The organism is Marinobacter manganoxydans MnI7-9 (genome assembly GCF_000235625.1).
GTDB classification, from domain to species: domain Bacteria; phylum Pseudomonadota; class Gammaproteobacteria; order Pseudomonadales; family Oleiphilaceae; genus Marinobacter; species Marinobacter manganoxydans.
On the sequence record NZ_AGTR01000011.1, the window covers coordinates 1 to 104,403 of the forward strand.

The 104,403-nt window shown below is 57.7% G+C and carries 95 protein-coding genes, 1 tRNA gene and 6 pseudogenes; 34 read left to right on the plus strand and 68 right to left on the minus strand.

Features of this window, described 5'->3' with window-relative positions:
• From KYE_RS21765 to KYE_RS01915, 7 genes are all read right to left on the minus strand, one after another.
• The coding region (locus KYE_RS21765; RefSeq protein ID WP_008169867.1) for a hypothetical protein at positions 1–322 on the minus strand (322 nt) is incomplete at its 3' end.
• Between the two features lie 94 nt (positions 323–416).
• The gene (locus KYE_RS01890; protein WP_008169869.1) at positions 417–884 is read right to left on the minus strand and encodes a hypothetical protein; all 468 of its coding nucleotides are present in this window, start codon (positions 882–884) and stop codon (positions 417–419) included.
• Positions 885–907: 23 nt separating this feature from the next.
• Positions 908–1,399 (minus strand): hypothetical protein, encoded by a 492-nt coding sequence (locus KYE_RS01895; protein ID WP_008169871.1) that lies wholly within the window; start codon positions 1,397–1,399, stop codon positions 908–910.
• 303 nt (positions 1,400–1,702) lie between these two features.
• Positions 1,703–2,113: a hypothetical protein gene (locus KYE_RS01900; RefSeq protein WP_008169873.1), complete on the minus strand. Its 411-nt coding sequence runs from the start codon at positions 2,111–2,113 to the stop codon at positions 1,703–1,705.
• Positions 2,097–3,950 (minus strand): tyrosine-type recombinase/integrase, encoded by a 1,854-nt coding sequence (locus KYE_RS01905; protein WP_008169875.1) that lies wholly within the window; start codon positions 3,948–3,950, stop codon positions 2,097–2,099. Before KYE_RS01905 ends, KYE_RS01900 begins: the two co-directional genes overlap by 17 nt.
• A complete protein-coding gene (locus tag KYE_RS01910) occupies positions 3,947–5,593 on the minus strand; it encodes a phage integrase SAM-like domain-containing protein (protein ID WP_008169877.1) in 1,647 nt (548 codons plus the stop codon). The genes KYE_RS01905 and KYE_RS01910 overlap by 4 nt, the downstream gene beginning before the upstream one ends.
• Positions 5,590–6,729 (minus strand): tyrosine-type recombinase/integrase, encoded by a 1,140-nt coding sequence (locus KYE_RS01915; RefSeq protein WP_008169878.1) that lies wholly within the window; start codon positions 6,727–6,729, stop codon positions 5,590–5,592. The genes KYE_RS01910 and KYE_RS01915 overlap by 4 nt, the downstream gene beginning before the upstream one ends.
• A gap of 210 nt (positions 6,730–6,939) precedes the next feature.
• Here KYE_RS01915 and KYE_RS01920 point away from each other — a divergent pair, with 210 nt between their 5' ends.
• The 6 genes from KYE_RS01920 to KYE_RS01945 all read left to right on the plus strand — a co-directional run bounded on the left by KYE_RS01920 (position 6,940) and on the right by KYE_RS01945 (position 12,955).
• Positions 6,940–7,980, plus strand: a complete 1,041-nt coding sequence (locus tag KYE_RS01920; RefSeq protein ID WP_008169879.1) for a sensor histidine kinase — start codon at positions 6,940–6,942, stop codon at positions 7,978–7,980.
• Between the two features lie 29 nt (positions 7,981–8,009).
• Positions 8,010–8,759: a LytR/AlgR family response regulator transcription factor gene (locus KYE_RS01925; RefSeq protein ID WP_008169880.1), complete on the plus strand. Its 750-nt coding sequence runs from the start codon at positions 8,010–8,012 to the stop codon at positions 8,757–8,759.
• Between the two features lie 93 nt (positions 8,760–8,852).
• A complete protein-coding gene (gene hemC, locus KYE_RS01930) occupies positions 8,853–9,794 on the plus strand; it encodes a hydroxymethylbilane synthase (RefSeq protein WP_039881791.1) in 942 nt (313 codons plus the stop codon).
• Positions 9,775–10,584 carry a uroporphyrinogen-III synthase gene (locus tag KYE_RS01935; protein ID WP_008169882.1) on the plus strand — a complete coding sequence of 270 codons (810 nt, stop codon included), beginning with the start codon at positions 9,775–9,777 and terminating at the stop codon, positions 10,582–10,584. Before hemC ends, KYE_RS01935 begins: the two co-directional genes overlap by 20 nt.
• A gap of 8 nt (positions 10,585–10,592) precedes the next feature.
• Complete coding sequence (locus tag KYE_RS01940; RefSeq protein ID WP_008169884.1) at positions 10,593–11,717, plus strand: uroporphyrinogen-III C-methyltransferase; 1,125 nt, start codon at positions 10,593–10,595, stop codon at positions 11,715–11,717.
• Entirely contained in the window at positions 11,714–12,955 is a 1,242-nt protein-coding gene (locus tag KYE_RS01945) for a heme biosynthesis HemY N-terminal domain-containing protein (protein ID WP_008169886.1), read from the plus strand. The genes KYE_RS01940 and KYE_RS01945 overlap by 4 nt, the downstream gene beginning before the upstream one ends.
• 1 nt (position 12,956) lies before the next feature.
• On the opposite strand, the gene KYE_RS01950 is transcribed toward KYE_RS01945, so the two are convergent.
• The 3 genes from KYE_RS01950 to rho form a co-directional block, all read right to left on the minus strand.
• Positions 12,957–13,961: a 2Fe-2S iron-sulfur cluster-binding protein gene (locus KYE_RS01950; RefSeq protein WP_039881781.1), complete on the minus strand. Its 1,005-nt coding sequence runs from the start codon at positions 13,959–13,961 to the stop codon at positions 12,957–12,959.
• A 1-nt stretch (position 13,962) separates the two neighbouring features.
• A complete protein-coding gene (gene ubiD / locus KYE_RS01955; protein WP_008169889.1) occupies positions 13,963–15,450 on the minus strand; it encodes a 4-hydroxy-3-polyprenylbenzoate decarboxylase in 1,488 nt (495 codons plus the stop codon).
• Between the two features lie 224 nt (positions 15,451–15,674).
• Complete coding sequence (gene rho / locus KYE_RS01960) at positions 15,675–16,937, minus strand: transcription termination factor Rho (RefSeq protein ID WP_008169890.1); 1,263 nt, start codon at positions 16,935–16,937, stop codon at positions 15,675–15,677.
• Positions 16,938–17,301: 364 nt separating this feature from the next.
• Here rho and moaB point away from each other — a divergent pair, with 364 nt between their 5' ends.
• Genes moaB through KYE_RS01980 form a run of 4 tightly spaced genes read left to right on the plus strand, consistent with a single transcriptional unit; the run spans position 17,302 to position 19,833 of the window.
• A complete protein-coding gene (moaB, locus tag KYE_RS01965) occupies positions 17,302–17,874 on the plus strand; it encodes a molybdenum cofactor biosynthesis protein B (protein ID WP_008169892.1) in 573 nt (190 codons plus the stop codon).
• A gap of 33 nt (positions 17,875–17,907) precedes the next feature.
• Positions 17,908–19,122, plus strand: a complete 1,215-nt coding sequence (glp, locus tag KYE_RS01970) for a gephyrin-like molybdotransferase Glp (RefSeq protein ID WP_008169894.1) — start codon at positions 17,908–17,910, stop codon at positions 19,120–19,122.
• Between the two features lie 2 nt (positions 19,123–19,124).
• Positions 19,125–19,385: a MoaD/ThiS family protein gene (locus tag KYE_RS01975; RefSeq protein ID WP_008169896.1), complete on the plus strand. Its 261-nt coding sequence runs from the start codon at positions 19,125–19,127 to the stop codon at positions 19,383–19,385.
• Between the two features lies 1 nt (position 19,386).
• A complete protein-coding gene (locus KYE_RS01980; RefSeq protein ID WP_008169899.1) occupies positions 19,387–19,833 on the plus strand; it encodes a molybdenum cofactor biosynthesis protein MoaE in 447 nt (148 codons plus the stop codon).
• A 63-nt stretch (positions 19,834–19,896) separates the two neighbouring features.
• Here KYE_RS01980 and trxA read toward each other — a convergent pair whose 3' ends face one another.
• The gene (trxA, locus tag KYE_RS01985; RefSeq protein WP_008169901.1) at positions 19,897–20,223 is read right to left on the minus strand and encodes a thioredoxin TrxA; all 327 of its coding nucleotides are present in this window, start codon (positions 20,221–20,223) and stop codon (positions 19,897–19,899) included.
• A gap of 293 nt (positions 20,224–20,516) precedes the next feature.
• Here trxA and ppx point away from each other — a divergent pair, with 293 nt between their 5' ends.
• A complete protein-coding gene (gene ppx, locus KYE_RS01990) occupies positions 20,517–22,043 on the plus strand; it encodes an exopolyphosphatase (protein WP_008169902.1) in 1,527 nt (508 codons plus the stop codon).
• Between the two features lie 6 nt (positions 22,044–22,049).
• On the opposite strand, the gene KYE_RS01995 is transcribed toward ppx, so the two are convergent.
• Complete coding sequence (locus KYE_RS01995) at positions 22,050–23,993, minus strand: ATP-binding cassette domain-containing protein (RefSeq protein ID WP_050898233.1); 1,944 nt, start codon at positions 23,991–23,993, stop codon at positions 22,050–22,052.
• A gap of 46 nt (positions 23,994–24,039) precedes the next feature.
• Here KYE_RS01995 and KYE_RS02000 point away from each other — a divergent pair, with 46 nt between their 5' ends.
• The 3 genes from KYE_RS02000 to KYE_RS02010 all read left to right on the plus strand — a co-directional run bounded on the left by KYE_RS02000 (position 24,040) and on the right by KYE_RS02010 (position 25,821).
• Positions 24,040–24,597: a TIGR02444 family protein gene (locus tag KYE_RS02000; protein WP_008169909.1), complete on the plus strand. Its 558-nt coding sequence runs from the start codon at positions 24,040–24,042 to the stop codon at positions 24,595–24,597.
• Positions 24,594–24,980: a DUF4124 domain-containing protein gene (locus KYE_RS02005; RefSeq protein ID WP_008169912.1), complete on the plus strand. Its 387-nt coding sequence runs from the start codon at positions 24,594–24,596 to the stop codon at positions 24,978–24,980. The genes KYE_RS02000 and KYE_RS02005 overlap by 4 nt, the downstream gene beginning before the upstream one ends.
• Positions 24,981–25,104: 124 nt before the next feature.
• Positions 25,105–25,821 (plus strand): FKBP-type peptidyl-prolyl cis-trans isomerase, encoded by a 717-nt coding sequence (locus KYE_RS02010; protein WP_008169914.1) that lies wholly within the window; start codon positions 25,105–25,107, stop codon positions 25,819–25,821.
• A gap of 96 nt (positions 25,822–25,917) precedes the next feature.
• Here the strand turns inward: KYE_RS02010 and KYE_RS02015 are convergent, their stop codons facing one another.
• Positions 25,918–26,397 (minus strand): Rsd/AlgQ family anti-sigma factor, encoded by a 480-nt coding sequence (locus KYE_RS02015; RefSeq protein WP_008169916.1) that lies wholly within the window; start codon positions 26,395–26,397, stop codon positions 25,918–25,920.
• A gap of 100 nt (positions 26,398–26,497) precedes the next feature.
• The gene (locus tag KYE_RS02020) at positions 26,498–27,004 is read right to left on the minus strand and encodes a disulfide bond formation protein B (RefSeq protein ID WP_008169918.1); all 507 of its coding nucleotides are present in this window, start codon (positions 27,002–27,004) and stop codon (positions 26,498–26,500) included.
• A 93-nt stretch (positions 27,005–27,097) separates the two neighbouring features.
• On the opposite strand from KYE_RS02020, the gene KYE_RS02025 reads away from it, so the two are divergent.
• Positions 27,098–27,547: a flagellar basal body-associated FliL family protein gene (locus KYE_RS02025; protein ID WP_008169920.1), complete on the plus strand. Its 450-nt coding sequence runs from the start codon at positions 27,098–27,100 to the stop codon at positions 27,545–27,547.
• A gap of 20 nt (positions 27,548–27,567) precedes the next feature.
• On the opposite strand, the gene rmf is transcribed toward KYE_RS02025, so the two are convergent.
• From rmf to KYE_RS02045, 4 genes are all read right to left on the minus strand, one after another.
• Positions 27,568–27,783, minus strand: coding sequence for a ribosome modulation factor (gene rmf / locus KYE_RS02030; RefSeq protein WP_008169923.1), 216 nt, complete (start codon positions 27,781–27,783; stop codon positions 27,568–27,570).
• A gap of 125 nt (positions 27,784–27,908) precedes the next feature.
• On the minus strand, positions 27,909–29,462 hold the full coding sequence (gene gshA / locus KYE_RS02035; RefSeq protein WP_008169925.1) for a glutamate--cysteine ligase: 1,554 nt from the start codon (positions 29,460–29,462) through the stop codon (positions 27,909–27,911).
• Between the two features lie 66 nt (positions 29,463–29,528).
• Positions 29,529–31,868, minus strand: coding sequence for a Tex family protein (locus KYE_RS02040; RefSeq protein WP_008169926.1), 2,340 nt, complete (start codon positions 31,866–31,868; stop codon positions 29,529–29,531).
• 49 nt (positions 31,869–31,917) lie between these two features.
• A complete protein-coding gene (locus KYE_RS02045; protein WP_008169927.1) occupies positions 31,918–33,654 on the minus strand; it encodes a putative bifunctional diguanylate cyclase/phosphodiesterase in 1,737 nt (578 codons plus the stop codon).
• Between the two features lie 143 nt (positions 33,655–33,797).
• Here KYE_RS02045 and rep point away from each other — a divergent pair, with 143 nt between their 5' ends.
• A complete protein-coding gene (gene rep, locus KYE_RS02050) occupies positions 33,798–35,816 on the plus strand; it encodes a DNA helicase Rep (RefSeq protein ID WP_039881783.1) in 2,019 nt (672 codons plus the stop codon).
• A gap of 61 nt (positions 35,817–35,877) precedes the next feature.
• On the opposite strand, the gene KYE_RS02055 is transcribed toward rep, so the two are convergent.
• Entirely contained in the window at positions 35,878–36,291 is a 414-nt protein-coding gene (locus KYE_RS02055) for a c-type cytochrome (protein ID WP_008169929.1), read from the minus strand.
• A gap of 202 nt (positions 36,292–36,493) precedes the next feature.
• Between KYE_RS02055 and KYE_RS02060 the strand changes: the two genes are divergently transcribed.
• Both KYE_RS02060 and KYE_RS02065 read left to right on the plus strand, forming a co-directional pair.
• Positions 36,494–36,832, plus strand: a complete 339-nt coding sequence (locus KYE_RS02060; RefSeq protein WP_008169930.1) for a hypothetical protein — start codon at positions 36,494–36,496, stop codon at positions 36,830–36,832.
• A gap of 11 nt (positions 36,833–36,843) precedes the next feature.
• The gene (locus KYE_RS02065; RefSeq protein WP_008169931.1) at positions 36,844–37,971 is read left to right on the plus strand and encodes a phospholipase A; all 1,128 of its coding nucleotides are present in this window, start codon (positions 36,844–36,846) and stop codon (positions 37,969–37,971) included.
• Positions 37,972–38,009: 38 nt separating this feature from the next.
• Here the strand turns inward: KYE_RS02065 and KYE_RS02070 are convergent, their stop codons facing one another.
• The 13 genes and pseudogenes from KYE_RS02070 to KYE_RS02120 all read right to left on the minus strand — a co-directional run bounded on the left by KYE_RS02070 (position 38,010) and on the right by KYE_RS02120 (position 46,815).
• Complete coding sequence (locus KYE_RS02070) at positions 38,010–39,368, minus strand: phosphomannomutase/phosphoglucomutase (protein ID WP_008169934.1); 1,359 nt, start codon at positions 39,366–39,368, stop codon at positions 38,010–38,012.
• 159 nt (positions 39,369–39,527) lie between these two features.
• On the minus strand, positions 39,528–40,004 hold the full coding sequence (gene bfr, locus KYE_RS02075) for a bacterioferritin (protein WP_008169935.1): 477 nt from the start codon (positions 40,002–40,004) through the stop codon (positions 39,528–39,530).
• Between the two features lie 107 nt (positions 40,005–40,111).
• On the minus strand, positions 40,112–40,318 hold the full coding sequence (locus KYE_RS20950; RefSeq protein ID WP_008169936.1) for a bacterioferritin-associated ferredoxin: 207 nt from the start codon (positions 40,316–40,318) through the stop codon (positions 40,112–40,114).
• Positions 40,319–40,416: 98 nt separating this feature from the next.
• The gene (pepQ, locus tag KYE_RS02080; protein WP_008169937.1) at positions 40,417–41,709 is read right to left on the minus strand and encodes a Xaa-Pro dipeptidase; all 1,293 of its coding nucleotides are present in this window, start codon (positions 41,707–41,709) and stop codon (positions 40,417–40,419) included.
• Positions 41,699–42,615, minus strand: a pseudogene (locus KYE_RS22110) (LysR family transcriptional regulator). Before KYE_RS22110 ends, pepQ begins: the two are co-directional and overlap by 11 nt.
• A 75-nt stretch (positions 42,616–42,690) precedes the next feature.
• The gene (locus KYE_RS21680; protein WP_008169938.1) at positions 42,691–43,161 is read right to left on the minus strand and encodes an oligopeptide/dipeptide ABC transporter ATP-binding protein; all 471 of its coding nucleotides are present in this window, start codon (positions 43,159–43,161) and stop codon (positions 42,691–42,693) included.
• A 31-nt stretch (positions 43,162–43,192) separates the two neighbouring features.
• On the minus strand, positions 43,193–43,354 hold the full coding sequence (locus tag KYE_RS21780; protein WP_008169939.1) for a hypothetical protein: 162 nt from the start codon (positions 43,352–43,354) through the stop codon (positions 43,193–43,195).
• 4 nt (positions 43,355–43,358) lie between these two features.
• Entirely contained in the window at positions 43,359–43,538 is a 180-nt protein-coding gene (locus tag KYE_RS21785) for a hypothetical protein (protein WP_050898237.1), read from the minus strand.
• Entirely contained in the window at positions 43,505–44,719 is a 1,215-nt protein-coding gene (locus KYE_RS02105; RefSeq protein ID WP_008169940.1) for an ABC transporter permease, read from the minus strand. Before KYE_RS02105 ends, KYE_RS21785 begins: the two co-directional genes overlap by 34 nt.
• Positions 44,713–44,976 carry a hypothetical protein gene (locus KYE_RS22290; RefSeq protein WP_050898239.1) on the minus strand — a complete coding sequence of 88 codons (264 nt, stop codon included), beginning with the start codon at positions 44,974–44,976 and terminating at the stop codon, positions 44,713–44,715. Before KYE_RS22290 ends, KYE_RS02105 begins: the two co-directional genes overlap by 7 nt.
• Positions 44,973–45,587, minus strand: coding sequence for an ABC transporter substrate-binding protein (locus tag KYE_RS02110; RefSeq protein WP_050898241.1), 615 nt, complete (start codon positions 45,585–45,587; stop codon positions 44,973–44,975). The genes KYE_RS22290 and KYE_RS02110 overlap by 4 nt, the downstream gene beginning before the upstream one ends.
• A 156-nt stretch (positions 45,588–45,743) precedes the next feature.
• Positions 45,744–46,466: an LrgB family protein gene (locus KYE_RS02115; protein WP_008169941.1), complete on the minus strand. Its 723-nt coding sequence runs from the start codon at positions 46,464–46,466 to the stop codon at positions 45,744–45,746.
• Positions 46,456–46,815 (minus strand): CidA/LrgA family protein, encoded by a 360-nt coding sequence (locus KYE_RS02120; protein ID WP_008169943.1) that lies wholly within the window; start codon positions 46,813–46,815, stop codon positions 46,456–46,458. The genes KYE_RS02115 and KYE_RS02120 overlap by 11 nt, the downstream gene beginning before the upstream one ends.
• A 75-nt stretch (positions 46,816–46,890) precedes the next feature.
• On the opposite strand from KYE_RS02120, the gene KYE_RS02125 reads away from it, so the two are divergent.
• The 3 genes from KYE_RS02125 (at position 46,891) to KYE_RS22115 (ending at position 48,106) form a co-directional block, all read left to right on the plus strand.
• Positions 46,891–47,436, plus strand: a complete 546-nt coding sequence (locus KYE_RS02125) for a YaeQ family protein (protein ID WP_008169944.1) — start codon at positions 46,891–46,893, stop codon at positions 47,434–47,436.
• Between the two features lie 90 nt (positions 47,437–47,526).
• Positions 47,527–47,603 (plus strand) — tRNA-Arg (locus KYE_RS02130).
• A 443-nt stretch (positions 47,604–48,046) separates the two neighbouring features.
• Positions 48,047–48,106, plus strand: a complete 60-nt coding sequence (locus tag KYE_RS22115; RefSeq protein ID WP_248185651.1) for a hypothetical protein — start codon at positions 48,047–48,049, stop codon at positions 48,104–48,106.
• Between the two features lie 979 nt (positions 48,107–49,085).
• Here the strand turns inward: KYE_RS22115 and KYE_RS02140 are convergent.
• From KYE_RS02140 to KYE_RS02210, 16 genes are all read right to left on the minus strand, one after another.
• Positions 49,086–52,211, minus strand: coding sequence for an efflux RND transporter permease subunit (locus tag KYE_RS02140; RefSeq protein ID WP_008169945.1), 3,126 nt, complete (start codon positions 52,209–52,211; stop codon positions 49,086–49,088).
• Complete coding sequence (locus KYE_RS02145) at positions 52,208–53,659, minus strand: efflux RND transporter periplasmic adaptor subunit (protein ID WP_008169946.1); 1,452 nt, start codon at positions 53,657–53,659, stop codon at positions 52,208–52,210. Before KYE_RS02145 ends, KYE_RS02140 begins: the two co-directional genes overlap by 4 nt.
• Positions 53,660–53,664: 5 nt before the next feature.
• Positions 53,665–54,984, minus strand: coding sequence for a TolC family protein (locus KYE_RS02150; RefSeq protein WP_008169947.1), 1,320 nt, complete (start codon positions 54,982–54,984; stop codon positions 53,665–53,667).
• Positions 54,985–55,600: 616 nt separating this feature from the next.
• Positions 55,601–56,731 carry a hypothetical protein gene (locus KYE_RS02155; RefSeq protein WP_008169948.1) on the minus strand — a complete coding sequence of 377 codons (1,131 nt, stop codon included), beginning with the start codon at positions 56,729–56,731 and terminating at the stop codon, positions 55,601–55,603.
• Entirely contained in the window at positions 56,724–59,234 is a 2,511-nt protein-coding gene (locus KYE_RS02160) for an FtsX-like permease family protein (protein WP_008169949.1), read from the minus strand. The genes KYE_RS02155 and KYE_RS02160 overlap by 8 nt, the downstream gene beginning before the upstream one ends.
• Positions 59,234–59,833 (minus strand): ABC transporter ATP-binding protein, encoded by a 600-nt coding sequence (locus KYE_RS02165; protein ID WP_227497725.1) that lies wholly within the window; start codon positions 59,831–59,833, stop codon positions 59,234–59,236. Before KYE_RS02165 ends, KYE_RS02160 begins: the two co-directional genes overlap by 1 nt.
• Before the next feature lie 96 nt (positions 59,834–59,929).
• On the minus strand, positions 59,930–60,676 hold the full coding sequence (locus KYE_RS02170; protein ID WP_008169953.1) for an outer membrane lipoprotein-sorting protein: 747 nt from the start codon (positions 60,674–60,676) through the stop codon (positions 59,930–59,932).
• 18 nt (positions 60,677–60,694) lie between these two features.
• Positions 60,695–61,627 carry a DMT family transporter gene (locus KYE_RS02175; protein WP_008169955.1) on the minus strand — a complete coding sequence of 311 codons (933 nt, stop codon included), beginning with the start codon at positions 61,625–61,627 and terminating at the stop codon, positions 60,695–60,697.
• A 43-nt stretch (positions 61,628–61,670) separates the two neighbouring features.
• Positions 61,671–62,321: a methyltransferase family protein gene (locus tag KYE_RS02180; protein ID WP_039881797.1), complete on the minus strand. Its 651-nt coding sequence runs from the start codon at positions 62,319–62,321 to the stop codon at positions 61,671–61,673.
• On the minus strand, positions 62,314–62,535 hold the full coding sequence (locus KYE_RS20965) for a DUF2933 domain-containing protein (protein WP_081467492.1): 222 nt from the start codon (positions 62,533–62,535) through the stop codon (positions 62,314–62,316). The genes KYE_RS02180 and KYE_RS20965 overlap by 8 nt, the downstream gene beginning before the upstream one ends.
• A 42-nt stretch (positions 62,536–62,577) precedes the next feature.
• The gene (locus tag KYE_RS02185) at positions 62,578–63,651 is read right to left on the minus strand and encodes a YncE family protein (RefSeq protein WP_008169958.1); all 1,074 of its coding nucleotides are present in this window, start codon (positions 63,649–63,651) and stop codon (positions 62,578–62,580) included.
• A gap of 53 nt (positions 63,652–63,704) precedes the next feature.
• Complete coding sequence (locus tag KYE_RS02190) at positions 63,705–64,091, minus strand: DUF302 domain-containing protein (protein WP_008169960.1); 387 nt, start codon at positions 64,089–64,091, stop codon at positions 63,705–63,707.
• Between the two features lie 11 nt (positions 64,092–64,102).
• Positions 64,103–64,456: a hypothetical protein gene (locus KYE_RS02195; RefSeq protein ID WP_008169962.1), complete on the minus strand. Its 354-nt coding sequence runs from the start codon at positions 64,454–64,456 to the stop codon at positions 64,103–64,105.
• Between the two features lie 157 nt (positions 64,457–64,613).
• Positions 64,614–65,363 carry a copper resistance protein B gene (locus tag KYE_RS02200; RefSeq protein WP_008169963.1) on the minus strand — a complete coding sequence of 250 codons (750 nt, stop codon included), beginning with the start codon at positions 65,361–65,363 and terminating at the stop codon, positions 64,614–64,616.
• A complete protein-coding gene (locus KYE_RS02205) occupies positions 65,360–67,147 on the minus strand; it encodes a copper resistance system multicopper oxidase (protein WP_008169964.1) in 1,788 nt (595 codons plus the stop codon). Before KYE_RS02205 ends, KYE_RS02200 begins: the two co-directional genes overlap by 4 nt.
• A gap of 96 nt (positions 67,148–67,243) precedes the next feature.
• Positions 67,244–67,804: a cupredoxin domain-containing protein gene (locus KYE_RS02210; protein ID WP_008169967.1), complete on the minus strand. Its 561-nt coding sequence runs from the start codon at positions 67,802–67,804 to the stop codon at positions 67,244–67,246.
• Between the two features lie 198 nt (positions 67,805–68,002).
• Between KYE_RS02210 and KYE_RS02215 the strand changes: the two genes are divergently transcribed.
• Entirely contained in the window at positions 68,003–68,668 is a 666-nt protein-coding gene (locus tag KYE_RS02215) for a response regulator transcription factor (protein WP_039881786.1), read from the plus strand.
• Positions 68,658–69,989 carry a sensor histidine kinase gene (locus tag KYE_RS02220; protein WP_039881787.1) on the plus strand — a complete coding sequence of 444 codons (1,332 nt, stop codon included), beginning with the start codon at positions 68,658–68,660 and terminating at the stop codon, positions 69,987–69,989. Before KYE_RS02215 ends, KYE_RS02220 begins: the two co-directional genes overlap by 11 nt.
• A 533-nt stretch (positions 69,990–70,522) precedes the next feature.
• Here the strand turns inward: KYE_RS02220 and KYE_RS21800 are convergent.
• A pseudogene (locus KYE_RS21800) lies at positions 70,523–70,855 on the minus strand (IS4 family transposase); the annotation flags it as partial.
• Here KYE_RS21800 and KYE_RS21525 point away from each other — a divergent pair.
• The 4 genes and pseudogenes from KYE_RS21525 to KYE_RS02250 all read left to right on the plus strand — a co-directional run bounded on the left by KYE_RS21525 (position 70,793) and on the right by KYE_RS02250 (position 75,864).
• Positions 70,793–70,954 (plus strand): hypothetical protein, encoded by a 162-nt coding sequence (locus KYE_RS21525; protein WP_158217736.1) that lies wholly within the window; start codon positions 70,793–70,795, stop codon positions 70,952–70,954. The pseudogene KYE_RS21800 and the gene KYE_RS21525 sit on opposite strands and share 63 nt — an antisense overlap.
• Positions 70,955–71,308: 354 nt before the next feature.
• Positions 71,309–72,718 (plus strand): hypothetical protein, encoded by a 1,410-nt coding sequence (locus tag KYE_RS02235; RefSeq protein WP_008169976.1) that lies wholly within the window; start codon positions 71,309–71,311, stop codon positions 72,716–72,718.
• A 75-nt stretch (positions 72,719–72,793) separates the two neighbouring features.
• Entirely contained in the window at positions 72,794–74,236 is a 1,443-nt protein-coding gene (locus tag KYE_RS02240; protein ID WP_008169978.1) for a hypothetical protein, read from the plus strand.
• 225 nt (positions 74,237–74,461) lie between these two features.
• Positions 74,462–75,864, plus strand: a pseudogene (locus tag KYE_RS02250) (IS1380 family transposase).
• 225 nt (positions 75,865–76,089) lie between these two features.
• Here the strand turns inward: KYE_RS02250 and KYE_RS02255 are convergent.
• Entirely contained in the window at positions 76,090–77,031 is a 942-nt protein-coding gene (locus KYE_RS02255; protein ID WP_008169985.1) for a DMT family transporter, read from the minus strand.
• Between the two features lie 199 nt (positions 77,032–77,230).
• Here KYE_RS02255 and KYE_RS02260 point away from each other — a divergent pair, with 199 nt between their 5' ends.
• On the plus strand, positions 77,231–78,523 hold the full coding sequence (locus KYE_RS02260) for a hypothetical protein (protein ID WP_008169986.1): 1,293 nt from the start codon (positions 77,231–77,233) through the stop codon (positions 78,521–78,523).
• Between the two features lie 156 nt (positions 78,524–78,679).
• Here the strand turns inward: KYE_RS02260 and KYE_RS02265 are convergent, their stop codons facing one another.
• The 3 genes from KYE_RS02265 to KYE_RS02275 are packed head-to-tail and all read right to left on the minus strand — an operon-like array spanning position 78,680 to position 80,557.
• Positions 78,680–79,375, minus strand: a complete 696-nt coding sequence (locus KYE_RS02265; protein WP_008169988.1) for a hypothetical protein — start codon at positions 79,373–79,375, stop codon at positions 78,680–78,682.
• A gap of 15 nt (positions 79,376–79,390) precedes the next feature.
• Positions 79,391–80,125, minus strand: a complete 735-nt coding sequence (locus KYE_RS02270; RefSeq protein ID WP_175497415.1) for a HupE/UreJ family protein — start codon at positions 80,123–80,125, stop codon at positions 79,391–79,393.
• A 48-nt stretch (positions 80,126–80,173) separates the two neighbouring features.
• Positions 80,174–80,557, minus strand: a complete 384-nt coding sequence (locus KYE_RS02275; protein WP_008169992.1) for a hypothetical protein — start codon at positions 80,555–80,557, stop codon at positions 80,174–80,176.
• A gap of 80 nt (positions 80,558–80,637) precedes the next feature.
• On the opposite strand from KYE_RS02275, the pseudogene KYE_RS21305 reads away from it, so the two are divergent.
• Positions 80,638–80,739 (plus strand): annotated as a pseudogene (locus KYE_RS21305) (metal-sensing transcriptional repressor); the annotation flags it as partial.
• 18 nt (positions 80,740–80,757) lie between these two features.
• On the opposite strand, the pseudogene dmeF reads toward KYE_RS21305, so the two are convergent.
• The 4 genes and pseudogenes from dmeF to KYE_RS02295 all read right to left on the minus strand — a co-directional run.
• Positions 80,758–81,507 (minus strand): annotated as a pseudogene (dmeF, locus tag KYE_RS02280) (CDF family Co(II)/Ni(II) efflux transporter DmeF); the annotation flags it as partial.
• A gap of 253 nt (positions 81,508–81,760) precedes the next feature.
• On the minus strand, positions 81,761–83,344 hold the full coding sequence (locus KYE_RS02285) for a BCCT family transporter (protein ID WP_008169995.1): 1,584 nt from the start codon (positions 83,342–83,344) through the stop codon (positions 81,761–81,763).
• Between the two features lie 229 nt (positions 83,345–83,573).
• Entirely contained in the window at positions 83,574–84,581 is a 1,008-nt protein-coding gene (locus KYE_RS02290) for a hydroxyacid dehydrogenase (RefSeq protein ID WP_008169999.1), read from the minus strand.
• Between the two features lie 100 nt (positions 84,582–84,681).
• Complete coding sequence (locus KYE_RS02295; RefSeq protein ID WP_039881790.1) at positions 84,682–87,087, minus strand: copper-transporting P-type ATPase; 2,406 nt, start codon at positions 87,085–87,087, stop codon at positions 84,682–84,684.
• Between the two features lie 293 nt (positions 87,088–87,380).
• Here KYE_RS02295 and KYE_RS02300 point away from each other — a divergent pair, with 293 nt between their 5' ends.
• Together KYE_RS02300 and KYE_RS02305 are read left to right on the plus strand one after the other, a co-directional pair.
• The gene (locus KYE_RS02300) at positions 87,381–88,421 is read left to right on the plus strand and encodes a type II glyceraldehyde-3-phosphate dehydrogenase (protein WP_008170002.1); all 1,041 of its coding nucleotides are present in this window, start codon (positions 87,381–87,383) and stop codon (positions 88,419–88,421) included.
• A 2-nt stretch (positions 88,422–88,423) separates the two neighbouring features.
• Entirely contained in the window at positions 88,424–89,539 is a 1,116-nt protein-coding gene (locus KYE_RS02305) for a phospholipase D-like domain-containing protein (protein ID WP_008170004.1), read from the plus strand.
• A gap of 23 nt (positions 89,540–89,562) precedes the next feature.
• Here KYE_RS02305 and KYE_RS02310 read toward each other — a convergent pair whose 3' ends face one another.
• Positions 89,563–91,911 (minus strand): heavy metal translocating P-type ATPase, encoded by a 2,349-nt coding sequence (locus tag KYE_RS02310; RefSeq protein ID WP_008170006.1) that lies wholly within the window; start codon positions 91,909–91,911, stop codon positions 89,563–89,565.
• 286 nt (positions 91,912–92,197) lie between these two features.
• Between KYE_RS02310 and KYE_RS02315 the strand changes: the two genes are divergently transcribed.
• Positions 92,198–93,466: an SAM-dependent methyltransferase gene (locus KYE_RS02315; RefSeq protein WP_008170007.1), complete on the plus strand. Its 1,269-nt coding sequence runs from the start codon at positions 92,198–92,200 to the stop codon at positions 93,464–93,466.
• Between the two features lie 361 nt (positions 93,467–93,827).
• Positions 93,828–94,613 carry a polyphosphate kinase 2 gene (gene ppk2 / locus KYE_RS02320; protein ID WP_008170008.1) on the plus strand — a complete coding sequence of 262 codons (786 nt, stop codon included), beginning with the start codon at positions 93,828–93,830 and terminating at the stop codon, positions 94,611–94,613.
• A 95-nt stretch (positions 94,614–94,708) separates the two neighbouring features.
• On the opposite strand, the gene KYE_RS02325 is transcribed toward ppk2, so the two are convergent.
• The 5 genes from KYE_RS02325 to KYE_RS02345 form a co-directional block, all read right to left on the minus strand.
• Positions 94,709–95,314 (minus strand): RNA polymerase sigma factor, encoded by a 606-nt coding sequence (locus tag KYE_RS02325; protein WP_008170009.1) that lies wholly within the window; start codon positions 95,312–95,314, stop codon positions 94,709–94,711.
• 97 nt (positions 95,315–95,411) lie between these two features.
• The gene (locus KYE_RS02330; RefSeq protein WP_008170010.1) at positions 95,412–96,821 is read right to left on the minus strand and encodes a hypothetical protein; all 1,410 of its coding nucleotides are present in this window, start codon (positions 96,819–96,821) and stop codon (positions 95,412–95,414) included.
• Positions 96,822–96,852: 31 nt separating this feature from the next.
• Complete coding sequence (locus tag KYE_RS02335; RefSeq protein WP_008170011.1) at positions 96,853–97,701, minus strand: outer membrane lipoprotein-sorting protein; 849 nt, start codon at positions 97,699–97,701, stop codon at positions 96,853–96,855.
• The gene (locus tag KYE_RS02340) at positions 97,698–100,160 is read right to left on the minus strand and encodes an efflux RND transporter permease subunit (protein WP_008170012.1); all 2,463 of its coding nucleotides are present in this window, start codon (positions 100,158–100,160) and stop codon (positions 97,698–97,700) included. The genes KYE_RS02335 and KYE_RS02340 overlap by 4 nt, the downstream gene beginning before the upstream one ends.
• 18 nt (positions 100,161–100,178) lie before the next feature.
• The gene (locus tag KYE_RS02345; RefSeq protein WP_008170013.1) at positions 100,179–100,382 is read right to left on the minus strand and encodes a DUF2892 domain-containing protein; all 204 of its coding nucleotides are present in this window, start codon (positions 100,380–100,382) and stop codon (positions 100,179–100,181) included.
• A gap of 224 nt (positions 100,383–100,606) precedes the next feature.
• Between KYE_RS02345 and KYE_RS02350 the strand changes: the two genes are divergently transcribed.
• Complete coding sequence (locus KYE_RS02350) at positions 100,607–100,912, plus strand: ArsR/SmtB family transcription factor (RefSeq protein WP_008170014.1); 306 nt, start codon at positions 100,607–100,609, stop codon at positions 100,910–100,912.
• Positions 100,913–100,955: 43 nt separating this feature from the next.
• On the opposite strand, the gene KYE_RS02355 is transcribed toward KYE_RS02350, so the two are convergent.
• The 5 genes and pseudogenes from KYE_RS02355 to KYE_RS21530 form a co-directional block, all read right to left on the minus strand.
• Entirely contained in the window at positions 100,956–101,309 is a 354-nt protein-coding gene (locus KYE_RS02355; RefSeq protein WP_008170016.1) for a c-type cytochrome, read from the minus strand.
• Positions 101,306–101,620: a hypothetical protein gene (locus KYE_RS02360; protein ID WP_008170017.1), complete on the minus strand. Its 315-nt coding sequence runs from the start codon at positions 101,618–101,620 to the stop codon at positions 101,306–101,308. The genes KYE_RS02355 and KYE_RS02360 overlap by 4 nt, the downstream gene beginning before the upstream one ends.
• A 12-nt stretch (positions 101,621–101,632) precedes the next feature.
• Positions 101,633–102,817 (minus strand): porin, encoded by a 1,185-nt coding sequence (locus tag KYE_RS02365; RefSeq protein WP_008170019.1) that lies wholly within the window; start codon positions 102,815–102,817, stop codon positions 101,633–101,635.
• A gap of 316 nt (positions 102,818–103,133) precedes the next feature.
• Positions 103,134–103,802, minus strand: a complete 669-nt coding sequence (locus KYE_RS02370) for a methyltransferase family protein (RefSeq protein ID WP_008170021.1) — start codon at positions 103,800–103,802, stop codon at positions 103,134–103,136.
• Positions 103,803–103,943: 141 nt separating this feature from the next.
• Positions 103,944–104,403 (minus strand): annotated as a pseudogene (locus tag KYE_RS21530) (xylulose 5-phosphate 3-epimerase); the annotation flags it as partial.

The following is a 104,403-nucleotide window of genomic DNA, read 5'->3' on the forward strand; positions in this document are numbered from 1 at the left end:
TTACTGTGCCAACCGCAGTAAGGAACAGCAGCAAAATAGTTAACCCTTTGTAGATGGGCAGATATTTCTCTTTGAACTCATCAAAGCCTACGCTCACGAACCCTGACGGAAACAATCTGCCATGGATCGAAAAAACCTTAAGATCCAAAACTAGACATAACACCGTCATCAAAGATCCACTTCGCTGAAACCAGACTCCCAAAGGCTCCTCGGCGGGCCGGATTGGAACAAGAAGAGCAATAATAGGGATTGCCAGCGCAACCAGCGCCAGCAAAGCGAATATTTTGAGATCACTCCGTGTTTTAGGCTCATCTAGATACAATATTTGAGTCCTTTAAATATAACTATTGCAGCATGCACGCCCTTTAGATGGAGCCGAAGACGCAATGTGAAGGGCGTTGCCATGCCTGCACTTGTTAGAAATCATTCTCCTTTGAAACCCATGTATAGCTCGGATTAAAGGCATTTGATTCTGTCTCTATAAAAAAGTCAAAACGGACGACCTTATTCTCAGACTCGTATGGTAAATAAGTTTCGATTGATTTTTGGACTTCGGCACCACTCGGTATAAGAAAGCTTGAGACCGAATCGTCCGGCCAGTAACCATTTTTTCTGTAAAACTCCTTATCATCAAAGACAGATCGAGTGTAAACCGAAACTTCCATAACTTGGGCAGTCTTATTTTTGAATGTAATGGAAAAAACCAGCAATTCGCCATTGCGAGTTGGGAAAGAAACATTAAATGGCCATTCTCCGCCAAAACTTGTAAAGGTATCGGAATCTACGAACCGATTAATGTCGTCCCATCCCGAATCACTCAAAGAAGCTTTCAGAGCTTGGTGTCTTTCGACCTCCGTATTCATTTTTGGCACGATCTCTTCCATGATTATATTTCCGCCGAAATAACCTACCGCAGGCATAAACAAAAAACGAAAGTCAGAACTATGGCTGCTTCAAGAGCGGTTGTATCTTCGGCGTCTTGTGTTTTCTTTTTAATTTCACCCTTAGTTTCTTTAGAGCTTATGGATAGAACGGAGTCTTGCAAAAACTCTCCCTGTTCCGCAGTCAGAACTATACTAACTTCTTCAGACTTTGAGAGTCTTTGGATATGTATGACACCACCATGGGAAACAGTTAACCCGGGTAGCGTCGATGCAATCACTTCATAGCTAAGTTTTGGGTTCAACGCTACGCGTATATCTTCCTCCGTCCTTGCCCCTTTGTTACGGACATTTAGCTCTATGACTTGACCGGAGGAGGACAGTTCGCTGTGAGAGAATAGCTTCGGAACAATAATATATAGCTTACGGCGTTTAAAATAAGCACTTACTCCAGCCAAAATAAGCCCAACAACAACACCGCCAATAAGGAAGTCGACAGATGGAAGATAATCTTGCAACCGGTTTCTCCTATTTTCTAACAGCAATTAGGCAGCACGCTTTATCATTGCAGAAATTGAACTGCGTCAATATTGCTGACTTTGTACTATCAATCGCGTTGCACATAAAATAGTAAAACAACAGCTTAGCCGAGCAAGGTCATCTCTGCCATGTAATCATTCAGAGTCTGGAAATTGCTCCGCCAATCATACTGGATCAAATGGATGTGATGAGGTTGGAAGCTCCGGAAGAAAGCCCTGATTCGAGTGTTCGCTTTTGTTTAGAAGCGGGAGAAAAAGGTTCTGGCCAAAATCTGCGTAGCGCTACTCACCCGATTTCCCCCTAAAAACTCTAACGTTTTTACTTTCCAAGATTGCCGAGAGCCGGCGATTTTCGAGTTCAAGAGTCGCGTTTTTCGAAGCAAGTTCGTTGCGCTGCTCGGTCAAATCTACGATTTTTTCCCGTAACTGACGATTCTTGAAACGCTCTTCCTTGAGTTTCTCGTGCTTCTCGTCACGCTGTCTCTGGATCGCCTTGTTGGAATTGCCCCGGATGCGTTCCAGCATGTCTGGGTAGTCTTTGTGGATCAAGGCACGACTGACTCCGGCCTCTTCGGCAACAGCGGCCACCGAGACTTTCCTGCCCTTCTCAACGACCTTAGGCTGGCCTTTTTCCAATCGAACAATGGCCAGCCGAATACGCTTGTGGGTCTCGGATTCAGATGACGTCGACATCGGTCAGTTGCTCCTTGAGACGGTTGATGTCCACGCCGAGATCGGTCAACACCCTCTCGCAGCGTTCCATGGTGCGCTCGACCGTCTTTGATCCCGAGTCATCCAGATCATCGATCTGTCGAAGCTCAATCTGTTGCAGGTAAAGTCCTTCCCAGAACGGCTTTTGGCTATCGTCAATACAACCGTGCTCGCAATCCTCGCATTGGCCGCCTGCACAGTCCACGCCGGTATCGTTGGTACACCAGGCGATGCCGGTGGACCGCAGGTACACCAGCTCGCTGATGGCCTCAATCATCTCTTTCCGATCTTTATAGGTACGGACTTCTTCCGAGCGGCTTCGCATTTGGCGGATATGGCCGGCCATGCCACCGGAAAGCCGAGTATCAGGCTCCAACCAATGACCGACAATCGCCTGACGTTTGCCGTCAAAAGCGGCGTAGATTTCGTCATAGAGCTCCAGATCCTGCGCCTCGTTCATTGCATACAGGATGGTCATATCCAGGCTCCAGTGCTTGAAGTGATCTCGCAGATACCGCAAGTCACCCAGCTTGTGATGCACCACGTAGTTAGCAAAAGTACGCCGGAATTGGTGTGAAGCAAGCTTCCAATCTATCCCGAGGTCCTTCGCAAACTTCCCGAGCCTTCGGTGCAGAGCGAGGCCACTCAGCAGAGAAATACTGTTTCTCTTTTGCGTTAACTTGGTCAGACCGATGCAACCTGAGCACTTTTCAAGACAAGTCACTTTGTTCAGGTCTCCCACTACTTTGGCTTCTTTCAGCGCCTGCTCAAGTTCAGCCTGCAAGGGCTCTACCAGCCGCTCCAGCACCTTTACCGCCTCAATCGCAATCTCCGGGCACAGCCATGATGTTTCGCCCGCATGAGTTTTGTCCGAACGTGAGCCGAGGAAGTAGAACCGCTCGCCATCTCGAACTTCGCTGTACCACTGATCCCTCCGGATGTTTCCGAGTTCATGGGCCCGGATACCGGTCGTCGCCAGAATGATCACGAAACAACCGTCACGCAGGTCGCGCAGTGTCGTACCCAGTGCACCTAGCCCCTGATCCCAACCTCGGGTTTTCAAAAACTCGACCCGCTCCTCCCATTGATCGTTATGGTTTTTAGAACAGGGTTGGAAGTCAGCTAGGGCATCCCGATGCTTCAACAAGTCGTCGGCTCGATTGAGCAGAAATTCGGCGTGCTGGAACAGTTGCCGAAGAATGTCATCAGGAATGATGTCAGTCTTGGCCTTGTTTGATCTCTTATGTCCGGACAGCGCGATAGCCGAGCTTTCGGGCCATGGATGCTCAAATCCGTGGGAGGTATCGCGCAGTAATTTCCAGCTTCGTTCCACAGTCGACAAGCGATTCCACTTCGTCATGCTGCTAATTTGTTTCCCCGGCTTATGCGGCGGGGTCAAACGCTGGACGTATTGAACGTAGCGGACCGCTACGAGAGGCGTGACCTGCGCCAGACCGGAGATCCCCTGGTCGTGCAACCAGTTCAGCCAGAGCACCAGATTCTGGAAAATAGTGAAGACCGAGGCATTGCTCAGCGCCTTTTCGCCCCAGATTGTTCGGCCCATGAGGATTTTGGCTTCGGATCTCAGTTGATCGCCTTTGATCCGGGTAAAATCCATCCTCCGCTCGCAATCCCTCCGGTTTCCAGTGCTCTTGGCTCTGGGCAACCACCACTCCGGGTCTTCATACCGGGAAAGCGCATATAACACCCCATCGGCCCGGTCCGTGGTGATGATACCGTGAAGTCCTTCACCCTGGGGCAAAGCCCGCAGCAAACGTTCACGGTCGGCCAGCACCTCTGCGCCGGTAATCTTGCTCATACCGCCATCCTCGCCATGCTCAGGTCTCGCCAGAACGGGTGCGGCTGGTGTTTCGCTCTCTCGCGCTGTTCATTCACGAGCGCTTGACCAAAGTGAGGCGCAATCTCTTCATCGATCAGTCGAATCACTTGCTTGAGGTACTTGGTCCAGCGTTTGCCGCCGAAGGTGTCGTAATTGCGCAGGGCGGCCCAGTAGAAGCTGAACAGGCGATAGAGGTCATCGCCGGTCACCACGAAGCTCTTACATCGGAAGCAGCCGAGGTAGTCCTGACAGGGCTCGCCGTTTTTCGGGGCGCGCTGCCCGCGACGGACATCCTTGCACGACGAAACGGGTGTTCGGTCACTGGCGATAATATTCGGCTGGCTAAGAAGCTCCTGAACACGCGCCTCGCCTAAAAACCGCATGTCGGTTTCCGCTTCCGGTGGTGCTTCCCAGTAGTGGGCATTGCCCGTTGAGACGGCATGTCGGCCTGTTCTGGCCGCCACCAAGGGGTCCTGCCCCGACATTTCCCACACACGATTCAAGAGCGTCTGGCGCAGCCGGCTGACATTCAATGTGAGCGGTTTACCATCGTCCGTTTTAAGCTGGTGCTGGTCAACAAATGCGTTGATGCTGTAATTCAATATGGAGTTCGTCAGTCGGCATGCTTTGCCCACGAACTTGCTACGAGTTCCCTCGTAGACCAGCAGCCGATTTGAGTCATCGAACTGGGCGCGTGTCGTAGCGTTCCTCGCAACGATCAGATCAATGGCATCAGCGGCATAGAGATGGATACTGGCCATCTCTGACACTTCCTCAGACTTTCTCAGTGCGACAACTTGCGTGGCGTTACCACGACGTTTAAAGCTCACTAACAGCCGCAGGTTGGATTTGAGCGGGTGAGGCTGTACGCAGTCTGTGGTCAGCTCCAGGATGGGCGTCAGGTTCATTCCGGTCGACAGCGCAATGGACAAGACGCATACGGCCAAGTCATAGCGACCCAGTGGCTCCGAGTGAGCCACAATACGCTCCATGTCTTTTCGCAGCGCTTTGATCAAAAACCGCTTTTCATTCTTGCTAAGCGCCCTCTGGCCCTTAGTTCGCCTGTTAGAACTCGGAAACGGACTGGCAGGCCAGACCGTTTTCATATCCACTTCTGGCCAGAACCCGAACCGATGGCATGCCACAAGCAGAGATTTGGTATGAGAGAAGTAGTTTTTCTGCGCGCCGTATTTGAGGGGCTCGTTTCTCAAGTACTGGAGGAATTGTTTGATGCTGTCGGCGTCGAGATCGGCCATGGTAAGGCGCTCACCACTAGCGGCGTGGAGTAACGACAGGAAGGGCGCAAAGTTACGAAAGCCATCTTTCCAGTAACTCGCAATCGTGCTCGGGCTGAGAGACTTTCCATTGGTTTTGACGCTTTCTGCGACCAGCCTTTCGATTGTGCGTTGGCAGGCAGCGGTGATGTTGTCATAGCCCTGGCCGTAAAATGGCCCGAAGTCCGCATTTCTGGCGCTTGTTGCGTTTTCGGGAAACGCAACGACGGTGTTCGCCGGTTTTGAAACACGCGCCTGATCAACGGTGGTGATTGTCCCCTCGATTGCAGTCTCGCCACACTCCTGAACACCAACCTCATGCCTCTCTAGCGTGAAATCCTTTTTCATGCGCAGGCCGCCTCCTTCGCCGTTTCTTCAATTTCTCTCTGATAGCTTGTGCGCAAATCGTCTTCGATGTCGTCGAGGAAATGCAGGTATTTTTCCGTAGTCGTGATGCTGCTGTGGCCGAGGCGATCTCGGACATAGATCAACGGATTGAACGCGGTGCTCTTCCGTGACATCAGTGATTTCAACGTGTGCGTCGCGTATGTATGACGAAGGATGTGGGGATGGCAGGCGAACGACAGCTTCAATCGGTTCAGTTGATTGTTGAGCGAGGTTCGAATGCTCCAGGGGTTGCCCTTGGCGGTTACAAAGAGGGCTTTTGGGTCTGTCCCGTGTTTGCGGATCGTTTCGTGACGCTCGTGGATCACGTAATCCCAGAGATCCGTCATCAATGATATCGGCACATGGATCGTCCGTGGTTTGTCTCCCTTGGTGCTCATCTCTTGGGGATCAAGCTCAACCACCACATGACTTCGAGCCGAGATCGACCGGGGTGCAGATATGTAGTGAACTGGAATTGTCAGCAGCTCTTCTTTACGCAAACCCGTTAGCAACGCCAACCGAACGATCAATCGGAGAGTTTTGTTCTTGATGGTTTTCAGCAGCTCATCGACCTGCTCTTTGTTGAGGACTTTGATCTTGGTTGGCGTGGTTTTCAGCAGTACATCAGGCTTTACGGCATACCCCCCGGACGTGTCTGTGTGTGCCAGGAAACCCTTTGTCTGTCTGACTCTCACCGTTTCAAGGTCATACGGCAACGTGCTTACCCAACCTTGTTTGAGGGCAAACTGATAAAACTTGATCACCAGGTGAAGTCGTCGGTTTACCGTGGAGGCGCTAAGGTTAAATCGATCAAAAGAAACGTCGCGATACAGGGCTAACAGGGTTTCGTGATTTCGGTGATCAAGCTCTCTCCAATCAAACCCATTGGCTTCAATGAACTCGAAATAATCACACAGATCCCTTCCAAACGTTTCCCAACTACGTCGGCTTTGCACACTTCCACGTTTTAAGCAGTGATGAACGAGAAATTCCATTCCTTCGACAAACACATCATGATTGGATTTGAGAAGAATCGGGAACCCTTCATAGGAGTGGCCCCTGATTCCAAACTCTGGTGTAGCAAGAAGGAACTCCACCCTCGGATCTCCAATACTGTATTTTTGTTCAGTATAAAGGGGTGGTTTAAGACTGCAACAGGAGAGTTACATTATTTGTGGTACAAAACATGGTCTATCTTTCCTGCTGACAGCCCGGCATCATCTGGCGGGAACTGGGTACATTGAACGTGGCGGGAGTATACCATTCTGACCCGGGTAAAGGAGACACCCCGTAACGGGGACAAAGGTGTGACAGAGACCGACTTCTTCGTTCCGGACCTGTGCCGGGTGAGGGCCGTGTTCCTGTTGCTGGTGACCAGTGAACTGCTGGTTCTGGTGCTCGCCATCGTGCAGGCGGATCGGGGCTGGATCGACTGGAATTACTTCGGACTGCTGTCACTGTTCGTGCAGTGGACCACCCTCACCAGTGCCGCCCTGATCTGCCTATTGCGCACGCGGCTTGCTCGAATGTCCGTCTCCGGGGCAACGACCACCATCGTCGCCATTGTGCTGCTGGATGTGCTGGCGTTCAGCCTGTTTGCCGACAGCGTACTGCACCCCCAGGACGGCGTGGCCGTCTGGCAGGGCGTGGCCAAGAAAATGCTGCTGGCGTTACTGATCGTGCTCATGGTGCTGCGCTATTTTTACCTGCAACACCAGTGGCAACAGCAGCGGGAGGCGGAAATGCAGGCGCACCTGGCATCGCTTCAGGCCCGCATACAGCCCCACTTCCTGTTCAACAGCATGAACACCATCGCCAGCCTGATTGCGGTCAACCCGGAACGGGCGGAAGAGGCAGTGCTGGACCTGTCGGAACTGTTTCGCGCCAGCCTTCGCACCGGCGATCAGCTGATCCCGCTGTCCAGGGAACTGGCACTTTGCCAACGCTACCTGGCCATCGAGGCACTACGTCTGGGCGAACGTCTGAAGCTGGAGTGGCAGATTGAGGAGGGCCTCGAGCAACAGGCCATCCCACCGCTCACGTTGCAGCCCCTGGTGGAGAATGCCATCTACCACGGCATTCAGCCCCGCCCGGACGGCGGCACCGTGCGGATCGAGGCCCAGGCCAAAGGCGAGTTTGTCTACCTGCTGGTACAGAACCCGAAGCCGGACCAGAATAACCAGCAACATGACGGCAACCGAATGGCGCTGGCCAACATTCAGTCACGGCTACGGGCGCTTTTCGGTGAGCCGGCGGTGCTCAAACACAGCCACCAGCACGATGTGTACACGGTTACCCTGCGACTGCCGCGACGGAAGGCCGGCGAGCAGAGCGCCCGAAAACAATAAACCCCTGACCAACGGAACCGAGACAAGACATGACTGATACCCGCAGCGTCCTGATCGCCGATGACGAACCCCTGGCCCGGGAACGCATCCGCCGGTTGGTGGAGGCGGTTCCGGGGTATCGGGTCTGTGGCGAAGCTGCAGACGGCGACAGTTGCTTGAAACAGGTGGCGGAACTGGAGCCAGACATACTGTTGCTGGATATCCGGATGCCGGGCATGGACGGCATGGAGGCCGCCAGCAGACTTAGCCAGCTGGCCAATCCACCGGCGCTGATCTTCTGCACCGCCTACGACCATTACGCCATCCAGGCGTTCGACGTGCAGGCCGTCGCGTACCTGCTCAAACCGGTTCGCAAGGAGGCCTTGGCGGATGCTCTGGCCCGGGCCGGCAGGGTCAACCGGCTGCAGTTGCAGGCGCTGAATGGGCAGACCGGCCAGAGTCAGGAGCAGCTGGCGGTGCGCACGCACCGGGGCACCGAGCTGATCGATCTGTCGGAAATCCTCTACTGTGAGGCGGATCAGAAATACGTCACCATTCATCACGCCCGGGGTGAGACCGTGTGTGACTATACCCTCAAAGAGCTGGAAAACAGTTATCCGAGCATCCTGCTGCGAATCCATCGGAACACGCTGGTAGGTGTGCGCTTTATCCAGGCACTGAAACGGACGCCGGATGGCCACAATCTGGTGGTGCTGAGGGACGGCCAGGGCGAGCTCCCGGTCAGCCGCCGCCATGCCAGCAACGTGCGCCAGTGGCTTCAGGAGCACCAGCCAGGCTGAACCAGCATGACTCCCAAAGGTGGTAGCCGCGGGACTTTTCTGCCGCCACAAGGTAACCTTGGCGGACATTTTTTCGAACCGACAGTGAGCGTCATGTCCAAACGTACCCTTCGCATTGCAACCCGCAGCAGCGCACTGGCGCTGTGGCAGGCGGAATTTATCAAGGCCGAACTGGAAAGGCTGCACGACAACATCACCGTGGAACTGGTCAAGATAAAGACCCAGGGTGACAAGATTCTGGACGTGCCCCTGGCGAAAATCGGCGGCAAGGGCCTGTTCGTCAAGGAACTGGAAGAGGCCATGCTGGACGGCCGGGCCGACCTGGCAGTGCACTCCATGAAAGACGTGCCCATGGAATTTCCGGAAGGGCTGGGGCTGGTGGCTATCTGCGAGCGGGAAGACCCGACCGACGCCTTCGTCAGCAATCACTACGACAACGTTGACGCCCTGCCCCACGGCGCCGTGGTCGGCACTGCCAGCCTGCGCCGGGAGGCCCAGCTTCGGGCCTATCGCCCGGACCTGGAGATTCGCGTGCTGCGTGGCAACGTCAATACCCGTCTGGCCAAGCTTGATGCCGGCGAATACGAAGCCATCGTGCTGGCCAGCTCCGGCCTGAAGCGTTTGGGGTTCCATGACCGCATCCGCTACTGCCTGCCGGATACGATTTCGCTTCCGGCGGTCGGCCAGGGCGCCCTGGGTATCGAGTGCCGGGTAGATGACCACGACCTGCTGGCCATGCTGGAACCTCTGGACCACAAGGACTCCTCGGATCGCGTCAAGGCCGAACGGGCCCTGAACCGGCGTCTTGAGGGCGGCTGCCAGGTTCCTATCGCAGCCTACGCCCTGCTTGAGGATGATGACACGCTCTGGCTGCGGGGCCTGGTGGGCGCCGTTGATGGCACTGAGGTCTTCCGGGTCGAAGGCCGGGCGCCAAGGGCTGAAGGCGAACGCCTGGGCCGGGAACTGGCCGAGGACTTGCTGGCTCTCGGTGCCGACAGGGTTCTGGCTGAAATCTATGGCCACACACCAACCTGAGCCTGACCTGAACGGCCGGCGGATTCTGATCTGCCGGCCCGAACCCGAGGCCTCCCGGCTGGCCAGCCGGTTTCGTTCAGCCGGTGCCGATGTACGCATCCTGCCACTGATTGACCGGGAACCCCTGCCGGAAACGCCCGAGCGGCGGACTCTTATCCTGAGCCTCGATGAGTTTTCCCACGTGATCGCGGTCAGCCCCTTTGCCGCCCGCCGTCTGCTGGAAGAGGTGGACACCTGGTGGCCCCAGATTCCGATGGGTATCCGCTGGTATGGCGTTGGCGCCGGCACGGCGGCAGTGCTTGCCGAACACGGCCTGAGCCCACGTAGGCCGCCCGCAGGCTGGACCAGCGAGGCGCTCCTGGCGCTGCCGTCACTGCAAAAGCTGCAAGGCGAACGGGTTCTGCTCGCCCGTGGTGAAACCGGGCGCGAACTGATCCGGGAAACCCTGGAGTCCCGGGGCGCCCGGGTTACCCTCCTGCCCCTGTATCGTCGCTTTCGCCCGGACCACCCGCCGGAGCAGATCCGGGCCACCCTCGATACCTTTGCTCCGGAGGCCATCATTGCCCTGTCCGGAGAAACCTTGAACAATCTCATCGCACTATGTGCGAATAGCGGCCATAATCTATACGATAGGTTATTGATTGTTCCCGCAGATCGGGTTGCCGAACAGGCCCGGGCAGCGGGATTCCGAAATCCGTGTATACCAGGAAGCCTTGCCGATAACGACATCGTGGCCACGGTTGCTGCGCAACTTGCCGGCCGGAACGGTGGCTCCGGAAAAGCCAAGTAAGGACGCCCGTGACAGACACTACGAATCAACTGCCCGCAACCGTTTCCAAGGAACCACCAGCCCGCCAGCGACTTTGGCCAATATGGCTTGTTGCCATCATTGCGCTGATTATCGCTGTCGCCCTGGCCTTCTGGAGCTGGCAACAGTGGAACAACCACCAGGCCGTGATGCAGACGCTCCAGAGCCTGCAACAGGACACCGCCCAGCTTGAAGATCGCTATGGTGACCGCGGCAGCCAGCAGAGCCAGCGCCTGCAGTCCCTGGAAGAGAAACTGGCAAGCCAGCGGGAGCTGATCGCCACCCAGCAGCGTCAGATCGACCACAATGCCCGTGAACTGCTGGAAGCCGGAAATCGCACACGCACGGACTGGCTGCTGGCAGAGGCGGAATACCTGCTGCGCATTGCCAATCAGCGGTTGATGATCGAGAAAGACATTCGCGGCGCAATGTCGGCCCTGGAAGCCGCCGATGAAGTACTGGCCGAATCCGACGACATCGGTGTGTACCCGGTTCGCCAGCAGCTCGCCCGTGAAATCCTGGCGCTCAAGGGTCTTACCGGCGTGGACCGGACCGGTCTCTACCTGAAACTGGAAGCCGCCATCGACAGCATTCACCAGCTCACCGACCAGGCCCTGATCAGCGAGAACGCGCCCGGCGTTGTTGTTAACGCCGGTACGGAACAGGAGGCTGACGCCGACGGCGAGCCCGGCCTCCTGGCGCAGGCCTGGAACAAGGTGAAAGCCACCCTGATGCAGGTGGTCGTTGTCCGTCGAATGGACGAGCCGGTGAAGCCCCTACTGTCCCCGGATCAGAGCGCCTATGCCCGCCTCAACCTGCAGCTCATGCTGGAAGAAGCGGAAATGGCCGTGCTGCGAGGCAATCAGCCACTGTATGAGCGAGCCCTTACCAAAGCCCGGACCACCATTGACGACTGGTACAACGCCAGCAACCCCCGGGTCACAGCCCTACGTGACACCTTGGCCGAGCTGGCCCAGAAGAACGTGGACCCGGAACTGCCGGATATCAGTCAGTCCCTGGACCTGCTCAAGGAACGTCTGGCAGGGCGCCTTAATGCCAACAACGGCAATGGCGAGGACAATACCAGCAGTGACGATGGAGGCGATGATTCATGATTCGCCTGTTACTGATCATCCTGCTGGCGCTGCTGATAGGCACCGGACTGTCCCTGGGGTTGCAATACGATCTGGGCTACATCCGGATCAGCCTGGGGCATTACCTGATCGAAACCAACTTCTGGGTGGGATTGGGCGTTATCGTTGCCCTGATCGTCCTGACCGTACTGACCATCAACCTGATACGCAGGCTCAGAACCAGCACCGGTCTGGTGGCTGGCTGGATTGCCCGGGGCAATGAGCGCCGGGCCCGGCGGCGGACCACCCAGGGTCTTCTGGCACTGGCGGAGGGCAACTGGCCCAGAGCCCGGAAACTGCTGACATCCTCCGCCAGCCATGCCGACACGCCGCTGATCAACTACCTGGCCGCTGCCCAGGCGTCGTTCGAGTCTGGTGATCACGAGGCCGTGGATGAACTGCTGCGCAAGGCCTTCGACAGCACCCCGGGCTCTGACATGGCAGTGGGCATCACCCAGGCGCAGCTGCAACTGGCCGGCAACCGGCTGGAGCAGGCCCTGGCCACGCTGGTTCGCCTGCGCAAACAGTCGCCCCATCATCCCTTCGTACTGAAGCTGCTGAAGAACACCTACCTGCGCCTGGAAGACTGGCGTGAACTGTCCAGGTTATTGCCCGAACTGCGAAAGCGCAGCGTGCTGCCCGAAGCGGAACTCAATGACCTCGAACGCCAGGTCTGGCACAACCTGCTGGAGCGTGCCGCAGAGGATTGCCGGCGTCAGCAGAAACAGGATCCCGAGGCGTCGCTGGAACCGCTGACCAGGCTCTGGGACGAACTGCCGGGCTTCCTGCGCCGCGACGAATACACCATCCGGGACTATGCCCGACTGCTTGCCAGCCTTGGCGACGAGGTTCAGACCGAAACCCTGTTGCGCAAGGTACTGCGCAACCACTGGAGCGACGAGCTGATCAACCTCTACGGGCGCGTGAAAGGTCAGAAGCCCGACGAGCAGCTGTTGCTGGCCGAGCAATGGCTGAAGGACCGGCCGAATAACCCCGAGCTCCTGTTGGCGCTGGGCCGGCTAAGCCTGCGCAACGAGCTCTGGGGCAAGGCCCGGGAATATTTCGAAACCAGTCTCCGGCTGAAGCGTAGCCGGGAGGCACTGGCGGAACTAAGCCGCCTGAATGCCCATATGGGCGAGGAAGAAGCCAGTGTCAAACTGCTGATGCAGGGGCTGGCCAAGGATAATGGGCTGCCGGAACTGCCGATGCCGAGGGCCTGATTCAGGTCCTCGGTGCGTATTCCAGCACGTCAGAAAAGAACGCCTCTTCGGGCAGGCCCGCATCCACCAGGGCATCCATCAGGGTGTAGACCATGGTGGGCGAACCGCTGGCATGGACTTCCACATTGTTCCAGTCCATGCCGGAAGCAAGAACCGCACGAACCAGCTGGTCGTGATGGCCGGCCCAGTCGTTATCCTCATCATCGCCCACTACCGGCAGGAAGGTGAAGCGGGGCCACTCGTCCTGCCACTGCTGTGCCAGGGCGCGAAGGTACATGTCCTCATGCCGACGCACTCCCCAGTAAAGCTTGACCGGCTGGTCGTAGGAGGTTTCGCAGAGGTAATCCACCAGGCTCTTCATCTGGGCAAAACCGGTGCCTGCAGCCACCAGCAACAAGGGTTTCGTTGGCGCTGATGCAAGGCACGCTTTGCCATGAGGTAATTCCACGGTCACTTCACCGCCCGACGTCAGGGCATCAATAACCTTCTGCGCGGACACCCATTCCGGGGTCGCCTGGATATGCAGTTCGATGTTCTGGGCCGATGGACTGCTGGCGATGGAGAAGTAACAGGGGTCTGCGTCAGGCAGATTAACCGACAGGTACTGCCCGGCGTGAAACGACAGTTCCCGACGCCGCGGAAGCTGCAGCTCAACGCGATAGACATCGTGACTGATGGAACGTACGTCCACGACCTTTGCCTGAAACTTGCCAGGCTGATTGTTTCCAGCTGCCATAACGGCGGATATCTCCAGTTCCAGATCCGTGAGCGCGATGCTTCTGCACATCATCAAGCGCTCGCCGATCTTTATAGTCTGTTGGTTTCGGGTATTAAGCGCGGCGCCCTTCAGTAACCGGGCCTCGCAGATTTCACATACCCCGTTGCGACAGGCTGCCGGCACCGCTACGCCAGCCCGCGCGGCAGCGCCTAGCAGGTCTGCCTGCGACGCTGCATTGAAGGCGATACCAGAGGGCCAAAGCCGCACCGCCCGATGTTCACTGCCCATATCAGTCGGGGCGCGATGCCGGACTTTCAATGCCCAGGGTATCCCACAGCTCGTCGACGCGTTTTTTCACCTCTTCGGTCATGGCGATCGGCTCACCCCACTCTCGGGTAGTCTCACCCGGCCACTTGTTGGTGGCATCCATCCCCATTTTGGAACCCAGGCCGGATACCGGCGAGGCAAAGTCCAGGTAATCGATGGGCGTATTCTCCACCAGCGTGGTATCCCGGGTTGGATCCATCCGGGTAGTGATCGCCCAGATCACGTCTTCCCAGTTACGGGCATTCACGTCGTCATCCGTGACAATCACAAACTTGGTGTACATGAACTGCCGAAGAAACGACCATACCCCCATCATCACCCGTTTGGCATGGCCGGGGTACTGTTTCTTCATGGTCACCACTGCAAGGCGATAGGAACAGCCTTCCGGTGGCAGGTAAAAATCCACGATCTCCGGGAACTGCTTCTGCAGAATCGGAATAAAGACCTCGTTCAGGGCCACCCCGAGAATCGCCGGCTCATCAGGCGGGCGACCGGTATAGGTACTGTGATAGATCGGATCCCGGCGATGAGTGACCCGTTCTACGGTGAATACCGGGAAGTGGTCCACTTCGTTGTAGTAACCGGTGTGATCACCGAACGGTCCTTCCGGCGCCATGTCATCCGGGTAGATGAAACCTTCCAGCACGATTTCGGCGCTTGCCGGCACCTGCAGATCGCTCAGCCCCGCCTTGACCAGCTCGGTCCGGCTGCCGCGAAGCAGCCCGGCAAAGGCGTATTCCGACAGCGTATCCGGCACCGGCGTCACCGCCCCCAGAATGGTCGCCGGATCGGCACCGAGGGCCACAGCCACCGGATAGGGTTGGCCGGGATTGCTCTTCTGGAACTCCTGGAAATCCAGGGCACCACCGCGATGACTCAGCCAGCGCATGATCAGACGGTTGCGACCGATGACCTGCTGCCGGTAGATGCCCAGGTTCTGGCGTTCTTTATGGGGCCCACGGGTAATCACCAGTGGCCAGGTCACCAGCGGCCCGGCATCGCCAGGCCAGCAATGCTGCACCGGAATCTGATACAGGTCCACCTGATCCTTTTCGATCACGACATCCTGGCAGGGCGCGGAACGCAGTACCTTGGGGCTCATGCGCATCACCTGCCGGAACAGCGGCAGTTTTTCGATGGCATCGCGGAAACCCTTGGGGGGATCCGGTTCCTTGAGAAACGCGAGGAGCTTACCGATGTCCCGAAGCGCCGTGACGTTATCCTGCCCCATGCCCAACGCAACCCGCTTCGGTGTCCCGAACAGGTTGGCCAGCACCGGCATGTCATAGCCCTTGGGGTTTTCAAACAACAACGCAGGACCACCTGCCCGCAATGTACGGTCGCAGATTTCGGTCATTTCCAGATGGGGGTCGACTTCAACGCTGATGCGTTTCAGCTCACCCAGCTTCTCCAGCTGGTCAATGAAGTCTCGCAGGTCGTTGTATTTCATCGGTTACTCCGTTCAGATATGCCAGTACTACGGAGATCGGTGGTCGCTGGACTGCTTTTTTCGGAGTTAGAACAAGGTGAGGACCTGCTTTCCCAGACACGCCGTGAACCCATCCCTGGGGGCTTGGTCTTGCCATCCATGGCAAGACACAGTCTGTGAAAGCAGGTCCCCACCTCGTTCTTCAGATCACCAGTTATTCGCGAGGTGCTCTACCCGGGAAGAGATCAACGACGCTTCATGGACTGGAAGAACTCGTCGTTGGTCTTGGTGTCCTTGAGCTTGTCCAGCAGGAACTCGATGGCGGCGGTGTCATCGTCCATGGAGTGCAGGAGCTTGCGCAGGATCCAGACCCGCTGGATGTCGGCTTCACTCATCAGCAGATCCTCACGACGGGTGCCGGAGCTGCGGATATTGATCGCCGGATAGGTCCGCTTCTCGGCAATCTTGCGATCCAGATGGATCTCCATGTTGCCGGTGCCCTTGAACTCCTCGTAGATAACCTCGTCCATCTTGGAACCGGTGTTGACCAGCGCCGTGGCAAGGATGGTCAGGCTTCCGCCTTCTTCCACGTTACGGGCGGCACCGAAGAAACGCTTGGGTTTTTCCAGGGCATGGGCATCAACACCACCGGTCAGGACCTTGCCGGAGGACGGAATCACCGTGTTGTAGGCGCGAGCCAGACGGGTGATGGAATCCAGCAGAATAACCACGTCCTTCTTGTGCTCGACCAGACGCTTGGCCTTTTCGATCACCATTTCAGCAACCTGCACGTGGCGGGCCGGCGGCTCGTCAAACGTGGAGGCGATGACCTCGCCGCGCACGGTGCGCTGCATCTCGGTCACTTCCTCTGGCCGCTCGTCAATCAGCAGTACCATGACATGGCACTCTGGATTGTTGCGGGTGATGGACTGGGCGATGCTCTGCATCAGCAGTGTCTTACCGGCCTTGGGCGGGGAAACGATAAGCCCGCGCTGGCCTTTACCGATGGGCGCAACCAGGTCCAGGACCCGGGAGGAGAGATCCTCGGTGCTGCCGTTACCGGCCTCGAGCATCAGGCGCTCGTCCGGGAACAGCGGCGTGAGGTTCTCGAAGAGAATCTTGTTTCGGGCGTTATCCGGCTTGTCGAAATTGATCTCGCTGACCTTCAACAAGGCAAAGTAGCGCTCACCATCTTTGGGCGGGCGAATCTTGCCTGCGACCGTGTCGCCCGTGCGCAGGTTAAACCGGCGGATCTGACTCGGAGAGACATAGATGTCGTCAGGCCCTGCCAGGTAGGAGGCATCAGCGGAACGGAGGAAGCCGAAGCCGTCCTGCAGAATTTCCAGTACGCCGTCGCCGTAGATGTCTTCGCCGCTTTTTGCGTGCTTCTTCAGGATTGTGAAGATCACATCCTGTTTGCGCGAACGAGCCAGGTTATCGAGGCCCATCTCTTGCGCAATATCGAGCAATTCGGGCACGGATTTCTGCTTGAGTTCAGTAAGATTCATAGTTTGTTGGATTTTCAGGAATGGAAGTAAACGAGTATTGGAATGACAGGGGTGCCCCTGAACGTATTGATCGTAAAAAAACGCTGAACTTGGTGCTGGCCAGTTGGAGCAACCGGTGTAGATGGAGTCCGGAATTAAGGTACTGAAGCCAGAGAGTGGGAACAACCGTTCGCCGGGCAAGAGCGATCATCGGCCACCTGACTGGCAAATGTCAAGTGCACTGCACAAATTAACAGCAATTTCACGCCAAACCGGCCACAACCGGCCGCTGGCGCCTCCCCCTGATGGGTTACTCCCTTCCATTAAAAGCCCGTGATGGCGATACTGGCGTATAACAACTTTTCAACGATTATGGAGCCCATCCATGAGCAGTGTACCCAGTACCGAAATGAAACCCCTGAACGTTGCCCTGCTGACCGTCTCCGATACCCGTGGGCCTGAACAGGACACGTCCGGGCAATTTCTGGAGGACAGCGTGGTCGAAGCCGGCCACAACCTGGTCGCCCGCCGGATCCTGCCGGACGACGTCTATCTGGTGCGGGCCTTGTTGTCCGGCTGGATTGCCGATTCACAGGTGCACGCAGTGATCATTACCGGTGGCACCGGCCTGCTTGAACGAGATAGCACACCGGAGGCGGTAAGGCCTTTGCTCGACAAAACCATCGAAGGCTTTGGTGAGGAATTCCGCCGCCTGTCAGCCGCCGAAATCGGATCATCAACCGTGCAGTCACGGGCGATGGCGGGAATGGCAAACCACACGGTGATCTTCTGCCTGCCCGGATCGACCGGCGCCTGCCGCACCGGCTGGGAAGGCATTCTCCTCAGTCAGCTGGACAGCCGTCACACACCATGCAATTTCTCGGGGCTGGTCTTGCGCAAACCCGAGAAGCCCATGCAGCGACTCAACGAAGTCATTGGACAGCGCGCCAAGCGCTGAGGCAGAAGACATCCCGATCGGAGTTAAGACTTGATGGCCAAGCCAAACCTCACGCCCCTGGAAGATGCCCTGGACCACTTGTTGTCGGAAGCACCGGTGGTTGCGCAGATTGAAACCGTCGCACTGGCCGACTCCCTGGGCCGGGTACTTGCCGAAAACCACTATGTGCCGGCCGACGTGCCGCCGGCTGACAACAGTGCGGTGGACGGATACGCCCTGCGCAAACAGGATCTGCATGGAGACCGGCCAATACCGGTCTCGGCCCGGATTCCGGCCGGTGAAGCGCCGAAGCCCCTGGAACCCGGCACCGCTGCGCGCATCTTTACCGGCTCAGAGATTCCCGAGGGCGCCGACTCGGTGGTCATGCAGGAGCGGATTGAGGTGACGGATGGGGGAATTCTGGTCCAGGCTACGGTCGACGAAGGTCAGAATATCCGGCGCCGTGGCCAGGACCTGACCCGGGGCGACCTTGCACTGGCAAAGGGGACAACGGTGCGCCCCAACGAGATGGGACTGCTGGCGTCCATGGGCGCTGCCCGGGTTGCCGTTCTGACGAGGTTAAAAGTGGCCATTCTGTCCACGGGAGATGAACTGGTAGAACCTGGCATGCCCCTCGGACCGGGACAGATCTACAACAGCAACCGCTTCACCCTGATGGGACTGCTTGCCGAAGCCGGCTGCGAGGTGGTGCTGTGCGAGACTCTGAGAGACAAGCGCGAGGCGACTCGGGAAACGCTGTTGCGTGCCGCGGAGTCTGCCGATCTGATTATCACCAGCGGTGGCGTTTCCGTGGGTGAGGAGGATCATGTGCGCGCGGTGCTGGAGGAATCCGGCGGTCTTTCGCTCTGGAAAATGGCGATCAAACCCGGCAAGCCCGTAGCTTTTGGCGCCATCGGCGGCACGCCGGTACTGGGACTGCCCGGCAATCCCGGGTCTGTGCTGGTCACCTTCCTTGTGGTGGGCATGCCCTATATCCGGAAACGCCAGGGTCGCAATCCCAAAGCTCTCTCGGGCGAGCGGATACCGGCCGACTTTACCATTTCCTCGGCATCGGTGCGCCGGGAGTTTGTCAGGGCCCGGAAGGAAACCCGGGGCTCGGACCCTGTGGTTGCCGCCTTCCCCAACCAGAGCTCCGGCATGTTGAGTTCTGCCTGTTGGGCGGACGGCCTGGCCGTGGTGCCCGAAAACACCACCGTAAGCCCCGGCGACCTGCTAACCTACTATTCGTTTGCGGAACTGTTGAGCTGACCATGAGTGATAACACGATTACGGTGCGTTTCTTTGCCCGCCTGCGCGAGGAACTGAAAACCGATCAGTTGACTATCGATGCCAGACCCGGGCTGACCGCCGGCGATGTACTCGCGGAGCTGGCAGATCAGGGCGGCCCCTGGAGCCAGCTGCAGGGCGACCAACCCGTGATGATCGCGATCAACCAGGCCATGGCCAAACCGGGCTTCGAGGTAAAAGCCGGCGATGAGCTGGCCTTCTTCCCGCCGGTCACCGGAGGTTGAAATGATTTCGGTCCAGTCTGAGGATTTTGATGTTGCCGAGGAATATGCCGCACTCCGTGACAGCGGGGCCGGCACCGGTGCCATTGCGACGTTTACTGGCCTGGTGAGGGACAGTGGCGACCTGCAGGGCGTCACGGGACTTTACCTGGAGCACTACCCCGGGATGACGGAACAGGTGATCCAGGGGCTTATTGATGATGCCTCAAAACGCTGGGATGTGCGCGAGGCCCGGGTAATTCACCGGGTCGGTCGGCTGGCGCTATGCGACCAGATTGTCTTTGTCGGGGTGTGCAGCGCCCACCGTGGAGACGCGTTCGCCGCCTGCGAGTTCATCATGGATGCCCTGAAGACGTCGGCGCCGTTCTGGAAGAAGGAAATTGCTTCGGACGGAGAGCACTGGGTAGAGCAAAAAGAGTCGGATCTGGCACGTTCCGAAGGCTGGGAGTAACAGCAATAAAAAAACCGCCCGCGAGCGTTTGCTCAGGGGCGGTTTTTGGCGACCTGACCGCAATCAGAGGTTGCTGTCCAGGAAGGCCGCCAGCTGGGATTTTGAGAGTGCGCCAACTTTCGTGGCGTCCACATTGCCGTTCTTGAACAACATCAGGGTCGGAATACCACGGATGTTGAACTTCGGCGGGGTCTGCTCGTTCTCGTCAATGTTGAGCTTGCAGACTTTCAGTTTGCCGTCGTATTCGTCGGCAATCTCTTCAAGCACCGGGGCAATCATCTTGCAGGGGCCGCACCACTCTGCCCAGTAGTCCACCAGAACGGGGACGTCGGACTGCAGTACATCCTGCTCAAAAGAAGCGTCGGTTACATTTACGATATTTCCGCTCATTACCTTTTCCTGATTCATGCACTACTGCTGCACATCGGCATGTCCCTTTCAGGGAATAACCTGCCGGGCACAGGTGCTGTTGACTGTCGCTGAAGGCTGTCCGGGTTATACGAACAACCTTTCACCCAAATCACGGTAAGACATACTTTACGCGATTGATCAGCCGGATGTGAAGCGGTAAGAACCGATCCAGGCCTGACCCTCGTCAAATGCGCGGTTTTCCGGTTACTGACAGGCCTGAGGGATTTCGCTTATAGTACCCCGCACGTTCATCTCAAAAGGATTCCGACCACGTGACGGCCGCATCCACCGCCGAAAACGCTGCCGCCTCATCCGAGGTACTCGCAGCCATCGACATGGGCTCGAACAGCTTCCACATGGTGGTTGCCAGACTAGTGCATGGGGAAATCCGGACCCTCGAGAAGATGGGAGAAAAGGTTCAGCTCGGAGCTGGGCTGGACCAATACAACCGGCTCACTGAAGACGCCCAGGAGCGGGCCCTCGCCTGCCTGGGACGCTTCGCTCAACGGCTCAAGGGCATGCCGCCAGAGGCGGTGCAGATTGTCGGCACCAACGCGCTTCGCGTGGCGCGCAATGCCCATCAGTTCATGGCCCGGGCCGAAGAAGCGCTGGGCTATCCGGTAGAGATCATTGCCGGCCGCGAGGAAGCACGCCTGATCTATCTGGGGGTTTCACATACCCTCTCCGACGACATCGGGCGTCGACTGGTTATCGATATTGGCGGTGGCAGCACCGAATTCATCATCGGCCAGCGGTTTGAACCCCAGGAGCTTGAAAGCCTGCACATGGGTTGCGTGTCGTTCCGTAACCGGTATTTCCCGGACGGCAAGATAACCAGGCGGCAGATGGACAAGGCAGTGACCCACGCAGAACAGGAACTGCTCAACATCCGCCAGCATTACCGCTCCGTGGGGTGGCAAAGTGCGGTGGGCTCATCCGGCTCGATCAAAGCCATTGCCAGCGTATTGGCGACCCTGAAGATCACCGACGGCACCATTACCCTCGCCGCCATGCAGGAACTTCGCAAGCGGCTGGTGGACATGGGTAAAACAGAAAAACTGGGAGATCTGGGCGTACGCTCGGACCGCCAGAGCATATTCCCGGCCGGATTTGCCATCCTGATGGGGGCATTCCAATCCCTTGGTATCAAGGACATGGCGTTCGCCGATGGTGCTCTGCGGGAAGGTCTGCTTTACGACATTGTCGGGCGAATCCAGCACGAGGATGTCCGTGAGCGAACCATTTCCGCGCTTCAGGAGCGTTACCACGTTGACCAGGAACATGGCGCTGCCGTTGAGGAAACTGCCGTGGCAGCATGGCGGCAGGTTGCCGACGCCTGGGCCCTGAACACCCCGGCAGATGAAGAAGTACTGCGCTGGGCCTGCCGACTGCATGAGATCGGCCTGACCATTTCCCATAGCCAGTACCATAAACACGGCGCCTACCTGTTGCGCTACTCGGATCTGCCCGGCTTCACCCAGCAGTTCCAGCGCGACCTGGCAACTCTCGTGCGCGGCCACCGGAGAAAATTCGCCTCGGCAATCTTCGAGGGCCTGGACCCGGAAGACATTGCCAGGCTGCGTTACCTCTGCGTGCTGGTGCGCCTGGCGGTTCTGATTCAACACCCACGCAACATGGAGCCGCCTCCGGCCTTCACCCTGACGGCACACAAGGACAAGTTGGTGCTGGAGTTTCCGTCAGGTTGGCTGGATGACAGGCCACTGACCCTGGCCGACCTGGAAAACGAACGGGACTATCTCGCCAAACAGGACTTTGTTCTGGAACTGAACGGCGGCTGAGCGCGCTCAGCCAGCCAACTCGGCCTCCAGGGACTCCACCTCTTCGCTGACTTCAAGCCACTGCGCCTCCACCTCTTCCAGGCGGGCGGTTGCGGTGGCCTGCTCCGCCAACAACTCTTTCAGACGGGTCTTGCCGCTGTCGTCGTAAAGGTCGGGTTCGGATAGCTGCTCTTCCAGAGCTGACAGCTTCTGCTGAAGCTGGTCCATTTCCTTTTCCAGCGCACTCTGTTTTTTACGGTAGGGGCTGAGTTTCTGGCGAAGAGCCGCCTCTGCCCGCTTGCGCGCCTTCCGATCTTCGGCACTCTCGCCCACCGCCTCAGCGGCCTCGGGCACCCCCTCCTGGCCGACCGGCACTCTCCTAGGTGCCTCGGTTTCGTCTTTCCGGCGGTCCGCCAGCCAACGCTCATAGTCTTCCAGATCGCCCTGGTACTCCGTTACCCGACCATCATTGACCAGCCAGAACTCGTCCACGGTGTTCCTTAGCAAGTGCCGGTCGTGAGAAACCACCACAATAGCGCCTTCAAAGTTCTGCAGCGCCATGGTCAGAGCCTGGCGCATTTCCAGATCCAGGTGGTTCGTGGGCTCGTCCAGCAGGAGCAGGTTGGGTCTCTGCCATGCGATCACGGCCAGCGCCACGCGGGCCTTTTCGCCACCGGAAAACGACCGGATGGCACTCAGGGCTTCATCGCCATGAAAATCAAAGCCACCAAGGAAATTCCGTATACTCTGCTCTGACGCCTTCGGGGAAAGCCGCTGAAGATGCAGGAAAGGGCTGGCATCCAGATCCAGGGACTCCAGCTGATGCTGGGCAAAGTAGCCGATGGCCAGATGCTCGCCACAGGTACGATCACCAGACATCAACGTGCCCTCACCCCGGAGTGCATCCATCAGGGTAGACTTGCCCGCACCATTGGGACCCAGCAGCCCGACCCTGCTGCCCGGCAACAGGGTCAGGTTAATGCTGTTGAGGATTGCAGTACTGCCGTGCCCGGCCTTGCCATTGCGTATCGACAACAGCGGATTGGAAACCTTCTCGGCCACCGGAAACTCGAAGCTGAACGGCGAATCGATATGGGCCGGGGCAATGCGCTCCATCCGCTCCAGAGCCTTGACGCGGCTCTGGGCCTGACGGGCCTTCGTGGCCTTGGCCTTGAACCGATCGATGAACCGCTGGATTTCGGCGATCCTGGCCTGCTGGCGTTCAAAACCGGCCTGCTGCTGGGCCAGACGCTCACTGCGCTGGCCCTCAAAGGCTGAGTAATTACCCGTATACAGTTCCAGGTTACGGCGATCGAAATGCACGACATGGGTAGCGACCCTATCCATGAAATCGCGGTCGTGGGAGATAAACAGCAGGGTACCGGGATAGCGCCGCAGCCAATTCTCGAGCCACAGACAGGCATCCAGATCCAGGTGGTTAGTGGGCTCGTCCAGAAGCAGCAGATCGGACGGTCGCATCAGGGCCTGGGCCAGGTTCAGGCGGATTCGCCAACCACCGGAAAACGCCGATACCGGCCGGTTCGCGTCCTCGTCCGAGAATCCCAGCCCGCGCAGCAAGGCCTCGGCCCGGCGGCCGGCGGACCAGGCCTCGTGCACATCCAGCTCACCGTGTATGCGGGCAATGGCATGATCGTCACCTGCGGCCTCGGCCCTGGCAAGTTCACCTTCCAGGCGGCGCAAATCCAGGTCGCCATCTAGAACAAAATCCCTCGCGCTGCGCTCGGTGGCTTCTACCTCCTGCGCCATGTGGGCAATCCGGCAACCACCCGGCAGAGAGACCGCGCCCTGCTCTGGCGCCAACTGGCCCAGCAAGAGCTGGAAAAGACTGGACTTGCCGGCACCATTGGCACCGACGATCGCGACACGCTGGCCGGGTTGCACCGTCAGGCTGACGGATTCTAGCAACCAGACGCCGCCCCGTTGTAAACTGAGATCGGTTATCGTTAACATGCTTTCATTTTATCAACGTAAAGTGTTCAGGGAAGGCACAGCGCCTATGTCGGTCCGCTCGGCGACCACCCCGGATTTTTCGACACCGCCGCTGGAACTTCCGGCAGATCTGGAACCGGACAACCCGCTCTGGCGTTTTGCCCTGGCGTTCTGGAAACGTCCGGATGTCCAGAACAGCTGCCTGGCGCTTCAGAATCAGGGCTGGAGCGTAACGCGGATTCTCGGTGCGGCCTGGCTTGCACTCTCTGGCAGGGTCTTCGCCGGGGTCGAGGACGCTACGGTAACAGAGTGGCGCGACCGTGTAACCGTTGCCCTCCGGAGCGCGCGGAAATCGCTGCCCGGCAGCGCCGACAACTGTCAGAAGCTTCGCACCGGCATCGCCGGCCTGGAGCTTGAAGCCGAACAGATTGAACTGGCCCTGAGCTGGCGAACGCTAATGACCATTAACCCGGAACACGCAGACATGCAGGGACGCGACGCACTGATCATCAACAATCTGTTTGCGGCAGCACCGACCTTACCCGTTGAGGACGATGCAAGGCCCTTGCTGAATACACTGGCCGATACTCTGGCCCACTTTCCCAAGGGAGACCATCAGCCATGATGATGAAATGGCTCATACGGCTCTCGTTCCCGGCTCTCGGGTTATTGCTATTGCTGATTTTCTTCGGTCTGAACGACCCGGAGCAGGTCTCCGAACCTGTGGCAGAGCACGAGCAGCCCGAGATTCCCGCGTTTGAAGGACTGGTCCCGTCCCCGATTCCCACCGAGGGCCCCGAAATCGTGTTCAAATGGCAGGATACCGACGGCAACTGGCACTACGCTGACCAGCCGCCCGAACAGGGCCGCTGGAACACCCTCGCTATCGAGCGACGTGACAAGGTCTTCCCCCGGATTCAGCCGCAGGAGCCGGAAACAGACTGGCAATCTCCCTACAGCGCACCTTTCTCCCTGGGTCCCTCAGCTGCCGGTACCAACGGCAGCTGAGCTGACACGTCCGGTTTCTTAACACATGTTCAGTGGCATCTGATGCCGGAACCCGTTACCTTCTGCGTTCTGACAAACACAACGCGGGGCCCTGCCCCAAGCACCGACGTTAAAGGATAATGCAATGAAGAAAACGCTCCTTGCACTGGCAGTGACCGGCCTCGTGGCCGGCTGTTCCACACCCCCCGAAGCCCCGGAACAACCGAAACTGGATTCCACCGATCAGAAGGTGAGCTATGGCATGGGCCTGGTTCTCGGTGAGCGCATGGGTAACGACCTGCCGAATCTGCAGATGGACCAGTTCCTCCAGGGCATCCAGCACGGCCACGCCGGCGATGAAGAAGCCAAGCGCATGAGCCGCGAGGAAATCCAGCAGGCTCTGATGACCTACCAGCAGCAGCTGCAGGAAGAGCAGGGCAAGCAGATGGAAGAATTGGCCCAGAAGAACCTGGATGCCGGCGAAGCCTTCCTTGCCGAGAACGCAGAGCGTGAAGGTGTGGAAACCACTGAATCCGGCCTGCAATACGAAGTACTTGAGCAGGGTGACGGCGAAAAGCCGGCAGCAACAGACACCGTTCAGGTGCATTACACCGGTGAACTGCTGTCCGGTGAAGTATTTGACAGCTCCCGCGAGCGCGGTGAGCCGGTTACCTTCGCCCTGAACCAGGTGATTCCCGGCTGGACCGAGGGCCTGCAGCTGATGAGCGAGGGTGCCCGTTACAAGCTCTACATTCCGTCCGATCTGGCCTACGGCCCCGGCGGCAACAGGGCGATCGGCCCCAACGAGACCCTCGTGTTTGATGTCGAGCTACTCGAGATCAACCCTGGCTCCGGAGACTAAGCGCCAGAACAGGCAGCTGTCAGTTCTGAGGCTGCCACACGAAAAAGCCCCAGCCGGCGATGCCGGACTGGGGCTTTTTTTTGATTCAGGGATTTCTCAGGCAGAGGCTACTTTGCCGGCATGGGCATTGTGCAGATGCTCGATCAGAAAATCCTCCATCTCGAACCGGGTCTCCAGAGTTTCACCCAGCTTCGACAATTCACCGAACAGTTCTTTGACATCCTCTTCGGACAAATCCCGGCCATCCAGCCGGTCATTGAAGTTAAGGGCAACCTCGGTGGTTTGCTCAATACGGGGATAAACCTTGGCAGCCAGCTCCAGCCCGCCATCGTTAAATTCCCGGGCCTCTCGCACCAACTGCTCGTAGATCTCGAAATGACCGGTAGACACGTAATCCACCAGAACTTCACACAGGCGTACGAATTTTTCTCTCAATGCTTCAGTCTGCGAGAAGTCGCTTTCTCCGGACAGGTCGCAGTAATGCACCAGAAGCTCCTGACGCTCCTTGAGCCAGCGATCAATCAGCTCGCTGACGCCGCCCCAGCGCTCCCTGGCATTTCGGCAATTTTCCAACATGACGCCTGTTCTCCGCTTGTCTTGACTACTTCTGTTTCGGTTTTGATTTTTATTAGGTTTGGATCAAGTTACCCCATGGCTGCGGTTCCCCGCAACCGTTTCAGCCTCGAATCCATTCCCGGGGTTTTTGCCGGCGAAACATCAAAACCAGACCGGTGATGACAAGCAGCGAGAAAAAGACAGCAGTCCAGCCGGGGATACTCAAACCCAGGAACCGCCACACTACTTCGGCGCAGTCTCCGGTACCCTTGAGTGCGGTAGACAGCACTTCAAACCAGGGCAGAACATCGAGCATGTAGTCAACCGAGGGCCCACACGCGGGCACCTGGTCTGCCGGCAAGCTCTGCAGCCACAGTTGCCGACCGGCGACGCCGAGCCCGGCTCCGGCGGTCAGTACCAGCAGGAAACCATAGATGCGAACACCGAATCCGGCGGGGCCATGGAGGAAGGCCAGGAAACTCACAAGACCGGCGCCCATGAAGCCAAAACGCTGTAACCAGCAAAGCGGGCAGGGCTCCAGCCCCATCACATGCTCCATATAAAAGGCCACACCCAGAAGCGCGGCACATACAAGGAAAATCAGCCCGAAAACCCATCTGCTGGTCAAAAGAACACCTCGAATCGTGAATTGAAACTGCAAGCGGCCACAGGGCCTGCTATTCTCGTCACTTAACCCTAAACCACGATCAACTTCAAGCCTATGACACGCCAGCCAAAATCTGTTCTGACGCTTCTTTTTCTATTGTTTGCAACGATCTCTTTGCCGGCCGTTTCCCAGGAAGAGGAAAATGCCGAAGAGGAGGTGGCTGAAGAAGAAAACAGCTTTACCGACTACATCAGCATGGATCCACCGTTCGTGACCCACGTGGGTACGCCCGGCAACAAGCCAACCTATCTGAAAGCCGCGGTCAGTCTGCGGGCAAACAGCGCGAGCGCACGGCCTGCCGTGGATGCTCACATGCCCCGATTGCGACACGAACTGGTCATGCTGTTTGGTGAGCAAACGGATACCGATCGCCTCACCTCAATGGAGGGCCAGGAGGCGCTGCGCGAAGAAGCCAAACAGCGAATCAATGCGGTACTGGAAGAGCAGCAGACCGGCGAAAGCATAGCCGGCGTGCTGTTTACGGAGTTTGTCGTGCAGAAGTGAAGCTGGAACCGGCCAGTGGTTCAGGCGATCCGCGAGAACAGATCATCTGACTGGTCGCGGTCATCACGGGCCACCTGATCGGCATCATCCCAACCGGCTTCCCAGGCCGCAATAACGACGTCACCACGATAGGGGCAGCGGGATTTGTCCATGCCCATGTTGGCCGCCATATAGCCCTGTCGGTAAGCCTTGTTCAGGGCTTCCACGTCCCAGCCGAGTTTGATATCCCTTGCCATCGCAATCCCCTCCCGATCCTGATGTTACAAAAATTAACAGCCGGACCGGAGGGAGACAAATCTTTGTTCAGTTTCTGTGCGTCAGGTCCGCAGACTCCTCCTGCGACGCCTCCCGAACCCAACGTTCAAGAGCGCAGGTACTGTTCCAGAAACTCGCTGAACGACAGGGTATCGGCGCTTTCCATGTCGGCCTGCTCGGTCAGGGATTCTGACGTCATAGCCTCAAACGCGCGGCGCACATCATCACCAAGACCTTCCTGCCTAAGGCTCTGCTGATGCTGCCGCGCCATTTCCATACCCCACTCCCGGTGACCCAGGCCAGAGGAACGCATGGCATCGAGAACCCGGGCAGACGGCACGGTCCATTCACCGGTCAACACTTCGCGCTGGGCGGCAAGGGCGTTGCGGTAGGTGTCATCACCCCGCCAACTATCGAGCAGTTCCGCAAGGGGCTCCAGCTGCGACAGAATGTCGTTCGCAGCGTCGGATACCGGGGTACGATGCCCACCACGGCAAAGCGCCAACTCTCGATAACGCCCATTGGCGACCACATCCTTGTAGTTGTCATCCAGGCGTTCACATTCGGCATCGCCAATTCGGGGAGAGTCTGCTAGCAGGCAGTCCAGCAGGAACAGATCCAGAAAATCGATCTGGGCCTCGTTCACACCAACCGGCGAGAAGGGATCAAGATCCAAACATCGCACCTCAATGTACTCCACACCCCGGGCTTCGAGGGCCTGGATGGGCTTTTCCTCACGCTGCGTCGTGCGTTTGGGGCGCACCGCGCTGTAATACTCGTTCTCGATCTGCAGTACGCTGGTGTTGATCTGGATGAACTTGTCGCCCCGGCGGGTGCCGATCGACTCATACGCCGGCCAGGTGGTGTGAATGGCTCGATCCAGAGTCTGGGTGTAGGTGCTCAGCTCGTTGAAACAAATATTCAGGGATGCCTGTGCGTTGTTGTGGTACCCAAGATCGCCCATCCGCAACGAGGTTGCGTACTCACCGAACCAGGTGCGTTCATCAAATCGGGAGAGATCATGGTTCACGCCGGCTACAAAGCTGGCATCCAGAGCGGGCGAAGCACCGAACAGCAACATCAGCAGCCAACTGCGGCGGCGGAAATTGCGAATTAGCCAGAAATACTGGTCCGACTTGAAGTCTTTCAGGCTTTGCTCGTTGCCCAGCAATTCCTGCCACTTGTGCCAGAAACTGTCGGGCAGGGACAGATTGTAGTGGGCGCCCGCGATGCTCTGCATCATACGGCCGTAGCGCACAGCCAGTCCCTGCCGGTAAACATGCTTGAGTTGGCCAATATTGGAGCTGCCATACTCGGCGATGGGGATACTCGGGTCACCATCCAGCTCACAGGGCATGCTTGTCGCCCAGAACACTTCGTCACCCAGGTTCTGCTGCACAAACGTGTGGATATCCCGCAGCGATTTCAGCATGCCTGCCGTGCTGTCGAACACCGGCGTAATCAGCTCCAGCAAGGCCTCTGAATAGTCGGTGGTAATCCTCGGATGGGTAAGCGCCGACCCCAGGGCTTCGGGGTGCGGAGTCTGGGCGATGAAGCCGTTGCGATCCACCCGCAGCCCTTCTTTTTCGACACCCTTGAGGAAACCATCCCAGTCGCTGGCAGCGAACTGACGAAATACGGAATGGCGGGATTCAGCCATGGTCGACTCCTGCTGCGGCCGGCTTGCTCTTGTGCATAACCGGCCGGTGAAAAGATTGTAAACCCGTCAGCTGTCCTTGCGCGCCGAGGCAAGTGCCTGGGCCAGCGCACCAGCCATGGCGCCCTGTGGGGATTTCTGACCGGAACCGCCATTACCGGCATTCCGGTTTCCGCCCTTGCGGCTGGCTCCGGAGCGGTTGGCAGCCATTGGCTTGCCTTCGTTTTTCTCGCCAGGCTGATCGTCCATACGCATGGTCAGGGCAATTCGCTTGCGCGGGATATCCACGTCCATCACCTTAACCTTGACGATATCCCCGGCCTTGACCACTTCTCGGGGATCCTTGACGAAGGTGTGGGACAGCGCGGAAATGTGCACCAGGCCATCCTGATGCACACCAATATCCACAAACGCGCCAAAGTTGGTCACGTTGGTCACCGACCCTTCCAGCACCATGCCGGGTTTGAGATCGCTCAGGGTTTCGACCCCTTCCTCAAAACTTGCGAACCTGAATTCCGGTCGCGGATCCCGCCCCGGTTTCTCCAGTTCCGAGATGATGTCCTTGATAGTCGGCAAACCGAACTGTTCTGTTACGTAATCCTGGGGATTCAGACCACGCAGGAACGAGGGATCGCCGATGATATCGCCCACTTCGCGATTATTTTTCCGGGCGATGGCCTCGACCACGCCATAGGCTTCCGGGTGCACGGAGGACCGGTCCAGGGGGTTCTCGCCGCCGGCAATACGCAGAAAACCCGCCGCCTGCTCGAACGTGCGGTCCCCGAGACGGGTGACCTTGAGCAGCTGTTTCCGGTTGCGGAACATGCCGTTCTGGTTGCGGAACTCAATGATGTTCTGGGCGATGGTCTGGTTCAGGCCCGAGACCCTTGCCAGCAGTGGCGCTGACGCGGTATTCAGATCCACACCCACGCCGTTTACGCAGTCTTCCACTACGGCATCGAGGCTTCGTGACAGCTGCACCTGGGAAACGTCGTGCTGGTACTGCCCCACCCCGATGGATTTCGGCTCGATTTTCACCAGTTCGGCCAGCGGATCCTGCAACCGGCGGGCAATGGACACCGCGCCGCGAATGGTGACATCCAGATCGGGCAGTTCTTTTGAGGCGAACTCGGAGGCTGAATAGACCGAAGCACCGGACTCACTGACCACGATCCGGGCCAGCTTCAATTCGGGGTAACGCTTGCTGAGGTCGCCGACCAGCTTCTCCGTTTCCCGGGAAGCGGTGCCATTACCAATGGCCACCAGCTCGATCTTGTACTCCCGACACCAGGCCGCCAGCTGCTCAATCGAACGGTCCCACTGGTTCTGGGGTGCGTGAGGGAAAATAGCACCGTGGCCGGCCACCTGGCCTGTGCCATCAATAACAGCGACTTTCACCCCGGTACGCAGGCCGGGGTCCAGGCCCAGAGTCGGGCGCGGACCGGCCGGTGCCAGCAGCAGTAGATCCTTGAGGTTGGCGGCGAACACGTTGATGGCTTCGGTTTCTGCCGCTTCGCGGACCTGTGCCATGAGATCGGTTTCAATCTGGGTGGAGAGTTTCACCCGCCAGGTCCAGCGAACCACCTCCGAGAGCCATTTGTCGGCAGCACGACCATTGTCCCGGATATTCCAGCGAGCGGCGATGCGCTGCTCGGCCGGGTGGGGCGCACGGCGGTCATCCTCGGCATCACCAACAACAATCGTGTAACCAAGAACGCCCTCGTTCCTGCCCCGAAGGATGGCCAGGGCACGGTGGGACGGAACTTTCTTAAGCGGCTCAACGTGGTCGAAATAATCACGGAACTTGGCCCCCTCGTTTTCCTTGCCTTCCACCACGGTGACTTTCAGCTGGCCTTCCTGCCAGATAAAGTCCCGCAGGCTGCCCAGCAGCTCGGCATCCTCGGCAAACCGCTCCATCAGAATGTAGCGGGCGCCATCCAGGGCAGCCTTGGTATCTTCCACGCCGGCTTCTTTGTTCAGGTAGCCCTGGGCAGTGGTTTCAGGATCGAGAGTCGGATCATCATAGAGGGCGTCAGCCAGCGGCTCCAGACCCGCCTCGCGGGCAATCTGGGCCTTGGTCCGGCGCTTGGGCTTGTAGGGCAGGTAAAGATCTTCCAGACGGTTCTTGGCATCCGCCTCGTTAATGCTGGCCCTGAGCTCGTCGGTCAGCTTGCCCTGCTCCTCGATGCTCTTGAGGATGGTGGCACGACGGTCTTCCAGTTCCCGCAAATAGCGCAGACGTTCTTCCAGGTTCCTCAGCTGGCTGTCGTCCAGTGAGCCTGTGATCTCTTTCCGGTAGCGGGCGATAAACGGAACGGTCGCGCCCTCGTCGAGCAGGGCGACGGTGGCATTAACCTGTTGCTCGCGGACACCGAGCTCGTCGGCGATACGCCTGGAGATACTGTTCATGCAACCTCTGTCTGATGCTTTGCCAATAAACCAGCAAAGGTACAGCGGCTTACTGCTGCAGGCAAGCGGCCTCGCCCCGCTTGTTCAGGAATTGCACAAGATCGGCCCAGGGCATGGGGCGGGCGTAGTAATAGCCCTGGATTTCATCGCAATGCTGCTGGCGCAGAAACTCCAGCTGGCCTTCGGTTTCCACACCTTCGGCCACCACACTGATCTGCAGGCTGTGGGCCAGGCTGATGATGGCCCGAATGATGTGTTCGGCGTCTGCCGAATTGCCCAGCTCCTGCACAAACGACTTGTCGATCTTCACCAGTGAGATGGGCAAATGCTGAAGATTGCTCAGGGAGGAAAAGCCGGTCCCAAAATCATCGAGGGCAAAGCTGATACCCAGCTGATTCAGTTCACGCAGGCAGCGCTGGGCATACTCGGGGTCGTGCATCATGGCGCTCTCGGTGAGCTCCAGCTCCAGCAGGCTGGTGTCCACGTTGGCGTTGAAGATGATGCGGAAAATGGTTTCGGTCATCTTGCGGTCGTGAAACTGCCGGAACGACAGATTGACGGCGAACACCAGGCCGGGAAAGCCGAGCTCGGCCGACTCCTGCAAACGCTTACAGGCCTGCTCGATGACCCAGTAACCGATGGGCACGATCAGTCCGCTGCGCTCGGCCACCGGGATGAATTCGTCCGGCCCCACCAACCCCCGCTCCGGATGATTCCAGCGCAGCAGGCATTCCACGCCCCGAACCTCCTCGGTGGCCAGATCAATCCGGGGCTGGTAGTAAAGCTCCAACTCCTTGCCCCGCAGGGCATTGCGCAAATCCGCCTCCAGGCGAAGCTGGTAACCGGCGGAAATGTGCAACTGCCGGTCGTAGAAGCGGTAGCTGGTACCCGGGTCCCGCTTGGCTTCAAACATGGCACGATTGGCCCGACGCAACAGATTTTCGGCGCTATCGCCGGCTTCCGGGTAGGTAGCAACACCAAGGCTGACACTCACCACGACGGTCTGGCCATCAATGGTAACCGGCTCATCAAGGGCGCTGACCACCTTGCGGATAATCTGGGTGATATCCAGGGAGTCTTCGACCTTTTCAACAATAATAGCCAGCTCGTCACCGCCAATGCGCATCAGCGAATCCACGCGTCGGAGGGAATGTCGGAGCCGCTCTGCCAGTTTCATCATCAACTGGTCACTTTTCTGATAGCCAAACGACTCGTTGATGCTGCGGAAATCATCAATATTGAGGTGCAACAAAGCCAGACGGTGGCCCGCGCGTTCGGCACGCAAAAGCGCTTGCTGAAGCCGATCGAAGAACAGGTCCCGGTTGATAAAACCGGTGGCGACCTCGCGGCCCAACTGACCATGAGCCGATTCCGACAACTGACCCCGGTACCAGAGGCACTTTACCGCACGACGGAAGTTCCAGTGGTCCAGGTTCTGGCGACTGAGATAATCAGCGGCGCCCGAAGCAAGTAATTCGGGCGCCCGTTCCCCGGGAAGCTCGGCACTCAGGGCCAGTACCGGCTTTTCATTGCTGGCGACGGCCAGGTACTGCAGGAAGGAGGCTTCAGACCCACCGTGGAACACGCAATCCCATACGATAAGATCAAAACTGGCGTTCCGGATCAGATCATCGCAATCCACCAGATCCGGGCACCAGGTTGCGTCCGCACTGATTTCGACGTCACCCGCCAGGAGAGCATTCAGCCAGAGAAAATCAGCGTAATCTGGTGTCAGAACCAAAAGGCGCAACTGTCCGGGCCTCACGGTTTCCAGTGGCAGTGTCATCTAGCAGGATCCATTTATGCGTGAACAACCAAGTCCGTTCTATCAATCATAGTCGATAGATCGTCAAGGTACAGCAACTCTGTCTGGTGTAGAATAAGCCCACGTCCGTTATCCCCATTTCGTTCCATTCTGGCCATTTATTTGTGAACAAGCTCAACCCGAGACAAAGCGAAGCAGTCCGCTATGCCGATGGCCCCATGCTGGTGCTTGCTGGTGCCGGCAGCGGCAAGACCAGCGTGATCACCCGCAAGATTGCCTACCTGATCGAGCAGCTCGGAATCCCGGGGCGTCATATTGCCGCGGTCACCTTCACCAACAAGGCCGCCCGGGAGATGAAGGAGCGGGTTGGCCGGATCGTGGAGCGGAAGCTGACCCGAGGCCTGATTGTATCCACTTTTCATAACCTTGGCCTCAATATGATCCGGGAAGAGCACACGCATCTCGGCTACCACCCCGGCTTTTCCATCTTCGATGCCGAGGATGCCAAGGCCCTGTTACAGGATCTGATGCTGCGGGAAGCCAGTGCCGAGGCTGGGGACGAACTCAACGACATCCAGATGACCATCTCGTCCTGGAAAAACGCCATGCGGGGGCCGGCCGAGGCCCTGAGCAAGGCGGCGGATGAGCGGGAACAGCGCATCGCCATCATCTACAAGAAATACAACGAATACCTGAAGGCCTACAACGCGGTCGATTTTGATGATCTGATCCTGCTTCCCGTGATGCTGTTCCGCTCAAATCCGGACGTGCTCGCGAAATGGCGGCGGAAGATTCGCTACATGCTGGTGGATGAATACCAGGACACCAACGTGTGCCAGTACGAACTGGTCAAACTCCTGGTCGCAGAGCGGGCCGCGTTCACTGTGGTTGGCGATGACGACCAGTCGATCTATGCCTGGCGCGGCGCCCGACCGGAAAACCTGGCCCAGCTCAAGGAAGACTTCCCGAGCCTGAAAATCGTCAAGCTTGAGCAGAATTACCGCTCCACGGCCAGGATCCTGCGCAGTGCCAACACCGTGATTGCCAACAACCCCCACGTGTTCGAGAAGGCTCTGTGGAGTGATCACACCATCGGTGAGGAAATCCGGATCGTCCGGTGCCGCAACGAAGACGCGGAAACCGACCGGGTTGCCACCGAGATCCTCGACCAGAAGCTGAAGAAAGGCCTCGATTTCCGGGACTTTGCCGTACTGTATCGGGGTAACCACCAGGCACGACTGCTGGAAATGAAGCTGCAGGCCTACCAGATCCCCTACCGGATCTCCGGCGGCCAGTCGTTTTTCTCGAAGAACGAGATCAAGGACGCCATGTCTTACCTGCGTCTGCTGATCAATCCCGACGATAACGCTGCCTTCCTTCGAGTGGTCAACGTGCCCCGCCGGGAAATCGGCCCGCGCACCCTTGAGCAGCTCAGCCACTATTCACGCTCTCGAAATATCAGCCTGTTCAAGGCATTGGGAGACATGGGCGCAGAGACCCACGTAACCGAGAAGGGCCTGGACCGTCTCCGGCGCTTTGCCCATTGGGTGGACGCCACCTGCGAGCGGCTGCACAGCGAGAATCCGATACCCGTGATCAAACAGCTGTTCACGGACATCGAGTACGAGGAGTGGCTGCACCAACACTCCGGCACGCCCAAGCAGGCCGAGCGAAGGATGGAAAATATCTGGTACCTGGTGGAATCGATCCAGCGCATGCTCGATGACGGCAAGGGCACGGCCGATGAGCTCGGCATCGAAGATGCCATTACCAAACTGATCCTGCGGGACATGATGGAACAGCGGGAAGAGGACGACGACAGTGACAAGGTTCAGCTGCTCACCCTGCACGCTTCCAAGGGCCTGGAGTTTCCCCATGTGTTCATCATGGGGCTTGAAGAGGAAATCCTGCCCCACCGAAGCAGCATCGAGGAAGGCAACATCGAGGAGGAGCGGCGGTTGATGTACGTAGGCATCACCCGCGCCCGGGAAACACTGACGCTGACCTATGCGGCTATCCGGAAACAGTACGGGGAAAAGCTGGAAACCATCCCGAGCCGTTTTCTTGATGAACTGCCCGAAGAAGATCTCAAGTGGGAAGGCACCGGCGACCTGGATGTGGAGGCCAATCAGAAGAAAGGGAAAGCAACATTGAGCGCGCTGATCGGAGACCTCGGCCTCTAGTCAGTACCCAGACGCAAAAAAGCCCCTCTAAAGGGGCTTTTTCAACGAATAAACCGCACGCTTACTGGCTCTGCTCAACAATATACTCAACAGACGCCTGGATTTCTTCATCCGGACAGCTTGAACAGCCGCCTTTTGCCGGCATCGCGTTGAAGCCATTGATAGCGTGGCTCACCAGGGTGTCCAGGCCCTTGTCGATGCGCGGTGCCCAGGCATCCGCATCGCCAATCACCGGCGCACCTGCAGCACCCGTGGTATGACAAGCCATGCAGACAGCATCGTAAACTTCGCTGCCCGAGCGAGGACCGGCGCTGGCGGTTTCGGTGGCGACCGCAGCCTCACCACACTCTTCACCCTGCAGACACACCTCGCCCACCGGCTGAATACGTGCACGGATTTCATCTTCAACACTTGCCATTACGGCACCCGCTGTCAGGCCAAGAACGACCAGTACAGCAACCAGGACTCTCTTCATCTTCACAATGCACCTCGCATTTGAGCGTTATAATCTTCGGTCGCCGCATTATAGCGACTGAAACCAGGCAAAAAAACCAAACAGCAAAATCATAAATTGATTTCAACCATTTTAATTGCGATTTCGTAAGTCAGAGGGTGTTTCGCGAACAATCCGGTTACCATGGTGTTCGCCGACGTTTTACCATTCAGGACCTGTTTCCATGACCAATACGGAACCGACTTCGCCCCACCCGTTGCGCAAACCGCTGCTGATTGCCGAATTCACGGCGCTGGCTGTTTTGCTTGCTTCCATGGGGTGGTTTTCCAGTCAGACCAGTGACGGCCAGGCGATCAGTGCCGGCTGGCTGCTGATTCCTGCCTTCGCCAGCCTGGGGGTTTTCCTAAGCTTCATCGGGCTGATGTACCTGCGCTGGGTTGCGTCTGCAGACAGCGGCAACCGGTTCAAGCACAAGCTTATTTTCTCGCTTCTTGCCGTCACCCTGATCGGCGTCTGGATTTACGGCATTGCCAATACCTGGTTCAGCCTGACTGCCAGCTAGGAGACCGCCTCATGACGTACCTTCATACGCTGTCGCCACCACGGGGCCTTCTCACCATCTCGCTGCTGTTGTCGGTGTCCGCCACGGTGGCGGCTCAGACCAACGAGACACCCTCGATAGACTCTCCCGAACAATGTGCCCTGATTGAAGACGGGGTCAAACGGCTGGCCTGTTTTGATAGCCTCTATAAACCAGCAGAGCGACAGGCCCAGGCCTCAGAAAGTGCCAAAGAGCAGGCCGAGAAGAGCGCGGAACAGCTGGCACCGAATGGCGAGGATCTCGACGCCGTTGCCGGCAACGCCCTTGAAGGTGATCCTGATGCGGGCGTCATGTCGGCGCTGGTCGACCGTTATGTGGCGGCTGAAAAAGCCGTTTTCTCATTCTCCGGAAGTTTCGTGGGACATCGCCCCACCTATATCCTGCCCATCAGTTGGGTGGAAGACCCGAACGATGTGCCATCCAGCCCCAGACTGGGCTCCGTCGGCTATGACTACGAGCTGGAACGGGAAGAGGCCAAGTACCAGATCAGCTTCAAGGTGCCGTTGCTGACGGGGATTCTGGATGACCGCACCACCCTCTGGTTTGGCTACACCCAGACTTCGTTCTGGCAGGTCTACAACAAGGACGATTCCGCACCTTTCCGGGAAACCAACTACGAACCTGAGATATTCGCGCGCTATCAGGCCGACTGGGATCTCGGACCGGGGCGGCTGAATGGCGTGACCCTGGGCCTAAACCATCAGTCGAACGGCCAGTCGGAGCCTCGGTCTCGCAGCTGGAACCGGATTATGGCATCTGCGGCTTACAGCTATGATCGTTGGCTCTTTATGGTTCAACCCTGGTACCGGATTCCGGAGAACAGCAACGACGATAATGCCGATATTGAGCGCTATCTGGGGCATGCCAACTACTATGCGGTGTACAAGCTGACCGAGGACCGGACGTTTTCGTTACGGCTGATGAACAATCTGCGGTCGGATGACAACAAGACGTCGGTGGAGTTCGGGTATAGTTTTCCGATGGGGGATACGGTTAAGGGGTTTTTCCAGTACTACAACGGGTATGGGGAGAGTCTGATTGACTACAACCACCGGATTCAGCGGATTGGTATCGGGATTATGCTGAACGACTGGCTCTGACTGTTTCTATTTGGTAACGGTCAGAGCCAGCATTCGGGTTAGCCTTCTTTGTTTAGCCGATCCATTTCAGCCAGCAACTCCGCGGTTTTCTCTTCCATCAACGGAATATCCGCCCTTGATTCGACGTTCAAGCGCACAACCGGCTCAGTGTTGGACATTCGTAAGTTGAAGCGCCAGTCGTCGAATTCGATGCTGACGCCGTCCACGTGGCTGACGTTTTTGGCGCCGACGCTGTATTTGGCTTCAATCGCAGCGATGACCTTGGGGGGATCCGCGATGGTGCGGTTGATCTCGCCGCTGGCCGGGTAGGCTTCGATTCGGGCGTCGATCAGCGACGACAGGGTCTGGCCAGACTGGCAGAGGCGTTCGGCGACCAGCAGCCAGGGGATCATGCCACTGTCGCAGTAGGCGAAGTCGCGGAAGTAGTGGTGGGCGCTCATTTCGCCGCCGTAGACCGCGTCTTCATCACGCATTCTCTGTTTGATGAAGGCGTGGCCGGTTTTGCTCTCGATGGCTTCGCCGCCAGCAGCTTCGACCAGGTCGAGGGTGTTCCAGGTCAGGCGGGGGTCGTGGATGACTTTGCCGCCGCCGGTTTTGCGCAGGAACTGGTCGGCCAGCAGACCAACAATGTAATAACCCTCGATAAAACGACCGTTTTCGTCGAAGAAAAAGCAGCGGTCGTAGTCGCCGTCCCAGGCAATGCCCATGACGGCACCTTCTGCGATAACGGCGTCAGCGGTGACGGCGCGATTTTCCGGCAGGATCGGATTGGGAACACCGTTGGGGAAATGGCCGTCAGGTTCATGGTGTACTTTTACGAATTCGAAGGGCAGGTGCTGTTCGAGTTCGTCGATCACCAGGCCGGCGCCGCCGTTACCTGCGTTGACGGCAATGGTCATTGGCGTGAGTGAGACCGCGTCAACGTAGCCCAGAAGATGGTCGATGTAGGCGCTCATGACTTCCAGGGGCTCGTAACGTCCTTGCTCGGGCGCATCACCAAAAGGCTCCAGAACTCTATCGCGAATCTCGTTCAGGCCGTTGTCAGAGCTGATCGGCCGGGATTCGGGGCCGACCATTTTCATGCCGTTGTGGTCTTTCGGGTTGTGGCTGGCGGTCACCATGATGCCGCCGTCCATCTTGTAGTGGCTGGTAGCGAAATACACCTGTTCGGTGCCGCACAGGCCGATATCAAAAACATCCGCACCGGCTGCCATGAGGCCCGAGCTGAGCGCCTCGGCAATGTCCGGGCTCGAAAGACGGATGTCGTAGCCGACGATCACTTTTTTAGCGCCGGTAATTTCCACGTAGGCGCGCCCGATTTTCTCGGCCAGAATGGGGTTTAGTTGGTCAGGTACACGGCCACGAAGATCGTAAGCCTTGAAGCAGGACAGGTCCATTGCAGTCTCCCGGTCAGTGGCATCCGGCAGGATCCGGATATGTCAGAACATAAAACTCCGGATATTCTAACCGCTGTGGGGTGAAATCGGGGAACTAGACCGGAAAAATCAGGGAGGGAACTCCGGCACCCGCCAGTTCTGGCGGGTGCCGGTCAGAATTTACTCAGATGCGCCTGATTGCAGCTGGATGTAATTCTGAATACCCATCTGAGAAATCATTTCCAGCTGGGTTTCGAGCCAGTCGATGTGCTCTTCCTCGCTTTCCAGAATGCGACGGAAAATTTCGCGAGAGGTGTAGTCCTTCACCTCGTCACAATAGGCAACCGCTTCTACGTAGTCCGCATGGCCGGCCAACTCCAGTTTCAGGTCGCACTGGAGCATTTCCTCCACGTTTTCACCGATCAGCAGCTTGTTCAGATCCTGCAGGTTGGGCAGCCCCTCGAGGAACAGAATACGCTCGATCAGCTCGTCGGCGTGCTTCATCTCGTCGATGGACTCTTCGTATTCCTTGTCTGCCAGCTTGGTGATTCCCCAGTCCTTGTACATACGGGAATGGAGGAAATACTGGTTGATGGCAGTCAGCTCGTTGGCAAGCGCCTTATTGAGGTACTGGATGACTTTTTTATCGCCTTTCATAACCGGATTCCTTGTGTGATGAATACCTAGTAGACAAGGATAGACCGTTGAGCGCCGATAAAAAACCGCGACTGCAAAAAGGTCGCAAATGGAAATCAGGATGGATATCAGGCCGGTTGAGCGAGCATATTGGCCAGTGCCAGATAATCCGTCGAACGACTCTCGCGAAGAATTTCCCGTGCGGTGCAGGCGCAACGGCCACACTGGGTTCCGACACCCAACTGCTTACCCAGTTGACGCATGGAAGACACACCGTCTTCAGCGGCTTCACGGATTTCTCGATCGGTTACCCCGTGGCAAAGGCAGACATACATCGCGGCTACTCACTAACGCTACAAAAGTTAGTGATAATTATTGTTATTCACATCCAGAATTGCAAGCCTTTTGTATTAAATTTGTGCAACGGAATGTTTCAGGCCGGGTCCTGGCGCGTCAGATTCTGGCTCCCCGTTGCTGTAACAACCACGTTGTCCTCGATACGAATACCCCCGCAGCCCCTCAGCCTGCCGATCAGCTCCCGGTTCAGGTATGACCCCAACTCCCCTTCCAGCAGGGGTTCCAGCAACGAGGGAATAAAATAGAAGCCTGGTTCAATGGTCACCACCATGCCGGGCTCCAGCCGGCGGGTCAGGCGCAGGAACGGGGCGTCTTCTGGCGGGGGCGTCGGTTTGCCGGCCACATCATGGACTTGCACGCCCAGGAAATGACCAATGCCATGGGGAAAGAAAACCCGGGTAATGCCTTTGTCGACGATGGCCTCGTCGTCCAGGCCCGATACCAGACCAGTCGCTGACAGCAAAGTAGCAACCCCCTGATGGGCCTTGCGATGAATCTCGATGTAATCCACACCCGGCGCCACCATGTCGCACAGTCTCAGGTGGAGTCGCTCAAGCCCGTGAATCAGGGCCGCAAAGTGTGACTCCTCCGGTCCCGCCGTGGTGCGGGTGATGTCGGAGCAATAGCCGCGATAACGAACGCCGGCATCGATCAGCAGGCTGCGGGGCTGCCCCGGAGGCTGCGTATCGTAATACTGGTAGTGCAGCGTACCTGCGTGCTCATTCAGGCCGATGATGCTGTGGTAAGGCGCCTCGGCTTCCCGCTGGCGGGTCGCCTGCTGGTAGGCCAGGTTGATGCCGAACTCGCTTTCACCGGCCAGGAATGCCTCCCGGGCAACAGCATGGCCCGCCAGAGCCAGCCTGTTGGCCTGGGCCAGGCACTCGATTTCATAGGCAGTTTTACGAACGCGGGTTTCGTCCAGGTCCCGGAGCAGATCGTCCGGGTTTGCGTCTCCGGGGACATTACTGATCAGTGCCGGATCGCCAATCACCGCCAGGCTGCCGGGATCATCCAGCAACGGCGCCCTGGGTGAGGCGCTGCTGCGAACCTCGATAAACGTCTGCCAGGGCTCTTCCGGTAACACTGGATTGGCGTGCCAGAAGTCCACCGGCTCGAACAACCAGAGCACGGGCCTGTGCCCCGCCCGGATCCAGAGCCAGCAGTGTTCGCGGCCAGCCAGACCGGTCCAGTGCAGAAACGGGCCATAGCCCTGGAAATGCCAGGCCTGATCATCGCCGTAGCGATAAGGGGCGGCACCGGAAGCGATCAGCAGGCTGTCGTAGCCATGCTCCGCCATCGCCGATTCGTAGCGGCCCTGCAGTTCGTTGAGGTGGTCCGTCTGCAGCGACAAAAGGGCATCATGTGGCATAGACATCTTCCAGTTTTGTCCAGAGCGTTAAGAGATCGTCCGACCGGGTATCCCGCAGCCGGACCAGGCGGATTTCCAGGGGCACATCCCAGCTCTCATCACCGGCGCGCACCAGACTGCCGAACTGTTCGCTTTTCTCGGTCATGCGTCTGGGCAACCAGCCCATGCCGAAACCCTGCTTGACCAATGCCTTGATACTGGCTGACCGGGTATTTTCGTTCAAGGGCAACAGATTGGCGGTTAGCCCACGCCGAACAAGATGACCTTCGATCGCCGACTGGAGAAAACCACGGCTGTGGTAGGCAATAAGCGGTACCGGCTGTTCCGGGCTGCCCGGCAGAGCAAACCGGGGGTGTCCGTCGTCGTCAGCAACGCTGACCGGCACCAGCGACTCCCGCGCCAGCACCAGCCATTCGTATCTGTCTTCGGCCACCTGCCGCCCCAGGGCAAATCCGGGTGCCAGTAACACAACACCAGATCACATTCGCCACTGTCCAGCGCCTCAAGGAATTGCTCGCCCACCCAGCTGGTGGCATTCAGGTTCAGCTGCAGGCGTTCAGCAATACTCGCGTCTCTGGCCCAGGCCTGGTAAAAGTGGGAAAACAGCCCCTGGGTGGAGCCGACACTGATCCGGGCAGAAGCCTCGGCTTCAAGGGCGGCAATGCGGTCCCGGGTATCCAGCACGTCACGGGTGATTCGCTCGCACAGTTCCCGGAACATCTCCCCTGCCGGTGTCAGTGAGAGCGGCAACGTCTGGCGGTTGATCAGCGTGCTGCCCATGGCCTCTTCCAGCAGCTTGATCCGTCGGCTGAACGTAGGCTGGCTCACATGCTGCAATTCGGCAGCACGTGCGAAATGGCGCGTTCGGGCCAGCGCCAGAAAATCTTCCAACCAGCGTACTTCCATGGAATCCCCTGAGGGTATGTCGTTGTGTCGATGCGAGTTCTTCTACTGGCATCATAGCCTATCGCAGCGGCGCCGTTACAACCGTCCCTCTTCCACCGCATGGCAGGCAACCTGGGTGCCGCCATCGGTGGTGATCAGCTGCGGCACCTCCTGCCGGCATCGCTCATTGGCATAAGGGCAACGTCCATGGAACACGCACCCGGAGGGCAGGTTCACCGGCGTGGGCACTTCCCCCTTGAGGCGAATATGGTTGGGCCGGTCATCCTCCAGCTTCGGAATCGCCGACAGCAGCCCCTGGGTGTACGGATGCTGGGCATCGTTGATAATTTCCCGGGTCGGCCCCTGCTCGATGATCCGGCCGGAGTACATGACCAGCATCCGCTGGGTCACCTGGGAGACCACGCCAAGGTCGTGGGTAATCAGCATCAGCGCTACGTTCTCCTGCTCGCACAGGTTCAGCAGCAGGTCCATGATCTCCGCCTGGATAGTCACGTCCAGGGCCGTCGTGGGCTCATCGGCAATGATGATTTCCGGGTCCAGCAGCAATGATCACCCGCTGGCGCATGCCCCGGACATCTCATGGGGGTACTGATTCAGCCGTTTCTCCGGCGACGGGCTCCCCTACCAGACCCAGCCGCTCGCCCTTGTCCAGGCTGAAACTGATGCCGCGCAGTGCCGTCAGGTCGCCGCCACGCACCGCAAAACGCACATCCAGATTTTTAACTTCCAACAGTGCCATGGTGTTACCCCTTGTACAGCCGTGAGTTCATCACATCCCGCAACCAGTCACCCAACAGGTTGATGACCAGTACGAGCACCACCAGCACCAGACCCGGGATCAGGGTGATCCACCAGGAGCCGCTCTGGATGTAATCAAAGCCGGATTTGATCAGCGACCCGAGGGACGGCTGGGTTTCCGGCATGCCCAGGCCCAGGAATGACAGCGCCCACGATGATGGCAACCATCAGGGTGGAGAACGACAGCTGCACATCGGCAATGCGCATCAGCACCGCATCCACCTTGCCGCCCAGATAGCCGGCCAGCAGGCCGAAAAGAATACCCAGAAACGCCTGCAGAACCACCGCCCCAAAGCCGATCATTAACGACACCCGGGCGCCGTACAGAATGGTGGACAGCAGATCCCGGCCCTGGGCGTCGGTGCCCAGGGGAAATGCCGGATCGGCACCGCTCATGCCCACCGGGGGCAGCTCGGAATTCATAATGTTGATCAGCGCCAGATCGTAGGGATCGGCGGGCGCCAGCAGCGGCGCAAACACCGCCGCCCACGGTAATCACCGGCAGCATGGTGTTCTTGAGTGCGTGCAGGAAGTTGATACGGCCGGCACTGAGGCCCTTGGCCCGGGCGTAACGAACGTAATCGCTCTGCAGCACTTCCATCATCTCGGCCCGGCTCAGGCGGATAAACAGCGGCAGCATGATCGAGGCCAGGGACACCGACGGCAGGACCAGATGCATCAGCCCGGTACCGGTGAAGAAACCGGACTCCCAGGTGCCGAACAGGTGCGTGAGCTCATCGCCCCGGCCGTAGGAGGGCAGCCCGCCTTCGGTGCTGAAGAAATCGTTCAGCCACTGGCCCCAACCGGTATCCGACGGGAACCAGTTCACCGTCACACCAATGGAGAGCAGCTGAATCAGCACAATGGCCGTCAGGAACACCGGGATGGAGATACCCACGGTACTGACGCCCATAAAGAATTTGGATAACCATGCCTGGGGTCGGATAGCGGCATAGACACCGATCGGCACGGAGAGAAACACAATAATGAGACTGGCACCGATCACCAGCTCCAGGGTCGCCGGCAGGTGTTCGGCGATCACCTCCAGGGTCGGCTTGCTGTAGAAATAGGAGTTGCCCAGGTCACCCTGGAGCGCATTGCCCGCGAAACGCAGGTACTGCACCACCATAGGGTCGTTCAGACCGACCTCCTCGCGAATGGCTTCCCGCTCCTCTTCGGAGACGGACATGCCCACCATTTCCTGAAGCGGGTCCCCGAGGCCATCCTGAATGGCAAAGGCGATCACACTGATCACAAACATGACCAGAAACGCCTGGGAAATCCGCTGAACCAAAAACGCTAACATGGAAAGCTTCCGGATAAGGCTTGCAAACAAAAGGCCGCGTCGTCATACAGACGCTGCTCTACTTCCTGCAGCATGGCCGCACGCTTGTCCAGGTCGGTCTCGACATTGGCCTTCTGAACCAGGGCGTCGATTTCCGGGTTGCAGTAGTTACCGGCGTTGTACTGGCCAGCGCCACTGTCGGCGTCCGGGCAGAACGTCAGGAACTCATAGAAGTTGGCGGAGTCCTCGGTGTCCGCGTGCCAGCCGATCATCATCATGTCAGCGGCGCGGTTGTCATACTCCGGCCAGTACTGGGCCTTCGGCAGGGTTTTTTCAGATCCACCTTGATGTTGATCCGGGCCAGCATGGCAGCCACCGCCTGAGCGATCTTGTCGTCGTTCACGTAGCGGTTGTTCGGCGCCATCATGGTGATGGTGAAACCGTCCTCATAACCGGCTTCCTTCATCAGTTCCTGGGCCTTGGCGACATCGAAGCGCGGTGTGAGGGACTCGTTATGGCCCTGGTAGCCCGCCGGGAACATCTGCGCAGCTGGCGTGGCGAAACCCTTCATGATCTTGGCGGCAATACCTTCCTGGTTGATGGCGGAGGCAATCGCCTCGCGAACCTTCGGGTTCTTGAAGGCTTCCACCCGCTCCCAGCTCTCTGCCAGACGCGGCTCAAAACCAAGATCCTTGGTCCAGCGCAGCAGCGGATCAAAGGTCATATGAGACAGCTGGAGAATGCCACCAGACAGCTGCTCATGAATGTCGAGGGTTACCGGATCGGCGTCGTACGCCATCTTCAGTTCTTTGGTCGCCTCGGCGCCCAGAGCAACTGGCGCCGAGGCCAGGGCCATGGAACCGACAAATGCTGCAATCAGTTTTTTCATCGCGTTTTCCGTCGCTGTTTTAGGAATTTTCACGGAACATCGGCGCAGAACGGCGCCGAATGTCTGGCCAACAAGCTAGTCTCGGAAAACACTTAGGGCAATCGAAATTGCAACATGGGGCTATACGCCAGGTGAATGACCTGTTTTGGCGCGGACTTACAGACGAAAAAACAATGGCAGAATAAGCGCGGTAAAAACCCCGGTAAGCCCCATACCCAGAGATGCAAACGCACCGGCGGTGTGACTGATCTCGAACGCCCTCGCCGTGCCAATCGCATGGCCGTTCAGACCCAGGGCAAAGCCGAGAATCCGTTCGTCTTTCACAGGTAAAAGCCGCGCGAGCAGGTCAACGAAGAGGGTTGCCACCACGCCGGTGATCAGAAGCCCGCCCATCATCAGGGGCACCGAACCACCCAGTTGCTCGGTAATACCAATGGCAATAGGTGCCGTCACCGACTTGGGCGCCAGCGAGGCCAGCACCTCCGGCGTCGCTCCCAACGCCCAACCAATCACCACGGCGTAAACCGCCGCCATGGTGGCGGCAATCGGCAGCGTGACTACAATCGGGCGCCACATGGCACGGATATGGTGCATCTGCTGGTACAAGGGAATCCCGAGTGCGACGGTGGCAGGCCCCAGCAACACCGTCAGCCACCGCGCGCCCTGTTGGTAATCCTGGTAATCCACCGCCAACGCGATGAAGCCAGATAAAAGACACGCAGACAAAACAACCGGCGGCAGCCAGATAGGCCGGCCAATGCGGGAGAACAGCCAGTTGCCGGCAAAGAAGGCACCGAGGGTCAAACCGATCGCAAGAATCGGGGTGGCGGCAAGCGACTCCGGCAGGGCCTGGAAGCGCGCGAGTAGCTCACTCACCATCGCTAACGCCTCTTTTCGTCACCGCTTTCATCAACAACAACGTCGTCAGCACACTGAGAAAGGTGCCCACCAGCAATGCCGCCGCAACCGCCAGCCACTGCCCGGAGAACTGGTTCGCCGTGAAAAACACACCCACCACCCCCGGCATGATCAAGAGCACCAGCACCGATATCAGCCCCTGGCTGGCCCGAGCAAGATCATCACTCACGTTGCCTTTAAGCATCAGCGTGAAGGTAATGACCACCATCCCCAGCACGCCGCCACTCACCGGCAACGCCAGAAGCAGGCGCACAGACTCGCCAAGAATAAAAAACAGCACCAGAACCAGAAAACCACGCAACATCGGCATGCGCTTACACTCACCCGGGAAAGAATTGCATTACACTAGCCCAAACCCCTATCCCGATACCAATGCAGGAAGCCCATGGCGCTCAAAGCAACCATCCTCAAGGCGACGCTCAACATCGCCGACATGGACCGTCACTACTACGCGGATCATCAATTGACCATCGCCCAGCATCCGTCGGAAACGGACCTGCGCGTGATGATCCGGCTGCTTGCCTTTGCCCTGAACGCCGGCGACACCCTCGAATTTACCAAAGGCCTGAGCACCGATGATGAGCCAGAGCTGTGGCAGAAAGACCTGACCGGCGAAATTGAATTATGGATCGAGCTTGGCCTGCCAGAAGAAGACCGAATAAGGAAGGCCTGCAACCGCGCCGGGAAAGTGATCCTCTACACCTATGGCGATCGCGCATTCCCAGTCTGGTGGGACAAACATCACGGCAAGCTGGAACGTTTCGACAACCTCACCATTGTTCACCTACCCGGCGACAGCACTGAGGCCCTGGCAGCGCTCGCGGACCGGTCCATGAGCTTCCAGGTGACCATCCAGGATGGCGAGGTCACCTTCAGCAATGACAACAATCTGGTATCGATTACCCCCGAGCAGCGACTACCCCAGAACTGAGGTCAGGACTTGCCGCCGGGGGCTGGACAGACACCCGCTACGCACGTAAGATTGCGCACTCGAAATCGGCGAGTCATCGTCGAGCTCGAAGCGCCCGTAGCTCAGCTGGATAGAGCGTTGCCCTCCGGAGGCAAAGGTCATAGGTTCGAATCCTATCGGGCGCGCCATTATTTTCAAAGGCTTGCGTGAAAACGCAGGCCTTTTTTATTTGCCTGTGCCCAAATTGTGCCTTGCTGGAGCCCAGTCACTTTAGGCCGCTGCTATATCACTCAGTAAAAAGACCATTGCACGGTTTCCACCTCACCATCTCCAAGGCACAGCCACTCCGCGTTATCTATGAATCCAAAACGCCTTGTTGTCGAAACCTTTGGTCGCAATGCGAACATTGGAAGCAACCAATTAACGCTTCTTCCCGCATTACTTCGAAACCTATATGAGGGAAAGCACACTTTTTCAGTATACAGCTATTTCACATTCCCCCTGAAACCAAGCATAAACGGGTTGCAGTAGCCATCTGGGCAAACGGCATCCTGACTCTCGTCCAGATCGCGGAAAGGACTTTGCCGGCAGCTTGGCGCTGATTGCCGATGCTATACATAACTTCTGGGACATGGCATCGCTGATTATCGCGTTCGCGGCCCGTAAGATTGCGCGTCGCCCGGCTGAATAAAAGCTGACCTTCGGCTACGGGCGAATAAAGGTAGGTGTTGCGCTGTTAAATACACCACCTTGATCATGATAGGGCCCTACCTGATATACGAGGGTGTCATGCGGTTCCCAGATCCGCTGGAACTCAAGGGGTGTTGGGTAGTCTGACTTACATTGTTGCACTGATAATGGACGCGTTGAGCGCGCTGCTGACCTACTCAATGCAGAAGGGCAGCGTTAATATTCATGCGTTGTTTTACACAACTTGTCTGATGCGTTTGCGTCAATAGCAGTGTTATAGGCGGAGCTCTTATCTTGCTCTACGACATGCGCTGGGTTGATTCCGCAATCACCATTGGCATGGCCAGCTATATTCTCTACTTGGACCTGACAGAAATTGGCGGGACCATCAGAACACTCATGCTGGGGAGTCCCGAGGATATCGGCACAGATTCCGTCATTGGGGCAGTATCAGACTTAGAAGGAGTTATCGACTTCACCCCGTACATTTTTGGCAGGTGGGTGAGCATGATGCCTCGCTCGACGCCCGTGTGGTTGTCGAGATGAGTGCGTGGAATGAACTTGAGAAAATCAAGGACGGGATAAAACAGGCTTTGGAGAAAGAGTTCAGCGTAACTCATTCAACACTGGAATTTGAACACCCTGACTACAAGCACGAGGGGGCAAATACCTATAAACATAGTTAACCGGCGCGCTATGTGACATACCTCATCATGCAGATTCCAAACGAATGGCGAACCACAAAGGCACGAGGACTCCATGCGAGACATGATTGAACCCCATCAAATTTGGGCCTACCCCATCGCTGCTGTTCTCGGCCTTTTAGAGGGCAGGAAACCTCCCCCGGGAAATATGTTGCCAGAGTATCTGCCCGGGACTCCATACCCAGGCTCTTGCTTTATAACAACATTACCCAGACACCGCTGCATCATCAGACCTCGCCAGAATCTCGAAAGCAATATGGCGAGGTCTAACTTTCTTTACGCTTCGGAAAAACTCCTGCGTTTCCAGAGATAGTAACCTACCGGTATCACCAGCAGTGCCAGAATCACGGCACTGATCATGCCTCCGACCATGGGCGCGGCAATCCGCCCCATGACTTCCGATCCGGTTCCGCCACCCATCATGACCGGTATCAGCCCGCCGATGATGGCGGCCGCGGTCATCATTATCGGCCGCACCCTCATTCCGGCGCCATGAAGCACTGCATGGCGAAGGTTTTCCCGCCTTGGTTTCAGCCCGTTCTTTTCACAGGTTTCCAGCATCGATTCGTAGGACTGATTGAGATAGACCAGCATGATCACACCAATCTCCACAGCAACACCGGCCAGGGCAATGAAACCGACGCCGACGGCAACCGAGAAGTTGTAACCCAGCAGATACATCAGCCAGAAGGCGCCAACCAACGCGAAAGGCAGGGTAGCCATGATGATACCCACTTCCGCAAAGCGCCCGAAGTTCAGGAACAGCAGCAGGACAATAACACCCAGCGTCACCGGAACCACCAGGCTCAGTTTCTGCTTGGCACGGAGCATGTACTCATACTGGCCAGACCAGTTGACGGAGTAACCGGCGGGCAGGTCCAGCTCCGCCTTCACGGCGGCCTGCGCCTGCTGGACATAGGTGCCGATGTCCACACCTTCGATATCCACATAGCTCCAGCCGTTCAGGCGGGCGTTTTCACTCTTGATGGAGGGCGGCCCGTCCTCCACCCGGATATCGGCCACGTCGGCCAGCGCGATCCGCTGACCGGATTCAGTCACCACGGGAAGCTGCTTCAGTTTTTCGGGTGAGTCCCGGTAATCCTCCGGATAGCGGAGGTTGATCGGGAAGCGCTCAAGCCCCTCGATGGTCTGCGCCACGTTGATTCCGCCAATGGCCGAGGCCACAACCTGCTGAACATCATCGATATTCAGGCCATAGCGGGCGGCACGCTCCCGATCAATATCCACCTTGATGTAACGTCCGCCGGCGACCCGCTCGGAATAGACAGAACTGGTGCCGGGAACCTTCTCCAGGATCTCCTCAAGGCGTTTGCCAATGCCCTGGATAACCGAGAGATCCGGGCCGGCTACCTTGATGCCCACGGGGGTCTTTATGCCCGTTGCCAGCATGTCGATGCGGGTTTTGATCGGCATGACCCAGGCATTGGTCACCCCCGGGAAGCGAATCAGCGAATTGAGCTCCTGCTTGAGCTTATCGGTGGTCATCCCGTCCCGCCACTGATCCTTGGGCTTAAGCTGGATAAAGGTCTCAACCATGGTCAGCGGCGCCGGGTCGGTAGCGGTATCCGCCCGCCCCACCTTGCCAAACACGGTTTTCACTTCGGGCACCGTGGCGATAAGCTTGTCCGTCTGCTGCACCAGCCTCCTGGCCTCGGCAATCGAGATGGCGGGGTAGGTGGTGGGCATGTACATCAGGTCGCCCTCATCCAGGTTGGGAATGAATTCACTCCCGATCTTGGTTGCCGGCCACAGGCCGACAACCAGAACCAGTACCGATACCAGAACCGTTGACAGCGGAAACCGGAGCACCAGCTTCAGGGCCGGCATATAGGCGGCGACCAGCAGCCGGTTCAGCGGATTCTTGTGCTCCGGCAGCACCTTGCCACGAATGAAGTAACCCATGAGCACCGGGACCAGCGTCACTGCGAGAGCGGCACTGGCCGCCATGGCGTAGGTCTTAGTGAACGCCAGGGGCGCAAACATCCGCCCTTCCTGGGCTTCCAGGGCAAACACCGGCACAAAACTGACAGTGATGATCAACAGCGAGAAAAACAGCGCCGGCCCGACCTCCGAGGCCGATCTGGCTACTATTTCCCATCGGTTCTCGGGCGTCAGCGGCGTCCTCTCCATATGCTTGTGCATGTTCTCGATTAACACGATGGCGCCGTCGATCATGGCACCGATGGCAATAGCGATCCCCCCGAGCGACATGATATTGGCATTGATACCCTGAAAGTACATGACGATAAAGGCGGTCAGGATGCCCACCGGCAGGCTGATAATTGCCACCAGCGACGAGCGGACGTGGAACAGGAAAACCATACACACCAGGGCCACCACCACAAATTCCTCGAGCAGCTTGAACCCGAGGTTATTGACCGCGCGCTCGATCAGGCCAGAGCGATCGTAAACCGTCACCACCTCAACACCTTCGGGCAGGCTCGACTGCAACTCTTCCAGCTTGGCCTTCACACCATTAATGGTTTTCTGGGCATTTTCACCAAACCGCATTACCACAATGCCGCCAATGGTCTCCCCGTTGCCGTTGAGTTCCACAACGCCACGTCTCGCCTGCGGCCCGATCTCAACGCTTGCCACATCCTTCATCAGGACCGGCGTGCCATTTACGTCAAGACCCAGTGGAATCGACAAGAGGTCTTCACGGGACTGGATATAGCCAGTCGAGCGGACAATGTATTCCGCCTCGGCCATCTCGATCACCGATGCACCGATTTCCTTGTTGCCCCGCTTGATGCTGTTCTGGATGTGGGACAGGGGGATACCGAATGCCCGGAGTTTTTCGGGATTCACCTTGACCTGGTACTGCTTGACCATGCCGCCGACCGTGGACACTTCCGAGACACCGGGCACTGTCTGCAGCTCGTACTTCAGAAACCAGTTCTGCAGAGTGGTCAGTTGGCTCAGGTCGTTGTTCCCTGTCCGGTCAACCAGGGCATACAGGTAAACCCAGCCGACCCCGGTCGCATCCGGCCCCAGTTGAGGCCGGGCCGATTCAGGCAGGCTGGGTATTACCTGCGACAGGTATTCCAGCACCCGGGAGCGGGCCCAGTACATGTCCGTATCTTCATCAAAGATGATATAGACGTAGGAGTCGCCGAAGAACGAGTAGCCCCGGACCGTCACCGCACCCGGCACCGAGAGCATGGCCGTGGTCAGCGGATAGGTCACCTGATCTTCCACCACCTGCGGGGCCTGGCCGGGGTAGCTGGTTTTAACGATAACCTGGACATCCGAGAGATCCGGCAGGGCATCCACCGGCGTCTTTGACACCGAGTAGAGCCCGAACCCGGTCAGCAATACGGCGGCAAGCATGACCAGAAAACGGTTCTGGACAGACCAGTTAATGACCGACGCAATCATGAGGCGCCTCCGTCATGGTCCATTTCGCCCTGGTTCATCTTGCCATGGTCCATTTCGCCCTGATCCATCTTGCCGTGGTCCATTTCGCCCTGATCCATCTTGCCGTGGTCCATTTCGCCCTGGTTCATTGGGTTCTGATCCATCCCCTCATGATTCATGGTTTCAGGGCTGCCCTTGGCATCAGCCTTGCCCGCGCCCATGGCGTGCCCGGAATGGTTCATATCCGGGTCCATCGCCCCTGTGGGCGGCGGGGACATCCGCCGGAAATCCGATGTCTTGCTGGATTCAGAGTCAATCAGGAACTGCGCCGAGACCACCACCTGGTCGCCGGGAACGACGCCTTCCAGAATCTCGGCATACCTGTTCCCGACCCGTCCGGTGGTAACGTTAACCGATTTGAAGGCGCCTTCTTCCAGGGCCAGAACAACGCGGTCGGTCTGCCCGGTGCGGATAACGGATTCCCGGGGCACCAGGGTGCGCCTTTCACTGGGATCGCCCTGTATGTCGACGCTGGCGAACATGCCCGGCTGCAACATGCCATCGGCATTGTCAAAGCGCATCCTGACCTGTGCGGTCCGGGTCTCGAGATTGATTTCCGGGTACACGTAGTCCACGCTCCCCATCCAGCTGCGCCCGGGCATGTAGTCCAGGGTCATCTCTACCGGATCGCCGGCACTGATGGCCCAGAGCTGGCTCTCGAACACCTCCCCGATCACCCAGACCTCGTCAAGCGAACCGATGGACACAACCTTATCTCCGGGCTTGACGAATGCACCCTCACGGACATTCAGGACATCAATAACCCCGGAAGCCGGGGCATAGAAAGTTATGGTCCGCTGCACATCCCGGGTCTGCCTGAGTGTCCGGATCAAACGGTCCGAGACATTCAGCGACGACAAACGCTCCTCGGCCGCCCTGATCAGGCGCGGGTTTTTCCGGTCCAGTGCCAGGAGCAATTCCTCCTGGGCATTCACCAGGGTGGGTGAGTAGAGGGTGTAAACAGGCTTGCCCTTCTCAACCGGGTCGCCCTCGGACTTTACATAAAGTTTCTCGATCCACCCTTCAACACGGGGGTGCATGTGGTACAACTCGTCTTCGTTATACTGCACGTAGCCCACGGTAATAATATTGCTGGGCAACTGCCCCCTGATGGCCTCGTCCGTGCGAACGCCCAGGTTATTGACAATGTTCGGCGCAACCCGGACGGTGCCTGGCGAGTCGTCAGCGCTCCCGCTGTCCTCGTAAACCGGAACCAGATCCATGCCCATGGGCGACTTGCCCGGTTTGTCACTTCTGAAGCTGGCGTCCATGGGTGACACCCAGTACAAGGGTTTCTTTTCCGCGGACGCTGGTGCCGTTGCGGTTTCGGAGGCCAGCCAATAGGCCGCCCCGGCCCCGGCAATGCCACCAAGCAGTATAAAGCCCAGCGGGCGAACAAAATTAGCCATGATGGTCAGTCCTGATAGCGAGTCTGTGAAAGTGAAGGTACTTCGGAAGAGCCTGAGGTCAGGTAACGGAAACTGGCGAAGTTCCGGGCCCGCTCCGCGGTCATCCCGATCAGCTCAATCTTGGCGTTGAGATCGTCGATCCGCGCACGCACGGCCTCGGCGAAATCGCCGTCGTCATTGTTGTAGGCGGTCAGCGCGGCCTCGGCCTGCTCTTCCATTTGCGGCAGCAAGAACTGCTGGTATATCCCGATGCGGTCATCAAGCCGTTTAATCCGGGCAAGGGCTGAACGGGCCCTTGCCTGAATCACGCGAAGCTGCAAAACTCGCTCTGTCTTTTCTGCTTCGAGCCGGGCCGCTGAGGCGTTCAGCTTCCGGTCCTGGAGATTGCCGGTAAACAGCGGGAGATCAAAACCAATCCCCACGGAGAAGAGATCCGCCCGGTCCTGCCCGCCGGGCACGCGATCCCGGTAGCCATATTGCGCAGAAACCGTCCATTCGGGCTTGTAAGCCTCGCGGGCAAGATCCACATCAATGGCCCGGGCCTTGATCTGCTGGTCCGTGGAACGGATCAGGGGGTGACGGATAAGGGTGCCCGCACTGGTTTCCGACCAGCCGTCCCGAAGCGCTGTCAGCAGTTCGGGGGGCACCGTTTCGGTTACCTCCAGCGAGGCATTTTTCGACCCGATCCACTCACCCAGAGCTTCCTGACTTGATTGCAGCTTCAGCCTCAGGTCGGTCAGCCGGTCATCCAGGCGCGTAAGCTCCAGGGTGCCCCGGACAACGTCCTGCTGCCGTGAGATCATGGTGGCGGTTATGTAACCCGCCTCGGCTACGTCGGACAGCTGCTCGAAAAGATCCCTGTTATCCTCAATCAGACCGATGCTCTGTTGTGCCTCCCACACATCAAGCCAGAGGCGGGTCACCGTTTCCACCACCCTGGCGCGCCGGTTCTCCCTCTGAAAAGGTTGCTCCTGCGCCAGCTCTTCTTTCCTGTCCTGCGACAACTGCAGGCTGTCGCCGCGCGGAATCCGCTGCGAGATTCCGACCGTGGCCTGGGTCATCGCTTCCTGCCCGGTGTCGAACGTGTCCACGGGCAGATTCGCGGCGCCAAGTGACAGCCGAGGGTCGGGCAGGGCCCCCTCGGCAATGGACTCCTCCAGTAATGCTTGCTGTATCTGGGCACTCTGGCGAAGCCATGGATCGTATTCAATGGCGGCATCAATCACATTCGCCAGTTGAAGTCTGGGCTCCGCCCAACCGGGCAGGCTGGTCAAAACCAACGCCCCGAAGATGGCGGATCTGAAATAGCGAGCAGGAATAGCCAAGGGTAGGTCTCCACAGAAGTCTGTTAATCTGTTCAGGTACGCCATGCTAAATCTCAAACCTGAACTCTAACTGAACTTACCTGGGTTTTCAGGATATTTTGATCTGGCTCAATTTGTGTTTCATGTGATAAAAACCGAGAGAATCTTTGGTTTTTCATTAACTATCCAGAATCACTCCGAAAACTGATGCTTTAAAAAACTCATCAGACAGGATCGGCAATTATTTTCTGAATATAAAGCCTTTACCACCAGCCCAACAATGTGAAATACCTGAGGGTCTCAGTGGTATAGCACATAAAGACGAGCAAGCACATTTCAGCGCATAAAAAAGCCGCAGAGGCTTCTGCGGCAAGGACAAACCTGAGACAACACAAAGGACAATCGTGTCAGGTACGATGACTGCCCCATGTACTGCAAAGTAAAACACAATACCCTGAAACAAACCTGAATTTCTGACACCTCTTAAAAAAAGATGACCGTCGAGTGGCCTATACACTAAATAACTGCCCATTAAACCGCCACACGATTCATTTGCTGAAATGTACATATAAAGGAACGCCTGGGTAGAGTGATACTTCTTTGATTGTGGGCGCCAAAATACGACCAGACAGAATATTCAGAAGTACCATTGCATCTCCACCAATCCCAGAGGCTCAAGCATTCCGTACTCGCTGGTGTCGTTACCACCAAACCATTGGGCTCCGGCTGTGAGATAGATTTCCTGGCTGAAGGGAGGCGTCCAGGTGGACCGGGGATAGAGTACCCAGCTTGCATCATCAACATTGCGAATGGCCACTACCCGATACTGCCAAAACGGGTTGATATCCTGCCATGCGAGCAACCCGGTATAATGGCGCCCGGCATAGAGCGGATCTGTGGACAGCAGGTTTCCAAGGCCAGAGTTTCCCGGCGGTACGGGCCGGCCGTTGTAGAAATATTCCAGTGCCAGGTTGAACCCATTGCGAAACGACCAATTCAGATCCGCCACTCCCTGCCAGTAGCTGTCGCTGGCGTCCGGGTCGCTCCAGACGAATTCCGTGCGCCAACCGGTGCCGATCACCGAGCCACTGCCGTCAAAGCCTATCCTGGTGACATCGGCAAACTCACCTGCCATCAGCCCGGCATCTACACCACCAATATAGCGCTTGACCCGGGCTGCCGTACTGGCCTCGCCGTCATTGTGTTGCGGGGCATGGACAGCGCTGATGCGTCCTAAGGCTCCCCAGGGTTTGTCCCAGAGAATGGCGTCCACACCCACCCGTTCATCCGGCTCCAGTTGCAAAGGGCTGACAGGATTGAGGATGTCCATCGGGTTCCAGATCAGGGCCGTGGACCAGTTCACCTGCTGGCGGCCGAAGCGGAAATCACCGGCCGGCGACCGCCACTGCACCGTGCCACGATAGAACTGGTGGCGCGCCAGCAATGTCCCCGACTCGTGAATATCCCCCTGCAGATCCCAGTAGCGAGGTTCCGGGGCATCCCGGAGCAAGGCGAACTCCGGGCTGTCCAGAAAACTGCCCGAAACCAGTTCCAGGTCGTAGGCCGCGTCCACAATCCAGTCCTGATATCGATATCGGGGGTTCAGACGCAGGCGGGTAAGGTTCGAAACGTAGCGATCACCGTCGATCAACGAGCGCGAGCCGACGCTGAGATTCTTCAGCGATCCGGACTGGCTGAACCCGGCCTCAACACCTGAAGCCAGCATCAGGCAGACCAGCCCTGACGCCACTTGCCAGTGCCTAGCCATGATGAATGGCCTCGACCGGGTCCAGCCGCGCCGCCCGCCATGCCGGATACAGCGCCACCGTCACCGAACAGAGAAACAGCAGCAGGCTGGGCAGCCAGACATGATCAAACATCAGCACCGGATAGACCCGGTCGGTAATGCCCGGAATGGTTTCCAGCGCCCCGCTGATCGAGGACAGGTCAATGCCGGCCTGGTTCAGCCAGTAGACCAGCGCACCGCCCGCCAGGGTTCCGGCCACCATGCCCAGTACCGCCAGAAAGAACGCCTCGAACACAATCGTCAGCAGCAACTGGACACCTCGGGTTCCCAGTGCCAGCATGACGCCCAGTTCCCGGGTCCGCTCCATCACCGACATCACCATGGTATTCATGACCCCGATGGCCACCACGACAAAGACCACCGACAGAATGAGATAGAAATCCACCTGGCTCATTTCCACCATCTGCACAACCACCGGGAGCAGGGTTTCCCAGCCCTGGGCCTCCAGTCCGTCGTTAGTCAGAGGCAGCGACTGGTTCAGGGTTCTTGCCAGGGCCGCACTCTCTGCGCGGTCTGACAGCCTCAACACGATCCGCGAGACTTCGTCTTCCAGCAGGCCACCCAGGCGGCGGGCTGCGTTGATATTGGTGAAGACATACTCTGTGTCGAAAAGGTCACTGCCAGTGCGATAGATACCGAGAATGGCCTGGGCACTGGAAGCAAGATCTCCGCCAGCCTGCTGGACCGTAATGACCAGCTTGTCCCCCAGCCGGGCACCCAACTCCTCGGCCAGTTTCTGGCCAATCACAATTCCCGCCTCCCCGGATTGAACATAAGTGCCCTGCTCCATGTATCTGAAAAGTTCCGTAACCGCCCTCTCCTGCTCCGGTGCAATACCCACCAGCTCCACCGGCAGACTCTTCCCGGGGTTTGCCACCATGGCACGCAGCAATACCCTGGGTGCGGCAGCCTCAACCTCAAGACGCGCCTGCAACTGCTGCTGCAGTGCCTGACTGTCGGCAATGCGAAAAGCTGGCGACAGATCGACGTCGTGGCCCTGCGCCATTACCTGCACATGCCCGCTAAGCTGCTGTGTCGAATTGTGAATCATCTGCTCAAAGAAACCATCGGCGAAAGCGTATAAGAACAGATAGGCCGCCAGCCCGAACGCAGTGGCCGAGGCGGTGATCACTGACCGTCGTGGATTGCGGAATACGGAGCGCAGTGCCATTTGCGCGAATATCAGCAGTCGATGATCAGACGTCACCTGCCAGTGGATCCGGCGGATACGGTTGATCATAGTGCGACGTGCGCCCATCGCCTCCAATGGACTGTTGCGGCTGGCCTTCCAGGCCGGGATGGCCGCTGCCAACAGAGCCACCGATATAACCACGATGCCAATCACCACCAGACGCTGGAATTCAATGGTGGGATAGACGATACCGCTCAGGCCCGGCATGGTATCCATGGCCTTGATATAGGCGCTGAAGTCCAGCCCATGGGTACCGAAATAGCCCGTCAGTGACAGCCCCAATGCCAGACCCAACAGGTATCCCAGGCCCGCCAGGATGGCTGTTTCCAGAAGCACCAGCCAGACAATACGACTGCTGGGCGTACCCAACGCCATCATTACACCGAATTCCCGGCCACGCTCCAGTACCGACATCAGAATGGTGTTGACGATGCCGGCCGCCACCACCACAAACACCACGAAGATCACGATGTAGGCGACAGCATCGTGAAACGCAACCATTTGCACCAGCGACGGCATCAGCGCTGGCCACCCCAGGACTTCTACGTTCCAGGCCTGCATCTGATTCCGCAGGCCTGCAACCACCGCTTCAAGCCGGTCGGAATCCTCTACGCGGGACGCAATCTCGGTAAACCGCCCCTGAAAGGCATACAGCGCCTGGGCAGAGGCCAAGGGCATCTGGCCCACGAAGCCATCAATACGCTTGATACCGGTCTCGAATACGCCCACCACTTCGAACCGGTCGGCGCCAATAGAGCCGTCCGACGCCTGCACCACCAGTACCAGCTCGTCGCCCGGGGAGACATCCAGGGCACCGGCGGCATCGACGCCAACAAGAATTTCATTGCCGCGCTCCAGGTAGCGACCACGGACAATCGACCGGTCAAGCCGGGTGACCCGTGGCTCCGTCGCGCTGTCGACGCCCATCACCTGTAATGCCCGTGACTGGTCCTCACGGCTGGCCAGGGCATGGCCCGTCACCCGGGGGGTGGTTGCCGCCACACCGGCTACGGCCGATACCTCCTCTGTGAGATTCCAGCGCTCGGCCAGGGCAATGTTCATCTCCCGGTCATCGTGAAAGCCCCGCTGATGTACCTTCAGGTCGCCGGTCACATAGCCAGTCATGTTGTTGATCATCTGGGCGTTGATGCCATCAATGAATGCCCAGAGAAACACTAGCCCACCGACACCGACGGCCACCGACAACAGTGTGATGGCCGTACGCCGACGATTGACCTGAAGATTGCCAAAAGCCAGACGTAGCCACGCCATCACGACCGTATTTCCTCACGCTCGACGCGGCCATCGCGGAGATGGATTACCCGCCGCGCGCGTTCCATCACCATCGGGTCATGGGTGGAGAAGACAAAGGTAATGCCATGCTCGGCATTGAGCTTACGCATCAAGTCCAGTAGCGCCGCGCCGGTCGTGGAATCGAGATTGGCCGTGGGCTCGTCGGCCAGGACAATCGCGGGCTTGCTGACAATCGCCCGGGCCACCGCAACACGCTGTTGCTGGCCGCCAGACAGTTCATGGGGCAGGCGCCGCTCCAGCCCTTGCAGGCCGACCTCCACCAGAATACGCCGGGCCTCGGCACGGCGCTCCCGAAACGGCACTCCGCGCAGCATCAGCACATACTCGACGTTCTCCTGAGCCGACAGCACGCCAATCAGGTTGTATTCCTGAAATACAAAGCCAACCTTCCACAGCCGCAAAAGGGTCCGCTTCTTTCGGCTAAGCCCGGTGATTTCCTCACCCGCCACCAGAATGCGCCCGCTATCCGGCTCGTCCAGGGCTCCAATCTGATTCAATAGCGTGGTTTTACCCGATCCAGACGGGCCCACCAAGGTTGTGAACTCCCCGGCCTCAATGGCGACCTACACCTCTTCGAGCGCCTTGACGGACATTGAGTCCTGACGGTAGATCCGCGATTCGTTTAAGACATGGAAGATGCTCATGCCGGCCCCTCACTGTGGGTTGCGCAGCCGGCGCAATGAAAACAGATCCTCATCAATCGGCAGGTCGAATTCAATAGACTCAATCGTGATCACCGTGCGGGACTCGGGGTTATCGGCGTCCACCATCGTCCAGCGGGTGGGTATCCGGCGCCCATCCATGGTTTCGATCTGGTCATAGGTCATGCGCTTGACGATCTGATCGCGCTCGTCGTAGTAGGCAAGCGAAACCGGGATCGAGTCCTCCCGAACAGTGAATTCCAGGCGACTCCACACTACCGGGGCATCAGGTCGGGGCGTCGAGACAACCCGATACACAGCCACCTCACCGGAATCGTCGGTTTCGACCAATTCGTGGGTGTAGTCCTCGACGAACGAGCTTTCCCTGACCAGGTCGTCGTTGCTGAAGTTGGAGCCCATCCATGGCTGGAGCATCATCGACGGTGGGATCTTGATGGTGCGATCAACTTTGGGCAAGTAATTCCACATGGCATCGCCGATGCGCAGCGAGCCGATGCCGGCCTCTTTTTTGGGCGCGTGAATGCGAATCAACGTATGCTCCGGACGATTCATCCAGGCTTCCAGTTCCAGTGTGCGAGTCCAGTACTCAGACTCGATCCACATAGTGAAACGGCCGTGATTGCTGTCGGACCACAGAGTCTGTTCCATGCCTTCAATCAAGGAAACTGCCGAGGGAGGGCCCGCGACAAGACGGCCTGATGCGGCAAACAAAAGGAGAACGCTGATCCAGACTCTCATTGACTACTCCCTTTTCTACTATGAGCTACGGATCACCTTTGCCTCTTCCCCGACAGCGGAACCGCCATCTGTTTTCCCAGGCGCTTTAACAACGATCACCAAGCCAACAATTGTGATCCCTATACCGATCATTTCCAGTGATGTGAAAGTTTCGCCGAACAAAAGCATTCCGATAGCGAGACCGAAAACAGGCGTTAAAAAGGTAAACGAATTGAGGCTGTTCAAGGGCGCGCTGGCGAGCAAGGCATACCAGAGCACAACCATCATTGCCGTTGCCGGAATGGCCAGAACGAACATGGCAGTGGTAAATGACCAGGTCCAGTCAATCTCAAAGCCCTCGCCCAAGGTCACAGATGCTATTCCCAGAAACACTGAACCTATGACAAGCTGAATGCCCATCGACCAATAGATATCATCACTGCCGGCCTGGTATTTAAGCAGCACGTTTCCAATGGCGGTTCCGATGGCTCCACCAAGAACATAGACGGCCCCTGAAAATCTGGCGTTACCAAATTCCATCTCTGGCATCGCTAGCACCACAACACCAATAAAACCGATCAAAAGGCCTACAAACACACGCCCGGTCACAACCTCTCGGACGATAAAAAATGAAAGAACCGCCGCAAACAGCGGTTGCGCATTAGCCAGAACGGTTGCAAGTCCTGGCCCCAGTTTGCCAGCTCCTAAAAACATCCCTCCAAGCCCCATGCCCGTGTAACTGAAGCCAATTGCGGCCAGTATCAGGAGCTGGCGAAGTGAATAACTGGGCCGACCACCTTTTGTAAAAGCGAGCAGAATCAGACAGAGCCCTGCCAGCAATGCGCGTAAAGCGGCAAAAAGCAAAGGTGGCGCGTCCGGCAACCCCACCACAATAAAAGGAAAGCAGATCGCCCAAAGAAAGGCGACAAGAACCATCCCAGCGACTGCACGTATCGAAAGTGATTGGTTCACCAACGGCTCCTTTATCTACCCGGCAGATGAGTAGAGCTTTTGTTCAAGCTTGCCGCCCCAATCCGCGCAACCGCGGCAAAAACCTGGGAGTTTTGTTGGCATAGTGCCGCCAGGCTTCCCCGAACGTTTTCTCTGCCTCTCGTTCCTCACTGATCGATAAGCGGGCATACATCCAGAGCAAAACCGGAAACATCGCCAGAGTTATAAGTGTTGGCCACTGCAGAAGGAAGCCAAACATAATCAAGACAAAGCCGACATACTGAGGATGCCGAACATACGAATAGAGCCCCGTCGTAGCCAGCTTTCGCTCTTTTTGCGCCGCGTACAGGGTTCGCCATCCGGCGGCAATCAAGTAAAAACCTCCACCTATAAACACCGTACTCAACAAGTGGAAGGGGCCGAAATGGGGAGAACCCTGCCAACCAAAGAGCATTTCAAGCAAGTGCCCGCTATCGTGGGCAAGCCAATTCACATCCGGGTATTGGGTCTGAAGCCAACCGGACAGGAAATAGAGTGTCAGCGGGAACCCATACATCTCTGTGAATAATGCCACGAGAAACGCGCTGAACGCACCGAAGGATCGCCAGTCTCGTTGGGTCTGTGGCTTAAAAAAACTGAAAGCGAAGAAAATAAAGATCACCGAGTTTAGAACCACCAGTCCCCAAAGACCGTAATCGGACGAAGCATCAGTCATCGCGTTGGCCTCCACTCTTGCCTTCCGGTTGATCGTGGTGATTATGGCCACCGTGATTCCCATGCCCTCCATGCATAAACATATGAATAAACGGGCATGCCAGAAGGATTAACCACGGCAAAGCACCCAGAAGGTGAACCTTATGTTCGCCCCAGAGCAAAACCAAAGCGATGACCGCAAAAATTGCCAACGTAATCTTGAAACGCTTATCCATATAGATTCCCTTTGGGAAAAGCTTGTCAGTGGGGCTTACTGGCTAGTATGCCTCTAGCGATATTTGGTGACCTATCCCGTCCAAAGAAACGTCATCAACAATTTCCAGAGAGCCCGGATCAAGCACCCAGAGCCTGGCTTCGGCCCGACTGGTGATTAATAGGCTGCCATCGACGGGAGAGACCGCCAGGTGGTAAGGGGCCGGCGCCAGTGACACGCTATGGCGGATCCCGCTGGCAAGATCGATCCGGACGACCCGGTCGCCGCCCTTACTGGTTGCGTACAGTATCCCGCCGTCGGTGCTCAGGCCAACGCCATGAGATTCCGCCCCGACATCATACCTTGCCGCCACGGCGCCTTTGGAAAGCTCCAGGGCAACAACCTGGCCCGAGTCGACATCATTGACATAAAGCCGTTCGTTGCCGGGGGCGAGCACCATATGCTCCGGACTACCGCCAACCCGAAGATTGCGTTTGACGAACCAGTGCCGGGTATCCACTTCGCTGACCGTGCCGTTGCCGGTATTGCTGACCAGCAGAGACTGACCGTTGTCGGTCGCTACCACGTAGTTGGGCGCCGGGCCCGTCGCCACGGTTTCAACCAGCTGTCCGGATTCCAGGTCAACCACACTGATACCGCCGCCCATGGGGTGCGTGGAAACAGCGTAGCGACCGTCAGGGGTCACCAGTACATGGTGCACCGGCCCAGGCACCTCCAGCGTGCGGGCAATCGCGTTCGTGGAGGTATCGACAACATAGATCCGCCCGGTATTGGCGTCTTCCGGAGCTGCCGCGGGCGCACCACCCCCATGATGGGCGGCATGCTCATCTTCCGTCACGCCCTCCGGGCGACTGACCGGTTCCTGGCTGTCGTGAGCGGTCAGGCTGCCGGCAACCAGATAGCGGCCATCGGGTGTCAGTGCCGAGCCATGGGTATTGATGGTCCCGCTGATCGTCGACGTTATCTGGTAACTTTCCAGATCAATAACGCCCACGGAATCCGCCGTCCCCATGGGTACGAATGCCCGGGCACTGTCTCCCATCGCCGTCAGGGACAGGCTCATCAGGACAGTGGCTACCAGCGAGGAGCGCCACCGGTTACGCGCCTGGAGTTTCATAAAATCACCTCTTCAGGCCGGGGTACAACGGGAATCAGATCTCTCTCGGTCACTCAAATCGATTCAACAACCTTTAAAAGCATGTCCCTGACTTTTCCAGCAACCTGCTTGAGCTCGTCGTTATCAATAGCGGTCATGGAAGCCACGGGGTCTATCGCGCTGACCTCAATACCCTCCGCAACTTCGCGAAGAATGACGTTACAAGGCAGCATCGCACCGACACGAGGCTCCAGGCCAATGGCCTCCCAGGCCATACCGGGATTACAGGCCCCAAGAATCCGGTACGCAGACATATCCTTGTCCAGCTTTTTCTTCATCGTGGCCTTGACGTCAATTTCCGTCAGCACCCCGAAGCCGTGATCGGTAAGCGCCTGACGCGTTCGTTTGTCCACCTCCTCGAAACCCGCATTGCCGATAAGTCGGTCAATCGTGTATGACATACAACCTCCTGTTATTTTTTCATGGGTGGAATTTTCGAACAGCAAAACGGCTCATGCTTGGCATTGGCCCGGACGTTGTCGTCCGTATAGCGATACCACGCCAGTTTCCGCCGGGTCCACCAGCCCGCTTTCAACCGGCCTCCATGGAGCTCGATCAGCTCCAGCAGCTCATCGGTGGACCAATGGGTCCCATCGAAGGTGACATGCAGCTGGTTGCCCGGTTTGCGCTCGGCAAAATCGACACAGGGATGGTGGTTGAGTTCGTGGATGAAATCGTCCCACTCACTCTCGCCAAGGTCTTCGATGGCCAGTTTCCGGCGCAACAGAAACTGCGCCTGATTGCTTGCTTTGTGTGCTTTGGTCATGGGAGTGCACCTCGTTGCCTCGCTACCTACCCTCTATCACACCATGCCAACCTGAACTGCGACTGAATACAGGTGAAAATTCCAGGTGGACTTGACCCAGATCAAAGTGTAGACAGAAACGGGCCCGGGGAGTATCCCGGGCCCGTCAGCCCCACGATCAGAACGCGAGGCGGGCGCCGATCACGGCAAACCAGTCTTCCGTACCACCGCCCCCGGCTTTGGCGAAATCCGCGGTATCGCCGTACTTGCGCTCGTGCACCACACCCACATAGGGCGAGAACGTGCGGTCAATCAGGTCATAACTCAACCTGAGGCCGGTTTCGGTGGACACCAACCCCTTGCCGACGCCAATTTCCCGGTCCTCGCTGAACGCTACCGTCGCATCCAGAGTCGCATACAGGATCCAGTAGTTGGTCAACAGCCACTCGTATTCGGCATCCAGATCGGCGGATGTGTCGCCCTCGTCACTCATGTACAGGTTCGCATCGATCTCAAACCACTGGGGCGCCAGCCCGACAACACCGAGCACCGCGTACGTCCGGTCCGGACCCTCGGGTGTGTCGAACCGGACGCCGGCTTTGGCATCAAAGAACTTGGAAATCGGCACCTGCCCCACCAGCTGGTTTTCCAGTGATTCGTAGGCCCGCTCCTCCAGGCTGTACTCACCTTTTGAAATCCACCGGAGTTTCAGCTCGTCGGTGCCGTAGAAGGAATCCGCATCCCAGACTCCCAGCTCCTCATCATCGTCACTGTAGCGGTATTCAAACTCCTCCAACTGCACACCCCAGGTCGTGAGCGGCTGCTTACGCGCGGTGGTGTCGGAAATCATCTCCTGAGCCGCTAACGCGGTTGGGAAGCCGATCGAAACGAGCAGGCTCACAGCACCCAGCAATCGGATACGGCTCATGCATCACCTCCTTCTTCGGTCGTGGCGCCTGCCTTTGCCTTTGCCTGAGCCGACTCCGGGCCACCCTCAACAATCACTTTGCGGAACATACCGGCTGCCGCGTGATAGGACAGGTGACAATGGAAGGCCCACTGCCCGGGTTCATCAACCTCGGTTTCCATATAAACTGTGGTTCCGGGCTGTACGCTGACAGTGTGCTTGATGGGATTCCACTGGCCTGCACCGACCTCGAGAATGGACCACATACCGTGAAGGTGCATAGGGTGGGTCATCATGGTTTCGTTCACAAACTTGAAGCGGACTCGCTCACCGTACTGGAGACGAATCGGATCCGCATCCTCGTACTTAACGCCGTTGATGCTCCAGATATAGCGCTCCATGTTGCCGGTCAGTCGAAGCTCGATTTCCCGGGTCGGTTCCCGGTCTTCATACAGCGGGTTTTGAGCTTTCAGGTCTGCATAGGACAGGAATTTGCCGCCATTCGCCGCCACGGGCACAAGGCCACTGCCCTTCGCGTAGAACGGATCGCTCGCGCCACCTTTGGGCATCTCCATGGAATCGTGGTCCATGCCCGCCATGCCCGAATGATCCATCTCCTGCATGTTCGAATGATCCATACCGGCCATACCGGAGTGATCCATCCCCTTCATGGACGGGTCGCCCATACCGGACATGCCGTCGGTACCGCTCATATCCATACTGCCGTGGTCCATGCCCGCCATGCTACCGTGGTCCATACCGGGCATGCCGCCCATGTCCGCCATGGTCAGGCGCGCAGGCTCACGCAGTTGGGGAACGTCCGCTTCCAGGCCCTCTTCCGGAGCCAGCGTTGCCCTGGCATAGCCCGAACGACCCATGGACTCAGCGAAGATGGTGTAGGCCCGCGCCTGCCTGGGGCGGACAATCACATCGTAGGTTTCCGCCACGCCGATCCGGAATTCGTCGACATTGACCGGCTGCACGTTATTGCCGTCTGCCTGCACGACCGTCATATCCAGGCCGGGAATCCGGATGTCGAAATACGTCATCGCCGAGGAGTTGATGAAACGCAACCGGATGCGCTCCCCCGGCTCAAAGAGGCCGGTCCAGTTCTGCTCCGGCCCCTTGCCGTTGATCAGGCCGGTAAAGCCCTGCAAGTCCTCGACATCCGCTTTCATCATGCGCATGTCACCCCAGGCTATCCGGTCCCGGACCGTATTCATCAGACCGTTCTCGGACACGTCCGAGAAAAACTCACCCACCGTCTGCTGCTGCCGGTTGTAGTAGTCGGGGATCATTTTCAAGTTGCGCATGATGCGGTCGCCGGAATGCGGGTGTTTGTCAGTCAGCTGAACCACGTACTCACGGTCGTAACGGAACGGCTCACGCCCTTCGGGTTCGATAACAATGGCACCGTAGGCACCGTCGGGCTCCTGGAAGCCGGAATGACTGTGAAACCAGTAGGTACCCGCCTGCTGAATGGGAAACCGGTAGGTAAAGGTTTCACCCGGCCTGATGCCTGGGAAACTGATACCGGGCACGCCATCCTGATCGAAGGGAAGGATCAGCCCGTGCCAGTGAATGGAGGTCATCTCATCAAGGTTATTGGTCACATTGATGGAAACCTCTTCGCCTTCCCTGAAGCGCAGAACCGGCCCGGGGGATTTGCCATTGTAGCCGATACCCGTTTTGACAAAGTCGCCGGTATCGATTTTTACCCGATCGACTGTGAGGCTGTATTCCCCTGCCAGGCCGATCACCGGCAACAGCAGAGCCGCAATGCCTGCCAGAAGGGTTGTGTTCATGGTTTTGATTGCTCCCAACTACAAAACAGTCTATGAGGAACGCCCGCCAGGCCGAGGATTTCGCCGGCGCGGCGGGAGCGGTTGATCAGAAAGGGATCAGTCGAAATCCACTTCGCCATACATACCGGCCTGGTAGTGCCCGGGCACGTTGCAGGCAAACTCGATATCACCTTTATCGGAAAACTTCCAGACCACTTCCCTGCTCTGCCCCGGCTCCAGCAATACGCTGTTCGGATCGTTGTGTTTCATGGCCTTGCCATTCCCCATATCCATTTCCATCATGTCGCGATTGAGCGTGCCGCCCTGGATAATCCCGTGCTCAACCATCATCATCATTTCCTTCTGATGGGCTTCGTGCATGGCGGGCGTGCCGATATTGAATTCGTGAACCAGGTTACCCTTGTTCTGTACCACGAAGCGCACGGTTTCCCCGGGCTTCACTTCAATCGAGTCCGGCTCGTAGTAGTTGTCATGCATTTCCACGGTGATTGTCCGGGAGGCTTCTGACGCTTTGCCCGGCTCACCAGTCGCCGCGCCGTGCCCGCCGCCATGTCCGCTGCGTCCGCTGCCATGCCCTTCGCCGTGAGCACCTGCGGCAAATGCCGTTGCGGACATTGAGATCGCGGCTGCCGCCACCAAGAACTTTGATGCACTCATCCCATCTTCTCCTGCAATAATTTATAGTAAGCGCTGGTCACACTTGCCCCGAAACTTGAGCAATGTCCAGAATCGGCTGATACCATCGCTCACTAACCTGAATTCTTGCTGAAAATACCAAAATAATTATTATTCAGGCTGGATTCAGGCGCTTCAGCGAGACTGCGCCGGTCATATTGCCACTGGAAAGGAACAACTATGCGATTACTATTGGTCGAAGATGATCGCTTGCTTTCACAAGGCCTCACACGCCAATTAGAGAAATCAGGGTTCAGTGTGGATGCCGCCTACACGGCGAAAGAGGCTATCGTTCTTGGCGAGCAGGAGGATTACCGGATAAGCATACTGGATCTGGGCTTGCCCGATGGTAACGGTCTGGATGTGCTGAAAAAATGGCGAGCGAACCGCGTCAGCTTTCCTGTATTGATTTTGACTGCAAGGGACGATTGGCATGATAAGGTCAATGGTCTAAAGGCCGGGGCAGACGACTACCTGGCCAAGCCCTTCCAGACCGAAGAGCTGATCGCCCGCCTTAACGCCATAGTGCGTCGAAGCGAAGGAAGAGTCCATTCCCTGGTAAAGGCCGGCCGCTTTGAATTGGACGAGAATCGCCAGAGCCTGAAACTGGAGGGAGGCACGGAACACCCCCTGACAGGCACCGAGTTCCGCCTGTTGCGCTGCCTGATGAGCCGGCCTGGCCAGGTTTTCTCGAAAGAGCAGCTGATGGAACAGCTTTACAACCTTAATGACAACCCGAGTGAAAACGTCATCGAGGCCTATATCCGGAGGCTAAGGAAGCTGGTAGGCCCCAAAACCATCTCAACACGGCGCGGCCAGGGGTATCTGTTCAACGATGTTTCATAGGAAACCAGCGTCAGTCAAGGGAACTCTGCTTGCCCTGCTATTGCCGGCCAGCATTGGCCTGATGGTTCTTGCGTGGCTGGTGCACGGCTTGTTGCTGGAACGGATGTCCAGGGAATTCGTTGAAAGCAGGCTCAAGGACGAAGTCGCGTTCCTTGTACACCAGATTCGCACGTCGAATGGTCGCGTGGATACGCTCCAGACCGGTGATTACTTCCAGGATGTCTTCCATCACGCCTTTGCCATACGGTCGCCCTCCGGGACAATCATTTCGCCCGAGGCCTGGGCGCCTCTTTTAACGCCCTTGATTGAGTCCGGCAATGACGGAACCCTTCGGGTGCACGACACAGAAATAGCTGACGCACCCTCGGATATCCTTGCCTATCGAAAATCCTTCCAGGTAGGCGAAACGCCTATCACTGTGATTGTCTCCGAGGATCTCGGCGCATTGAAACGCAGTCAGGCAGAACTGCATGCCTGGACTGCCATCGTCTCCGTTTTGCTGATACTGCTTCTGGTCGCCGTGATCTGGTTCGGCATTACCCTATCCATGCGCCCTGTTGTAACACTCAAGGCTGCACTAAAAAGGCTCCAGGATGGCAAAATTTCGCGTATTGACGTCCAGTCTCCCGAGGAGTTTCAGCCCCTTGTGGAGCAGCTCAACCAGTTGCTCGACTCTTTGGATCAGCGACTGGAGCGCTCACGAGACGCCCTGGCAAACTTGTCCCACAGCGTTAAAACACCCATCGCAGCTGTCCGGCAGATTCTGGACGACAAAAGCCACCCTCTAAACAACGATCTGAGACACCAGATGGCAGCCCGGCTGAATGACATCGACAAACAGCTTGAAGCGGAAATGCGGCGCAGTCGTTTCGCCGGCCCGCAGGTTGGAAAAAGTGCGTACCCCTTGAAGCAGGCCCGGGATCTTCTTTGGATGCTAGGCCGTTTGTACCCGGAAAAATCCTTTGAGCTGTCCAGCGCCCTTCCCGAGGAAAGCCGCTGGCCGGTTGAAGAGCATGATTTGAACGAGATCCTGGGAAATTTGCTGGATAACGCGGGAAAATGGTCGAACAGTTACGTTGAACTTTCCTTATCACAAGACAACGGGTTAACTCGCATGGTCGTGACCGATGATGGCCCAGGAGTCAACGAAAACGAAATGACCAGCCTGGGTCAGCGCGGGCTACGTCTGGACGAACAAACACCGGGGCACGGCCTTGGGCTCGCCATAGCGAGAGAAATCGTTGAGCGTTACGGTGGGCAGGTTACCTTCTCAACAGCTTCTGGTGGCGGCTTGCAAGTGACTGTCGAGATTCCTAATTGACCCTCTATCTGACGCTTTTAAAGGGTCGACGAATTAGCCAGACGGGACACTGTATATGTATATGTGGCTAGCTCCCTGACTGAAAGGTATTGTTCGTTAACAGAATAAGCGTAATCGGGAGTAGTAACGATTTTCCTCTCCTTTAATGGCATAGCGACCCTTGGCAAAGAAACTCTACCCAACTCAATCCTGGGGAAAGGCTTCCCACCGGGAGACTGCAGTTCACGATAGCTTTCCGCGACACTAACCCTCGTAGCGTCGTCGATGGGGAAAACTGAAAAGATTTCTCTGTCAGAAAGCGACGAACTCTCTTCGCCAGCTCCGATCCCTGAACCCTTCACAGAGGCAACCATCAGTTTCCCGATGTCTCCGGCAAGCAATTCATATCGCTGGACATGCAACTGGTTATTAATAAACCTTATGGCAACATTTTCTGTTTTTCCGGTTTCTTCCCGTAGCTCCTCCCCGGAGACCTCGAAAAGTTGTGAGTAGATCTTCGTGTATTGCCCCTTGCCTGAGATGTCCCGATCCTGCCCCCATACCACTGCAATCTCAGGATGCGGGTCCACCCGCACCATGGAGCCATCGATGGCCAGCAGGCGTAGTCCCTGCGCATCCAGTTGAGCCTGAATGGCCTGGTTCAGGGCCTCGAACACGGCCGGATCCAGCTTTTGGCGGGCCTTGCAGAAGGCAGAGGCGGTCACGTGACAGGACTCCAGGGCAGCATCGGTGACCTGCTGGAAGAAGCCGTTCAGTTCGGTCTGCAAGGCGGACTGGGGTTGGTTGAGCAGGAACAGCACCAGATGCTTGAAGGTCAGGTGGCAGTGGCGGGTGAAATCCTGACGGCGCTGACGGTGCTGGGCGATAAAGGCGGGACCATCAAGCAGGTTGGTTATTTTATGTACAATTTTTGGTCAGGACCTGGCTGGGGGTGTCAACCGTTGGCTTTTGTGGGTGTTTCATAAGGAGTGTGTGAGCGATAATTGTATGGTATTTATCGATAAAAGTCACTAATTCAATGACGTTGGCTGTGGATCAAGCGGCAGGCCATATACATCAGTTCCTGCATGACCGCTCTCAAGCGGCGGCGTTTGGCCGGGTGCCGTATCGGAACATCCGGGCTGAGGAAGGCAATTGCTTGATGCCCATAGCCGACTTGAAGAACGGGTCGGTGCGGACGGTTTTCGTCGGTCGACCAGAATGGGGAGACAGCAAAGGACTATTAAAGTTCAATAATTATTTGACACGCTAAAACCGGCATGCTTTGCTAAGCAGACCAATAACAAAAATGCTATAAAAAGCATTACAGGAGTACGCCTATGTCTAAGTCTACTAAGCCCGTGTCTTTCAAGAAATTGACCCTTGCCACTGCGATATTGGCATCACTCGGCCTCGGAACGGCCCAGAGTAACGCCGCAGAGCTCGAGTTCTTTGGTACCGCCAAGATCAAACCGACCTATTACTCCAATTTTGACTTTGATGACCAAAAAGAAGATGGCGCGACGCTCAATGAAGGGGGCCTTGTCAGTGGTAACGGCGCTCATACCCGTTCCGAAACGCGTCTGGGCTGGAAAGCCGCCGGCGATGACTGGTCGGTCAAGATGATCGCAGAGGCCGATCAGACCCTGACCAAAGACAACGTTGACCGGAGTTTTTATACTACAGCAGAAAAGAACGGCCTGCCCAACGCGGGTGGCGAATTCGGTATCGAACGCGCCGAGTTCCTCTACTCGCTTGCGCCGGCTGTGCAGCTGCAGGCGGGCTGGGACATACGCTATCTCGATCTGCAGTCCGGCGGCCTTCTGTACGGTGACGATCACCCGTTCGTCGGCTTGCGGGGCAAGAACAACGATACCAGCTACGAAGTGCTCTATATTCCGATCAACAATAGGGTAAATACCGGCTCCAGTGAAGCAGGAGACTGGCGCGTCTACAGCGCCAAGGTAAGTCAGAAGGTAGCGGAATGGACGCTCAGCCCGATCCTGGCGTATAGCGATAACGTCGATAGAAATGCCGATGTGACCTATTTCGGCCTGGAAGGCTTCGGCAAGATTGGTGGTGCCAACCTGTCGTTTGAAGTGATCGGCGCCGATGGCACTGTCGGTGAGCGTGACCTGAGCTCCGCGGCTGCCTACGCCGGTATCGAACTCCCTGTCAACGACAGCTTCAGTCCCTATGTGGCGGTCAGATATACCCAGGGCGACAGTGACGCAACCGACAACAAGGTCGAAGGCTTTAACGGTATCACCGATATCGGCCGCTTCAGTGGCCTGATGGGCATGGACGGCAACATCCTGGGCGAAAACCTGAGCACCGGTTATGGCGCAACACTGTATGCCTACTCGCCGGAGCGTACTGGCGGCGCGGGCGTACAGGGTTACGGCGGCATCGGTAACGGTGCATCGGGTATCAACCCGGGGTCGCAGATCCTCGCGTTCGGCACCAAGGGCGCGTTAGCCAGTGTGGCACCGAACCTGTCTTACAAGGCGCAGCTGTTCATGATCTGGTTTGATGAAACCAGCAACCTGGTCAATGCCAAAAACCCCGGCCAAAAGGTTGATGATTATGCCGGTACTACCGTGGATCTGCAGCTGAAGTACGCCTTCAACCAGAACTTCTCGATGGATTACATCCTCTCGACGTTCGTTCCGGGTGACGGCATTCAAGATCAGACCAACTCCAATGATAGTGCCTACGTTAATACGCTGAGCATGAACTGGGCGTATTAAACCGGTCATACGAACAGCGATCAAGTAGCAAGGCAAACGATACCTTTGTATCGTTTGCCTTTTTTTGGAGGCAATATGATCGGCATCGCTCAGATCAATTCCAGGCTCCCCGTCCTGCTCATTTGGCTGCTGTCTGTCGCCTGGCTGCCAACAGCCCATGCGCAATGGGCTCAGACAGAGAAATCATTAGCCGCGTGGGACGGTAACAAAACCATCGATTTCATCATGACCGGTGATGACCGCAGGCTCGCCCTGGAGTCACTGGAACTGCTGCGACGGCTCGTTAGTCTCGGCTATCAGATAACCCTGGGGCGACATGCCGACTCTCCGGTCAGTGCGCTGGAGTTGCGCTTAACCGTGACAAACGGGATGGCGACACTGGTGCTTAACCGTACGCGGGACGGCATGACCATCGGCGCTGAACAGCGGCAGCTTGCCGGGGCGACGGCCACGAACTACGCCAATAAGACGGTGCGGCCGGCTAGCCGACCGTCGGTTGGCAACTTTGTCCCTGACCGTCGTATTGACCTGAATCAACAGCCGCTGCGCATTGTTTCATTAAATCAGCCTAACCCCGATATTTTGCGGGTGGCGCTGTTAGATTCGAAGGGGTTATCGGTCTATGACATTGATAACGGACAGGTTTTAAAGCCGGTCGCTGAATTCAGACCGCCCGATACGAACCTGGACGCTTTGTACCTGGATGCCGGCGATATTGACGCGGACGGCAACCCGGAGATCGTCGCAGTATGGGGCAAGAATAATCTGGCTGCTTTTGATGGCATCGATACCAGGCTGCATGCCTGGGTATTGGCTCTGGACGACGGCGCTCTTAGGCCGGTCAGCGATGATTTGCAGGCCTATCTGCGCATTAACAACAATACCGCCTATCTGCAACGGCGCGGGGTTTATGAGGCTTTTGCGGGCAAGGTGCACCAACTGGAAGGCAATGACGGCGCATTCAGCATTGCCAAAACACCGGCATTCCTGGGGTTAAATAATATTTATCGGGACACCCCCATTGACGACGCATCCGCGTTCTCATTCGATGATAATGACCGGTTATTATATCGGAGCGGTTTTGGACAGCCGCAAACGGAGGTAACGAGCGCACCCTATTCAGACTCGCTGGGAGAGATCACATTTCCTGTGGTCTACGTGAAACTGGAGCAGCCGGAGTATCCACTGGGGCTTGCTGAGAGTGATCGCGTCCTGGAGCGGGCGGTCCCGCTGGCACGGCGAGTGCAAATCAAGGGTGATATCGCTTATACCCAGGTGCGGGGCCGAAAAACGTCTCTGTTCGGAACCAAAGCGGAAGGGGCGGATCGGATAGTGGCAATCGATAGTCGCTCAGGACAGGTGTCAGAGCCATTTGCCGCCGTGGGGAACTTTATCCTCGACTTTACAGTAATGAAGGGCCCCAATAACGCCCGCCTCGCCATTTTACTGCTAAATGACAAACCCGATGGTTCAGGTCGGTCGAGTCTTCGTATTCAACAAGATTCTACCAACCAATAACCACCCGCAGCTCGGGTAATGTAATGGTTGACGGGCAGCGCCGCCGTTCTTGGTGTCGAAGTGGGGACGACGTTCGCAGTTCTCGTGAATCAACCGGTCATAAGTGAGGCACCGTCATCAACTTAACCCGAATTATTCATAAAAAAAGGCGAACCTTGTTTATCCCATTGATATAATGGGAGTTAGACCAATAACGCTTCGGAAGAAGCTAAACAAGGCTCACCCATGTCCAATTCTATCCCAACTCAACTGCGTTTTCCTCCCTTTGCCGACTTTACCGTACGGGCTGATTTTGAGGGCGGGGCGCTGTCATCCGATTTCGGCCCCCTGCTGCTGCGGGGCGTTGACCAGCAGATCGGCCTGATCCATCGACTGGCCCAGGGCAGGCCATTGACGACCGCCGTCACGCGTCCTACATCGACCACTCGCTTGGTGCTCTGCTGACCCAACGGATCTTCCAGATCGCTTGCGGCTATGCCGATGCCAACGACGCCAACACCCTGCGCCGTGACCCGATGTTCAAGCTCGGCGCCGAGCGCAAGCCGCTTGACACTGAGCAGGATCTGGCCAGCGCTCCGACCTTCTCGCGCCTGGAAAATGCCGCTAACAATCGCGACCTTTACCGCCTGGCCCAGGCATTTGTGGAACAGTTTGTCGCCAGCTACGCCAAACCTCCAAAGATGATCGTACTCGACATGGATCATTCCGAAGACCAGACACATGGCCAACAGGAGCTGGCGTTTTACAATCATCATTACCAGAGTCACTGCTACCTGCCACTGTTTCTGTTCGAGGGCCTGTCGGGCAAGTTCATCACCGCCGCCCTGCGCCCCGGCAAACGCCCGAAGGGGGCAGAGAACGCGATGATCCTCAAGCGGGTGCTCAAGCGGCTGCGCCAGCACTGGCCCGAGACCCGCATCCTGCTGCGAGGTGACGCTCATTTTGCCAACGTGGAATTGATGCAGTTGGCGCTCGACGATCCGTACACGGATTTTCTGTTCGGCCTGACCGGCAACAGCCGCCTGAAAAAACTGGCCGAGCCACACCTGGAGCGTACCCGCCGGTTGCACGACACCCGCTGCCACAACGCCCGCCTCGCCGAACAGGAGCCGCCGCAACGCTCGCGCACCTTCCACGAGATCGACTATCAGGCCCGCTCCTGGCCGCAGAACTTTCGCACTGTCCTGAAAGCCGAAGTCATGGGACTCGGCGATAACCCCCGCTTCGTTGTCACCTCCCTGAAAGATCCGGCCCCGGAGATGCTGTACACCGAGCTGTATTGCGCCCGGGGCCAGGACGAGAATTTCATCAAGATGATGAAAAACGATCTGGCCAGCGACCGCACCTCGGATTGCCGCTTTGCGGCTAACCACATGCGCCTGTTTTTCTCCTGCGCCGCCTATGTGCTGCACCAGGCCTTGCGCACCGAGCTGTTGCAAGGCACCGAGCTGTCCCGGGCCCAGCCCTCAACGGTGATCATCAAGCTGTTCAAGCTGGCCGTGCGGGTGGCGCAGTACAAAGACCGCATCAAGCTCCACCTGCCCAGTAGCTGCCCGGTCGAGGCCCTGTTGCACACGATCACCGAACGGTTATACCGCCTACCCCGGCCCTCGCCAAACACCAGCTGAGCGGCCGTCGGCACTCATCGCAATCCCGGCCTCGGGAGGCTTTCGCACGTCTGGGCATCAGAATTGCTCAAATAGTAAGCGATTCAAGGGGACGGTTTGTCGGCCCGGAGGTGAATCTGAATCTCTTAATAAGAGCGGTTCTCATAACCGGCCCGCGTGGGCGCTTCGACTGCGGAATTGAGTGCTTATTCGGACGGTTTATGAAACATTCGGGATAGATATTGTTCATTCTATTTTTTTGGAATCAATCGCACCCACGTATTCAGCTTCAGCGATACGCTTCGGCCCAGGGGGTGTCTTTATGACGACCAGCAACCCCGCTACCGTGATCACCATCCCCGTAATTTCTGTCAGACTGAACGTCTCATCAAACGCAAACACGCCGATGAGCAGGCCGAAGACCGGCGCCAAGAACGTAAAGGGGTTGAGACGGTTCAAGGGAGCGCTGGCCAGCAGGGCGTACCAAAGCACTACCATCAGGGCAGTCGCCGGAATGGCAAGGACAAATATGGCTGTGGCAAAAGACCAGGTCCAGTCGATCTCAAAGCCCTCACCAAGACCGATGGAAGCCATGACCAGAAAAGCAGAACCGATCAGGAGCTGAATGCCCATCGCCCAGAAAACATCGTCCTTGCCAGCCTGATATTTCAGCAAGACGTTCCCTATCGCCGTTCCAATTGCTCCACCGAGCACGTAGACCGCACCGATGAAACGGGCGTTTCCAAAGTCCAGTCCCGGCATTGCCAGCACGACCACCCCGGCAAAACCGATGAGCAGACCCGCAAACATGCGGCGGGTTACGACCTCCTTAATGATAAAGATCGATAACACCGCCGCGAATAAGGGCTGAGCGTTAGCCAACACCGTCGCGACGCCCGGCCCCAGCTTTCCAGCTCCGAGAAACATACCTCCCAGCCCCATGCCGGTGTAGCTTAAGCCAATCACAGTCAAAATCATCCACTGCCGGGGCGAATAGCTGATGCGACCACCTTGCCTGAATGCGATCAGAATCAGACCCAGGCCAGCTAAAAACGCTCGCAAAGCGGCAAAAAGCAGCGGAGGCGCGTCCGGGAGCCCAACCACGATAAAGGGAAAACAGATTGCCCAGAGAAACGCAACCAGGATCATTCCGGCAACCGTGCGCATCGACAGGGGTTGGCTCACCATCGCCTCCAAATTCCGGCACCTCCGTTCAACGAGCACAGGTCAGCGAATTACCCCAGCACACGAAGCTGAAACAGACCTGAAAACCGTTACCTGACATCTGTTTGACGAGGATTAATACCGACACTATAGTCCAGACCGTTTATGATAACTGACACCCGCTTCCACACGCCGAACAACCCACCTCAGCTACGGGCTCCAGATGCAAGACTCGACCCACGGTTACCAACGGACGGCCAATACCCACGCGGATCGACTTAACCAACAGTGCTACTGCGTCACTCTCGACCGCAAAGCCCTCGACAAAAGCCTGCTGACTCAGTTGGCGGACGCTGGAAACGAACCATCCACGGCCTCCGAACTCCACCATCTTTTTTCAAACACACCGGTTTTCCTCCCCCGGGCCGACATAGCGACGATGGAACGGATCGTTCAGGCGATCGAATCAGCCACCGAACTTCCGTCGTACCGTGAGCGTGTACTGTCCTGGGCACCGGAAATCGCACGCTTCGATCCCGGCCCCATAGGGGCGTTCATGGGCTATGACTTTCATCTGGGCCCCGACGGCCCCCGGCTGATCGAAATCAACACCAACGCCGGTGGCGCCTTCCTGAACCTTGTCTTGTCGAGAGCCCAGCGCAATTGCTGCGACCCATCTCAACAACCCACAACACCCCAGCAGCCGCTCGACGGATTCGAGGACGCGGTGTTCTCAATGTTCAAACAGGAGTGGCAAAGCCAGCACGACAATTTCGGGCCCAGTTGCCTGGCCATAGTAGACGATGCCCCAAAGACACAATTTATGTTCCCCGAATTCCAGTTGGCCCAACAGATTCTCCGAGCCAAAGGAATTGATACATTGATACTCGATCCACAGGAGCTTCAGTATGCCGGCGGTACGCTGACAGCCCGCGGTAAGCCCATTGATATGGTCTACAACCGTCTGGTGGACTTCGCATTGGACGCCGCGCCCCATGCGGCATTAAGGCATGCCTATCTGGATGGCGCCGTGGTGGTAACGCCTAATCCCCATGTGCACGCTGTGCTGGCTGACAAGCGAAACCTGGCCCTGCTATCCGCACCCCACTCCCTTCGAGACTGGGGGCTCAATGAGGCCGATGCAGGCTACCTGGAGAGAGCCGTGCCGAAAACCAGGCAGGTTTCGAGGAACGACGCGGCTGAGTTGTGGAGTGCGCGACGTCATCTGTTCTTCAAGCCGGTTGCCGGCCATGGCAGCAAAGGCGTCTACCGGGGCGACAAACTAACCCGGCGCGTTTTCGAGAACATCCTGAATGGTGGCTACATCGCCCAGGACCTTGTCCCCGCTGGAGAACGAACCCTGAGAATTGACGATGCAGTGGTCACCCGAAAAGTCGACATTCGGCTGTATACCTACGCCGGCAAAAGTATGCTGGTTGCGGCGAGGATATACCAAGGCCAGACAACCAATTTTCGTACCCCCGGAGGTGGATTCGCTCCGGTTTTTCAGGTGTGATTATTACCTTTTCAATGAGCCAATATTTGATCGCATTAATGAAGAATTCCAGATTTTTGGTTTAGCGAACTGTAGAACATTAAGTTACTTAAGCACGGTCCGGACCTATGAAAGCATAGGCCCGGAGACCCCTCGGCGCTTATTCGTTGGTGAACGTCACAACATCTTTTTAAACTGCCCGTAGTCTCCTCCGGTACGCAGTACCAGAGTGATGTCGTTGTCGTTCCGATTTCTGAAAAACCAGCCATGATTGCCGGTAAAGGCTGCCTCCAGCTCGCCTTCGTCTTCAGGCACGCCCCGGCCTTTTTCGTAGGAAATTGACTGACCACCTCCATCACCATGGGTATCGAAGTTGATCGGGCCACCTTCTGACACCCAGGAGAACCGGGCTGTAGCACCTTCCTCCATAGTAAGTTTGAATTCGGTGCCTTCTCCCGGTGTGAGAATCACGCGCACTTCATCCTGCCACTGCGGTTCCGCAATTTCTGGTGCAGGCGCAGATTCTGGCTCAGAAGGCGCAACCTCTGCTTCCGGTGAGGGGGCTGGCTTCTCAACGGCTTCATCCACGACAGGTGCATTGACTTCCGGCGCCTGTCGCTCAGTTGAGGATTGAACAGCAACCATCTGAACAGCCTCGTCAGCAGCAGCCTCTTCGGCGAGCTGCTCCTTGATCTCACCCATTTCAGTCAGGCCTAAAAGGCGACCTGCGCCGGTTGGGTCCAGGGCGTACTCGGCGGGCATGACCACGGTTACCAGCAGAACCAGCGCCACAATAGCGGCAATGATGGTGGATCGAACCAGTTTGGCAGTGCTGGGCAGTTCTTCACGGTTGGGTATATCGGTGTTGTACATAAAAAATCTCCAGAATCAGGCGACAAAGTAACCGGTGAGCTGATAGCCAAAGAGCAGAAAACCTGCACTCATCATGGCCACGTTGGCGGTGTAGGCATGGCGGAAAAAGCCGTCGGTTTTACGCCAGAAGCTGATAGCAATGAGGATCATGGCCAGGGCGATGAGCTGTCCGATTTCCACACCCACATTGAAGGCGAGGAGGTTCGGAATCAGGCCGTCCGGCGAGATGTCGTATTCGATGATCTTGGTGGACAGGCCGAAACCATGGAAGAACCCGAAAATCAGCGTGGCGGCCTTGGTGTTGGGCTGAAAGCCAAACCAACGCTGATAGGCACCGATGTTGTCCAGTGCCTTGTAGACGATGGACAGACCGATAATCGCATCAATGAGGTAGCTGTTGATGCCCACGTTGAAATAGACGCCCAACAACATGGTGGTGGAATGCCCGAGGGCAAACAGGCTCACGTAGATCGCGATGTGCTTCATCTGGTAGAGGAAGAAGATGACACCCAGCAGGAACAGCAGGTGGTCATAGCCGGTGACCATGTGTTTGGCCCCCAGGTAGATGAACGAAATAAGGTTTATCCCGGTAATTTCCTGGATGTACCCCTTGTCGCCCTGAGCCACGGCATGGGCGAGTACGTCGGTACTCAGCCCCAGCAAGCCCAAAGTCAGAAATATCCAGAGTAGGCGATTGCCTGTGCCCGTTGAGGACACACCACGGCATCGGCCTGTCAAGTTTGACAACATAAAGACTCCAATCGAATGTGTTTTCTCGGGCCGCCTAAGCGGCAAGAATCAAGCAGAAAGGAGTGCTTTTGGAGGGCGTTCGAGCCGATAGCGCAAGCTGCGGGGGAAATCATCGGCAAAGGGCACGGGCTGCCGGAGAACGGTCAGGCTTTGGGAAATAAGGGGAACCCTTAGCTGGTCCACTGTCTCGTGGGTATGATTGCCAGCATCATGATGCACTGATGATGTCTCTGGCTCTTCGTCAAAATCATGGGTGTGTCCATGCGCACCATGACTGCTCGCTTGGCCGTCAAACTGCGATTCCCAGTCGCCTGCCAAGTTGGCCACACCATGAGAGAATGACTCGCCAATCACCGACAGTGACAGGCCCGCCAATGCAAGGAGTATGACGAGCGTTGGAAGCAGTTTTCTCGGGTGAATGGCCGAAATCATCAATCTACTGCGTCGAGTCTGTGGTTGGATTTCAACGAGAACGGAGGATACCATCCCCCCGTGGGGGATAGGAATTAAAAATGGTAAATGATCACACGCATCAATCTCACCCGAACATTATCAAACGTCTGAAGCGGGCAAACGGCCATCTTGAAAGCGTGATTGGCATGATTGACCAGGGACTGGCAGTGTGCCTGAATGCGCTTTTTATAGACTGTAGGCGACTCGGGCTGATGCGAGACGACTGAGACAATAGCCGCATGAATGTTTGGGCCTATCGCCCACACATGCAGATCACTGACTTTGGCATCGTCGTCTTCGACGGCCTGTCTGACGGTTTCCTCCATGTCCTGATGCTGCTCGTCGAGGAGGACCTTTGAGGTCTCTTTCAGCAGATGCCAGGACCAACGGGTTACCAGAATCGCACCGATAATCCCCATCATCGGGTCCATCCAGTTCCACCCGGCATATTTACCCGCCAGAAGGGCAACAATAGCAAGGACTGACGTCAGCGCATCCGCAAGTACATGAAGGTAGGCCGCACGGCGGTTGTGGTCATGGTGATGATGGTGGTGACCGTGATCATGGCCGTGACTGTGACCATGATCATGGCCTGCATCCCCCAGTATCCAGGCTGACACCCCGTTGACCACCAGGCCAATGATGGCCACAAAAATAGCCCCATCGAAAGAAATGGGGACGGGCTGAATAAAACGCCCGACGCTCTCGATGACCATGTAGAGCGCAAAGACAGCCAGCAGAATCGCGCCGGTAAAGCCGCCCAGCGCATTGACCTTCCCCGTCCCGAAAGAGAACCTGGCGCTGCCCGCGTTTTTCCTGGCATACGCATAGGCGAAGGCGGCAATACCCAGAGCCACCGCGTGCGAACCCATGTGCAGGCCATCAGCCAGCAAAGCCATTGAGCCATAAACGATCCCGGCCAGGGTCAAAACCAGCTTTTGGCCTATCCCCCCTGGGGGGATGGCATGAGAATGCTACTGTAGCCAGATGGCTTCAACAACCTTGACAGAGGGGGCAGTGTCCAATTCGGCATACTCTCACCCTCCCCCCGATGAAGACGAGTAAACCAAGGTGCTATCGCTTTCCAACATGGCTTACGATCTGGAAGACCTCATCAGCCCTGCGCTCACGGGGCCAGGGGTCATGTCGCTGAACCTGGTTGTGAGCTTTTCAGGGGTGCAGTCATGCCTTATCCGATCCGGTCCATGGCTCAGCGGCCCGGTGTTGCTTACAACCCTCCCGGGGTGCCGTCAGCGGCTCATGATGCAGCGCCTTCAACAGGCCAGCTGTCATAGCAACGATAACCAGCGAGAATGGCAGGGCCGCGAGGATGACCGCATCCTGGAGGACGGCAATACCTCCCGCCACTAGCAATACCGCGGTCAATACTCCGTTGCCAATGGCCCAGCCTGCTCTCGACGCCTTGGGAGGCTCAAGCTGCCCTCCTGATAAAATGATATTGACCACCAATGCGCCGGAGTCAGCAGACGTTATAAAGTAGATGCTGATAAGGAGCGTTGCCACCAGACCCATCAAAAATTTAATTGAGTCAGTCGTCTGCAGGTGCTCAATGGTCGCGAAAAGTGCATAGGCGATGTCTTTATTGACCGCCTCAACAATTCCGCCACCCCCGAATAGCTCGCTGTGGAGTGCAGCGCCCCCCATCACCGAGATCCATACAAAAGTCACCAGCGTTGGTAGGAGAAGAACCCCGAAAACAAACTCTCTCAGGGTGCGGCCGCGGGATATCCGGGCGATAAACAACCCGACAAAAGGTGACCAGGCCAGCCACCAGCCCCAGAAAAACACCGTCCAGGTCGATTGCCAATTTCCCGGTTCATTGGCGCCAACATAGAATGTCATGATCAATAGACTATCCAGGTAACCGCCAATTTCCTGCACCAACAACCCTGCCATGTAATCAAAGGGGCCAATAATCATAAAGGCGGCGAGTAAAATCAGCGTTAGCCAAAGATTTACCTCACTCAATATTTTCACGCCCCGCCTGACCCCAGAAACCACCGAAATCGTCGCGATTACAGTAACCACGGCGACCACCGACAGCTCCACCCAAAGAGACGCCTCCACGGAGAAAAGCCACTTGAGCCCCGTGCCAGTCTGACGGGCTCCCAGCCCCAGCGTCGTCGCCAGACCAAATACAGTCGCAAAAACAGCGAGCGCGTCAACGACGTGCCCCCAAAAGCCAAAGATTCTTTCACCAATAAACGGGTACAGCGCTGATCGAGGCGCGAGCGGGAGATCATGGCGATAGCTGAAGTATCCGAATGCAATCGCGACCAACGCAAAAATAGCCCATCCGTTCAGCCCCCAGTGGAAAAACGACAATTGAATTGCAGTAGACGCAGCGGAGGGAGTAAAGCCCTCCGAAGTAAAAGGGTTACCCTGAAAGTGCATGATTGGCTCGGCGATGCTCCAGAACAGCAGCCCCACACCCGTGCCGGCCGCAAACAGCATCGCCAACCAGGGAAAAAGCCGGTATTCCGGTTGTTCGTAGTCTTTACCAAGGCGCACGTTCTTGTAACGCCCCAGCCCTAGCCAAATAACAAATGCCGTCAGAAACGCAACCAGTGCCACATACCACCAGCGCAGCAGACCATCCACGTACGAGGAAACATAATCAAGCGCATACGCAAACTCAGACTGCCAGATCAGCGCGCCAGCGAGGGTCAAACCAATGGCGCCAATGCTGAATAGTGACGGCAAGATGGGTTGTTGGAGATGGCTATTGCCTTTTTCGTTCCACATGATGATTAGCCTTTTATTATGTCCTGGTCTGCCAATAGCGATGCTCGTATAAATTACGAAAAATGCTGCAGTTATTATCTGAATTCACGACCCCAGGGGAGCGGTACCAAGGCTCATCCTCAGCATCTTCTTATTGCAGGTAACAACAAGAACCAATCCCGACAGCAGCACCAACAACACACCCCAGATCAAATAGGTATAGAGCATCGGCATAAAAAATCATCCTGGCTCAGTGTTTGTTCACAAGATTGCGGGGTGCACCCTCAATGAAGCCAACAATGTTTTCGCCGGTGGTCGTGAGGATTCTTTCGACAGCCTCTTTCGTATTGAACGCACTGTGCGGGGTGACGATGACGTTTCTCATGTGCTGAAGAACATGGTTGGCGAACAGCGTTTCCAGATCATGTTTCTTGTCAAAAAAGGAGCGGATCAATTCCGCCTCCTCCCTGATGGAGGGCTCATCCGGCAGTACATCAAGACCGGCAGCCGACACTTTCCCATCCGCCAGCGCGTACAGCAAAGCCTGGGTATCAACAACGGAGCCGCGAGCGGTATTAATCAGGACAACCCCGCGCTTCATCCGCGCGAACTCCCTGTCCGACAGAAGATGCTTGGCCGATTTGCTGCCAGGTACGTGCAGCGTCACCACATCGGACTGCTCAAGAAGACGATCCAAATCGACGTAAGACACGCCATACCGGTCGGCGAATACGTCATCCGGCCTGGGATCGCAGGCAAGAACGTTCAGGCGAAACCCCTGCGCTATTTCTACAACACGCTTTCCGATAGATCCGGTGCCAATCACCCCCAGGGTTTTGCCTTGCAGGTCAAACCCCTGCAGGCCTTTCTGTGAGAAATCCCCCTTGCGAGTGCGATTGATCGCCTCCGGAATCTTGTGGCTAATGGCAAGGAGCAGCGCAAAAACATGCTCTGCTACCGTCTGGTCACCGTAGACGGGCACATTGCTGACCGGAATCGAATTTCTGGTACAATAATCCAGATCAATATGGTCGTATCCCGTCGACCGGGTAGCGACAAACTGCAGATGTTCAAAGCACTCCAGGACCGAATGGTTCAGGGCTGAATGAACGAAGGGGGAGATGATATCGGCGTCCCTGTATAGCCCAACGTTGCCTGTTCCGAGTTCCTCGTCCGTGAAAACAACCTCATGATTGCAGCAGGCCTGCTGCAAAATATCGCACTCCCACTTCTCTGCCTCAAAGAACACAATTTTCATTAGCTTTCCCTGGCCAAACTCATTTTTACTCCGACCTCAGCACAGGTAGCCACAGGATGGGGCTACCTGTGCTGAGGTCATCGATATGGTCGTTTCGCGCCTAGACTTTCTCTCGACGCAGACGCAGGGAGTTCATCACCACTGACAAAGAAGACGCACTCATTGCGAACGCCGCAAAGATAGGTCCTATCAGAATGCCAAAGAATGGATAGAGCACGCCCGCCGCTATCGGCACGCCCGCACCGTTATAGATCAGCGCGAAAAACAGGTTCTGTTTGATATTGCGCATCGTCGCCCGGGACAGCCGTCTGGCGCGGACAATACCGTCGAGGTTGCCCTTAACCAGGGTAAAGCCTGCGCTCTCAATGGCGACATCCGCGCCGGTTCCCATCGCAATACCGACATCGGCCTGGGCCAGGGCAGGCGCGTCATTGACCCCATCCCCTGCCATCGCCACCTTGCGTCCCTGGCTCTGAAGCTCGCGAATGATACTGGCCTTATCTTCTGGCAGCACGTCGGCGCGAATCTCATCAATACCGAGTTTGCCCGCCACTGCCTTAGCTGTGCGCTCATTGTCACCCGTTGCCATGATGACGCGGAATCCCGCGGCATGTAGCGCCCTCAGCGCGGCAGGCGTTGTTTCCTTGACGGGGTCGGCAACGCTTACAAGGCCCGCAACGGCGCCCTCAAGCACCACAAACATAACCGTTTCACCCTCGTCGCGCCTGGCATTGGCAACCTCCATCAGATGGCCGCCGTCCAGCCCCAGTTCTTCCAGCAGCCTGGCATTGCCCAGTGCCACCGGCTTGCCATCAACAACCCCTTTAACCCCTTTGCCCGTGACCGCTTCAAAGTCGTCGGCCTTGCCGAGTGTCACGTTGCGTGCCTCGGCACCGGCAACAATGGCTTCGGCAAGCGGGTGCTCCGACCCCTTCTCCAGCGTGGCCGCCAGCCTCAGGACTTCGGTCTCGTCATGATTCGATTCCGGCAGCACGGCCACCAGCTTTGGCTTGCCTTCTGTCAGGGTGCCGGTTTTATCGACAATCAGGGTGTCCACCTTGGCAAAACGCTCCAGGGCTTCGGCGTTCTTGATCAGCACACCCACCTGGGCGCCTCGCCCCGTCGCTGTCATGATCGACATGGGTGTGGCCAGCCCCAGTGCGCAGGGACAGGCAATGATGAGAACCGCCACGGCGGACACGAGCGCGTAAGACAGAGCCGGCGCCGGCCCCCAGATGGCCCACGCCACGAAGGACAGGGCCGCCACGGCAATCACGGCCGGTACGAACTTGCCGGCCACCATATCGGCAAACTTCTGGATAGGCGCCCGACTGCGCTGGGCATTGGCGACCATTTCGACGATCTGGCTGAGCATGGTATCCGCCCCCACCCGGGTCGCCTCCATAACCAGACTCCCGGTACCGTTGATGGTGGCCCCGGTTACCTTGTCACCGTCGACCTTCTCCACCGGAACCGGCTCCCCGGAAATCATTGATTCATCGATGGATGAGCGGCCTTCAACAACCACGCCATCCACCGGCACCTTGTCACCGGGGCGCACCCGCAAATGATCACCGACCTTCACATCCTCCAGAGCGACCTCTTCCTCGGTGCCATCAGGCCGGATCACGCGCGCCGTTTTCGCGGCCATATCCAGCAGCGCCCGAATGGCTTTACCTGTGCCCTCACGGGCCCTCAGCTCCATCACCTGGCCCAGCAGAACCAGCGTGACGATAACGGCTGCCGCCTCAAAATAAACGCCGACGTTACCCTCGGAGTCCCGGAAGCCTTCCGGGAAGATCCCTGGCAGGAGCACCGCCACGATGCTGAAGATGTAGGCCGCCCCGACCCCCATGCCAATCAGGCTGAACATGTTCAGATTCATTGTGCGAAACGAATTGTAGCCCCGGACAAAGAAGGGCCAGCCGGACCAGAGAATCACCGGCGTGGCGATCACGAGCTCAATCCAGAGCGAGACCCGCTCACCAAAGAATTCGCGAACGGCCATGATGCCAACATAGGGGGTCATGGTCAGAATCAGCAGGGGGACCGTAAAGACCAGGGCAACCCAGAAACGGCGGGAGAAGTCCACCAGCTCCGGATTGGGGCCCTCATCGTCAACGGCGGCAGACTCCGTTTCCAGCCCCATGCCACAGATAGGACAGGCGCCGGGCTTGGTCTGGCGCACCTGAGGGTGCATGGGACAGGTGTAGACCACACCCGAATATCCAGGCGGCACGCGATCATATTTCCGGTCATCGCCTGACGGTTTTTCATGCTCTCCGGAACACTGGTGCGAATGACCGGAATGATGGTGCGAATGACCGGAATGGGAGCTCGTTCCGGCCTGCTCCATAGGCACAAGGTGCATTCCGCATTTGGGGCAGTCTCCCGGCTCGTCGGATACCACCTCCGGATGCATCGGGCAGGTATACTTCCCCCCTGCTTCTCCGGCTACAGTATTCTCGTCATTCTCGTCACGAGCGCTATTATGTTTTGCAGACATCGTCCGTTCATCCTTTCGTTTGTTCCAGGCCAGCCACACAGTGTTCGACCTGGCTCCCGGTAATGGAATTGCCGCATGATGGTTTATCATCCCACTACACCAGACTGAACTGAACCTGAAAAGGACTTTAGCGCCATTTCTTTTTTGACTGGCATCAACTTTTCGCAACTGCCAGTGCACCAAGATACATATTCACAGGGATGTTCAGTTGAAATTCAGCCTTTGCCTATACTGTGGTTACACTGGGGATTTGGCAGGATCGTTCACTCTTTTTCAGGAAACCGGAGGCAAATATGGCCGTTCAGGGAATTATTCGGGTCGCCATCAATGGCTATGGCGTTATTGGCAAACGGGTAGCTGACGCCGTTGCCGTACAGAAAGACATGGCCCTGGCCGGCGTGGCTGACATTGCCACGGACTGGCGGCCACGGGCCGCCCTGCACAAGGGATACTCGCTTTACGGCGCCACTTCGGAGCATGCCGCCAGCATGAGGGCCGCAGGGCTTGATGTCTCCGGCACGCTTGACGACCTGCTTGAGGCCGCGGACATCGTGGTGGACTGTACACCAAAACACCTGGCCAGCAAGAATATCGAAATCTACCGGCGGCTTGGCATCAAGTACATCGTTCATGGCGGCGAGACACATGAAAGCACGGGCCATTCATTCGTTGCCGAGGCCAATTACGCGAGTGCTGTCGGCCGTGACGGCACGCGCGTTGTATCGTGCAACACAACGTCGATCATTCGTACCCTGTCAGCGCTCAAACGCCACGGCTTGCTGGACCGGGCACGGGGAACCCTTCTGCGCCGGGCCACCGATCCCTGGGAGAGCCATCAGGGCGGGATCATGAATACCCTCGTGCCAGAGCCGGAGATTCCCAGTCACCAGGGCCCGGATGCCCAAAGTGTCGACCCGGACCTGGATGTGGTAACCATGGCGGTCAAGGTTCCGGAGACACTGGCCCACCTGCACTACTGGTCCGTTCAACTGACACGTGAGGCGAGCAAGGACGAAGTGCTCGACGCGTTTCGCACTTCCTCCCGCATCGCCCTTATCCGGATCAGTGACGGGCTCAGCGCGATCAACAGCGTCAAGGAGTTGATGGCCGACCTTGGCCGGCCTCACGACAGCCTGTATGAAGTCGCGCTTTGGGAAGACATGCTCAAAGTGCAGGGCAATGAGCTGTTCTATGCCTATATGGTCGACAACCAGGCGATTGTTGTTCCGGAAACCATCGATGCCATACGCGCACTTACCGGGGCCGAACCCGATGCGGAAACGTCGATCAGAGACACCAACGACAGCCTGGGTATCGGCTCTTTGGGGTTATAGATATGGACGGCAACCCCGGCGACGCCGCCTGTGAACCCGAGGGCGGGGCCGTGAAGGGTGTGTTCAGGCTGTTCGGTGAGGGAGACGAACTCTATGCGGAGATGATTCGCTCGGTCCGTACCGCCAGCCAGCGTATCTTTCTTGCTTCGTATATCCTGGCGGCGGACGAGGTGGGGACTGAACTGCTTGATGAACTGATGAAGCAGTCTCGCCAAGGCCTCGACGTGCGCATTCACGTTGATGCGCTGGGCTCAAGTGGCGTCCTTACGCGGCTGCACCGGCGCCAGCTCAGGGCCGCCGGCGTCCGTCTACAGCGCTTTCACCGCTGGAGCTGGCGGCAACCGATGCGTTACAACCGTCGCGACCATCGCAAGCTGCTGGTCATTGACGGCAAAACAGCGTATCTCGGCGGCTTCAACATTCATCGCGAAGGCTCGAGGCGCTATTACGGCCCAAAGCGTTGGCGCGACGTGCATGTGTGCTTCGAGGGGCCTCTGGCGGCGGAGGCTGACGCTCTGTTTGACGCCTTCTGGTGCGGTCACCCTGACTGGAGCCCACAGAGTCATACCATCGGTGACAGCCGGATCACTCCCAATACCACACGCGCCTGCCGCATCCAGCTGCGGTGCTCCATCAAAGACCAACTGGCCGGAGCATCCGACAAAATCTGGCTGGCGACGCCCTATTTCGTACCGGACCGGGGATTACGCAAACAACTTGCTCTCGCGGCCCGCCGGGGAGTCGATGTGCGGATCCTGACCACCGAAAAGACCGACTCGACCCCCGCACAATGGGCTGCCCGCGCCATTTACGGGGAACTGCTGGAACACGGCGTTCGCATATTCGAGTACACACCCCGGCTATTGCATTCCAAAGTACTGCTCGTTGACGATGCCTGGGGCAGCATAGGGACCGCGAACTTCGACTACAGAAGTTTGTTTATTAACTATGAACTGACGCTGATTTCCACAAACGAAGCCTTGAATGGCCAGTTAAGAAACGAGTTCGTAACTGACTTGCAGGATGCCAGTGAAATCACTGGCATCGCCTGGAAACACCGCGGCTTCATAAAAGCCGTGTATGACACGCTTGGCCTGTTGCTACGCAAGTGGCTTTGACGTGGGCCCACGCAGATCGGGGCTCAGCTTGCCGCCGCATGGATACCCTCCAGTCGCGTCCGTTTGAGCAGCATGGCATTCACCGCGACCAGGACCGAACTCCCCGACATGGCCAGCGCCGCCACTTCCGGGCTGATGACAAAGGGGTAGAACAGGCCAGCGGCCACCGGAAAGGCAATCACATTGTAGGCAACTGCCCAAAACAGATTCTGGTACATCTTCCGCAGCGTCGCCCGTGACAGCTCAATCGCCCCCACAACGTCGTAAGGGTCGCTTTTCATCAGCACCACGTCGGCACTTTCGATGGCAACGTCCGTGCCGGCGCCAATCGCGAAGCCTACGTCGGCCTGTGTCAGCGCCGGGGCGTCATTGACGCCGTCGCCGACCATGCCCACTCGCTTGCCCTGGCCTTGCAGCTCTTTTACCTTGTCTGCTTTTTGCCCCGGCAGGACATCGGCGAGAACGGTGGTGATGCCAAGGCTCGCCGCGATCCGGTCGGCGGTCGCCTTATTGTCCCCGGTCAGCATGGCAACCTCGACGCCTCGTTCACGCAACTTGGCTACCATTGCCGCAGCCGTCGGTCGCGGGGCATCCGCAATGGCGATCAGGCCAACCAACTGGCCCCCGTGCGCGATGTGCACGACCGTCTGCCCGGCCCCCTGGAGCCGCTGAGCCTCGGAATCCAGACCATTCATCGCAACCTGGCGTTCGTCCATCAGACGACGGTTGCCCAGAAGAACCTCCCGGCCCCCGATTTCGGCCTGCGCACCTTTGCCTTCGATGTTCTGGAAGCCGGACAATGTCTGCACCTCCAGATCTGCCGCACGCTTCGAAATCGCCTGCGCCAGCGGATGATCGGAGCCCTGTTCCACAGTGGCCGCCAGCGCGAGAACCTCATCAACCGTCACATCGGAAGCGGCAACCACCTCGACCACCTCGGGCTCGCCCATCGTCAGTGTCCCGGTCTTGTCAAAGACCACCATGTCGAGTTTGGTCGCCTCCTCCAGCGCGCCGGCGTTCTTGAACAGAATCCCGTTCATGGCGCCCAGGCCGGTACCCACCATGACCGCCATCGGCGTGGCAAGCCCGAGCGCGTCAGGACAGGCAATAACGAAGACCGTGATGGTCAGCGTCAGGGCGAAAAGCAGCGGCTGACCTATCCACCAGAACCAGGCCGCGAAGGTCGCAAGACCAATGACGACCGCGATCAGCACCAGCCATTGGGACGCCTTGTCGGCAAGCAGCTGCGCCGGGGCCTTGGAGTTCTGGGCTTCCTGCACAAGCTTGACGATCTGTGCGAGCGCCGTGTCGGCACCAACCTTGGTTGCGCGGTATTTGAAACTTCCGCTTTTGTTGATGGTCGCCCCGATCACCGAATCGCCGGGCTTCTTAGGCACTGGCATGGATTCGCCGGTCAGCATGGATTCATCAACCTGCGACTCGCCTTCCAGGACTTCACCGTCAACGGGGATCTTATTACCGGGCCGGATAACGACGACATCATCCTTGAGGACATCCGAGGTGGGGACCTCAGTTTCGCGCCCGTCGCGCAGTACATTCGCCATGGGCGGAGCAAGATCCATCAGCGAGCGAATGGCATTTGAGGCCCCGGCGCGGGCACGCATCTCCAGCCAGTGACCGAGCAGGATAAAGACCAGAAGCACTGCCACCGCTTCATAGAACTGAACACTGGGAAAGAAAAAGGTCGCGCCGACGCTGAACAGATACCCCGTGCCCACGGACAGGACCACGAGCACGGCCATGTTGAGCACTCCGTTGCGAAGCGCTCGCCAGGCGGCGACGAAAAACGGCCAGCTCGGGTAGAGTACGGCGGCGCTCGCCAGGAAAAACAGCCACAGATCCAGGCGGAGGCCAAATGGCGGCGCCGGGGGTATGAACACCTCGCCCATGGGCGAATAGGCAAAGATGGGGATGCTGAAGACGAACGCAATCCAGAAGCGATTGCGCATATCGCGCGCCATGGCTTCCATGCTCATGCCGCCGCCATGGCCCATCTCATGGGCCGCGTGATCCACGGGCGGCGCTGCTTCGACTTCGGCGCGGGTATTGTCCGCGCCCGGGTGATGATGACCGGCCGGTTTTGCGGCGGCACCAGACTTACCTTGCGAAGCCTCCGGCGCACAGACGTGCTTCGGCACCAGCTCGCCGCCGCAGTGATAGCCGCACTCGACGACTTTCGCCTTGATCGGCTCAAGGTCGGTACGCGTTTCGTCATAGACCACGGTGGCACTGCCCGCGACGTAATTCACTTCAACCTTGCTCACACCCGGCAGCCGGGAGAGCTGTTTTTCAACGCCCCTCGCGCTCAGTGTGGAGGTCAGACCGCCTACCTCGATAACCTTGACTGTCATAAATCAATCCTTTTGATTTTGATATGAGACAACATAGACCATAAACCAGAAAACCAGACGCAAAAAAAAGATATCCGTTACAGCTGTTTTGGGGCCGGGTGATCCGGGGCAAGCCGCGGGCGTGTAACGAACAGGCCGACTTGCCGTCATAGTATATAGTTTACTGATGTGATTACTCGAACAGCGAAGTGCCGGTACGCCGGCTTCGCTAGTACAACCCGGAATCAAATGATCCGGAGAAGTGATCATTTCAACGACACAAAGGTCGCAGCAACGAGAAAACACGATGTGGATAAAACTGCTTTCGATTTTTCTGAAGCGTCTGATCAGGCAGGGGAGCCTGGTTGTCGTCTATCCTGACGGACGATCAATACAATACGGTGACGGGTCGACACCCTCCGCCACCATGCGTTTTCACGCGCACTCCCTGCCACGCAAACTCCTGATCAATCCCGAGCTCACACTGGGCGAGGCCTATATGGACGGTACACTCACGGTCGACCAGGATGACCTCTATGGTCTGATTGAGTTGCTGGTCATCAACCTGAAGCGCCAGTCCGATGCATGGCACCTTCGCTGGCAGGCAAACCTCCGTCAGCTTCATCGCAGACTGGCGCAGTTCAACCCGGCCGGGCGGGCTCAGCGCAACGTGGCACACCATTACGACCTGTCCGGCACGCTGTATGACCTGTTTCTGGACCCCGACCGCCAATACTCCTGCGCCTATTTTCGCGAACCGGGCGACACCCTGGAAACCGCCCAAAGAAACAAGAAATCCCTGATCGCCAGCAAACTCCTCCTGGCGCCGGAACAACGGGTTCTCGACATCGGCTGCGGATGGGGCGGGCTTGGGCTTCACCTTGCCCGTGACTATGGTGCCCGGGTCACCGGGGTAACCCTGTCGCAAGAGCAACACAGGATCGCCGAAGAACGTGCCCGGGCCGAGGGTCTTGGCGACCAGGCCCGGTTCCGGCTGCAAGACTACCGCGACATCGACGGCACTTTTGACCGGATCGTGTCGGTGGGCATGTTTGAGCATGTCGGAGTGCCACACTACAAGGAGTTCTTCGCCACCCTGCGAGACCGGCTCAAAGACGATGGTGTGGCACTGCTGCACACAATTGGCCGGGCCGACGGACCGGGATCAACCAACCCCTGGATCACCAAATACATATTTCCCGGTGGCTACAGCCCGGCCCTGTCGGAAATCCTTGCCGTCGTCGAGCAATCCGGTCTCTATGTCACCGATGTCGAGGTGTGGCGGCTTCATTACGCCGAGACTCTGAAGGAATGGCGCAATCGGTTCGAGGCCAGCCTGGACCGGGTACGGTCGATCTATGACGAGCGGTTCTGCCGCATGTGGCGGTTCTACCTGGTTGCCAGCGAAGTGGCATTCCGGCACGACGGTCTTGTCGTCTTTCAGATCCAGCTTGCCAAAAAACAGGACGCGGTACCGCTCACGCGGGATTACCTGGCCAGCCGGGACAGACTGGGCGAACCGGCCACCAGGGACGGAGAGAACATCTCCGATCACCCGGCATGGAACGCCAACTGATGGCTTTCATAGGGCCGGAGGTGTCCGACCGGCCAATAACTGTCATCAAACTGTAACGCAACTCTCCGCTAGCCGTCCTTAAAGTCGGCGGGACCTGTGGTCCTGATCGACTCCGGGCCTGCCCTCAGCCCCGGAGCTGAACTCAAGCTGAACAGGGAGGGGCACGGCATGCCCGGAGAACAGACTGATCGAAAACAGACTCGCATGGTCACAATGTACATACCCATATTCAAGGAGAAGCTCGCGAAGCTCGAAAAACGCGGGCTCGGACACTGCGAAGAGGCGCAAAAACTCCGAACCACGATAGCCAGCGTCCCGGCACCGCCAGGCTGCAATAACCAAGCATTCAGGGAATCTGAAAATGAGCCAGAAAACAAAGAGCAAACCTTTCGGAGCCAAGGGCTACAAGGAGACCCTTCGGACGCTTCAGATCGAGTTGGTCAAACTGCAGAGGCACCTGATCAGGAACAACCTGCGGATCCTCATCCTGTTCGAGGGCCGCGATGCCGCCGGCAAGGACGGCGTCATCAAGCGGATAACGGAGCACCTGAGCCCACGCGAAACTCAAGTCGTGGCGCTGGGCAGGCCGTCCGACCGTGATCGTCGCTCGTGGTATTTCCAGCGTTACGTCCCGCACTTGCCCCCGACCGGGGAAATGGCCCTGATGAACCGGAGCTGGTACAACCGCGCCGGGGTCGAGCGCGTTATGGGCTATTGTACGGACACGGAATATGAGGAGTTCATGCGCTCGGTACTGCCATTCGAGCACATGCTCGTGGATTCCGGGATTCAGCTGTTCAAATATTACCTGGATATCTCAAAGGGGGAGCAGGCACGCCGGCTGAAGGATCGTCGTGTTGACCCCCTCAAGCAGTGGAAAATCAGTCCTGTCGACAAGGTCGCGATCAAACACTGGAACGACTACAGCGCGGCGCGCAACCAGATGTTCGCGCGCACGCACAACCAGATCACGCCGTGGTATGTCGTCAGGGCCGACAATAAAAAACAGGCCCGGCTCAATGTTATTCGTCATTTGATGTCACTGGTGGACTGCCCGGAAAAAGACGAACACGCCGCCACCCCGGATCCCGACATCGTCTTTACCTTTAACCCGAAGCATCTCGACAACGGCCGGATCGCACCGTAACCGCCATCATCAGCTGTGACAGCCACTGACAAGCCAGGCAACGGGCATGTCAGTGGCTCTCGCCGCTGAGGAACTGGCCCCATCCCCGCACGAGCTCAGCCAGCAGCACCACCGTAACTGGACTGAGCAGCGCCGGAATCGCAGCCACAATCCAGATAGCCATGGATGGGGCAGCTCCCACATGTCTCTTCCAGCCGCTTTCGCAGAGCCTCCCGTGCCCGATGCAAACGCACCCTCAGATTGCTCGCCGAAATATTGAGCACCGCTGCGATGGTTTCACGGGATTCGCCGATCAGCTCCGCGTGCCACAGAATTTCAGCGTATTCTGGCTTCAGGGTCGGCAGGAGTTTGTAAAGGCACGTGCAGACAATAAAATCCAGTTCGTTTTTAAAGTCGTCATCGAGCAGCGCTGCTTCGAGATCGTGGTGCGCCTGCTCAGACTGGCGTTTTTTGCTCTGCGCCCGGTAATAATCAATCAGGCTGGTCTCAAGAACCCGGCGCATCCAGGCACGAAGCTTTTCAGTCTCGCGCACGTCACCACTGCGTGTGAGCACCTTGACGTAGAAATCGTGCAGGACGTCGGCGGCCTCGTCCTTATCCCCCAGCCGGCGAGTCAGGAAATGCAGAAAATCCCGGTGGATTTCCTCCATGACGGCATGCACGGCATTGCCCGGCACTTCCCTGTCGTTATCGTTTTTCATACCAACTCCCGCTATCGGTCTGCCTCAAAGTTCTCAAACGGGCGTCAGAATAGCAAGAAAAACAACCGGAACCTCGGGCCATCAACACCTAACCTTTTCAGAACCCATAGCGCACCCCCAGATACAGGTTATTGTTGTCCTGAAACTGACCGAAGAAGGTTTCCTCCCGGGCGCCGAAAAACAGGTTTCCGCCGGCTTCAACAGAGAGATGATCATCAACCTGATAGCCCACCCGGGGGCGCAGGTACGCGTCCCGGTCCGAGGGCGAGTAGAACAGGAACAACGACCACGCCAGATTCTGGCTGTGTGTCAGCCAGGTAAGCCGCTGGGTGAGGACGTGGCGATTCTCGTCCCGCACCGGGGCACCAGGGGGCAAGGCCCGCCGGTAGGCCTCAAACTCGCCCATGCGCTCAAGGTAGTATTGCAGGCCCAGGGTCAGGTTACGGGCAATTTCCTGCTCATAGCCGAGCAGCAGGCGCAGCTCGCTGTTGCGTACTGTGGGATCGTCGCCATCGCGGTCTGCGCGGGAATCGTAATAGCCCAGCTCGACGTTGCCGATGCCGGCCCCCACCGGCCCGCGCAGGCTGGCGCCGAGCACCGACAGCGGAGGAAACCTGGCCCGACCGCTGGCCGGATCAGCCCCGGCCGGGCTCTTCCAGAAGCCGTCGTAGCCGTAGAGCGCGACCTCGTAGGCGCCAAGGTTACGGTACAGCCGGGCGGCCCACTCGTCGTCTTCGAACGCGTCCGCCGGGCGGTCCGTCATTACAACGGCATTGCGCCCTGTCAGCCGGCCTTGCCCTGCGTTGAAGAACGAGAGGCGGCGACCGTCGATGAAGCGATCCGCGTCAAACCGGGGGGTGTAGACAAGGTCAAGATTGACCCAACTGGAAAAAACCGAAACCTTCAGCGCGTCTGAGGGCGCCTTGAGGTACTCCACATCGCGGCCGATAAAAAACGAGACCCAGTCCTTGGGAAACAGATCGTTGATGAACACCAGGTCGCCGGTTCCCCAGGTTAGTATCTGGCGCCCCAGCTTGACATCGGTATCCGCGCTCGGCGAAAACACCAGGCTGGCCTCGCGCAGGTCGAACGCGCCCTCACCCGATTCCAGGTCCACCGACCGATCATCGTCCAGGTCGTCATAGAGAAAATCGCCGGTAAGGCGCAACGTTGCTCCCCGGAAATACTTCTCCGCCTCGAGCTGCAACCGGGTTTCGGCGATGGAGAGATCGCGCTGGCGGGGATCATCGCCCAGCCGGGTTCCGCCGCGGGCCTCCCAGAAGCCGCGCAGACGAAATGGCAGCGCCGCCGCAGCCGGTCGGTCGGTGGTCTGTTCTGCCCCGGCCTCACCCCCGAGGCCTGCCGGAAGGGCCGGTTCCTCGGTATCGCTGGCGGGCGCACCCAGCCCCTCCGGCAGCTCGGGCGCGGCCGCCCATAGCGCCCCGGGCGCCACACCGAGACCGATACCCGCCAGCAACATGCCCCAGAGCAGGCTTCTGGTGTTCATCCACGCCCTCCTGCTCTCAGTGCACCGGTGGTCACTGCAAGTACTCCTTTGGTGCCCGGCGCAGGTAGCGCTCCGAAAACACGTCTTCCGGCAGGCCCAGGTCATAGTCAATGCCGCTGTAGGTCAGTTCCGTGGTGCCACCGTTACGCAGATTCTCCATCCTCGCCTTGACGACCGTGGGGTAACCCTGAATGTTCTCCACCGCCAGCGCGGTGTAACGCCGGTAGAGGTTGTCACTGTCGTCGATATACTCGGTGCGAACCGGCAGGAACGACTGCTTGTGGATATAGACATCGTAGTAGGCGAACTCAACCTCCCCGGGCCTCTTGGGTTTGTTGCGCACTACGTAGTAGTTATCCGTGGTTTCAATCAGCTCATGGCTGTCGGCATCAATACTGCGCCCGGAGATGTCCTCGTAGAAGAAATCCGAGCCGACGAAGCTGGTGCGTTTGTCGGAAGCGGCAATTCGCTTAACCAGATCCAGCGCCGGCAGGTACAGCCAGCGGTCGTCGTCCCGGTCCTGGTGTTTCCAAACCAGCAACGTCATCTGGCTCACATCCGCCGGTCGTCGGAAATAGACATAGTACTTCTGCTCGCCGAGATAGGCGCCCCCCTCAACGGCATCTGTCTCCGGACCGTCTCTCCGCAAAATGGTGAGTTCGCGACTACGGGTACGCCCCTGGCTATCCGTGATGGTCATAGCGACCCTGGCGCGGCCATCACGCCCCTGAAAGTAGGAGACCATATTGGCACGGTTGACAATGCGCTCCACCGAGGGCGCAGCGCCGGCATCCTGGGCCAGGGCAATGGGCGTGATGCCCAGAGCGATCACCACCAGGGCCAGCTTTTGGAACAGGGTAACAGGCCAGTATCTACTCATTGCACGCCTTCCTCTTGGTTTTGCGGATTCGGGGCGGCCCTGCGGGCACCGGGAAACAGCCATCGTTGCAGCAGGGTTACCAGTGCCGGCAGGATCAGCAGTGTGCTCAGGCCGGCGGTCAACAGAATGGCCGCGATAAATACCCCCACCGTCTGGTAGGGCACGAGCGGTGCAGCCAGCAGCGGCAGGAAACCAACGCCAAGCACGATGGCGTTGCGGGTTATTGCTCGTGCCGGCTCGCCGAACATCGGCGCCACCGAGCGACGCCAGGAGCCTGTCTCAGCCTGGGTGGCGCGGGCGCGGGCCAGGAAGTGGATGGCGTAGTCCACGGCGAGTCCCAGACTCAGGGCGCTCAGCACGGCGACCGGCATATCGTAGTTCTTGCCGATGATACCGATCAGACCGTAGATGGCCCCGATGGTCACAGTCAGGGGAATCATGCACAACAGTCCCCAGAGCAAAGAGCGGAACAATAAGGCCATCAGCAGGAGCACGACCACGAAACTGCCGAACAGGGCCATGGCCATGCCGCTGACCATTTTGTCCTGCCAGACCACATTGATGTAGTTAAGACCAAACCAGCGTGCCTGGATCGACGCAGGCGGAGGGTTGGCCGCGATGAAGTCGTCGAGCGCCTGAACCACCCGGCTCATATCCCGGTTGTCGCCACTGGTAAGCTGAACCCAGATGCTGGCACGGCGGTAGTCGGGGGTAACGAAGTGCCAGAGATCCTGGGGGCGGTGGCCATTCTGGTAGGTGAGCAGGGTCTGCGCAACCGCCGCCGGACTGTCCGGAATGCGAAAGGCTCCGTCATCGCCGCCCAGCAGTTCGCGGTGAACGGTTTTGACCAGATCGGCGACGGAGTTGGACTTGCCGACCACGCCGGTCTCGCCCAGCCGCTGCTGCAACCTGGCGATGTAGCGCAGGACTTCGGGGCGTTTGAAGATCTGGTTGTCCTGGGCCGCGTTATCCCCCTCCGGAACCAGCGCCAGATAGGCCATGTAGGTGCCGCCGAAATGTTCGTTGAGCACCCGGTCTGCCACCCGGATGGGGTGCTCGGGCTCGAACCACTTGACCGGGTTATCGTTGATGCGGATCTGGCTGATGCCATAACCGGCGGCCACCACCACGACCATGGTAACCACCAGCACCGCCCTGGCGTGGCTGACCACGCCCTCGCCGAGGCGACGCAGCCAGCGCCCCATGACCGTATCCTGGTCCGGGTCCCCGGCGGCGTGACCGAAGCCGGTGAGCCGCCGCTCCGGCATCAGCATGATGTAAGCCGGAATGAAGGTCACCGTGCACAACCAGGCCAGGAACACACCAATCGCGATAAAGATGCCGAACACCTGAACGGGCGGGATCGGGGTGAGTGCCAGTGAGGCAAACCCCGCCATCGTCGTCAGGGTGGTGAACAGCATCGGTTTGAACAGTATCCCCATAACCTCCCGGATGGCCCGGTGGCGGTCACGATGCAGGGGATAGCGATCGAAGAATTCCGAGAGGATATGCACCGCGTCCAGCACCGCAATGGGCATGATGAATACGGGGATCATCGAGCTCATGATGTGGACGGTGCTGCCGCTGATCACCAGCAGCGCCATGGTGCTCGCGGCCGCCACCATCGCCACGATCATCGCCGAGGTAATGAGCCGGATGTGGCGGAAGAACCACCACATCGCCAGGAAGATGACCAGCATTGCCAGTGGCGCCGAGATCGCCATCTGATAGAACATCTGCACACCGAACGTGTCCTCCGCCACGGGCAGCCCGGTGATGTAGACCTGATCGCCGGTATCCTTCCAGCCAGCGACTTTGTCAAGCAGGGCTTCGCGGACCCGGTAACTCATGTCCTTGCTGGTCAGCGGCAGGTAAAGGGCGACTGCCTTACCATCGGCGCTGACCAGGGTATTGTCGAACAGCGGAATGCGTTGCGCCCGCTCAAGAATAGCGAGCGCCTGGTTGCGGGTATCCGGCGGCTCTGGCATGAGCCAGCTGAAACGAACCGAGCCGACCCCCTCTTGCTCAATGTTGTCGACCCGCGAGAGCGCGAGCATATCCTCCTCAACCACGCCCTCCTGCCGGCCCGGGTTGTCCGGATCGGGCCACCTGAGCGTACTGGCATACTCCGTCAGCTCATAGATGCGCCGCAGCGAACCGACATTGAATACCCCGTCAGGGTTGCTTTCGTTGACCACACCCACCACGACCATGTCATAAAGCGAGAATTGCTCCTTCATGTCGTCGTGGAAAACGCGCACGGGTTCGTCGGAAGAGAGCATGTTCTCGGGGTCGGTATCGATGGTCAGCGGATTAAGCAGACCGAACCGCTCGGGCCAGACGCTTGGCAGCGCCGCCAGCGCCACCAGCGCCAGCGTGGCAACCACCATGGCCCAAACGGTCAGTCGAGGACGGTCAGTGGCGAACTGTAGCCACGAACTCTCGGTGTTTTCAGACATTTACAGTGCCTCCGTGCGTCAATCGAAGGCGGCGCCGGGCTTCTTGCCCAGGGCCTTGAGGATCTTCGCCAGAGGGCAGAATCCGCTGAAGGCAGCCTGCAGCATGTTGGCGCCCACAAACGCGGTGAACCACAGCCAGTGAGGCGAGTGGAGCTGGGAGAGAGCCAGACTTACAAGAATGAAAGATCCTGCGAAGGCGAGTACAAGGCGGTCGATAGACATATGCCCCTCCTGTTATAGTAGCGCGTTCCGGCACTTTCAGCAGATTGCGCACTGCGCTGGCTGCACTGAAAGCACCCGTACACAATACCTGGCATGGCCACGTGCCGGACCATGGAGAGCCGGGGCCTGCCAGACGACGACGGGCAACACTTGACTACCTGGCCAAGAGCAGCCGATCATCTGAACCAAGCCTAACATGTTCACGATTGCAGAGCTATGAATGTATGAATAAAAATCAGATGTCGGAAGCGGCGGATCAGGCCACCAATCTGCTAAAGGCCCTCTCCGGGCGGAGCCGGCTGATGATCCTCTGCCAACTGGTCGACGGCGAGCAGGCGGTGAGCGAACTTGCGGATGCACTGGAGATGCGCCAGGCGGCCGTCTCCCAGCAACTCGCCCTGCTGCGCAAGGACGGCCTGGTATCTGCGCGCCGCGAAGCGCGGACCATACACTACTCCCTGGCGGGAGAGGAGGCGCGCCGGATCATAGAAGTTCTGTATGAGCTGTTCTGCGATAACGACGCATGCTAAGAAGTAGGGCAACAAGGAGTTTCGAGTTGCCCTACTTCAACTACTAATTGCTGGCAAAGGCCTGGCGCATGTATAGAACCATGGCCTCCGCCTGCTCCTTGGTCAATGAGCTGATGCCGCCCTTGGCGGGCATCGCCATGGATGAGCCGGGGCTCTTGAAACCCTCCATGATATTGGTAACCAATACATCGTCACTCTTGGTCAGCCGGCCATCGCTCTTTGTGAAGTCAGGAACGCCGGGCAGCTTGCCCTTTCCGTCTGCGCCATGGCAGGCAACGCAGGTGGAGTTATAGAGCTTTTCGCCGGCTTCCACGCTGTCCGCCTGAGCCGCGGCTCCGCCTGAGTAGGCAAAGCTCCCGGCGACCAGGCTGGCGATCAGAAAAGACGATCGTTTCATTTATTCTCCCCCTTATTATCTGCCGGATCATTGGCTTTCTGGAGGAAGGTCAGGATATCCCTTGTTTCCTGCCCGGTTAAGCCCGCTCTGAGACGCATATGAAGCACGGATGGCTCCCAGAAATCGTCACGGAACTCGGCCGGGTCGCGCATGTTATGACACCGTGCGCAGTTGTCGGCCCATGACTGGGCGCCCCGGACGAACGCCATGGGATCGTCGGCGTCCTGGGCAGCGGCTGAACCTGCGCCACCGAAGAAAAGCGCAGCCATGAGTGCAGCATTACTGATGAGGTTGCGGTTCATTAGTTTCATGTTAATACCCTCTTAAAAGCCGTAAGCCAACTGAATGTTGAAGCGCTCGTCATCGTCGATAGCGTTGTCATCGTAATCATCCACGGTGTAGGCCGCCTTGATGATAACGTGGTTTGCGAACAGGTAATTCACCCCTGCAGACCACTGGGAGCGGTTTGCATCGGCACCCGGGGTGTCCAGGTCACCTATGCGGACAACGCCTTCCCACTTGGTATCCGGCACCCGGTAGGCCGCCTGCGCATACCAGGCAGTGTATTCGAGTTCTTCGGTCACCGCGCCACCGGCAACCGCGCTGTTGGCTTCGCTTCCCACGGTCTGCTGGATGAATTCACCGCGCAGCTGCAGGGTGTCAAGGTTGTAAACGGCGTCCGCACCCAGGACTGTGTAGTCACGGTCCGGCTCTCCCGCCGCCAGGTCAGACACATCGTGCCCCTCGGCCACTCCGATCTTGCCCAGGGCGCCGGACAGGCCCAGCTCCAGCGCAGGCACCGGCAGGAACCCTACTCGGCCACCGTAGACGAAATTACCATCGCCATTGGATGCGGCAGCCTCGGTTTCCAGTTCAATTTCCACTTCTTCGCCGGGATCAGCATCAACAACAAGGGTCGGACCGTTCGAGGTGAACAGCGCATAGTTGGCGCGCATCGACCCGCTCAGCGGAATGCCGCCACGCAACTGAACGCCCAGGTCGGAGAGCGGGGCTGCGCCCCCGTGACCAAAGCCCACGGGCGCGGTCGGCAGCTTGTTGATCCAGCTTGGGTGGACATTCTGGCGGAACTGGCCGATCGGGCTCAGGAACTTGCCCGCGACCAGTGCCATGTAATCGTTCAGGATAAGATCGATGGTCGCATATTCTACTGCGATTTCACTTTCACCATTTTCATCCGTCTCGGCTTCAAACTCGCCTTCAAACAGCACCCGGTCGGAAAACTGAAAATGAAAGATCGGCGCAAATCGTGCTGCCGTAAAACCGTCTTCCTGTCGATCAGAGCCCGCTATGGCATCAACGTTGGCGTATCCGGCCATGTGCAGCTTGGACAGCGTATCGAGGTTGTTGCTCTTTACATCCTCCCGCAGTGCCGCGATCTGCGACTCAAGGTTGGCAATTTTTGATTCGGTGTCTTCGTTTGCGATTGCAGTCCCGCTTGCGAGTACGGAGGCCGCAAGCGACAGCTTGATAAAATGGAGTTTTTTCATAGGTGCACCCTTCTGGGTTAGATGAAGAGACGTATATAGCTGTTCCGGAAAAAGGCTTTCGAATAAAGCCATCGATCCAAAACATGAACAATTAGACACCCTTGACCTGAAACGAAACTGAAATTGTCAGTCGTGCCGCCCTGATCTTGATGCAAGTCAGTTTTTACAATGGCCGGATATCATGAGATTGAGCCAGCACCGTATGTGGGGGCGCCACGCAGTATAGTCAGACACCCGGGAATGATCGCTCCTGTACGCCGTCTCAACGGAATCGAGCCTGATGCGAACCAGTCGACCGGCAAAACCAATACCTGCGTCACACCGTATCATTTTCACTACTATTTCGTGACGCAGCGGCGAGCTGCCGCCACCGCCCCCAGCGGGGGATGAACATCGGCACCTGCCGCTGGTAGGCACGGTACTCCTCACCGAACTCCTTGAGCACCTGCCGTTCCTCACGTCGAGCCAGCCATGTGTAGACAAGCACGATCACCGGAAAAAGGCCGACCGAGAATAACGTCGGCCAGTGCACCACCCCTTCTCCAAACAGAGCGATGAATAGCCCCGTATACTGCGGATGCCGCACATACGCATACAAGCCGTCTTTCACCAAACGGTTTTCACCTCGCGCCTTGTGGACCTGGCGCCACCCCTGAATAAAGAGGCCGATCCCGGTGAACGCGAGCGCATAGCCGAGCAACATTGAGACCAACATCCCGGTTTCGCCCAGCCCTATCAGGGTCGACCACAGGCTGGCGCTGACATACTCACTGTCGAGGCCAAAAAAACGCACCAACAGATAAATAGTGAGCGGAAAACCGTACATTTCCGCATAAAGTGCAATGATGAAGGCCTGCACCACTCCGGCGCCGGCCCATTCCCGCCAGTTTTTCGGCGCGAAATAACGGTAAAAGAACCAGGACACCAGAACGATAACGATCAGTGTGATGCCCCAGGCCCCAGCGTGATTGAACGATTCATTCATAGCATGATTGACCTGTATGTGGGGCGGCTAGCTGCATCGGTTGCCGCCCGGATTGTTTTAGTGTGAGAATCAGTACGGTGATCACCAACGCTTTACTTTTCCCCGTAAAGACTGTTGTAAATCGATCCTCGCGCTCCATCGCTACAATGTCGCCTGATCAGCGCCTGAAGAGCCACGTTTTGCAAGGATCGCCTGCACTATCGAATGGGCATCACATTTGTTGGCCAGCAACAATCCCGAAGTATCCAGGGTGCCACCATGGTTTTTATAGCCAAACGCCAGCGTCCGGTCAGGCCCGAGATCGAGAGGTCGGCAGATTCCCAGCAAGGCCTCTGGGCGCATATGACACACGAACACTCTGAGTTTTGTATCGTGGGGGAACAGCTCAGCCCTGAAAGAAGTACCAGACTGATGCCCTGCCTCCATTGCATCCCGGGGGCTGCGGAATCGACCGGGCTCGAGAAGGCAGACCACACCACACGAAAGCCCCCGCTGAGCCAGCGCTTCAGCGACCTCCTGGCAAACCTGGAGTTGATAGGCGCCGACAGCGATCAACTGCACGTCACCGGCTTCACTGAGAGCAATGGCGCCATCCCGCACC

What these genes read in the sequence shown, in the direction of transcription:
- KYE_RS01935 (WP_008169882.1), top strand. Translation starts at nt 9,775, where the DNA reads ATGGCCACACACCAACCTGAGCCTGACCTGAACGGCCGGCGGATTCTG.
- KYE_RS02015 (WP_008169916.1), bottom strand. Translation starts at nt 26,397, where the DNA reads ATGTTGGAAAATTGCCGAAATGCCAGGGAGCGCTGGGGCGGCGTCAGC.
- KYE_RS02025 (WP_008169920.1), top strand. Translation starts at nt 27,098, where the DNA reads ATGACACGCCAGCCAAAATCTGTTCTGACGCTTCTTTTTCTATTGTTT.
- KYE_RS01950 (WP_039881781.1), bottom strand. Translation starts at nt 13,961, where the DNA reads ATGGGCAGTGAACATCGGGCGGTGCGGCTTTGGCCCTCTGGTATCGCC.
- KYE_RS02355 (WP_008170016.1), bottom strand. Translation starts at nt 101,309, where the DNA reads ATGAAACGATCGTCTTTTCTGATCGCCAGCCTGGTCGCCGGGAGCTTT.
- KYE_RS02110 (WP_050898241.1), bottom strand. Translation starts at nt 45,587, where the DNA reads ATGAAAAAACTGATTGCAGCATTTGTCGGTTCCATGGCCCTGGCCTCG.
- KYE_RS02065 (WP_008169931.1), top strand. Translation starts at nt 36,844, where the DNA reads ATGACGTACCTTCATACGCTGTCGCCACCACGGGGCCTTCTCACCATC.
- KYE_RS02210 (WP_008169967.1), bottom strand. Translation starts at nt 67,804, where the DNA reads ATGAGTGCATCAAAGTTCTTGGTGGCGGCAGCCGCGATCTCAATGTCC.
- ubiD (WP_008169889.1), bottom strand. Translation starts at nt 15,450, where the DNA reads ATGAAATACAACGACCTGCGAGACTTCATTGACCAGCTGGAGAAGCTG.
- KYE_RS22290 (WP_050898239.1), bottom strand. Translation starts at nt 44,976, where the DNA reads ATGATGATGATCGGCTGGCACGCGGACACCGAGGACTCCGCCAACTTC.
- KYE_RS02005 (WP_008169912.1), top strand. Translation starts at nt 24,594, where the DNA reads ATGATGATGAAATGGCTCATACGGCTCTCGTTCCCGGCTCTCGGGTTA.
- KYE_RS21780 (WP_008169939.1), bottom strand. Translation starts at nt 43,354, where the DNA reads ATGGCACTGTTGGAAGTTAAAAATCTGGATGTGCGTTTTGCGGTGCGT.
- KYE_RS20950 (WP_008169936.1), bottom strand. Translation starts at nt 40,318, where the DNA reads ATGTATGTCTGCCTTTGCCACGGGGTAACCGATCGAGAAATCCGTGAA.
- KYE_RS02330 (WP_008170010.1), bottom strand. Translation starts at nt 96,821, where the DNA reads ATGAACACCAGAAGCCTGCTCTGGGGCATGTTGCTGGCGGGTATCGGT.
- glp (WP_008169894.1), top strand. Translation starts at nt 17,908, where the DNA reads ATGGCCAAGCCAAACCTCACGCCCCTGGAAGATGCCCTGGACCACTTG.
- KYE_RS02000 (WP_008169909.1), top strand. Translation starts at nt 24,040, where the DNA reads ATGTCGGTCCGCTCGGCGACCACCCCGGATTTTTCGACACCGCCGCTG.
- KYE_RS02010 (WP_008169914.1), top strand. Translation starts at nt 25,105, where the DNA reads ATGAAGAAAACGCTCCTTGCACTGGCAGTGACCGGCCTCGTGGCCGGC.
- KYE_RS02285 (WP_008169995.1), bottom strand. Translation starts at nt 83,344, where the DNA reads ATGTGGAACGAAAAAGGCAATAGCCATCTCCAACAACCCATCTTGCCG.
- KYE_RS01905 (WP_008169875.1), bottom strand. Translation starts at nt 3,950, where the DNA reads ATGAGCAAGATTACCGGCGCAGAGGTGCTGGCCGACCGTGAACGTTTG.
- KYE_RS21785 (WP_050898237.1), bottom strand. Translation starts at nt 43,538, where the DNA reads ATGCCGGAAACCCAGCCGTCCCTCGGGTCGCTGATCAAATCCGGCTTT.
- KYE_RS01995 (WP_050898233.1), bottom strand. Translation starts at nt 23,993, where the DNA reads ATGTTAACGATAACCGATCTCAGTTTACAACGGGGCGGCGTCTGGTTG.
- KYE_RS02145 (WP_008169946.1), bottom strand. Translation starts at nt 53,659, where the DNA reads ATGGCTAATTTTGTTCGCCCGCTGGGCTTTATACTGCTTGGTGGCATT.
- moaB (WP_008169892.1), top strand. Translation starts at nt 17,302, where the DNA reads ATGAGCAGTGTACCCAGTACCGAAATGAAACCCCTGAACGTTGCCCTG.
- KYE_RS02115 (WP_008169941.1), bottom strand. Translation starts at nt 46,466, where the DNA reads ATGGTGAGTGAGCTACTCGCGCGCTTCCAGGCCCTGCCGGAGTCGCTT.
- KYE_RS02325 (WP_008170009.1), bottom strand. Translation starts at nt 95,314, where the DNA reads ATGAAAAACGATAACGACAGGGAAGTGCCGGGCAATGCCGTGCATGCC.
- KYE_RS02120 (WP_008169943.1), bottom strand. Translation starts at nt 46,815, where the DNA reads ATGCCGATGTTGCGTGGTTTTCTGGTTCTGGTGCTGTTTTTTATTCTT.
- KYE_RS02295 (WP_039881790.1), bottom strand. Translation starts at nt 87,087, where the DNA reads ATGTCTGCAAAACATAATAGCGCTCGTGACGAGAATGACGAGAATACT.
- KYE_RS02040 (WP_008169926.1), bottom strand. Translation starts at nt 31,868, where the DNA reads ATGAACAGTATCTCCAGGCGTATCGCCGACGAGCTCGGTGTCCGCGAG.
- hemC (WP_039881791.1), top strand. Translation starts at nt 8,853, where the DNA reads ATGTCCAAACGTACCCTTCGCATTGCAACCCGCAGCAGCGCACTGGCG.
- KYE_RS02190 (WP_008169960.1), bottom strand. Translation starts at nt 64,091, where the DNA reads ATGTCATACACGATTGACCGACTTATCGGCAATGCGGGTTTCGAGGAG.
- KYE_RS02185 (WP_008169958.1), bottom strand. Translation starts at nt 63,651, where the DNA reads ATGAAACTCCAGGCGCGTAACCGGTGGCGCTCCTCGCTGGTAGCCACT.
- KYE_RS02195 (WP_008169962.1), bottom strand. Translation starts at nt 64,456, where the DNA reads ATGACCAAAGCACACAAAGCAAGCAATCAGGCGCAGTTTCTGTTGCGC.
- KYE_RS20965 (WP_081467492.1), bottom strand. Translation starts at nt 62,535, where the DNA reads ATGGATAAGCGTTTCAAGATTACGTTGGCAATTTTTGCGGTCATCGCT.
- KYE_RS02200 (WP_008169963.1), bottom strand. Translation starts at nt 65,363, where the DNA reads ATGAGCCGTATCCGATTGCTGGGTGCTGTGAGCCTGCTCGTTTCGATC.
- KYE_RS02160 (WP_008169949.1), bottom strand. Translation starts at nt 59,234, where the DNA reads ATGGCGTGGCTACGTCTGGCTTTTGGCAATCTTCAGGTCAATCGTCGG.
- KYE_RS02305 (WP_008170004.1), top strand. Translation starts at nt 88,424, where the DNA reads ATGGACGGCAACCCCGGCGACGCCGCCTGTGAACCCGAGGGCGGGGCC.
- KYE_RS02070 (WP_008169934.1), bottom strand. Translation starts at nt 39,368, where the DNA reads ATGGACCTGTCCTGCTTCAAGGCTTACGATCTTCGTGGCCGTGTACCT.
- KYE_RS02240 (WP_008169978.1), top strand. Translation starts at nt 72,794, where the DNA reads ATGATCGGCATCGCTCAGATCAATTCCAGGCTCCCCGTCCTGCTCATT.
- KYE_RS02275 (WP_008169992.1), bottom strand. Translation starts at nt 80,557, where the DNA reads ATGATTTCGGCCATTCACCCGAGAAAACTGCTTCCAACGCTCGTCATA.
- KYE_RS02370 (WP_008170021.1), bottom strand. Translation starts at nt 103,802, where the DNA reads ATGAATGAATCGTTCAATCACGCTGGGGCCTGGGGCATCACACTGATC.
- KYE_RS01925 (WP_008169880.1), top strand. Translation starts at nt 8,010, where the DNA reads ATGACTGATACCCGCAGCGTCCTGATCGCCGATGACGAACCCCTGGCC.
- KYE_RS02290 (WP_008169999.1), bottom strand. Translation starts at nt 84,581, where the DNA reads ATGAAAATTGTGTTCTTTGAGGCAGAGAAGTGGGAGTGCGATATTTTG.
- KYE_RS02350 (WP_008170014.1), top strand. Translation starts at nt 100,607, where the DNA reads ATGAATAAAAATCAGATGTCGGAAGCGGCGGATCAGGCCACCAATCTG.
- KYE_RS02345 (WP_008170013.1), bottom strand. Translation starts at nt 100,382, where the DNA reads ATGTCTATCGACCGCCTTGTACTCGCCTTCGCAGGATCTTTCATTCTT.
- KYE_RS02340 (WP_008170012.1), bottom strand. Translation starts at nt 100,160, where the DNA reads ATGTCTGAAAACACCGAGAGTTCGTGGCTACAGTTCGCCACTGACCGT.
- KYE_RS01980 (WP_008169899.1), top strand. Translation starts at nt 19,387, where the DNA reads ATGATTTCGGTCCAGTCTGAGGATTTTGATGTTGCCGAGGAATATGCC.
- KYE_RS02140 (WP_008169945.1), bottom strand. Translation starts at nt 52,211, where the DNA reads ATGATTGCGTCGGTCATTAACTGGTCTGTCCAGAACCGTTTTCTGGTC.
- KYE_RS02365 (WP_008170019.1), bottom strand. Translation starts at nt 102,817, where the DNA reads ATGAAAAAACTCCATTTTATCAAGCTGTCGCTTGCGGCCTCCGTACTC.
- KYE_RS01900 (WP_008169873.1), bottom strand. Translation starts at nt 2,113, where the DNA reads ATGTCGACGTCATCTGAATCCGAGACCCACAAGCGTATTCGGCTGGCC.
- bfr (WP_008169935.1), bottom strand. Translation starts at nt 40,004, where the DNA reads ATGAAAGGCGATAAAAAAGTCATCCAGTACCTCAATAAGGCGCTTGCC.
- KYE_RS02270 (WP_175497415.1), bottom strand. Translation starts at nt 80,125, where the DNA reads ATGTTGTCAAACTTGACAGGCCGATGCCGTGGTGTGTCCTCAACGGGC.
- KYE_RS02155 (WP_008169948.1), bottom strand. Translation starts at nt 56,731, where the DNA reads ATGGCTAGGCACTGGCAAGTGGCGTCAGGGCTGGTCTGCCTGATGCTG.
- KYE_RS02170 (WP_008169953.1), bottom strand. Translation starts at nt 60,676, where the DNA reads ATGAGAGTCTGGATCAGCGTTCTCCTTTTGTTTGCCGCATCAGGCCGT.
- KYE_RS21525 (WP_158217736.1), top strand. Translation starts at nt 70,793, where the DNA reads ATGCTTGAAGGTCAGGTGGCAGTGGCGGGTGAAATCCTGACGGCGCTG.
- KYE_RS02220 (WP_039881787.1), top strand. Translation starts at nt 68,658, where the DNA reads ATGTTTCATAGGAAACCAGCGTCAGTCAAGGGAACTCTGCTTGCCCTG.
- KYE_RS01890 (WP_008169869.1), bottom strand. Translation starts at nt 884, where the DNA reads ATGGAAGAGATCGTGCCAAAAATGAATACGGAGGTCGAAAGACACCAA.
- KYE_RS02255 (WP_008169985.1), bottom strand. Translation starts at nt 77,031, where the DNA reads ATGGTGAGCCAACCCCTGTCGATGCGCACGGTTGCCGGAATGATCCTG.
- KYE_RS02060 (WP_008169930.1), top strand. Translation starts at nt 36,494, where the DNA reads ATGACCAATACGGAACCGACTTCGCCCCACCCGTTGCGCAAACCGCTG.
- KYE_RS01975 (WP_008169896.1), top strand. Translation starts at nt 19,125, where the DNA reads ATGAGTGATAACACGATTACGGTGCGTTTCTTTGCCCGCCTGCGCGAG.
- rmf (WP_008169923.1), bottom strand. Translation starts at nt 27,783, where the DNA reads ATGGCAAGGGATATCAAACTCGGCTGGGACGTGGAAGCCCTGAACAAG.
- KYE_RS02300 (WP_008170002.1), top strand. Translation starts at nt 87,381, where the DNA reads ATGGCCGTTCAGGGAATTATTCGGGTCGCCATCAATGGCTATGGCGTT.
- trxA (WP_008169901.1), bottom strand. Translation starts at nt 20,223, where the DNA reads ATGAGCGGAAATATCGTAAATGTAACCGACGCTTCTTTTGAGCAGGAT.
- KYE_RS02105 (WP_008169940.1), bottom strand. Translation starts at nt 44,719, where the DNA reads ATGTTAGCGTTTTTGGTTCAGCGGATTTCCCAGGCGTTTCTGGTCATG.
- KYE_RS02265 (WP_008169988.1), bottom strand. Translation starts at nt 79,375, where the DNA reads ATGTACAACACCGATATACCCAACCGTGAAGAACTGCCCAGCACTGCC.
- KYE_RS02335 (WP_008170011.1), bottom strand. Translation starts at nt 97,701, where the DNA reads ATGAGTAGATACTGGCCTGTTACCCTGTTCCAAAAGCTGGCCCTGGTG.
- ppk2 (WP_008170008.1), top strand. Translation starts at nt 93,828, where the DNA reads ATGAGCCAGAAAACAAAGAGCAAACCTTTCGGAGCCAAGGGCTACAAG.
- KYE_RS01945 (WP_008169886.1), top strand. Translation starts at nt 11,714, where the DNA reads ATGATTCGCCTGTTACTGATCATCCTGCTGGCGCTGCTGATAGGCACC.
- KYE_RS02235 (WP_008169976.1), top strand. Translation starts at nt 71,309, where the DNA reads ATGTCTAAGTCTACTAAGCCCGTGTCTTTCAAGAAATTGACCCTTGCC.
- KYE_RS02310 (WP_008170006.1), bottom strand. Translation starts at nt 91,911, where the DNA reads ATGACAGTCAAGGTTATCGAGGTAGGCGGTCTGACCTCCACACTGAGC.
- rho (WP_008169890.1), bottom strand. Translation starts at nt 16,937, where the DNA reads ATGAATCTTACTGAACTCAAGCAGAAATCCGTGCCCGAATTGCTCGAT.
- KYE_RS02360 (WP_008170017.1), bottom strand. Translation starts at nt 101,620, where the DNA reads ATGAAACTAATGAACCGCAACCTCATCAGTAATGCTGCACTCATGGCT.
- KYE_RS01910 (WP_008169877.1), bottom strand. Translation starts at nt 5,593, where the DNA reads ATGAAAAAGGATTTCACGCTAGAGAGGCATGAGGTTGGTGTTCAGGAG.
- KYE_RS02315 (WP_008170007.1), top strand. Translation starts at nt 92,198, where the DNA reads ATGTGGATAAAACTGCTTTCGATTTTTCTGAAGCGTCTGATCAGGCAG.
- KYE_RS02260 (WP_008169986.1), top strand. Translation starts at nt 77,231, where the DNA reads ATGCAAGACTCGACCCACGGTTACCAACGGACGGCCAATACCCACGCG.
- KYE_RS02180 (WP_039881797.1), bottom strand. Translation starts at nt 62,321, where the DNA reads ATGACTGATGCTTCGTCCGATTACGGTCTTTGGGGACTGGTGGTTCTA.
- pepQ (WP_008169937.1), bottom strand. Translation starts at nt 41,709, where the DNA reads ATGCCACATGATGCCCTTTTGTCGCTGCAGACGGACCACCTCAACGAA.
- KYE_RS02045 (WP_008169927.1), bottom strand. Translation starts at nt 33,654, where the DNA reads ATGACACTGCCACTGGAAACCGTGAGGCCCGGACAGTTGCGCCTTTTG.
- KYE_RS02205 (WP_008169964.1), bottom strand. Translation starts at nt 67,147, where the DNA reads ATGAACACAACCCTTCTGGCAGGCATTGCGGCTCTGCTGTTGCCGGTG.
- gshA (WP_008169925.1), bottom strand. Translation starts at nt 29,462, where the DNA reads ATGGCTGAATCCCGCCATTCCGTATTTCGTCAGTTCGCTGCCAGCGAC.
- KYE_RS02215 (WP_039881786.1), top strand. Translation starts at nt 68,003, where the DNA reads ATGCGATTACTATTGGTCGAAGATGATCGCTTGCTTTCACAAGGCCTC.
- KYE_RS02055 (WP_008169929.1), bottom strand. Translation starts at nt 36,291, where the DNA reads ATGAAGAGAGTCCTGGTTGCTGTACTGGTCGTTCTTGGCCTGACAGCG.
- KYE_RS02125 (WP_008169944.1), top strand. Translation starts at nt 46,891, where the DNA reads ATGGCGCTCAAAGCAACCATCCTCAAGGCGACGCTCAACATCGCCGAC.